Origin of the sequence: Dactylosporangium sp. CA-092794 (assembly GCF_050948465.1) — a bacterium.
In the GTDB taxonomy this organism is placed as follows: domain Bacteria; phylum Actinomycetota; class Actinomycetes; order Mycobacteriales; family Micromonosporaceae; genus Dactylosporangium.
Map to the genome: position 1 here is coordinate 6,356,768 of NZ_CP192044.1, position 113,488 is coordinate 6,470,255.

95 protein-coding genes and 1 pseudogene (2 of these 96 cut by a window edge) are annotated in these 113,488 nt (G+C 74.3%); 43 read left to right on the forward strand and 53 right to left on the reverse strand.

Annotation, left to right across the window (positions count from 1 at the left end):
* Positions 1 to 3 carry the beginning of a MarR family winged helix-turn-helix transcriptional regulator gene (locus tag ACQPXD_RS26845; protein ID WP_432843263.1) on the reverse strand. 468 nt of this gene lie to the left of the window's left edge, so 3 of the gene's 471 nt are visible here — the first part of the coding sequence; it begins with the start codon at positions 1 to 3; its stop codon lies off the left edge, out of view.
* 89 nt (positions 4 to 92) lie between these two features.
* On the opposite strand from ACQPXD_RS26845, the gene ACQPXD_RS26850 reads away from it, so the two are divergent.
* Entirely contained in the window at positions 93 to 1,010 is a 918-nt protein-coding gene (locus tag ACQPXD_RS26850) for an alpha/beta fold hydrolase (RefSeq protein ID WP_432843265.1), read from the forward strand.
* Here ACQPXD_RS26850 and ACQPXD_RS26855 read toward each other — a convergent pair.
* Complete coding sequence (locus ACQPXD_RS26855; protein ID WP_432843267.1) at positions 994 to 1,761, reverse strand: oxidoreductase; 768 nt, start codon at positions 1,759 to 1,761, stop codon at positions 994 to 996. The two genes, ACQPXD_RS26850 and ACQPXD_RS26855, sit on opposite strands and share 17 nt — an antisense overlap.
* Positions 1,762 to 1,814: 53 nt before the next feature.
* Positions 1,815 to 3,275 carry an MFS transporter gene (locus ACQPXD_RS26860; RefSeq protein WP_432843269.1) on the reverse strand — a complete coding sequence of 487 codons (1,461 nt, stop codon included), beginning with the start codon at positions 3,273 to 3,275 and terminating at the stop codon, positions 1,815 to 1,817.
* 121 nt (positions 3,276 to 3,396) lie between these two features.
* On the opposite strand from ACQPXD_RS26860, the gene ACQPXD_RS26865 reads away from it, so the two are divergent.
* Entirely contained in the window at positions 3,397 to 4,050 is a 654-nt protein-coding gene (locus ACQPXD_RS26865; protein WP_432843271.1) for a TetR/AcrR family transcriptional regulator C-terminal domain-containing protein, read from the forward strand.
* Positions 4,051 to 4,095: 45 nt separating this feature from the next.
* Here the strand turns inward: ACQPXD_RS26865 and ACQPXD_RS26870 are convergent, their stop codons facing one another.
* A complete protein-coding gene (locus ACQPXD_RS26870; protein WP_432843273.1) occupies positions 4,096 to 5,073 on the reverse strand; it encodes a bile acid:sodium symporter family protein in 978 nt (325 codons plus the stop codon).
* 84 nt (positions 5,074 to 5,157) lie between these two features.
* Between ACQPXD_RS26870 and ACQPXD_RS26875 the strand changes: the two genes are divergently transcribed.
* From ACQPXD_RS26875 to ACQPXD_RS26910, 8 genes are all read left to right on the forward strand, one after another.
* Positions 5,158 to 6,054, forward strand: coding sequence for a LysR family transcriptional regulator (locus ACQPXD_RS26875; RefSeq protein WP_432843275.1), 897 nt, complete (start codon positions 5,158 to 5,160; stop codon positions 6,052 to 6,054).
* A gap of 541 nt (positions 6,055 to 6,595) precedes the next feature.
* Positions 6,596 to 7,645, forward strand: coding sequence for an ABC transporter ATP-binding protein (locus ACQPXD_RS26880; RefSeq protein ID WP_432843277.1), 1,050 nt, complete (start codon positions 6,596 to 6,598; stop codon positions 7,643 to 7,645).
* 69 nt (positions 7,646 to 7,714) lie between these two features.
* On the forward strand, positions 7,715 to 8,821 hold the full coding sequence (locus ACQPXD_RS26885; RefSeq protein ID WP_432843279.1) for an ABC transporter substrate-binding protein: 1,107 nt from the start codon (positions 7,715 to 7,717) through the stop codon (positions 8,819 to 8,821).
* 4 nt (positions 8,822 to 8,825) lie between these two features.
* Positions 8,826 to 9,668 (forward strand): ABC transporter permease, encoded by an 843-nt coding sequence (locus tag ACQPXD_RS26890; protein WP_432843281.1) that lies wholly within the window; start codon positions 8,826 to 8,828, stop codon positions 9,666 to 9,668.
* The gene (locus ACQPXD_RS26895; protein ID WP_432843283.1) at positions 9,665 to 10,492 is read left to right on the forward strand and encodes an ABC transporter permease; all 828 of its coding nucleotides are present in this window, start codon (positions 9,665 to 9,667) and stop codon (positions 10,490 to 10,492) included. The genes ACQPXD_RS26890 and ACQPXD_RS26895 overlap by 4 nt, the downstream gene beginning before the upstream one ends.
* A complete protein-coding gene (locus ACQPXD_RS26900) occupies positions 10,489 to 11,274 on the forward strand; it encodes an SDR family NAD(P)-dependent oxidoreductase (RefSeq protein WP_432843285.1) in 786 nt (261 codons plus the stop codon). The genes ACQPXD_RS26895 and ACQPXD_RS26900 overlap by 4 nt, the downstream gene beginning before the upstream one ends.
* Positions 11,262 to 12,329 (forward strand): M24 family metallopeptidase, encoded by a 1,068-nt coding sequence (locus tag ACQPXD_RS26905; protein ID WP_432843287.1) that lies wholly within the window; start codon positions 11,262 to 11,264, stop codon positions 12,327 to 12,329. Before ACQPXD_RS26900 ends, ACQPXD_RS26905 begins: the two co-directional genes overlap by 13 nt.
* A gap of 3 nt (positions 12,330 to 12,332) precedes the next feature.
* A complete protein-coding gene (locus ACQPXD_RS26910) occupies positions 12,333 to 13,277 on the forward strand; it encodes a hypothetical protein (protein WP_432843289.1) in 945 nt (314 codons plus the stop codon).
* Between the two features lie 5 nt (positions 13,278 to 13,282).
* Here the strand turns inward: ACQPXD_RS26910 and ACQPXD_RS26915 are convergent, their stop codons facing one another.
* Entirely contained in the window at positions 13,283 to 14,038 is a 756-nt protein-coding gene (locus ACQPXD_RS26915) for an SDR family NAD(P)-dependent oxidoreductase (protein ID WP_432843291.1), read from the reverse strand.
* Between ACQPXD_RS26915 and ACQPXD_RS26920 the strand changes: the two genes are divergently transcribed.
* The 3 genes from ACQPXD_RS26920 (at position 14,029) to ACQPXD_RS26930 (ending at position 16,925) form a co-directional block, all read left to right on the forward strand.
* A complete protein-coding gene (locus tag ACQPXD_RS26920; RefSeq protein ID WP_432843293.1) occupies positions 14,029 to 15,438 on the forward strand; it encodes a dihydroorotase in 1,410 nt (469 codons plus the stop codon). The two genes, ACQPXD_RS26915 and ACQPXD_RS26920, sit on opposite strands and share 10 nt — an antisense overlap.
* Positions 15,435 to 16,481, forward strand: a complete 1,047-nt coding sequence (locus ACQPXD_RS26925) for a LacI family DNA-binding transcriptional regulator (RefSeq protein ID WP_432843295.1) — start codon at positions 15,435 to 15,437, stop codon at positions 16,479 to 16,481. The genes ACQPXD_RS26920 and ACQPXD_RS26925 overlap by 4 nt, the downstream gene beginning before the upstream one ends.
* 90 nt (positions 16,482 to 16,571) lie before the next feature.
* The gene (locus tag ACQPXD_RS26930; protein WP_432843297.1) at positions 16,572 to 16,925 is read left to right on the forward strand and encodes a VOC family protein; all 354 of its coding nucleotides are present in this window, start codon (positions 16,572 to 16,574) and stop codon (positions 16,923 to 16,925) included.
* 10 nt (positions 16,926 to 16,935) lie between these two features.
* Here the strand turns inward: ACQPXD_RS26930 and ACQPXD_RS26935 are convergent, their stop codons facing one another.
* The 5 genes from ACQPXD_RS26935 to ACQPXD_RS26955 form a co-directional block, all read right to left on the reverse strand.
* A complete protein-coding gene (locus ACQPXD_RS26935; RefSeq protein WP_432843299.1) occupies positions 16,936 to 17,505 on the reverse strand; it encodes a QsdR family transcriptional regulator in 570 nt (189 codons plus the stop codon).
* Between the two features lie 14 nt (positions 17,506 to 17,519).
* Complete coding sequence (locus ACQPXD_RS26940) at positions 17,520 to 18,308, reverse strand: alpha/beta fold hydrolase (protein WP_432843301.1); 789 nt, start codon at positions 18,306 to 18,308, stop codon at positions 17,520 to 17,522.
* Between the two features lie 260 nt (positions 18,309 to 18,568).
* Positions 18,569 to 19,558, reverse strand: a complete 990-nt coding sequence (locus tag ACQPXD_RS26945) for a hypothetical protein (protein ID WP_432843303.1) — start codon at positions 19,556 to 19,558, stop codon at positions 18,569 to 18,571.
* Positions 19,559 to 19,659: 101 nt separating this feature from the next.
* Positions 19,660 to 20,109: a hypothetical protein gene (locus tag ACQPXD_RS26950; RefSeq protein WP_432843305.1), complete on the reverse strand. Its 450-nt coding sequence runs from the start codon at positions 20,107 to 20,109 to the stop codon at positions 19,660 to 19,662.
* Between the two features lie 377 nt (positions 20,110 to 20,486).
* The gene (locus ACQPXD_RS26955; protein ID WP_432843307.1) at positions 20,487 to 21,812 is read right to left on the reverse strand and encodes an AfsR/SARP family transcriptional regulator; all 1,326 of its coding nucleotides are present in this window, start codon (positions 21,810 to 21,812) and stop codon (positions 20,487 to 20,489) included.
* Positions 21,813 to 21,935: 123 nt separating this feature from the next.
* Between ACQPXD_RS26955 and ACQPXD_RS26960 the strand changes: the two genes are divergently transcribed.
* Positions 21,936 to 22,844, forward strand: coding sequence for an AfsR/SARP family transcriptional regulator (locus tag ACQPXD_RS26960; RefSeq protein ID WP_432843309.1), 909 nt, complete (start codon positions 21,936 to 21,938; stop codon positions 22,842 to 22,844).
* 457 nt (positions 22,845 to 23,301) lie between these two features.
* Here the strand turns inward: ACQPXD_RS26960 and ACQPXD_RS26965 are convergent, their stop codons facing one another.
* Together ACQPXD_RS26965 and ACQPXD_RS26970 are read right to left on the reverse strand one after the other, a co-directional pair.
* Positions 23,302 to 24,117 carry an enoyl-CoA hydratase/isomerase family protein gene (locus ACQPXD_RS26965; RefSeq protein ID WP_432843311.1) on the reverse strand — a complete coding sequence of 272 codons (816 nt, stop codon included), beginning with the start codon at positions 24,115 to 24,117 and terminating at the stop codon, positions 23,302 to 23,304.
* A gap of 22 nt (positions 24,118 to 24,139) precedes the next feature.
* Positions 24,140 to 25,159, reverse strand: coding sequence for a zinc-binding dehydrogenase (locus tag ACQPXD_RS26970; protein WP_432843313.1), 1,020 nt, complete (start codon positions 25,157 to 25,159; stop codon positions 24,140 to 24,142).
* Positions 25,160 to 25,309: 150 nt separating this feature from the next.
* Here ACQPXD_RS26970 and ACQPXD_RS26975 point away from each other — a divergent pair, with 150 nt between their 5' ends.
* From ACQPXD_RS26975 to ACQPXD_RS26985, 3 genes are all read left to right on the forward strand, one after another.
* Positions 25,310 to 26,194 (forward strand): helix-turn-helix domain-containing protein, encoded by an 885-nt coding sequence (locus ACQPXD_RS26975; RefSeq protein WP_432843315.1) that lies wholly within the window; start codon positions 25,310 to 25,312, stop codon positions 26,192 to 26,194.
* Between the two features lie 64 nt (positions 26,195 to 26,258).
* Positions 26,259 to 26,498, forward strand: a complete 240-nt coding sequence (locus ACQPXD_RS26980) for a TrfB-related DNA-binding protein (RefSeq protein ID WP_432843317.1) — start codon at positions 26,259 to 26,261, stop codon at positions 26,496 to 26,498.
* Positions 26,495 to 27,559 (forward strand): hypothetical protein, encoded by a 1,065-nt coding sequence (locus ACQPXD_RS26985; protein WP_432843319.1) that lies wholly within the window; start codon positions 26,495 to 26,497, stop codon positions 27,557 to 27,559. Before ACQPXD_RS26980 ends, ACQPXD_RS26985 begins: the two co-directional genes overlap by 4 nt.
* On the opposite strand, the gene ACQPXD_RS26990 is transcribed toward ACQPXD_RS26985, so the two are convergent.
* Genes ACQPXD_RS26990 through ACQPXD_RS27015 form a run of 6 tightly spaced genes read right to left on the reverse strand, consistent with a single transcriptional unit; the run spans position 27,544 to position 42,051 of the window.
* Complete coding sequence (locus ACQPXD_RS26990) at positions 27,544 to 28,275, reverse strand: SDR family NAD(P)-dependent oxidoreductase (RefSeq protein ID WP_432843321.1); 732 nt, start codon at positions 28,273 to 28,275, stop codon at positions 27,544 to 27,546. The two genes, ACQPXD_RS26985 and ACQPXD_RS26990, sit on opposite strands and share 16 nt — an antisense overlap.
* A complete protein-coding gene (locus ACQPXD_RS26995) occupies positions 28,272 to 29,219 on the reverse strand; it encodes a sulfotransferase domain-containing protein (RefSeq protein ID WP_432843323.1) in 948 nt (315 codons plus the stop codon). The genes ACQPXD_RS26990 and ACQPXD_RS26995 overlap by 4 nt, the downstream gene beginning before the upstream one ends.
* Before the next feature lie 8 nt (positions 29,220 to 29,227).
* Complete coding sequence (locus ACQPXD_RS27000; protein WP_432843325.1) at positions 29,228 to 30,010, reverse strand: alpha/beta fold hydrolase; 783 nt, start codon at positions 30,008 to 30,010, stop codon at positions 29,228 to 29,230.
* Positions 30,007 to 30,330 (reverse strand): hypothetical protein, encoded by a 324-nt coding sequence (locus ACQPXD_RS27005; protein ID WP_432843327.1) that lies wholly within the window; start codon positions 30,328 to 30,330, stop codon positions 30,007 to 30,009. Before ACQPXD_RS27005 ends, ACQPXD_RS27000 begins: the two co-directional genes overlap by 4 nt.
* Positions 30,320 to 34,840, reverse strand: a complete 4,521-nt coding sequence (locus ACQPXD_RS27010; RefSeq protein ID WP_432843329.1) for a beta-ketoacyl synthase N-terminal-like domain-containing protein — start codon at positions 34,838 to 34,840, stop codon at positions 30,320 to 30,322. Before ACQPXD_RS27010 ends, ACQPXD_RS27005 begins: the two co-directional genes overlap by 11 nt.
* Before the next feature lie 5 nt (positions 34,841 to 34,845).
* Positions 34,846 to 42,051, reverse strand: a complete 7,206-nt coding sequence (locus ACQPXD_RS27015; RefSeq protein ID WP_432843331.1) for an SDR family NAD(P)-dependent oxidoreductase — start codon at positions 42,049 to 42,051, stop codon at positions 34,846 to 34,848.
* A gap of 485 nt (positions 42,052 to 42,536) precedes the next feature.
* Between ACQPXD_RS27015 and ACQPXD_RS27020 the strand changes: the two genes are divergently transcribed.
* A complete protein-coding gene (locus ACQPXD_RS27020; RefSeq protein WP_432843333.1) occupies positions 42,537 to 44,270 on the forward strand; it encodes a hypothetical protein in 1,734 nt (577 codons plus the stop codon).
* Positions 44,271 to 44,947: 677 nt separating this feature from the next.
* Here ACQPXD_RS27020 and ACQPXD_RS27025 read toward each other — a convergent pair.
* From ACQPXD_RS27025 to ACQPXD_RS27085, 13 genes and pseudogenes are all read right to left on the reverse strand, one after another.
* A complete protein-coding gene (locus ACQPXD_RS27025) occupies positions 44,948 to 45,997 on the reverse strand; it encodes an LLM class flavin-dependent oxidoreductase (protein WP_432843335.1) in 1,050 nt (349 codons plus the stop codon).
* Positions 45,994 to 47,718 carry an ABC transporter ATP-binding protein gene (locus ACQPXD_RS27030; RefSeq protein ID WP_432843337.1) on the reverse strand — a complete coding sequence of 575 codons (1,725 nt, stop codon included), beginning with the start codon at positions 47,716 to 47,718 and terminating at the stop codon, positions 45,994 to 45,996. The genes ACQPXD_RS27025 and ACQPXD_RS27030 overlap by 4 nt, the downstream gene beginning before the upstream one ends.
* Positions 47,708 to 49,510, reverse strand: a complete 1,803-nt coding sequence (locus ACQPXD_RS27035; RefSeq protein ID WP_432843339.1) for an ABC transporter ATP-binding protein — start codon at positions 49,508 to 49,510, stop codon at positions 47,708 to 47,710. The genes ACQPXD_RS27030 and ACQPXD_RS27035 overlap by 11 nt, the downstream gene beginning before the upstream one ends.
* Positions 49,503 to 51,140, reverse strand: a complete 1,638-nt coding sequence (locus ACQPXD_RS27040; RefSeq protein ID WP_432843341.1) for a dipeptide ABC transporter ATP-binding protein — start codon at positions 51,138 to 51,140, stop codon at positions 49,503 to 49,505. Before ACQPXD_RS27040 ends, ACQPXD_RS27035 begins: the two co-directional genes overlap by 8 nt.
* Positions 51,137 to 51,940, reverse strand: coding sequence for an ABC transporter permease (locus tag ACQPXD_RS27045; RefSeq protein WP_432843343.1), 804 nt, complete (start codon positions 51,938 to 51,940; stop codon positions 51,137 to 51,139). Before ACQPXD_RS27045 ends, ACQPXD_RS27040 begins: the two co-directional genes overlap by 4 nt.
* Positions 51,937 to 52,902: an ABC transporter permease gene (locus tag ACQPXD_RS27050; RefSeq protein WP_432843345.1), complete on the reverse strand. Its 966-nt coding sequence runs from the start codon at positions 52,900 to 52,902 to the stop codon at positions 51,937 to 51,939. Before ACQPXD_RS27050 ends, ACQPXD_RS27045 begins: the two co-directional genes overlap by 4 nt.
* A gap of 1 nt (position 52,903) precedes the next feature.
* Positions 52,904 to 54,544: an ABC transporter substrate-binding protein gene (locus tag ACQPXD_RS27055; protein WP_432843347.1), complete on the reverse strand. Its 1,641-nt coding sequence runs from the start codon at positions 54,542 to 54,544 to the stop codon at positions 52,904 to 52,906.
* Between the two features lie 26 nt (positions 54,545 to 54,570).
* The gene (locus ACQPXD_RS27060) at positions 54,571 to 55,761 is read right to left on the reverse strand and encodes an acyl-CoA dehydrogenase family protein (protein WP_432843349.1); all 1,191 of its coding nucleotides are present in this window, start codon (positions 55,759 to 55,761) and stop codon (positions 54,571 to 54,573) included.
* The gene (locus ACQPXD_RS27065; RefSeq protein WP_432843351.1) at positions 55,758 to 56,975 is read right to left on the reverse strand and encodes an LLM class flavin-dependent oxidoreductase; all 1,218 of its coding nucleotides are present in this window, start codon (positions 56,973 to 56,975) and stop codon (positions 55,758 to 55,760) included. Before ACQPXD_RS27065 ends, ACQPXD_RS27060 begins: the two co-directional genes overlap by 4 nt.
* A gap of 127 nt (positions 56,976 to 57,102) precedes the next feature.
* Positions 57,103 to 57,357, reverse strand: a complete 255-nt coding sequence (locus ACQPXD_RS27070; RefSeq protein ID WP_432843962.1) for a rhodanese-like domain-containing protein — start codon at positions 57,355 to 57,357, stop codon at positions 57,103 to 57,105.
* A gap of 42 nt (positions 57,358 to 57,399) precedes the next feature.
* Positions 57,400 to 58,245 (reverse strand): annotated as a pseudogene (locus ACQPXD_RS27075) (sulfurtransferase); the annotation flags it as partial.
* 28 nt (positions 58,246 to 58,273) lie between these two features.
* Positions 58,274 to 59,434, reverse strand: a complete 1,161-nt coding sequence (locus ACQPXD_RS27080) for an LLM class flavin-dependent oxidoreductase (RefSeq protein WP_432843353.1) — start codon at positions 59,432 to 59,434, stop codon at positions 58,274 to 58,276.
* A gap of 173 nt (positions 59,435 to 59,607) precedes the next feature.
* Positions 59,608 to 59,835 carry a hypothetical protein gene (locus tag ACQPXD_RS27085; protein WP_432843355.1) on the reverse strand — a complete coding sequence of 76 codons (228 nt, stop codon included), beginning with the start codon at positions 59,833 to 59,835 and terminating at the stop codon, positions 59,608 to 59,610.
* A gap of 52 nt (positions 59,836 to 59,887) precedes the next feature.
* Here ACQPXD_RS27085 and ACQPXD_RS27090 point away from each other — a divergent pair, with 52 nt between their 5' ends.
* Positions 59,888 to 60,454, forward strand: a complete 567-nt coding sequence (locus ACQPXD_RS27090) for a helix-turn-helix domain-containing protein (RefSeq protein WP_432843357.1) — start codon at positions 59,888 to 59,890, stop codon at positions 60,452 to 60,454.
* A gap of 117 nt (positions 60,455 to 60,571) precedes the next feature.
* Here the strand turns inward: ACQPXD_RS27090 and ACQPXD_RS27095 are convergent, their stop codons facing one another.
* Both ACQPXD_RS27095 and ACQPXD_RS27100 read right to left on the reverse strand, forming a co-directional pair.
* Positions 60,572 to 61,447 (reverse strand): LysR substrate-binding domain-containing protein, encoded by an 876-nt coding sequence (locus ACQPXD_RS27095; RefSeq protein ID WP_432843359.1) that lies wholly within the window; start codon positions 61,445 to 61,447, stop codon positions 60,572 to 60,574.
* A 59-nt stretch (positions 61,448 to 61,506) separates the two neighbouring features.
* Positions 61,507 to 62,565, reverse strand: coding sequence for an LLM class flavin-dependent oxidoreductase (locus tag ACQPXD_RS27100; RefSeq protein WP_432843361.1), 1,059 nt, complete (start codon positions 62,563 to 62,565; stop codon positions 61,507 to 61,509).
* A gap of 135 nt (positions 62,566 to 62,700) precedes the next feature.
* Here ACQPXD_RS27100 and ACQPXD_RS27105 point away from each other — a divergent pair, with 135 nt between their 5' ends.
* From ACQPXD_RS27105 to ACQPXD_RS27165, 13 genes are all read left to right on the forward strand, one after another.
* A complete protein-coding gene (locus ACQPXD_RS27105) occupies positions 62,701 to 64,422 on the forward strand; it encodes an ABC transporter substrate-binding protein (protein ID WP_432843363.1) in 1,722 nt (573 codons plus the stop codon).
* Positions 64,419 to 65,369, forward strand: coding sequence for an ABC transporter permease (locus ACQPXD_RS27110; RefSeq protein ID WP_432843365.1), 951 nt, complete (start codon positions 64,419 to 64,421; stop codon positions 65,367 to 65,369). The genes ACQPXD_RS27105 and ACQPXD_RS27110 overlap by 4 nt, the downstream gene beginning before the upstream one ends.
* Positions 65,369 to 66,169: an ABC transporter permease gene (locus ACQPXD_RS27115; protein ID WP_432843367.1), complete on the forward strand. Its 801-nt coding sequence runs from the start codon at positions 65,369 to 65,371 to the stop codon at positions 66,167 to 66,169. Before ACQPXD_RS27110 ends, ACQPXD_RS27115 begins: the two co-directional genes overlap by 1 nt.
* Entirely contained in the window at positions 66,166 to 67,836 is a 1,671-nt protein-coding gene (locus ACQPXD_RS27120; RefSeq protein WP_432843369.1) for a dipeptide ABC transporter ATP-binding protein, read from the forward strand. The genes ACQPXD_RS27115 and ACQPXD_RS27120 overlap by 4 nt, the downstream gene beginning before the upstream one ends.
* Before the next feature lie 9 nt (positions 67,837 to 67,845).
* Complete coding sequence (locus ACQPXD_RS27125) at positions 67,846 to 69,051, forward strand: LLM class flavin-dependent oxidoreductase (protein ID WP_432843371.1); 1,206 nt, start codon at positions 67,846 to 67,848, stop codon at positions 69,049 to 69,051.
* Positions 69,048 to 69,962 carry a hypothetical protein gene (locus ACQPXD_RS27130; protein WP_432843373.1) on the forward strand — a complete coding sequence of 305 codons (915 nt, stop codon included), beginning with the start codon at positions 69,048 to 69,050 and terminating at the stop codon, positions 69,960 to 69,962. Before ACQPXD_RS27125 ends, ACQPXD_RS27130 begins: the two co-directional genes overlap by 4 nt.
* On the forward strand, positions 69,959 to 71,110 hold the full coding sequence (locus ACQPXD_RS27135; RefSeq protein ID WP_432843375.1) for an acyl-CoA dehydrogenase family protein: 1,152 nt from the start codon (positions 69,959 to 69,961) through the stop codon (positions 71,108 to 71,110). Before ACQPXD_RS27130 ends, ACQPXD_RS27135 begins: the two co-directional genes overlap by 4 nt.
* An 81-nt stretch (positions 71,111 to 71,191) precedes the next feature.
* A complete protein-coding gene (locus ACQPXD_RS27140; RefSeq protein WP_432843964.1) occupies positions 71,192 to 72,166 on the forward strand; it encodes an aldo/keto reductase in 975 nt (324 codons plus the stop codon).
* Entirely contained in the window at positions 72,163 to 73,185 is a 1,023-nt protein-coding gene (locus ACQPXD_RS27145) for an aldo/keto reductase (protein ID WP_432843377.1), read from the forward strand. Before ACQPXD_RS27140 ends, ACQPXD_RS27145 begins: the two co-directional genes overlap by 4 nt.
* Positions 73,182 to 73,370 carry a hypothetical protein gene (locus ACQPXD_RS27150; RefSeq protein WP_432843379.1) on the forward strand — a complete coding sequence of 63 codons (189 nt, stop codon included), beginning with the start codon at positions 73,182 to 73,184 and terminating at the stop codon, positions 73,368 to 73,370. Before ACQPXD_RS27145 ends, ACQPXD_RS27150 begins: the two co-directional genes overlap by 4 nt.
* Positions 73,370 to 74,167 carry an NADPH-dependent oxidoreductase gene (locus tag ACQPXD_RS27155; RefSeq protein WP_432843381.1) on the forward strand — a complete coding sequence of 266 codons (798 nt, stop codon included), beginning with the start codon at positions 73,370 to 73,372 and terminating at the stop codon, positions 74,165 to 74,167. The genes ACQPXD_RS27150 and ACQPXD_RS27155 overlap by 1 nt, the downstream gene beginning before the upstream one ends.
* A 112-nt stretch (positions 74,168 to 74,279) precedes the next feature.
* A complete protein-coding gene (locus tag ACQPXD_RS27160; protein WP_432843383.1) occupies positions 74,280 to 74,777 on the forward strand; it encodes a hypothetical protein in 498 nt (165 codons plus the stop codon).
* A gap of 692 nt (positions 74,778 to 75,469) precedes the next feature.
* Positions 75,470 to 76,228 carry an SDR family NAD(P)-dependent oxidoreductase gene (locus ACQPXD_RS27165; protein WP_432843385.1) on the forward strand — a complete coding sequence of 253 codons (759 nt, stop codon included), beginning with the start codon at positions 75,470 to 75,472 and terminating at the stop codon, positions 76,226 to 76,228.
* A 25-nt stretch (positions 76,229 to 76,253) separates the two neighbouring features.
* On the opposite strand, the gene ACQPXD_RS27170 is transcribed toward ACQPXD_RS27165, so the two are convergent.
* A complete protein-coding gene (locus ACQPXD_RS27170) occupies positions 76,254 to 76,760 on the reverse strand; it encodes a MarR family winged helix-turn-helix transcriptional regulator (RefSeq protein ID WP_432843387.1) in 507 nt (168 codons plus the stop codon).
* Between the two features lie 69 nt (positions 76,761 to 76,829).
* Here ACQPXD_RS27170 and icmF point away from each other — a divergent pair, with 69 nt between their 5' ends.
* Positions 76,830 to 80,042 carry a fused isobutyryl-CoA mutase/GTPase IcmF gene (icmF, locus tag ACQPXD_RS27175; protein ID WP_432843389.1) on the forward strand — a complete coding sequence of 1,071 codons (3,213 nt, stop codon included), beginning with the start codon at positions 76,830 to 76,832 and terminating at the stop codon, positions 80,040 to 80,042.
* A 42-nt stretch (positions 80,043 to 80,084) separates the two neighbouring features.
* Here icmF and ACQPXD_RS27180 read toward each other — a convergent pair whose 3' ends face one another.
* The 3 genes from ACQPXD_RS27180 to ACQPXD_RS27190 all read right to left on the reverse strand — a co-directional run bounded on the left by ACQPXD_RS27180 (position 80,085) and on the right by ACQPXD_RS27190 (position 83,806).
* Positions 80,085 to 80,867, reverse strand: coding sequence for a helical backbone metal receptor (locus ACQPXD_RS27180; protein WP_432843391.1), 783 nt, complete (start codon positions 80,865 to 80,867; stop codon positions 80,085 to 80,087).
* A gap of 27 nt (positions 80,868 to 80,894) precedes the next feature.
* Positions 80,895 to 82,775: a GAF domain-containing sensor histidine kinase gene (locus tag ACQPXD_RS27185; RefSeq protein WP_432843393.1), complete on the reverse strand. Its 1,881-nt coding sequence runs from the start codon at positions 82,773 to 82,775 to the stop codon at positions 80,895 to 80,897.
* Between the two features lie 362 nt (positions 82,776 to 83,137).
* Positions 83,138 to 83,806, reverse strand: coding sequence for a CBS domain-containing protein (locus tag ACQPXD_RS27190; protein ID WP_432843395.1), 669 nt, complete (start codon positions 83,804 to 83,806; stop codon positions 83,138 to 83,140).
* Between the two features lie 167 nt (positions 83,807 to 83,973).
* Between ACQPXD_RS27190 and ACQPXD_RS27195 the strand changes: the two genes are divergently transcribed.
* The gene (locus tag ACQPXD_RS27195; RefSeq protein WP_432843397.1) at positions 83,974 to 84,579 is read left to right on the forward strand and encodes an STAS domain-containing protein; all 606 of its coding nucleotides are present in this window, start codon (positions 83,974 to 83,976) and stop codon (positions 84,577 to 84,579) included.
* Here ACQPXD_RS27195 and ACQPXD_RS27200 read toward each other — a convergent pair.
* Positions 84,576 to 84,764 carry a hypothetical protein gene (locus tag ACQPXD_RS27200; protein ID WP_432843399.1) on the reverse strand — a complete coding sequence of 63 codons (189 nt, stop codon included), beginning with the start codon at positions 84,762 to 84,764 and terminating at the stop codon, positions 84,576 to 84,578. The two genes, ACQPXD_RS27195 and ACQPXD_RS27200, sit on opposite strands and share 4 nt — an antisense overlap.
* Positions 84,765 to 84,923: 159 nt before the next feature.
* Here ACQPXD_RS27200 and ACQPXD_RS27205 point away from each other — a divergent pair, with 159 nt between their 5' ends.
* Together ACQPXD_RS27205 and manD are read left to right on the forward strand one after the other, a co-directional pair.
* On the forward strand, positions 84,924 to 85,421 hold the full coding sequence (locus ACQPXD_RS27205; RefSeq protein WP_432843401.1) for a nuclear transport factor 2 family protein: 498 nt from the start codon (positions 84,924 to 84,926) through the stop codon (positions 85,419 to 85,421).
* 57 nt (positions 85,422 to 85,478) lie between these two features.
* Positions 85,479 to 86,717, forward strand: a complete 1,239-nt coding sequence (gene manD, locus ACQPXD_RS27210; RefSeq protein ID WP_432843966.1) for a D-mannonate dehydratase ManD — start codon at positions 85,479 to 85,481, stop codon at positions 86,715 to 86,717.
* 24 nt (positions 86,718 to 86,741) lie between these two features.
* On the opposite strand, the gene ACQPXD_RS27215 is transcribed toward manD, so the two are convergent.
* Entirely contained in the window at positions 86,742 to 87,749 is a 1,008-nt protein-coding gene (locus ACQPXD_RS27215; RefSeq protein ID WP_432843403.1) for a LacI family DNA-binding transcriptional regulator, read from the reverse strand.
* Positions 87,750 to 87,851: 102 nt separating this feature from the next.
* Entirely contained in the window at positions 87,852 to 88,868 is a 1,017-nt protein-coding gene (locus tag ACQPXD_RS27220; protein ID WP_432843405.1) for a TauD/TfdA family dioxygenase, read from the reverse strand.
* Positions 88,869 to 88,943: 75 nt separating this feature from the next.
* Between ACQPXD_RS27220 and ACQPXD_RS27225 the strand changes: the two genes are divergently transcribed.
* Both ACQPXD_RS27225 and ACQPXD_RS27230 read left to right on the forward strand, forming a co-directional pair.
* Positions 88,944 to 90,377: a cytochrome ubiquinol oxidase subunit I gene (locus ACQPXD_RS27225; protein ID WP_432843407.1), complete on the forward strand. Its 1,434-nt coding sequence runs from the start codon at positions 88,944 to 88,946 to the stop codon at positions 90,375 to 90,377.
* Between the two features lie 94 nt (positions 90,378 to 90,471).
* Positions 90,472 to 91,467, forward strand: a complete 996-nt coding sequence (locus tag ACQPXD_RS27230) for a cytochrome d ubiquinol oxidase subunit II (protein WP_432843409.1) — start codon at positions 90,472 to 90,474, stop codon at positions 91,465 to 91,467.
* Positions 91,468 to 91,627: 160 nt separating this feature from the next.
* Here ACQPXD_RS27230 and ACQPXD_RS27235 read toward each other — a convergent pair whose 3' ends face one another.
* The 3 genes from ACQPXD_RS27235 to ACQPXD_RS27245 form a co-directional block, all read right to left on the reverse strand.
* Positions 91,628 to 94,699: a glycoside hydrolase family 2 TIM barrel-domain containing protein gene (locus ACQPXD_RS27235; RefSeq protein WP_432843411.1), complete on the reverse strand. Its 3,072-nt coding sequence runs from the start codon at positions 94,697 to 94,699 to the stop codon at positions 91,628 to 91,630.
* A gap of 17 nt (positions 94,700 to 94,716) precedes the next feature.
* Entirely contained in the window at positions 94,717 to 96,081 is a 1,365-nt protein-coding gene (locus ACQPXD_RS27240; RefSeq protein WP_432843413.1) for an FAD-dependent oxidoreductase, read from the reverse strand.
* 127 nt (positions 96,082 to 96,208) lie between these two features.
* Positions 96,209 to 96,598 (reverse strand): PPOX class F420-dependent oxidoreductase, encoded by a 390-nt coding sequence (locus ACQPXD_RS27245; protein ID WP_432843415.1) that lies wholly within the window; start codon positions 96,596 to 96,598, stop codon positions 96,209 to 96,211.
* A gap of 44 nt (positions 96,599 to 96,642) precedes the next feature.
* Between ACQPXD_RS27245 and ACQPXD_RS27250 the strand changes: the two genes are divergently transcribed.
* Positions 96,643 to 97,374 carry an NAD-dependent epimerase/dehydratase family protein gene (locus ACQPXD_RS27250; protein ID WP_432843417.1) on the forward strand — a complete coding sequence of 244 codons (732 nt, stop codon included), beginning with the start codon at positions 96,643 to 96,645 and terminating at the stop codon, positions 97,372 to 97,374.
* Positions 97,375 to 97,646: 272 nt separating this feature from the next.
* Here ACQPXD_RS27250 and ACQPXD_RS27255 read toward each other — a convergent pair whose 3' ends face one another.
* Positions 97,647 to 102,056 (reverse strand): CHAT domain-containing protein, encoded by a 4,410-nt coding sequence (locus ACQPXD_RS27255; RefSeq protein WP_432843419.1) that lies wholly within the window; start codon positions 102,054 to 102,056, stop codon positions 97,647 to 97,649.
* Between the two features lie 379 nt (positions 102,057 to 102,435).
* Here ACQPXD_RS27255 and ACQPXD_RS27260 point away from each other — a divergent pair, with 379 nt between their 5' ends.
* From ACQPXD_RS27260 to ACQPXD_RS27270, 3 genes are all read left to right on the forward strand, one after another.
* Complete coding sequence (locus ACQPXD_RS27260; protein WP_432843421.1) at positions 102,436 to 103,380, forward strand: TIGR03619 family F420-dependent LLM class oxidoreductase; 945 nt, start codon at positions 102,436 to 102,438, stop codon at positions 103,378 to 103,380.
* A gap of 2 nt (positions 103,381 to 103,382) precedes the next feature.
* Positions 103,383 to 104,156, forward strand: a complete 774-nt coding sequence (locus ACQPXD_RS27265) for an SIR2 family NAD-dependent protein deacylase (protein WP_432843968.1) — start codon at positions 103,383 to 103,385, stop codon at positions 104,154 to 104,156.
* Between the two features lie 79 nt (positions 104,157 to 104,235).
* A complete protein-coding gene (locus tag ACQPXD_RS27270) occupies positions 104,236 to 104,673 on the forward strand; it encodes an RDD family protein (RefSeq protein WP_432843423.1) in 438 nt (145 codons plus the stop codon).
* Positions 104,674 to 104,731: 58 nt separating this feature from the next.
* On the opposite strand, the gene ACQPXD_RS27275 is transcribed toward ACQPXD_RS27270, so the two are convergent.
* The 4 genes from ACQPXD_RS27275 to ACQPXD_RS27290 form a co-directional block, all read right to left on the reverse strand.
* Positions 104,732 to 105,484: a hypothetical protein gene (locus ACQPXD_RS27275; protein ID WP_432843425.1), complete on the reverse strand. Its 753-nt coding sequence runs from the start codon at positions 105,482 to 105,484 to the stop codon at positions 104,732 to 104,734.
* On the reverse strand, positions 105,469 to 106,029 hold the full coding sequence (locus ACQPXD_RS27280) for an RNA polymerase sigma factor (protein ID WP_432843427.1): 561 nt from the start codon (positions 106,027 to 106,029) through the stop codon (positions 105,469 to 105,471). The genes ACQPXD_RS27275 and ACQPXD_RS27280 overlap by 16 nt, the downstream gene beginning before the upstream one ends.
* Before the next feature lie 85 nt (positions 106,030 to 106,114).
* Positions 106,115 to 106,315 carry a ferredoxin gene (locus ACQPXD_RS27285; RefSeq protein WP_432843429.1) on the reverse strand — a complete coding sequence of 67 codons (201 nt, stop codon included), beginning with the start codon at positions 106,313 to 106,315 and terminating at the stop codon, positions 106,115 to 106,117.
* On the reverse strand, positions 106,315 to 107,577 hold the full coding sequence (locus tag ACQPXD_RS27290) for a cytochrome P450 (RefSeq protein WP_432843431.1): 1,263 nt from the start codon (positions 107,575 to 107,577) through the stop codon (positions 106,315 to 106,317). The genes ACQPXD_RS27285 and ACQPXD_RS27290 overlap by 1 nt, the downstream gene beginning before the upstream one ends.
* A 215-nt stretch (positions 107,578 to 107,792) precedes the next feature.
* Here ACQPXD_RS27290 and ACQPXD_RS27295 point away from each other — a divergent pair, with 215 nt between their 5' ends.
* The gene (locus ACQPXD_RS27295; protein ID WP_432843433.1) at positions 107,793 to 109,310 is read left to right on the forward strand and encodes a hypothetical protein; all 1,518 of its coding nucleotides are present in this window, start codon (positions 107,793 to 107,795) and stop codon (positions 109,308 to 109,310) included.
* On the opposite strand, the gene ACQPXD_RS27300 is transcribed toward ACQPXD_RS27295, so the two are convergent.
* The 5 genes in view from ACQPXD_RS27300 to ACQPXD_RS27320 are tightly spaced (at most 38 nt apart) and all read right to left on the reverse strand, a layout consistent with a single transcriptional unit that may run on beyond the window.
* Positions 109,295 to 110,263 carry an acyl-CoA dehydrogenase family protein gene (locus tag ACQPXD_RS27300; protein WP_432843435.1) on the reverse strand — a complete coding sequence of 323 codons (969 nt, stop codon included), beginning with the start codon at positions 110,261 to 110,263 and terminating at the stop codon, positions 109,295 to 109,297. The genes ACQPXD_RS27295 and ACQPXD_RS27300 overlap by 16 nt on opposite strands.
* 12 nt (positions 110,264 to 110,275) lie before the next feature.
* A complete protein-coding gene (locus ACQPXD_RS27305; protein WP_432843437.1) occupies positions 110,276 to 111,418 on the reverse strand; it encodes an acyl-CoA dehydrogenase family protein in 1,143 nt (380 codons plus the stop codon).
* On the reverse strand, positions 111,408 to 112,271 hold the full coding sequence (locus ACQPXD_RS27310; protein WP_432843439.1) for an SDR family oxidoreductase: 864 nt from the start codon (positions 112,269 to 112,271) through the stop codon (positions 111,408 to 111,410). The genes ACQPXD_RS27305 and ACQPXD_RS27310 overlap by 11 nt, the downstream gene beginning before the upstream one ends.
* Positions 112,272 to 112,309: 38 nt before the next feature.
* Complete coding sequence (locus ACQPXD_RS27315; RefSeq protein WP_432843441.1) at positions 112,310 to 113,065, reverse strand: SDR family oxidoreductase; 756 nt, start codon at positions 113,063 to 113,065, stop codon at positions 112,310 to 112,312.
* On the reverse strand, positions 113,040 to 113,488 hold the final stretch of the coding sequence (locus tag ACQPXD_RS27320) for an acetyl-CoA C-acetyltransferase (RefSeq protein WP_432843443.1). 703 nt of this gene lie beyond the right edge of the window; only the last 449 of its 1,152 coding nucleotides appear in the window; its start codon lies beyond the right edge, outside the window — the gene reads right to left on this strand; it ends in the stop codon at positions 113,040 to 113,042. The genes ACQPXD_RS27315 and ACQPXD_RS27320 overlap by 26 nt, the downstream gene beginning before the upstream one ends.

Genomic DNA, 113,488 nt, shown 5'->3' on the forward strand with positions numbered 1-113,488 from the left:
CATGCCACCAGGCTATGCCAACCCCCCTCGACAAAGACAACCAAGTTGTCTATTGTTTGGACAACGTGGTTGTCGAATCAAGGAGGTTCGCCGTGAGCGCCAGGTACCCCGGCCCCGCCGTCGCGGGCGTCACCCACAACACCGCCGCCGTCAACGGCACCGAGCTGCACTACGTGTCCGCCGGCGACGCCGGGTCGCCCATCCTGCTCGTTCACGGGTTCCCGGAGAGCTGGTGGGCGTTCCACAAGGTCATCCCGCTGCTGGCGGAGACGCACCGCGTCTTCGCCGTCGACCTGCGCGGGTTCGGCGACTCGTCGAACGCCGAAGGCGACTACGGCAGCGCCACCGCCGCCGAGGACCTGCACCAGCTCATCGCCCACCTCGGTGCCGGGCCGGTGCACCTCACCGGTCAGGACATCAGCGGCGGCGCGGTGTTCCGCCTCGCCGCGACGCACCCGGAGGACCTGCTCAGCTTCACGGCGATCGAGATGGGACTCGCCGGGTTCGGTCTCGAGGGCTTCGCGGACGTCACGCACGGCGGTTCGTGGCACATCGGCGTGCTGGCCGCACCCGGCATCCCGGAGCTGCTGCTCGCCGGCCGCGAGCGCGAGTTCCTCGGCACCTGGGCCTTCCCCGCGATGACCGCGGTCCGGGGCGCGATCACCGACGAGGACGTGGCGGAGTTCGCCCGCGGCTACGCACGGCCGAACGGCTGGCGTGGAGCGGCCGGTCTGTACACCTCGATGCTCACCGAAGGCGACGAGCTCAAGGCCCTCGCCGCCGCGAAGCCGCTGCGCGTTCCCGCCCTCGCGGTCGGCGCGTCCGGCGGGCCGTTCACCGAGATGACGGTCAACCAGGTCGCCGCGAGCCCGGCCACGAGCGTCCGGATCGACGGCGCCGGACACTATGTCGCGCTCGAGACCCCGGAGGCGCTCGCCGATGCGATCCTCGCGTTCGTCGGCGGCATCGACGACGCGGAGACCGGCCGCACCGCTACACGACGGGGATGATTCCCCCGTCGACCCGGAACTGCGCGCCGGTCAGCCACTTCGCCCGCCGCGAGGCCAGGAAGACGATCATCTCGGCGACGTCGCCGGGCTCGCCGGGGCGGCGCATCGGCACGTTGAGGCGCTCGGCGATCGCGCGCTGCGCCTCGGCGAGCCCGATGCCGTTGGCGTCGGCGATCTCCTGGTGGTGCGCGACGGCGCCCGGCGTTGCCACGAAGCCCGGCAGGACGTTGACCACGCGGACGCCGTGCCCGCCCACCTCGGCCGCGAGCGCGCGGCTGTAGGCGTTGAGGGCCGCCTTCGCCGCGGCGTAGGAGGCCTGCTCGTGCTGCGGCAGCCGGCTGGCGATCGACGAGACGTGGACGACCACGCCGGTGCCGCGTTCCACCATGCCTGGCACCAGGATCCGGTCGAGCCGCACCGCGCTGAGCAGGTTCGCGTGGAGGTCGGCGAGCCAGGACTCGTCGGTGCGCCGCAGCGTCGCCGCCGGTGGGGTCGTCGCGCCGGCGTTGTTGACCAGCACGTCGATGCCGCCGGCCGCGTCGAGCACCTTCGCGCCGAGCTCCGCGACGCCGGCCGCCGTGGACAGGTCGCCGGTCAGGAACGTGGCGGGCAGGTGCTCGGCCGGTGCCGTGCGCGCCGTGGCCAGGACCGTCGCGCCGGACTCGGCGAACCGCCGCGCCGTCTCCGCGCCGAGGCCGCGGCTGGCGCCGGTGACCAGCACGCGCAGCCCGGCAAGTCCTTCGTCGATCATGGGGTACCCCTCCAATAAGGTGAAGCCGACTCCGGAACTATACGGAGTCCGATTCACCTTAAGGTCGACGGGATCGGTGCGGTGGCGAGGCGCCGGCCGTTGCCGGCGGCGGCGGCCGTGGCCCGGCTGCCGGTGGAGATGACGCCGAGCGCGAGCGCGGCGAGTCCGCAGCCGCCGAGAACCGCCCAGGCGGTGTGGCTCGCGGTGATGAAGCCGGCGCCGGTGCCGGCCACGATCGAGCCGGTGACGGCGACGCCGATGGCGGCGCCGAACTGCCGGGCGCTGGCGACGAGCGCGCCGGCGACACCGACCTGGTCGGGCGGCAGTCCGGAGACGGCGGTGTTGGTGACCGGCGGGCCGACCATGCCCGCGCCGAGGCCGAAGACGGCGTACGCGGCCAGCAGGTAGACGCTCGCGGTGTGCGCGGTCATGGGGACGAGCAGGAAGCCGCCGATGGCGAGGAGCGCACCGCCGAGCGTGAGGGGGAGGCGGGGGCCCCGGGAGGCGACCAGCCGCCCGGAGAGATTGGCGGCGACGGCCTGGCCCACGGCCATCGGGATGATCATCAGTCCGGCGTGCAGCGGGCTGAAGTGGCGGATCTCCTGGAGGTAGAGGGTGTTGAGGAACAGGAACCCGCCGAGACTGGCCGACATCAGGACGGAGATCGTGTTCGCGCCGGAGAAGGGAGGGCTGCGGAAGAACCGCAGGTCGATCAGTGGCTCGGAGCGCCGGGGCTCGACGACGAGTATCCCGATGAGGGCCAGGACGGCGAGGGCGATCAGCCCGGCGATCCAGGGGTCCGCCCAGCCGTGGCGTGGGCCCTCGATCGTCGCGGTGATGATCGAGGCGAACAGGGCGATGATCAGCGCCTGGCCGGGCGGGTCGAACGCGCGGGTCCGGGCGGCCCTGGACTCGGGGACGAATCGCTGGGTGAGCAGGATGGCGGCGATCCCGATCGGGACATTGACCCAGAACACCGATCGCCAGTCGATGTCGCTGACCAGCAGGCCGCCGAGCACGGGCCCGGCCGCGATGGTGACCCCGATCACCGATCCCCACACGCCGATCGCCCGTGCCCGCTCCCCGCGGTCGGTGAACACGCTGACGATGATCGACATCGCGACCGGGTTGAGCATCGAGCCGCCCACCCCTTGCAGGCCGCAGAAGACGATCAGCCACCCGGCGCCGGGCGCCAGGCTGCACAGGAGGGAGCCGAGGGAGAACAGCGACAGCCCGAGCTGGAAGATCCGCTTGCGGCCGAAGCGGTCGGCCATGGAGCCCGACAGCATGAGCAGGCAGGCCATGACCAGCGAGTAGGCGCTGACCGTCCACTGCAGGCTGCTGACCGAGGCGTGCAGGTCCTTGCTGATCGACGGGAGTGCCACGTTGACGATGGTCAGGTTGATGCCGGTCACGCCCACGCTGAGACAGCAGATCGCCAGCACCAGCCAGCGGTGAACGGGACGTGGCGGGCCGGTCGTCGCCGTCGGCCCGGGGACGTTGGCTGTGCTCATGGCGGATCCTCGAATCTCGGCTCGCACGGCATCACAACACTGCTGACCGTCAGCGCTGATGACGTCAGCAGCGTTGACGGTATCGCTACCATGGAGGTCTGACAAGACGAAGGAGCGAGGCGTGCCGTTGTTGCACCGTGCCGATGTGGTGGATGGGGCGGTCGCCCTGCTCGACGCCGAAGGGCTGGACGGACTGACCACCCGCAAGCTCGGTGCCAGCCTCAACATCGACGGCTCGGCGCTCTACCGGCACTTCCCCAACAAAGAAGCGCTGCTCGACGCGATCGCCGATCGCCTCGTCGAGGGCGTCGACGACGCACTGCCTGAAGCGCCGTGGGACGAGCAGCTCGCGGTCCTGGCCGGACGGCTGCGCGAGACGCTGCTCAGGCATCGCGACGGCGCCCGGGTCGTCGCCGGCACCTACGTCACGGGCCCCAACACACTGCTCGTGAAAAAGATCATCTTCGAGGTACTGCAGCGAGCCGGCTTCCGGCCCGAACGAGCTGGTTGGATCGCCTTCGCGCTCGCACACTACGTGCTCGGCCACACGATCGATGAGCAGGCCCAGGCCGAACTTGCCGCGTCGAAAGCCTGGAAGGCCAAGCTCACCGACATGGTCGATCAGACCGAGGACGCCTACGTCGCGGCCGCCGTCGCGGCCACGTTCGACGCTGACCCGGCCGAACGCTTCAGCTACGGACTCCGCGCCTTTCTCCACGGCATCCGCCGGGAACTCGACGAGCCGGCGACTCCGGGCGCGGCCGGTCGACGCTGATCGCGACGCCTGGCGGCGGGTGGGCTCATCGTCGCGGCGTGGAAGCTACGCGGGTGTGGCCGCGCTTTCCGACCAGCGGCGGGCCAGGGCCGCGCAGACCACCAGCTGGACCTGGTGGAAGAGCATGAGCGGCAGGATGAGCAGGCCGAGGCTGTGCCCGCTGAACAGTACCGTCGCCATGGGCAGACCCGTGGCCAGGCTCTTCTTCGAGCCGCAGAACACGATCGCGGCCCGGTCGGGGCGGCTGAAGCGCAGCAGGCGGCCGGCGCCGTAGGCGATCGCGAGCACCACGCCGAGCAGCGCCACGACCACGGCCAGCAGCGCCACCAGCCGCAGCGGCGAGACCTGCCGCCAGACCCCGGCGACCACCCCGGCGCTGAACGCGCTGTAGACGACGAGCAGGATCGACCCGCGATCGGCGAGGCTCACCACCGTCCGGTGTTGCTCCAGCGGCCGTGCGATCCAGCGCCGGGCGGCCTGGCCGAGGGCGAAGGGCACCAGCAGCTGCAGCACCACCGTGCCGACCGCCGCGCCGGTCAGTTTGATCCCGCCGTCGCCGTGCAGCAGTGCCACGGCGAGCAGCGGGGTGAGCACGATGCCGGCGAGGTTGGAGAAGGTCGCGGCGAACACCGCCGCCGGGACGTTGCCGCGGGCGATCGACGTGAACGCGATCGAGGACTGCACGGTGGACGGCGCGGCGCACAGGAACAGCAGCCCCCGGTGCAGGTCCGCGGTGAGCACGCTGGGCACCAGCACCGCGCCGAGCTCGCCGAGCAGCGGGAACAGCACGAAGGTGAGCGACAGCACCAGCGCGTGCAGGCGCCAGTGCCGGGCTCCCTCCAGCGCCGCCCGCGGTGCCATCCGGGCGCCGTGCAGGAAGAACAGCAGCCCGACGGCGACCGTCGCCGCGACGTCGAAGCCGGCGGCGGCCGGGCCGCGCGCCGGCAGGAGCACGGCGACGGCCACCGTTGCGAGCAGCGCCGTGACGAACGGGTCGAGCGGCAGCCAGCGGGGCCAATGCACGCCACGAGTGTGCCTTCGCCGGCCGCGCTCCGGAAACCGGATGATCGCGATGACAGTGATCGCGAACCGCGATAACCTGCCCGGATGTACGACCCGGTCCAGCTGCGCAGCTTCCTCGCCGTCGCCCGCTCGCTGAGCTTCACCCGCGCCGCGGAGGGCCTCGGCGCCGGTCAGTCCACGGTCAGCCAGCACGTGCGCAAGCTCGAGGACGCGGTCGGGCGGCCGCTGTTCGCCCGCGACACGCACGGCGTGGAGCTGACCGCCGACGGCGAGGCGATGGTCGGCTTCGCCGAGGACATCCTGGCCGCCCAGGAGCGGGCCCGCCGGCACTTCGCCGCCGCACCGATGCGCGGCCGGGTGCGCCTGGGCGTCTCGGACGACCTCGCCGCCACCCACCTGCCCCGCGTGCTGCGTGACTTCCGGCGGGAGCACCCCAGCGTCGAGGTGGTGCTGACCGTCGACCTCAGCGGCACCCTGCACCGGGAGCTGGGGGCGGGGCGGCTCGACCTGGTCTTCGCGAAGCGACCGGGCGCGGCCGCCGGCGGCGGCGCGGAGGGGCCCGGTGGCGGCGGCGCGGAGGGGCCCGGTGGCGGGCGCACCGTGTGGCGGGACCGCCTGGTCTGGATCGGCGCGCCCGGCCTGCGCCTGGACCGGGACGAGTCCGTGCCGCTGGTGGCCTACCCGCCGCCGAGCATCGGCCGGGAGCGGGCGCTGGCCGCGCTGCGCGGGGCCGGCCGCCCGTGGCGGTCGGCGTGCGTCAGCGGCAGCCTGGCCGGGCTGGTCGCCGCGGCGCAGGCCGGGCTGGGCGTGCTGGCGCACTCGCGCGGCCTCGTCCCGCCCGGGCTGGCGCCGGTGCCGGCCGGTGCCGGGCTGCCGCCGCTCGGCGAGGTCGAGTTTGTGGTGGCACACCGCCGTGCGGTGCCCCCGCCGCCGGTCGCCGCCCTCGCCGCGGCGATCGAGACGGCCGGCCCGCCGTCCTGAGCACCGCCGAGGCGGTCACCGGCACGGTCGATCGGCCGCCTTCGCCGCGGCCGTCACCGTCCTGAGTAGCGCCGAAGCGCCGCCGCTGGCAGGCCGCCGGGCCAACTTCGCCGAGGCCGTCGGCACGGGCGGCCGCCGTCCTGAGCCCGGCCGGGCGGCGCCCGGCGGGGTTGCCCGGCCAACTTTTGCCGCGGCCGATCCGGCGTCCTGAGCGTCGCCGGGGCGGTCACCGGCACGGTCGATCGGCCACCTCGCCGCGGCCGTCGCCAGCGGCCGTCGCCGGGGCCGGCCAGCGTCCTGACCAGCGCCGAAGCGCCGAGGTGGCCGCCGGCGCCCGGGCGCCGGCGCGGCCCGGGCACCGTCTCGGCCGATCCGGTAGGCAATACGTTTGGCCGACCCGCCATCGTCCTGGAAACGCGGGCTTTACCAGCGAGAAATGACATTCCCCTCCCTTGACGGCGGTCGGCCTGGATGTCGATAGTGGGCGCCAGGGCAAAACGATTCGCCGAGTCAACAGCCGAACTCGACCGCGGGAGGTGGCATGACGGTCCCGGTGGCCGAGCTCGTCGGGGTGTCCAAGCGGTACCCGGGCACCGACGCCAACGCCGTGCGCGGGGTTGACCTGCAGCTGCGCGAGGGAGAGTTCTTCTCGCTGCTCGGGCCCAGCGGCTGCGGCAAGAGCACAACGTTGCGCATCATCGCCGGCCTGGAGACCCAGACCGGCGGGACGATCCGGATCCAGGGCCAAGACATGGGCCGGCGCCCGGCCAACCGGCGCCCGACCAACATGGTCTTCCAGCACCTGGGCCTGTTCCCGCACCTGGACGTGGCCCGCAACATCGCCTTCGGGCTGCGCCTCAAGCGCGTGCCGCGGCGGCAACGCGACGCCGAGGTCGACCGGATGCTGGAGCTGGTCCACCTGGCCGGGTTCCGCGACCGGTTCCCCGACCAGCTCTCCGGCGGCCAGCAGCAGCGGGTCGCGATCGCGCGGGCGCTGGTCAACCGGCCGGCGGTGCTCCTGCTCGACGAGCCCCTCGCCGCGCTCGACCTCAACCTGCGCCAGCAGATGCAGCAGGTGCTGCGCGAGGTGCAGCGCACGTCCGGCACCACGTTCCTGTTCGTCACCCACGACCAGACCGAGGCCATGACGCTGTCCGACCGGATCGGCGTGATGCGCGACGGCGAGCTGTGCCAGGTCGGCACCGCCGAGGACCTCTACCGGCGCCCCACCTCGCGGTTCGTGGCCCGGTTCATCGGCGACGCCAACGTGCTCGACCTCGACGTCGTGGACGGCACCGCCACGGTGGCCGGGCGGGCGGTGCGGGTGGGCGCCGCGGGCAGCGGCACCGCCGTGTCGGTCCGGCCGGAGGACGTCCTGCTCGCCGAGGCGGCCGGGCCCGGTGACGCCCCGGACGGGATCGCGGCGCGGATCGTCTCGGCCACCTACCTCGGCGCGCACCTGCGCTACGACCTGACCACCCCCGACGGGACCGCGCTGCGCGCGGTGCGCCCGGCGAACGCGGCCCGGCTGCCGGTCGGCGGCGACGTCGTGGCGCGCTGGCGCCCCGAGGACGCCGTCGTCCTGGCCTAGCTCGCACCGTACCCCTAAAACAAACAACCCCTGACGGACGGCCGGTGCCGTCCGTGGAAGGAGCCTGCCATGCGAGACCTGCGGATCAGCCGCCGCGGCCTGCTCGGCGCGGCCGCCGCCGTGGCGGCGCTGCCGCTGCTGGACGCCTGCGGCGGCGACATCGACACGAGCCCGAACACCACCGAGAGCAAGCCCGGCGGCAAGGAAACCATCACGATCTTCGCGTTCCTCGGCAACCGGCTGGCCGACATGCCGAAGGCGTTCGCCAAGGACTACATGAGCCGGCACCCCAACGTCGAGATCAAGATCTACGAGGACAGCAACGCCGTCGGCTACCCGAAGATCCTGGCGAAGAAGCAGACCGACCCGAACAACCCGCTGGTCAACATGGGCTTCTTCAACTCGCAGATCTCCGCGCAGGGCGACCTCGACGGTACCTGGAACAAGCTGGACTACGCGGCGCTGTCCAACGCCGCCGACGTGAGCGACACCTTCCGCCGGGCCAACGGCAACGGCATCGGCATCGGCGCCGACCAGATCGGCATCGTCTACAACACCAAGAACATCAAGACCGCGCCGGGCAGCTGGGCGGACCTGTGGGACGACCGGTACAAGGGCAAGCTCACGCTCTTCGACTACTGGTGGCAGGTGGTGCTGATGGCGGCCCGGCTGGGCGGCGGCTCGCTGCAGAACATGGAGCCGGGCTGGCAGCTGTGGAAGGGCAAGGCCAAGAACATCCGCACCCTGGTCACCGCCAACCCGGAGTGGCAGCAGGTGCTCAGCAACGGTACCGCCGACATCACCAGCTGCTGGAACGGCACCGGCCTGCAGTTCAAGGACGCCGGCGCGCCCGTCGACTACGTGGTGCCGGCCGAAGGCGCGATCGCGGTGCCGGTGTACCTGCAGACCTTGCAGGGCAACAGCCAGAACCAGCAGGAGATCTGCCTCGACATCGTCAACGAGATGCTCGCGCCCAAGTGGTGCCAGATGTGGTCGGAGACGGCGGTGCAGGCGCCGGCCAACGGCAAGGTCACCCTGCCGGCGAACCTGGCCGCGCTGCCCGGCTTCCAGAGCCAGAACGTCCAGAAGCTCATCTCGGTGGACTGGGGCCTCGTCGCGCAGCAGAACACCGCGTGGCGGTCCCGGTGGGACGCCGACATCAAGGCGAACATCTAGCCGGATGCGAGCACCCCGCTACCTCCTCGTGCTGCCGGCCCTCCTGCCGACGCTCGTGGTCTTCGCCGGCAGCCTGATCCGCCTGGCCGACCTGGGGCTGCGCCCGTACGCGCGCGGCCACATCGGCACCGGCGCCACGCTGGACAACGTCCGTCGTTTCGCCGCCGACCCGTACTCGTGGCGGGTCCTCGGCGACACCGTGACGCTCGGCGCGGTCTGCGCGGCGTGTGCCGTGGCGCTGGCCTATCCGATGGCCCTCGCCCTGCACCGGCTGCGCAGCCCCGCACTGCGGGGGGCGGCGTTGTTCCTCATCTTCTCGCCGCTGCTGACCAGCGTGGTGGTCCGCGCCTACGGGTGGAACGTGCTGCTCGGCGACGGCGGGGTGCTCAACCGCGCGCTGCTGGGCGCGGGCGTGCTCGACGAGCCGCTGCGCATCATGTACGAGTTCCCGGCCGTCGTCGTGGCGATGGTCCACGTCCTGGTGCCGTTCGCGGTGTTCCCGCTGCTCGGCGTCGTGGCGCAGGTGCCGCGCTCCGCGATCGAGGCGGCGCACGACCTCGGCGCCGGCCGGCTGGCCGTGTTCTGGCGGGTCACCTTCCCGCTGACCGGCCACGGCGTGCTGCTCAGCGTGCAGCTGTGCTTCGCGCTGACGATCAGCGCGTTCGCCACGCCGGCGCTGCTCGGCGGCGGCCGGGTCCAGGTGCTCAGCGGCCTGGTCTACACCAACATCGGCGCGGTCGACTGGCCGATCGCGGCCGTGCAGTCGTTCGCGCTGCTGCTGGTCACGCTGCTGGTGATCGGGCTGACCAACCTGGCGGCCCGGCTGATCGGACGGAGGCGGCCGTGACCGGCAACCGCGGGTTCACCGGCACCGTGCTGGCGCTCGGCCTGGCCTACCTGATCGCACCGCTGGTGTTCGTGGTCGTGAATTCGTTCAACGACTCCAGCTACGGCGGCTGGCCGCCGCCGGGGTGGTCGCTGCGCTGGTACCACCGGCTGGCCGACCAGGCGGGATTCGGCCACGCGGCGCTGCTCAGCCTGGGCATCGCCGCCGTGGCCGCCGCGCTGGCGGTGGCCGCGGGGACGGCCGCGGCCGTGTCGCTGACCCGGTTCCGGTATCCCGGCCGGCGGCTGATCGACGCGTTCCTGGCGGCGCCGTTGATCATGCCGAAGGCCGCGCTGGGCCTCGGCGCGTTCATCCTGTTCCTGCAGGCCGGGTTCTACGGCACCGGCACCGCGCTGGTGGTGCTGCACTGGGTGCTCGTCCTGCCGTTCGCGATCAACATCGTCGGCGGCGCGCTGACGCGGGTTCCGCTCGTCTACGAGCAGGCCGCCCGCGACCTCGGCGCCGGGCCGGTGCGGGCGTTCGTCTCGGCCACCCTGCCGCAGCTGCGCCGGTCGCTGGTCGCCGCCTACGTGCTCAGCTTCATGATCAGTTTTGACGAGGTCGACACGACCGTGTTCGTGGTCTCTCCCGAGCAGGCCACGCTGCCCGTCTCGATGTACCAGTACCTGCAGAAATACCAGGACCCGACCCTCGCCGCCCTGTCCACGCTGCTGATCGGTGCCACATTCGCCGTCGTCGCCGTGGTCATGGCGACCGCCGGCGCGTCCGCGCTGTCGGGCGTGCAGCAGGCCGGCCGGGCCCGCCGGAAGGAGCGTTCCCGTTGAGCCCACCACCCGCCCCGCCCGTCGCGGTGCTGACCGGCGCCGCCGGCGGCATCGGCAGCGCGACCGCCCGCTGCCTGGCCCGCGACGGCTTCCGCCTCGCCCTGGTCGACCGGCCCGGACCGGCCCTCGACGCGCTCGCCGTCGAGCTCACCGGTGCCGGCCACGAGGCGCTCGCCATCGGCTCCGACGTGCGCGACCCGGCCGCGGCCGAGTCCGCCGCCGAGGCGGTCCAGGACGCGCTCGGCGGGATCGACGCGCTGGTCACCTGCGCCGGGATCGGCACCATCGACCCGATCGAGCGGACCACCGACGACGTGTGGACCGACACGCTGGCCACCAACCTGTCCGGCACGTTCTGGTGGTGCCGGGCCGCGGTACCGCGGATGCGGGCCCGCGGCGGCGGCGTCATCGTCGCCGTGTCGTCCACCACGGCGCTGACCGGCCTGCCCGGGCGTACCGCCTACGCCGCGGCCAAGGCCGGCGTGCTGGGCCTGGCCCGCACTCTGGCCATCGAGTGCGCCGCCGACGGCATCCGGGTGGTCGCCGTCTGCCCGGGCGCGACCCGCACCGACCTCGTCCGGCAGGGCTACGCCCGGGCCGCCGACCCGGCCGCCGCCGAGCGGGCGCACGCCGCGCTGCAGCCGATCGGCCGGCTGTCCGAGCCCGCCGAGATCGCCGAGACCATCGCCTTCGCCTGCTCACCGCGCGCGGCCACCGTCACCGGTGCGACCCTCGTCGTCGATGGCGGCTACACCGCGGGAGGACCGTCGTGGAATACCTGAGCCGCCGCGCCGCCGTGCTCGCCGCCGCCCGCGCGCAGGGCGCCGACGCGCTCCTCGTGACGAAGCTGACCAGCATCCGCTACCTCACCGGCTTCACCGGCACCGCGGGGGTCCTGCTGCTGGCCGACCGGCCGCTGCTCGTGGTCGACTTCCGCTACGGCGCGCAGGCCCGCGAGCAGGCCGACGTGGACGTCGAGGGCGACTGCGCGCCGCCCCGGCTGTGGCCCACCGCCCTGGAGCGGCTGCCGCGCGCCGGCACCCTGGGGGTCGACACCCGCAACCTGACCGCCGAGCAGTATCTGTCCCTTGTGGACACCGTCGGCGCCGATGCGATCGTCGCCTGCCCCGGCGCGGTGGAGCGGCTGCGGGCGGTCAAGGACGCCGAGGAGCTGGTGGCCCTGCGCGACGCCGCCGACCTGGCCGAGGAGCTGATCCGGCGGCTGCCCGGCTGGCTGCGCCCGGGCCGGACGGAGAACGAGATCGCCGGCGAGATCGAGTTCGCCCAGCGGCACCTCGGCGCGGAGCGCAGCGCGGCACCCATCCTGGTCTCCTCCGGCGAGCGGTCGGTGCTGCCGCACGGTCAGGCCTCCGCCCGGGTACTGCGGGCCGGCGACCCGGTCGTCGTGGATCTCTCACCCGTGGTGCGCGGCTACCGCGCCGACCTGACCCGCACGTTCCACCTGGGTGCGGCGCCCCCGCAGTACCGCCGCCTGCACGACGCGGTGATCGAGGCGCACGGCCGGGCGATGGCTGCGGTCCGCGCGGGCGTGCGAGCCAGCGCCGTCGACGCCGTCGCCCGGTCGACGCTGGCCGGGCACGGCCTCGACGGGTACTTCCGCCACTCCACCGGCCACGGCATCGGCCTCGATCAGCACGAGCCGCCGCTGCTGTCGCCCTACGACGACACCGTCCTGGAGGCCGGCATGGTGGTGATGATCGAGCCCGGCGTCTACGTGCCCGGCGTCGGCGGCACCCGGCTGGAGGACGCCGTCCTGGTCACCGAGGACGGCTGCACGCCGCTCACCACGTCCGACCCCGCGCTGCGGGAGATCTGAGCCGTGCCGGTCACCACCGCCGCGCTCACGGTCGGCGCCGGCGACGTCGTGCTCGCCGACGCCGCGGCCACGAGCTACTTCGCGGACCTCGCCGATCGGCCCGGCGTCGTGGCGTCGCAGTACCCGCCCCGGCGGGAGGCCGCGGAGGCCTTGGCCGCGCTGGTCGGCCGGCGCCGGCCGGAGCGGGTGGTCGCCGTCGGCGACGGCGCCACCCTCGACGTGGCCAAGCACGCCCACGCCGGCGGTGCCGAACTGGTCCTCGTACCGGTCGGCGCCGAGCCGTGGCGGGCGTTCGCGCCGTTCACCAGCCTCTACGAGCCGTCGGGGCAGCGGATCAGCCGGCCCGCCCCGGCGGTGGCCGCCGCGCGCGTGGTCATCGACCCGGCGGCGCTGTCCGCCCGGGCCGCCCCGGTCCGTGCCCTGCAGCGCGCCGACACGGCGGTGCACGCCGTCGAGGTCCTGCTCAGCCGCCGCGCCCAGGAGTGGGACCGGGCCCACGCGGGCGCCGCCCTCGCCGCGCTGCGCCGGGACCGCCCGGCGGACGACGTGGTCGCGGCCGGGCTGGCCGCGACGGCGTTCGCCGCGACTGGGCTGGGCCTGGCGCACGCGGCCGCCTCGCCGCTGGGCGCGGCCGCGTTGCGCACCCACGACACGGTCAACGTGCTGCTCGCGCCGTACGTGGCGGAGTTCTGGGGCGACCGGGCCGACTGGACGGCCGTCGCGGAGGGCCTCGGCGCGGCGCCGGCGGCCGCCGCGGTCGCCGAGCGGCTGCGCGGGCTCGCCGCCGCCGCGCGGGTGCCGGCCACGCTCGGCGCCGCCGGCTTCGGCTGGGACAGCGTCACCGCCGCGATCCCGGCCGCCCTGCGCAGCTCCGGCATGCCGTGGCTGCCGGAGCCGGTCGACGCCGCCGGGCTGCACGCGCTGCTGCGCCGGGCATGGGCCGGATGACCCGGCTACACCAGGCTCAGCCCGCCGTCGACGCTCAGCGTCTGCCCGGTCAGGTAGCCGCACGCGCCGCTCACGAGCAGGTGCACCAGCGCCGCCAGCTCGTCCGGCTCGCCCATGCGCCGCAGCGGGATCCGCTCGGTCAGCTCGCGCTCGGCGTCCGGCTCGACGGCGAAGCGGGCCGCGAGCAGCGGCGTGCGGATCGCGCCCGGGCACACCGTGTTGGCGGTGACGCCGTGCGGGCCGTACTCCAGCGCCAGCTGCCGGGTGAACGCGATGACCGCGCCCTTGGCGGCGGCGTAGCCGGCCCGCGACGGGATGGGCCGCAGCGCGGTCAGCGACGCGACGTTGACGACCGCCCCGCCGCCGCGGCGCACCAGGTGCGCGACCGCCGGCCGGCACACGTAGAACGCGCTGGAGACGTTGGTGTCGAGGTTCCAGCGCCAATCCTCGTCGGTGGTGTCCACGACCGTCCCGCCGCGCACCGCGCCGGCGGCGTTGACGACCGCGCCGAGGTCGCCGTGGCGGTCCAGGGCGGCGGCCACGGCCGCGTCCGCCGCCGCCGGGTCGGTCAGGTCCGCCGCGTGGACGCTGACGGCCGCCGCGTCGAACGACCCGGCCGCCTCGGCCAGCCGGCCGGCGTCCCGGTCGACGAGCGCCACCGGATGCCCGGCGGCGGCGAGCCGGTGCGCGCAGGCCAGCCCGATGCCCGACGCGGCGCCGGTCACCAGCACAGGAGCGGAAGGAGTCGCCGATGAGATCACGACCCGAGGCTAACAGCGCGACCGGGGACGCGCCGTGGGTCCTGCGCGGCGGGCGGCTGTTCACCCCCGGCCGCGACCCGGCCGTCGCCGACCTCGTCGTGGCCGGCGGCACGATCGCGGCGCTCGCCCCGCCGGGCACCGTCGACCTGCCCGACGTCGTCGACGCCGACGGCCTCGACGTGCTGCCGGGCGCGATCGACCTGCACGTGCACTTCCGGGATCCCGGGCAGACCCACAAGGAGACGGTGGAGACCGGCACGGCCGCCGCCGCGTGCGGCGGCACGACCCTCGTCTGCGACATGCCGAGCACCCAGCCGCAGGTCGTGACCGCCGAGCGGTACCGCGACAAGCGGCGGTCCTGGACCGGCCGGGCGGCGGTCGACTTCGCGCTCTGGGCCGGCGGCACCGACCCGGCCGAGCTGGCCGCGATGGCCGCCGAGGGCGCGATCGGGGTGAAGGTCTACATGGCCACGTCTCCCGGCTTCGAGCAGCTTTACTCGCCGGACCGGGAGACGGTCCGGCGGGTCCTGGCGGTGTCCGGGCGGCTCGGCTGGGCGGTCTCGGTCCACGCCGGCGACCAGGCGGCCAGCGACGCCCACCGCGACCGGCTGATCCGGGCCGGGCGGCGCGACCCGGCCGCCGTGCTGGAGGTCAACCGCGGCCCCGGCAACCTGTCCGGGCTGCGCATCGTCCTCGACCTGGCCGCCGAGCTGGGCGGGCGGGTCCACCTGGCCCACCTCAGCGCCTACGGCGAGGCGGCGCTCGAGCTGTTCCTGCGGGCCCGCGCCGCGCACCCGGGGCTGACCGCGGAGAGTTGCTTCCCGGCGCTCAGCGAAGAGGAGGACCTGCCCCGGCAGGGCGTGGACGTGCTGCCGACGGTCTTCGCCGCGCCGGTGCGGCAGCGGCTGTTGCGGGCCCTCGCCGACGGCGGGATCGACGCGGTCGCCACCGACCACGCCCCGCACACCCGCCGGGAGAAGGACCCCGGCCGCACCGACGCGTGGGCGGCGCCGGCCGGCTACCCGGCGGTGGAGACCTCGCTGCCGTTGGCCTATGACGCGGTACTGCGCGGGCTGTGGCCGCCGCGCCGGTTTGCCGACGCCGTCGCCGCCGCGCCGGCCCGGATCCTCGGCCTGCCCGGCAAGGGCGGGCTGCGGGTGGGCGCCGACGCCGACCTCGTGCTGGCCGACCCCGCCTCGACCTGGCTGGTCGATCAGGCGCGGCTACACTCCAAGGTCGGCTGGAGCCCGTTCCATGGCCGGCGGCTGCACGGCCGGCTGCGCACGACCTACGTGCGGGGGCGGCCGGTCGCGCACGACGGTGAGATCCTGGACCCGGGCACCGGCCGATTCGTCGGGCGCCCGGGCCCACACGACAGGGACGACGAGGCGGGCGGATGAGCACCGGAATGGCCGACCCGGCGGGCGCGAAGCCGACGCTGCGGGACGTCGCGCGGGCCGCCGGGGTGCACCTGGCCACGGCGTCGCGGGCGCTGAGCGGCTCGAAGACCCGGCCCGTCAACCCGCAGACCGCGGCGCTGGTCCGCCGGGCCGCGGCCGACCTGGGATACGTGCCCGACCAGGTCGCCCGGAGCCTGCGCACCCACCGCACCCCGGCGATCGGCGTGCTCATCCCCGACATGTCCAACCCGGTGATGCCGCCGCTGGTCCGCGGCGCCGAGCAGGTCCTCGCCCAGCACGGCTTCACCACGCTGTTCGCCGACACCGACAACGACCCGGCCGCGGAGACCCAGCGGCTGCGGATGCTGCTGTCCTGGCGGGTCGCCGGCCTGATCCTGGCCACGGCCCGGCGCGACCAGCCGCTCGCCGCGGAGCTCACCCAGTCCGGCGTGCCGGTGGTCATGATGTCCCGCAAGCTCGACGCGACCCCCGTGCCGTCGGCGACGGTGGACGAGTCAGTCGGCATCGCCGAGGCCATCGACCACCTGACCGGCCTCGGCCACCGCCGCATCGCCTACCTCGGCGTTCCACTGTGGACCAGCGCCGGCCACGAGCGGCACGTCGCCTTCACCGACCTCATGCGCGGCCGCGGCTTGCCGCCCCCGCCGCACCACGTCGTGGTCTGCGACGGCTACTCCGAACGCGACGCCGAGGTGGCGCTGCGCGCCCTGCTCGCCGCGCCCGACCGCCCCACGGCCGTGCTCACCGGCAACGACATGATGGCCCTGGGCTGCTACGCCGCGATCCGCGCGGCCGGCCTGCGCTGCCCCGAGGACATCAGCGTGGTCGGCTACAACGACATGCCGCTCACCGACCGGGTCGAGCCGCCGCTGACCACGGTCCGGGTGCCCTACTACGACGTCGGCCGCCAGGCCGCCGGGCTGCTCGTCGACGCCATCCTCGACGGCGGCTCGGCCAACCGCTCGATCCGGCTCACGCCCAGCCTGGTCGTGCGCAACTCCACCGCCCCCGCCCGCCCGTGAGATCCGGTCGCGGCCCCGCCGCTCGTGCGGTTCGCCGCAGCCGTCAGGGCAGGTGAGGGTGTGTAAGATCGATCCGACGAAGGAGTTCGGGTGAGCGAATTCGATGTGCGGATGATCGTCCTGTCGACCGACGACCTGGACGAGTCGATCCAGTTCTACGGCGACACGCTGGGGATGCCGCTGAAGTTCCGCGACGGCGCCCACTTCGCCGCCCTTGACGGCGGCTCGGTCACCCTCGCGCTGGCGACCGCGGTGGATCACCCGCTGCCCGGCAAGGTCGTGGTCGGCATCAAGACCGCCGACGTCGACGCGGCCGCGAAAGCGATCGAGGACAGCGGCGGCGCGATCGTCAAGGGGCCGTACAACGACGCGCACGAACGCCGCGCCGTGGTCTACGACAACAAGGGCAACGGGCTGGTCTTCTACAGCCCGCTGCCCCGGTGAGGGCGCTGACTCAGCTCAGCAGGATCAGCAGGGCGGCGCGCGCGTTCGCGGCGTTCGGCTCCTCGCCGGTGATCAGGTCGGTGTAGACGAACGACTCCACGATGCGAACCATCAGGAATGCGAGATCGTGCACCGCGATGGGCTCCGCGAGCAGCGACCTGTCGTAGTCGGCCTCCAGCAGTTCCTCCACGGCGTGCGTCAGGTTCATCTGGAAGCCGCCCGCGTTGGTCGTCAGCAGCCGGAGCGCGCGCGGGCCCTCCCGCTCGAGGTACGCCCGGAAGAACGGCGCCTCGATGACACTCCTGGCGAACGCGCCCATGATCTCGGCGACCCGCCGGGGGCCGGTCACGGTGCACTGCGCGCGCGCCCGGTCGAGTGTCCGGATGCCCAGCCGGGTGATGACCGCCGTCAGCAGCGCGTCACGCGAGCCGACCCAGCGGAACAACGTCGTGCGGTCGACGCCGAGGGCGGCGGCGACGCCCTGCATGTCGACACGCTCGCCGCGCAGGAACATCCGGTACGCGGCCTCGATCGCCTTGTTCTGGTTGGCGTTGGGGCGGGCGTGCAACGCCGAAGTCACGGGTTGCGGCAACGCTAGACGCCGACCGACGTGAGGAAGGCGCCGATGTAGGCGGCAGTGGCGTCTGGACGCTCCTGGGGATAGATGTGTCCCTCTCCCCGCAGGATCAGGATCCGCGCGCCGGGGATCTGGCGCGCGGTCGCCTCCTGGGACTCCGCGGCGATGGCGAGGTCGTTCTCGGGAACGATGAACAGCCACGGCTGGGTCAGGCCCGGCAGGATCTCGTCACGGTCGTTGCGGTACAACTCGGTCAGGCTGATCGAGGTCAGCACCTCGGAGCTGACCAGGCTGGCCGCGGCGGCGCCCTTCTTCACGATCGCCTCGACGCTCTCGTGCACGAAGAGCGCGGCGAGCATGGCGGCCATGGCCTCCTCGTCTCCCTGCAGCGCCGGGAGTGCCAGGTTGCCCTCGCGCGTGTTCTCGAGCAGGCCGGCGATCGGCACGCCGGCAAGGCTCACGGCGGCGACGACCGAATCCGGGTGCCGGGAGACCAGCCGCATCCCGACGGCGTTGCCGAGGGAGTGGCCGACCACGACGAACCGGTCGACGCCGAGGTGCTGCAGGATCGCCCAGGCGTCGTCGGCCATCTGCGAGACGGTCGGGTCGGTGGTGACGCCGGCCGACCGCCCGTGGCCGCGCGAGTCGATCGCGATGTGGCGGTACGCGGGGAGACCGTCGATGACCGTGCGGAACAGTTCGGCGGTGAACAGGAAGCCGTGCAGCCACACGATCGTCGTCGGGCTGCCGCCGGCCTGGCGGGCCGGGATGTCGTCGTAGTGGAGCTCGGATCCATTGACAATCACGGATGACATGGTTCGCCCTTCGGCCCTGCGCCGCCCACCCCGTCGCTGCGACGTTTTCTAATAATGTTGCAAACGACTGTGCCCCCCGTCACACGAGCTGTCAACAACAGATTTCAAAAACGTTGCAGCGCGATGGCCATGAACTCGGCCGCGACCGGTCCGCCCGCCCACCGTCGCTACCCGCCGAGGGGCGCGTTCGACCCGCGCGGGGGTCGCCGGGCCGATGAAGCCCGCGACGCGCACCAGCCGAGGTACCCGCTTCACGGAGCCGCCTGACCATGGTCGGGATCGACCACCCGCGCGGCCCGGGCCGCGGCCTCCTGCCACTGCCGGCGGATCGCGTCAAGCTGCTCCTGGTGGAGCCGGATCGCCTCAAGCTCGTAGCCGGACTCGACGGCGAACCAGGTGCCGACCAGATTGGTCCGCTGCTTGCAGGCCACGTCGGCGACGGCCGTGCGGATCTCCTCGGGTCCCGGGGCCGCCGACCGCAGCCACGCGGGGTGGTCGTTGCCGGCGTCGAGCGGCGAGGGGTACCGGTAGCCCTCCTGCCGCATGCACTGCGCCCATGCCTCGATCACCGCCGCCACGCGCGGGTCGGTCCGCGACTTCTCCCACATGCCGACCGTGATGGCGTCGGCCACGTGCGTAGGGTCGATGTCGTCCGCGCCGATCGTCTCGCGGCGGGCCTGCGCGGTGCACCCGCCGTCCGGGATCGGCCGTCCCCGGTACCGGCCCGGGAGGCCGTCGGTCGACTCCCCGGTGGCGCTGCCGCTGAGTACCAGCCGCTCGGACGGCGACAGGGAGGCGCCGGGCAGCGGCTCGCCCGCCGTGCGGGCGTCGGCCGGCGGCAGGTGGTAGCCGTACCGCTGCGCGGTGGCCGGGTCGGACACACCGTAGAGCCGGTCGACCCGGTTCGAGTCCGGCACGTGGACGGCCCGGACGGTCCAGGTGAGGCCGAACCCGTGCATGCACTCCGCGATCCGTAGCTGGACCGCGTCCGCGATGAGGTTGCGCTGGGCCGCGGTCGGGCGGTACGTCTCGGTCGGCAGCACGAGGTCCGGCCCGGTGCCGGGCGTGGGCGGTGCGGGCGGCACGGAGACGGACGGGGCGCTCACCGGGATGAGCCGGTCCACGGCCGGCGGCCCATCCCCGCGACCGGCGGCGGACGAGCATCCGGCCACCGCCGCGACGATCAGGACGGCCGGCACGACGGCCCCGCGGACGGGCCGGCGGCGGGCAACAGCAGGCATCGCGACTCCCTCGGATGAACGTTCACCGGATGCGGTCCCGTGCACGGGCGCGCCGACGGCCGGCGCCGGCCACGGCGGCGCGCCCGGTGTCGCGGGCGGGCTCAGTCGGCGTAGCAGATCTCGGTGTCCGAGGATCTGATGTTGTTCAGCAGGGTGCCGAGCTGTGAACCGGCCAGCTGCCAGCCCGGCTCGCCGTACTGGGCCAGTACCAGGTTGGGGCCGGAGTAGTTGGGGTTGTACCAGATCCGGATCCGGCAGAAGACCTCGTAGTTGCGGTGCGAGCCGTTGTTGTTGCCGATGCGCTCACCCTGGCCGGTGCCGGAGCTCTTGTACGTGAGGCTCGTGCTGCCGCTGACGGGATAGTCCGGCACGTCGCCACTGATGTTCGCGAATGATCCGCTGTAGGACTGCCCCCAGTAGATGCAATGGCCGTTCTGGAAGCCACAATTCGCATCGACGGTGGCCGAGTGCGCGGTGCCGGCCGGGAGCAACGCGACGGCGGTGGTTGCCGCGGCCGCTGTGATGAACGCGAAGACGCCTCGACGTCTCATGGAAGCCCTGCTTTCTGCTCGCTGCGATGTCTGACGATGAGGTCGCGGAGTGATCCGCTCGGGCGCCGGCCGATCCATGTTCGGGCGGGCCGCCATCGGCGCTGCATCCATCGGGCATCGTGCGGCCATCGAAGGTGCCGCCCGGCTGGCGCAGCGCACAAAACCCGCGTCGTCACCACCGCCGGCGTCCACGTCGTGGGCGCTGTCGCGGTCGACCGGGTACCACTGGCACCCCGCGGCGACGCTCTCCGAACCCGGCTTCGATACCGACCAGCGGACCGGGCGGTCGTGTGCGACCGGCTCGGGCGGCGGCGCCGTGGTCGTCTACGCGCCGCGCCGGTTCACCAGCCGCGAATGTCCGGTCCTTGGTGCACAGATCACCACGCGTGGCAGGCTTGCGGATAGCGTTGGATCCAGTCGCCCTGGTTGATCCAACCGTCGATCGTCTCCATCCGACGTTCACGGGCCCGCGGCGGGTCGGGTGCCCAGAAGACCTGGCCCGGCGCATAGGTGCCTTTACGAATCCCGTCCCCGCCGGGCTTGTCAAAGATGATCACTGGCGTGGGAATGCCGTCGGTGACGATGTACTGCCACGGGCAGATGGTTGCCCTGGAACCGGGCGACAGCCGAGTCAGCACCAATGCGGCCGAGCTCGCCACCAGCACAACGGCAATGACGCCGACGAGCATGCGACGGTGGCCAAGGTTCCGGCCACGCGCTCGGGCAGCCGGCGACTTCTCCACCGGCCCTTTGACCTCCAACGTCACCACGGCGCTCGGGGTCTGACCGCGGCCGGATTCGTCGTCGGAGCCGCGCCGACCGGCGTCGCTCACCTGGTAGGCGAGTTGTTCGCCATCGCTGGTGAACCCGCGCACATCCAGCGGTGGCTGTGCCGCGCCAGGGTGTGTCGGCAGCGCTGGGGCGAGCGGCGGTTGACCGCGCAGAATCCTGAGGTGAACCTCCTGCAGGCGCGGGGAGGGTTGCGTCCCGAGACTGTCGGACAGTGCCCGGCGGAGTGCGGCGTAGACGTCCAGGGCCTGAGCCGCGTACCCGACGCCGCTCAGGGCGGTCATGAGTGGGGCGGCCAGTTCCTCGGAGGTCGGGTGCTGGACAAACAACGGCCGAAGTTCCTGGACAACTTGCTCGGCGTGGTTCAGTCGCAGCCTCGCCTCGGCCCAGCTGGTGACGACCGTCAACCGTTCCTGTCGGAGGCTGTCGCGGATGCGCCCGACCCAATCGCCCGAAATGCCGGCCAACGCGACCGGTTCCCAGTTGGCCAAGGCGCGGTCGAGCAGGTCGGCCGTTTGTCGCGGGTCGGCGGAGACCTTCGACTCGATGACCAACTTACGCGCGTGATGCAGGTCGACCAGCAGCGGATCACAGTCGGCGAGGTACCCGCCCGAAGCGTGCCGGAACTCCAGCATTGTCGGTGGGCAACCGGCTCCGCGCAGGAGCTGACGTAACCGGGTGACGTGCGTGGCCAGCACGTTGCCAACCTTCTGGGGCGGTCGGTCGCCCCAGACGCGCTCGATCAATGTGTCGACGGGGACCGAACGGCGCGGGGTCAGCAGTAGACAGGCCAGCAAGCAGGCCTGTTTGCCCGATCCGAGATCGACCGGACGCGCGGAAAGATCCAGCCGGAGTGGGCCGAGCAGCCGTAACACCGGCTGATCAGCTGCGGCTCCTTCGATCACACCCGTCATTTTGACCAGCGTCCATGCGCTCCCGCAATCGGTATGCAAGGCAAATGACATCGGGTCCGCGAACAGTACGGCAAGCCATCTATGGCGAGTTGGCGGCGCGATCGCACTTCACGGGGAGGCCTGATGCGACTGCGTATCCTCGGGTCATTGTCGATCGATGATGAGACCCCTTTCGGTTTGTCCGCCACGCGCCGGGAGGGCCGGATTCTCTGTGCCCTGCTCCTCAGTGCGAACCGGCCCGTCCCAACCGGCAAGCTGATCGAGATGCTGTGGAATGAGCGGCCGCCGGCCACCGCGCGACAACAGCTCCAAAACTGTGCTGCCGCGTTGAATCGGAGCCTGCGCCACCGACTGGACTCCACCGGCGTGGACCGGACACAGGCGGGCTATGTGATTCGGGTGCCGTGCGAAGACCTCGACGCCTCGCTCTTCGACCACACCGTGAGGACCGCACGCCGGCTCGTCGCCGAACGGCGGGTGGAGGAGGCCGTGGACGCGTTCCGGCTCGGTCTGCGCCTCTGGCGGGGCGACGTTCTCGAGGGCGTGGACCTCGGTCCGTTCCATCCGCTGGCGGTTCGGCTCTCGGAGCTGCGCCTCGCGGTGATCGAGGAGTGCGCCGCCATCGAGCTCCGGCTCGGCCGGCACCGAGCCGTCATCGCGGAGCTCACCTCGGCCGTGCAGGCAAACCCGTATCGAGAGGAACTGGTCGGGCTGCTGATGGAGGCTCTGGCGGCGTGCGGACAGGTGACCGCGGCACTGGACCTGTTCCGGTTCACCCGCGAACGCCTGGTCGCCGACTATGGGCTGGAGCCAGGTCCGCTGCTGCAAACGCGGCACTCCAGGATCCTGCGTGGCGACCGCGAGACCGTCCACCGGCCCGAGGCGGGACTTGCCGACCGGACGGAGCTGCTGACCGCCGCCCTCGCCCAGCTGGATCACGTCCGAGCCCAGCTCTTCATCGCCCTCCACGGCATCCCGCGCTCCCCGAGCGGTCAGCGATCAACCACGGAGCCCGGCCGAACGGTGGCCTAGCGCCCCGCGCCCGTGTGCTCGGCGGCCCTTCCGCGAGGGAGGGCCGCCGAGCGTCAGCCGGGCGGGGTCGTCGGACTCGGTGTCGGGGGTTGACGGTCACGTGCGCGGAGGCGACCGCCGGGAAAGGGGCAGGGACCGGAAGTCTCCGTGATCATGCGTGACCCGGCGTCGGCACCAACGGTTTTTCATGATCGTGGAGCGCTGATGTACCCCTGTGTACCGAAAGGTTCCGGGATCATGGCAAACCCGTGGTGCGGCCACCGCGGGCATCATGATCACGGAGACATACGTCCGGCCCGGCTCGCGCCGATCGGCGGCTGCGCCCGAGGAGCGTCCGCCCCGGTCCGCCGCGCCGCCCCCGGGTCGGCGTCGATGATCGCTTGTGCCGCGCCGGTGGCCGCCGACGCCCAGCCTGCGGCGGCCGCCGGCGGCCGTCTGACATCAACCAGCGGAGACGTCAGGTCGCGGCGCCGAGGTAGTGGCCCAGGTTCCGCTCGACCTCCTCGACGCCGACCTCGGCGAAGAGCTTGGCGAACTGCGGCCCGCGGGCCTGGAAGCCGGGCCAGGTGACCGAGGTGGTGAACGCGGCCCACGAGGCCCGCAGGTGCGCCTCCGGCGGCAGGGTCGCCCGGTTGATCAGCGCTTTGGCGCCCAGGACGGCGGCCTTGTCGAACGCGGCAATGCGCGCGGCCGTGTCGTCGACGAACTCGTCGAGGTCGGCGTCGGGGATGGCCCGGGTCACCCAGCCGTAGCGCTCGGCGCGGTCGGCGTCGAAGTCGTGGCTGGTGAGGATCGCCTCCAGCGCGCGGTCGCGGCCGAGCAGCAGGGACAGCCGATCGGCGCCGCCTCCGCCGGGGAGGACGCCGGTGGCGACCTCGGGCTGGCAGAAGATCGCGTGCTCGCGGCTGGCGTAGCGCAGGTCGAAGGCGAGCGTGAGCTCGTCGCCGCCGCCCCTGGTGCGGCCGCGGATGGCGGCGATGGTGATGAACGGGGCGTGGGTCAGGCGCTGGGTCAGGTCGATGAACAGCGGGGTGGAGTCGGCGGCGGTCTGGGTGAGGAGTTCGGCGAACTGGTTGAGGTCGGCGTGGTTGAAGAAGTACCCCGGGGTGGCACTGTCGAAGATGACGACCTGAATCTGCTCGTCGCGGCCCAGCTCGTCGACGACCTCGGACAGCTCGGCGACGGTGTCGGCACCGACGACGTTCACGGGCGGGTTGGCGAAGGTGACCCTGCGGATCTTCGGTGTCACGGCCTGGATGTCGAACTGCGTCATGGTGTGGTCCTCGGTAGAAGTGTCAGTTGGCAACAAGGGTCTTCAGCGCCTTGCGGGCGCTCATGTCGCGATAGCCGTCGGCGATCCGCTCGAGGGTGACGGTCTGGTCGAATACGCGTCCGGGATGGACCGTGCCGTCGAGGATCGTGGGGAGCAGCTCGTCGATGTAGGCGCGGACCGGTGCGGGGCCGCCGGTGAGGGTGATGTGGCGGAGGAAGAGGCTGCCGAGGCCGATGGGGGCTTCCTCGTACTGCGGCACACCGACGCGGCTGATGACGCCGCCGGGCCGGACGATGCCGACGGCCTGGTCGTAGGCGGCGCGGTGCCCGACCGCCTCCAGCACCTTGCTGACGCCGCCGCCGGTGAGATCCATGACCGCGGCGATACCTTCCTCGCCGCGTTCGGCCACGATGTCGGTCGCGCCGAAATCGCGGCCGAGGTCGGTGCGGTCCGGATGGTGGCCCATGAGGATGATCCGCTCGGCACCGAGGCGCTTGGCGGAGAGCACCCCCAGGAGTCCTACCGCGCCGTCGCCGATGACGGCGACGACATCACCCCCGGTGACGTGGGCGCGGACGGCGGCGTGGTGGCCGGTGCCGTAGACGTCGGAGAGGGTCAGCAGCGAGGGCAGCAGGGCGGAGTCCTCTGCGACGGGCAGAACGACGAGGGTCCCGTCGGCCTGGGGTACCCGAAGCGCCTCGGCCTGGGAGGCGCTGAACAGCCCGCCGTGAGGGCAGGACGCGTGTACCCCGGCGCGGCAGAGCTCGCAGGTGTTGTCCTGCCAGGTGAAGGTGCCGACGACGAGGTCGCCGCGCTTGACCGTGGAGACGGCGGGGCCGGTGTCCTCGACGACGCCGACGAACTCATGGCCCACCTGTATGCCCCGTTCCAGCGCCGGCAGGCCGTGATACGGGTGCAGGTCGCTGCCGCACACGCACGAGCGGGTGACGCGGACGACGGCGTCGGTGGGCTCCTGGATGCCCGGGTCCGGGACCGTCTCGACCCGGACGTCGCCCGCGCCGTACATCAGTGCTGCCTTCATGCGGTCCTTGCTCCTTGACGGGTGCGTTCGCCGGCGGTGATCCGGCCGCGATCAAGGCGACCACCGTCCGGCCGGTTGCGGGAGTCCGCGCTGAGGGGGTCACCGGCAATGACTCCCATAACGATCACTGGTAGTCGTACGGTGGACGCCGTGGACAGCAGAGTGGAGATCCGCGAGTTCCTGACCTCCCGGCGGGCCCGGATCAGCCCGGCCGAGGCGGGCCTGCCCGCCGGTGGCAGTAGCCGCCGGGTGCCGGGGCTGCGCCGCGAGGAACTGGCGTCGCTGGCCGGGGTGAGCATCAGCTACTACATCCGGCTGGAGCGCGGCGACGCCACCGGCGTGTCCGACAGCGTGCTGGACGCGATCTCCCGCGCCCTCAAGCTCGACGACGCCGAACGCGCCCACCTGGCCGCCCTGGTCCGCGCCACCGGACGGCGGGCGCCGCGAGCCACGGCCACGACCCGGCTCCGGCCGGCGGTGCAGCACATGCTGGACTCGCTGACGGAGGCGCCGGCGATCGTGCACAGCCCGCGTCTTGACATCATCGGCGCCAACGACCTCGCCCGCGCCGCGTACTGGCCGATGTTCGAGATCGAAGCGGTACCGAATCTGGCCCGGTACGCGTTCCTGCACGCGACCGGCCCGACCGACACCACGGCGTGGCCCGACTGGGACGCCATCGCCGATCAGCTCGTGTCCATGCTGCGCGTCGCGGCCGGCCATGACCCGCACGACCGGGGCCTGACCGACCTGGTCGGCGAGCTGGCGACCCGCAGCGACGAGTTCCGGCGCCGCTGGGCCTCGCACAACGTGCACCGGCACACCAACGGCGTCATCCGCTACCTGCACCCGGAGGTCGGCGAGCTCACCCTTAGGTACGAATCCTTCGATGTCGCCGCCGAGCCGGGACTGGCGCTGAAAATCTACAACGCCGAGCCCGGTTCCCCCTCCGCGGAGGCGCTGCGCCTGCTCGCGACCTGGTACGCGAGCCGGAAGTCGCCCGCCGCCGAGGTCACGGCGCGCGACCCGGGGTGACGGCCGCAGGCCGCGCGACAACCAGGGGTTGACAACGACAACCAGAGGTTGTCATTGTGGCTGGGTGGGCGAACATGGTGCAGCTCAGGCGCGGGCGGACCTCATCGGCCGGCTGAAGGAGGTGCGGGCCGCGGCCATCGAGCACGCCCGCATCGCGCGGGAACTGGCCCGCGAGCGGCGGCGGCTGATCGAGGCCCTGCTGGCCGAGGGGCTCTCGCAGGCCGACATCGCGCGGGAGCTGGGCGTGACGCGTCAGGCGATCCAGAAGATGGTCGAGGCCGGCGCCGAGCGGCCGCGGCGGTGAGACGCAAGGGTGTGCTCTACGACGCGGGCCGGGTGCTCTGGGTCAACTGGCGTCCCGTTTTCGATCCCGCGGTGGTACGCCGCGAGCTGCGGATCATCCGGGACGACCTGCACTGCACCGCCGTCAAGATCTGCGGCCGCGACCTCGACCGGCTCACCTTCGCCGCCGAGGAGGCGCTGGCGCTGGGCCTGGAGGTCTGGTTCTCGCCCGAGCTGTGGGACCGCGGCCCCGCCGCCACCCTGTCGCACATCGCGGCGGCGGCCGAGGTGGCGGAGCGGTTGCGTCGCGGCCGGCCCGAACAGGTGGTGTTCAGCGTGGCCACGGAGGCGACGCTGTTCATGCGCGGCATCATCCCGGGCCGCACGTTCCAGCGGCGGTTGGCGAACCTGCGCCCCGAGCTCCGGGCGGGCCGCCACGTCGCGCCGCTGCGGGAGTTCCTGGCCCACGCCGCCCGCGACGCCCGGCGCGTGTTCGGCGGCCCGATCACCTACGCCGCGCTGCCCTTCGAGCCCGTGGACTGGGACCTGTTCGACATCGTGGGCGTCGACCACTACCGGGAGGCCCGTAACGAGGCCGGCTACGTGGACCGGCTCCGGCCCCTGCTGGCCCGCGGCAAGCCGGTCGTCGTCACCGAGTTCGGCATGCGCACCTACGAGGGCGCCGACCGCGACGGCAACCTGGGCACCGGCATCACCGACCCGGCGACGTCGCTGCTCCACCTCGTCCCGCTCGTGGGGCGGCTCGTCCGCCCGCGGATCAAGGGTCGCCACGTGCGGGACGAGGCGCTCCAGGCGCGGCGCATCGTCGAAGACCTGACGATCCTCGACGCCGCCGGCGTCGACGGCGCCTTCGTCTGCACCTTCGTCGAGCCGCTGTCCACCCACGATCCGGACCCCCGCTACGACCTGGACATGGGCGCGCTGAGCCTGGTCAAGACCTACGCCCGCGGCCACGGCACCACCTATCCGGATCTGCCCTGGGAGCCGAAGCAGGCCTTTCACGCCGTGGCCGGCTGCTACGGGCGGACACCACCGGGCCGGGAGGGTCACTGCGCGGTGTAGCCGCCGTCGGTGGCGAAGTACGACCCGGTCGTGTTGGAGGCGCGGTCCGAGGCGAGGAACGCGACCAGCTCCGCGACCTCCTCCGGGCGGCCCAGCCGGCACGTCGGGTGCAGGAAGGCCGCGCCGGCCGCGCCCGCCGGGGACAGCATCGGGCTCTGCACGAAGCCGGGGCCGACGCTGTTGATCCGGATGCCGTGCTTGGCGTACTCGAGGGCGGCGGTCTTGGTCATCCCGACGACGCCGTGCTTGGCCGACACGTAGGCCACCTGCCGCGGGAACCCGACCGAGCCCATGACCGACGCCATGTTGACGATCGACCCGCCACCGTTGGCCAGCATGGCCGGGATCTCCGCCCGCAGCGAGTAGAACACCCCGCTGAGGTTGACCGCGATCACGGCCGCCCAGCCGTCGAGGGGGTATTCGCCGGTGAGCGCCCGCGGCCCGCCGATGCCGGCGTTGTTCACCGCGACGTCGAGCCGGCCGAACGTCTCCACCGCCGTGGCGACCATCGCCTCGCACGCGTGCGGGTCGGTCACGTCGGCGTGGTGCGGCTGGGCCGGCTTGCCGATGGCCTCGGCGACCCGGGTCGCGGCGTGCAGGTCCACGTCGGCGACGAGCACCCGCGCCCCGCGGCCGGCCAGCAGCTCGGCGCAGGCCGCGCCGATCCCCGAGCCCGCGCCGGTGACCAGCGCGACCTTGTCCGCGAAGTCCGTCATGCCGGCGCCGCCGCCGTGTGCGCGGCCGGGCGGGCCACGACCGAGCCGGCCATCCGGTCCGCCCACTCCGGCCAGTCCTCGAGACCCAGGAACCGGCCCAGCCGGCCGAGCTGCCCGGGCGGGTCGTCGACGAGGTCCTCGTACGTCATCGTCAACAGCCGCTGCGGCCGCGCCTCGGCGATCGCCTGCTCGGCCTGGCCGGCGAGGAAGGCGCACAGTCCGCGGTACCGCCCGGCGTCCCGGCCCCGCTCGGCGAGCGTCTCGGCGGTCAGCCGGTGCGGCAGGTACGGTTCGACCTCGGCCGGTACCCGCTGCCCCGGTGCGACGTCGAACGGGTCGACGCCGTAGCGGCCCGCACACTCCACGCGCAGCTGCATGAGCTGGAAGCAGCTGTGCCGGCGCATCGACTCGGCGGTGTCCGCCCAGTTGCGGGTCAGGTAGACGATCCCCGCGCCGGGGAAGTGCCGCAGCAGGTGCGGGGCGATGTTGCTGGAGCCGCCGGACCGCTCGACCCACCGCCGCCGGCCGGTGAGCGAGGCCAGCCGGTCCAGGAACATCCGGTGGTGATCCACCAGCGGCTGCGCCGGGAACCGGGGCACCAGCCCGGCGAGCGTGTCGTAGAGGCCGTCGGGGTCGGCCGAGATCTTCGGCAGCGTGGTCGTGAGGATCAGCGGCAGCCCGGCGAGGTCGCCGGCCCAGCGCCCGCCGGCCGGGTAGCGCACCTCCGACGGCGCGAGCCCGAGCCGGAAGAGCGTGGCGAGCTGGACGTGGGGGCGGCTCAGCAGCGACCAGTAGTCCGGTCCGGTGAGCGCCTCGCCGCCGGCGGGCCAGGGCACCCACATGAAGAACTCCTGGGCCGACAGGGTGCCGGAGTGCTGGGCGAGCAGGTCCGACAGCAGCGTCGACCCGCACCGGCCGGGGCTGATGATGATGGCATGGTCCATCGCACGTCCTAGTGATCGATGAGGGCGCCCTGGCGCAGCCAGGGCATGACGATGTCGCGGACGGCGGCCGGCCGGTCGACGAGGAGCGTGTGTTTTCCGCCGGGTACCGTGACGATCCGGGCCTGCGGCAGCACCCGGCGCACGTCCGGGGCCAGCTCCACGGCGCCCGAGGCGTCGCCGAACACGCACAGGACCGGGCACCGGATCGCGGCGAGCCGCTCCTCCGGCGGGATCCGGCTGGCCGGCACGTCCCGGGTGAGGCTGGTGGCGCCGAGCACCTCCCGGATGCTGCGGGCCCGGGGGCCGTCGTCGCCCGGCAGGAAGGCGTCGGCCCGGCCCACCCACCGGGGCACCCGGGCGAGCCACGCCGCGGTGGGCGGCGTGGACTCCACGGCGGCGATGGCGGCGACCCGCTCGGGGTGGCGCGCCGCGTAGCCGAACGCGATCCCGCCGCCGAACGAGTTGCCGAGCAGGTGGACCGGGCCGGTGACGTCCAGCGCGTCCAGCAGCGCCGCGAGGTCGTCGACGAAGTCGTCCAGCGCGTAGCCCTCCGCCGGGCGCTGCGTGTGCCCGTGCCCGCGCAGGTCGTACATGATCACCTGGAAGCCGGCGGCGGCGATCGGGTGGGCCATGGTGAGGTACCAGCTGGCCAGGGTGTCCAGGGCCAGGCCGTGGATGAGCACGGCCGTCGGGGCGGTGCCGGGCCCGCCGGGCGCCGGTTCGCCGGGGACCGGGCGCGGATCGAGCCGCTCCACGTGGACGGACAGGCCGTTGGCCGCCACCGTGCTCATGCCGGGGTGCCCACCTTGCCGGCGCCGGCGCCCACGCCGGCCTCGTCCAGCGCGGCGGCGATGTGCTCGACCAGCCGGCCGACGCTGAGCTCGCGGACCGCCTCCAGGTCGAGGCCGGCGATGAACTGGGCGAAGTTGACCGCGTCGCCGTAGCGGACCTGCAGGCGCCCGGCGAGCGAGACCACGTCGATGCTCTCCAGCTCCAGGTCGTCGGCGAACGTGGTCGACATCGTGATCTCGCCGCCGACTCCGGAGTCGTCGCGGATGGCGTACAAGATCTGGGCGACCTCGGTGAGGATCGCGGCTTCGTCAGCTGGCATCGGATGTCCCTTCTCGTGGTTCGTGCTCCGGTCCCCAGGTCCAGCCCACGACGTAGCGCCGCGGCGGCAGGCCCTCGGGGTTGGCGATCTCTCGGTGGGCGACCAGGTAGGTCCGGCCGGCCACGGCCACCGTCAGCGTGTCCGCGCCGGCCGCCACCACCGCGAACCGCCGGGGGTGGCCGTCCAGGCCCGTGCCCTCCGCCTTGGCGGCGGCCTCCTTCGCGGCCCAGAAGCGGGCGAACCAGACGCGGCGGTCCGCGCCGGCCGCCGCCGCGTCGAGCAGCCGCCGTTCGGCGTCGCCCAGCGCGTACGCGATCGTGCTGTCCCGGTGGTCGGTGACCTCGGCGACGTCGATGCCGACGCCGGGGGCGTCCGGCGGTGTGCCGGGCGGGCGGGGCCTGGCGATCGCGACCGCGACCTCGGCGGTGTGGGCGAGCGACACGTCACAGTCCCGGTAGCCGCGGCCCCCGCGCGGGTACACCCGGGGCCGCCCGTTCGGGTCGTTGCCGACGGTCAGCTCGATCGGGTACACGTCGGTGTGGCCGTCGTCCCACAGCCGGAAGCGCACGGCGTCCTTGACCGCGATCCGGCCCAGCAGCCACTGCCTGCGCGCGGCGAGCGGCTGCCGCTCGTAGCCGGCCACGCCGCCGGCGCCGAGCACGCCGCGGGCGGCCAGGCCGCGGGTGACCGGGTCGGTCCAGCGGTCGTACGCCACGGTCCACCCCTCCGGCCGGCGCTGCGACATCGCGTGGCGGCCGGGGAAGCGCTCGGCCGGGCGGATCGCCGGGTGGCTGGCGAACTGCCGGTGGAGGCACCCCTCCAGCTGTGCCCAGACCCGGCCGTCGACGGCGAGCTGGGTGTCGAAGACGAGCCGCGCGGCGTCGACCGACCGGATCCGCACGACGCAGCCGACGCGCGTGCCCGGGGCGGGCGCGGGCCCGAAGAACCGGGCGTGCCCGATCCCCACCGGCAGCGCCCCGAACGGCTGCGTCGTGAAGAGCCAGTCGCCCATGAGCTGCGACCCGTTGTCCAGCAGCGCGCCGGGCGGGTCCCCGGCGGTCAGCACCCCGCGCACGTGCCGGTCGCCGATGGCGGTGACCTCGGTCAGGCCCTGGAACGCCGGGCCGTGGAACAGGAAGCGCTCGGCGTACATCCGCTCGGCGCTGATCTGCGGCGGCCGCTCCGTGGCCGGGTCGGGCCGCCAGACCTCGGGCGCCTCGGCCGGGTAGCCCGCCGCCACCTCGGCCGTGGCCCGGGCGAACTCGCCGAAGGTCACCGACAGCCGGCCCGGCCCGGCGGGCTCGACGGCGATCTCGACGTCCTGCGCCGGGGCGGCGACGCACCAGCGGTTGAAGCGGGCGTCGCGCACGGCGACCACCCGTGCGCCCGGCGCGGCCCGCTGGGCGGCGTCGATCATGTGCTGCAGGACGGTGGTGGCGGGCACCACGGGAAAGCGGTCCTCGACCTCGGGCCAGTCGTCGGGCTGGGCGAAGAAGCAGTGATCGCGCAGGTACGGCATCGCGTCGACGGAGACCCGCAGGACGCTGCGGTGCGCCGGCCCGTCCGCCGCGCCGTCCAGCAGCGAGGCGAGCTCGGCGGCGGCGCTGGACTCCCCGGCGAGCTTGCGCAGCGCGGCCAGGGCCGGCGATCTCGGCGCCGGCACGGCGGTGTGCGTCGCCACGGCGGCCGGCGGTGCCATGACGGCCGTCCCGCCGCCCCCGTCGCCGATCGGCGCGGGCGTCGGTGTGGGCGCGGGCGCGGTCCGGCCGAGCAGGTCGCCGGCGCCCGCACCGAGGCGGAGCAGCGGTGCGCCGAGGTCGAGCCGCACGATCGGCCCGCGGCGGGGCGGCCGGCCGGCGCCGCCGGCGTCGAGGGCGCTCAGGTCCGGCGCGGCGCCCTCGGCCCACAGGGCGGTGGCGACCCGGCGCAGCTGGTTCAGGCCGGTGCGGTGCGCGACGTTGACCGGTACGGCGAGGTGGGCCCGGCCGCGCAGGTTGTCGTCGATGACCGAGGCCAGCTGCCCGACGCCGAGCTGCAGGAACACCCGGAACCCGGCGTCGTACATGGCCTCGACGGTCTCGCGGAACCGGACCGGCTCGAGCATGTGCCGCATGGTGAGCTCCCGCACGAGGGCCGGGTCGGCCGGGAACGGCGCCTGCAGGGTGGCCGACCAGACGGGTACCCGGGGCGGCTGGACCTGCCAGCGACGCAGGGCGGCACCGATCGACTCGAGGCCCGCGGCGAACAGCGGGGTGTGGAAGGCGGACCGGAACGGCAGCCGCTGGCAGACCAGGCCCTCGCCGCGCAGCGCCTCGATGAGCCGGTCGATCTCGCCTTCCGGACCGTTGACGATGCACTGCGCGGGCGCGTTGTCGTGGGACAGCACGACGCCCGGGTACTCCGCGAGCCGCGGCTCGGCCTGACCCGCCGCGCAGCCGAGGACGGCGAACGCGCGGCCGGGGACCTCGAGCGCGGCCGGGTCGAGCGCGGCGACCACCTCGTCGATCGAGTCGATGCTGACCTGACCGCTCGTCACCCCGGCGGTCCACTCGCCGATGCTGTAGCCGGCGACCAGGTCCGGGGTGATCCCGATGCGGTGCAGGGCGTTGTCGAGCAGCCGGCCGAGCTCGACCAGGCCGGCGCTGTGCTGGCCCAGGTCGGCGGCGGACCACCGCCGGTCGGGCAGGCCGAGGCGGGCCGCGACGTCGGCGGTACGCGGGCCGAACTCCGCCTCCGGCCCGGGGAACACGAACGCGAGCCGCCCGGGCTCGTCGCCGGCGAGCAGCGGCTCGGGGCTGAACCAGATGTCGCGGGCGCCGCGCCAGGCCTGCCCCCGGGCCACGGCGAGCCGCGCGGTCGCGAGGCGCTTCGCGTCGGGGCCGACGATACCGAGCCGGCAGCGCTCGTCCCCGGCCGGTCCGGCCCGGCGGGCCCGGGCGGTGCCGAGGGCGCGCACGGCGCTGTCGTCGGTGTCGAGCAGGCGGGCCAGCGCGGCCGGGTCGGCCGCGGCGAGCCACAGCACCTCGTCCGGCTCGTCGACGCCGGCCGCGGCCGCGACCCCCTCGGCCACGGCCCGCACGGGCGCGGGCCCGGTCGTGCCGGCGCGGGCCGCGAACGCCTCCGGCGCCTCCTCGAGGACGACGTGGGCGTTGATGCCGCCGAACCCGAAGGCGCTGACGGCCGCCCGGCGCGGCCCGTCGCTCTGCCAGGGCCGGGCCGACCCGATCGGCGCGAACCGGGTGCGCGCCAGCTCCGGGTGCGGATCGTCGCAGTGCAGGGTGGGCAGCAGCACGCCGTTGAACACCGCCAGGGCGGCCTTGATCAGCCCGGCGATGCCGGCCGCGGGCATGGCGTGGCCGATCATCGACTTGACCGAGCCGAGCACCGGCCTCGGGCCGGCGCCGGGCGGGCCGAACACCTCGGCGATGGTGTCGAGCTCGGCGGCGTCGCCGGACGGCGTCGCGGTACCGTGCGCCTCGAGCAGACCCACCGCGTCCGGCGCGGCCGGGTCGAGGCCGGCGGCCGCCCAGGCCCGGCGGATGGCGAGCACCTGCCCGGCGGTGGCCGGGTTCATCATGCTGGTGGCGCGCCCGTCGCTGGACACCCCGCTGCCCCGGATCACCGCGTAGATCCGGTCCCCGTCGCGCACGGCGTCGGCGAGCCGTTTGAGCACGACGACGCCGGTGCCCTCGCCGATGAGCAGCCCGTCCGCCGCGCGGTCGAACGGCCGGATCTCGCCCCGCCGGGACAGCGCGCCGAGCTGGCTGAAGACCGACCACAGGCCGACGTCGTGCACGTGGTGGACGCCGCCGGCGAGCACCGTGTCGAGCCGGCCCCGGTGCAGCTCGGCGATCGCCTGGTCCACCGCGACGAGCGACGAGGCACAGGCGGCGTCCAGCGTGTAGGCGGGGCCGCGCAGGTTCAGCCGGTTGGCCACCCGGGAGGCGGCCAGGTTCGGCACCACGCCGATCACGCCCTCCGGCTGGTGCTTGCCGAGCCGCTCGTCGAAGCGCTGCCGTACCGCCTCGATCCGGCGTTCCGGCAGGTCCGGCATCAGCTCACGGAGCACCTGGACCACCTGGCTGGACAGCCGGACCCGCTCGTTGTAGCGGACCTGGCCGGGGGTGAGGAAGCCGCCCCGGCCGAGGATCACGCCGACCCGGTCGCCCGCGGGCAGCCGGTCCGGGCCACCCGCGTCGTCGATCGCGGCCGCCGCGACCTGCAGCGCGATGAGCTGGTCCGGCTCGATGTCGGCGATCGAGGCGGGCATGACGCCGAACCGCAGCGGGTCGAACGTGGCGAGCTCGTCCACGAACCCGCCGCGCCGGCAGTACAGCCGGTCCGGGCGGTGCGCCTGCGCCGGGTCGTAGAACTGCGGATCCAGCCGGTTCGGTGGTACCTCGCCGATCGCGTCGCTGCCCGCGACCAGGTTGCGCCAGTAGCCGTCGAGGTCGGCCGCGCCGGGCAGCAGCGCCGCCATGCCGACGATGGCCGTCCGGTCGTCCTGCACCGCGGTCACCGTCCCTGCGCGGTGTAGACGACCGAGGTGACCGCCGGATCGCCCCAGGCCAGCTCGCCCAGCAGGCTCAGCGCCCCCTCCTCGGGGTCGATGAGCCCGATGCCGCGCCGGGCGTACTCCCGGCCCAGTTCCGCGGTGACCATGCCGCCGTGGCCGCCGGCCGGCGCCCACGGTCCCCAGTGGACGGTCAGGCAGCGGTTGCCGGTGCCGGCCGCCCAGCGGGCGCCGATCGCGTCCAGGGCGTCGTTGGCGGCCGCGTAGTCGGCCTGGCCGCGGTTGCCGTCCGTGGCCGTGACGCTGCCGAAGAACACCACGAACCGCGGCGCGGCCTTCAGCCCGTCCAGCGCGCCCAGGACGGCCCGGGCGCCGGCCACCTTGGTGTCGAAGACCCGGGCGAACGACCCCGGATCCTTGTCGGTGATCAGCTTGTCCTCGATCACGCCGGCGGCGTACACGAGCCCGTCGATGCGGCCGTGCTCGCCGTGGACGGCGTTGAGGAGCCGCTCGGTCGCCTCCGCGTCGCGGACGTCGAGGCAGTGGTACCGCGCCCGGGCCCCGGCCTCGCCCAGCTCCCGCAGCGTGGCCCGGACCTCCCGCCCGGCCAGGATCGCCTGCGCCGTGCGGGCGATCTCCGCCGGTGCGGCGTTGCCCTGCCGGGCGAGCGCGGCGCGCAGCGCGACCGCGTCGGTGGCCGAGGCGAGCGCCGGGTCCTCCGGTCCGTCCGGCAGCGGGGTCCGGCCGATCAGCTCGATGCGGCATCCGGCGGCCGCGGCGAGGGCCCGGGCGAACCACGCGGTGATGCCCCGCGCGCCGCCCACCAGCACCACGACGGAGTCGCGGTCCAGGCCGATCGCGCGGGCCTCGGCCACGCCGTCCCCGGCCGGGCCGGCACCGCCGGCCGCGAGCGGGCCGAGGCTCGCCGGCGCCAGCCGGTAGGCGCGCCGCGCGCCGCCGTCGCGGTGGACCACCGGCGCGCCGTCCGCGGCCAGGAGCTCGTCGACGATCTGCCGGGCGAGCCGGTCCGCGGGTTCGGCATCGTCCACGACGGCCAGCCGCACGGCGGTCGACGGGTACTCCAGGGCCATGGTGCGGAACAGGCCGCGCAGCCCGTCGGCGGCGGCGCTCGTGTCGGTGGCCGCCAGCACGTGGCGCGGCCCGCCGGCCAGGACCCGCTGGATCAGCCCGAACGCCCCCGGCAGCAGCGGCGCCGGTCCGCCGGCCAGCCCGTCGAGCAGGACGAGCCCGTCGACCCCCTCGACGGCGCCGGGCTCGGCCACCGTGCCGGTGCGCACGGTGGCCCCGGCACGGTGCAGCAGCTCGGCCACCTGCGCGGCGACCGGGCCGGCCCCGGTGACCAGCAGCGTCGCGCCCGCGAGCGCGGTCGCGGGCCGGGCCGGCGGGTCGGCGGCGGCTACCAGGGCGGGGAGCAGGCGCGCCGGCGCGACCCCCGGCGGCGCGTCGCCGCCCACCGCGGCCTCGGTCCGGCTCTGCGTGGGAATCGACGCCGGCTCCGCCACCGGCGGCGTCAGCGCGTCGCTGAGCCGCGCGGCGAGCCAGTTCACCATCGCGCGGACGGTGCGGGCCTTGACGAGCTCCTCGAGCTCGGTGTCGTCGCCGTCGGCGGTCAGGCCGAGGCGGGCCGCGACGTCGCCGGCCACCTCGGCCCGCTTGATGGAGTCGATGCTGAGGTCGGCCTCCAGGTCCAGGTCGAAGTCGATCAGGTCGACGGGATAGCCCGTCCGCTCGCTCAGTACCGCCAGCACCGCACCCCGGAAGTCGAGCTTCGGCGCCTCCACCGTCAGCGTGGCGCTCACCGTGGTGGTCGCGGGCGTGCGGCCGTCGTCGGTCCGGGTGGTGAGCCAGCCGACCATCGCGCGGACGGTGCGGGCCTTGACGAGTTCCTCGAGCTCGGTGTCGTCGCCGTCGGCGGTCAGGCCGAGCCGGGCCGCGACGTCGCCGGCCACCTCGGCCCGCTTGATGGAGTCGATGCTGAGGTCGGCCTCCAGGTCGAGATCGAGGTCGATCAGGTCGACCGGGTAGCCGGTGCGGTCGCTGAGCACCGCCAGCACCGCACCCTCGAAATCGAGCCTGGCCGACGGTCCTGTGCTCGACGGTACCGGCACCGGTGCGGGCGGGGCGGGCACCGGCGGGCCGGCCGGGGTTGGCACCGCCGGGCTCGTCGGGGCCGGCACGGCCGGGCTGACCGGGGCCGGCACGGCCGGGCTGGTCGGGCTGGTCGGGCTGGTCGGGGGCGGCACCGGCAGCGGCAGGGGTGGCCGCTCGGCCGGGGTGTGGCCGAGGTAGGCGAGCATGATCTCGCGTTGCGAGGCGATGATCTCGCGGTTGGTCCGCAGGACCTCGGCGACCAGTTCGTCCTGGCCACGCCGCCCGTTGCGGTTGTCGTGGCCGTCGGCGGGGGGCTTGGTCGTAGCGGTCATGGACAGCTCCTTGATGGGTCGTGGGGGTCTCAGCCCGCCGGGGATGCAGTTGCCGTCGCGGTCCCGGACCAGCTGGCCGTCGACCGTCCAGAAGGGACGGTCGTCGGGGCCGGCCGCGGTGGCCTCGGCGTGGTCGCGGTCGTGGAACAGCCAGCCCGTCCGCACCGGTGCGCCGGCGCAGGCCAGCTGCGCGACCGCGGTGAGCAGGTCGCGCAGTCCCTCGCCGGTGCCCCGGTCGCAGGCCACGGCGAGGTGCGGCCGGTCGCCGAGGACGGCCCCCACGAGGCGGGTGAGCACCTGGCCGGGGCCGGTCTCGACGAAGGTCCGCACGCCGGCGGCGTACATGGCCTCGATCTGCTCGGCGAAGCGGACCGGCGCGCCGATCTGGGCGGCGAGCTCGTGCCGGACCTCGCCGGCGGTCGCGGGATAGGCCGCGGCGGTCCGGTTCGACCACACCTCGACCTCCGGTGCCGCCACCGGCTGCGCGGCGAGCACCTCCGCGAAGCGGTCCACCGCGCCGGCGACGAGCGGGCTGTGGAAGGCGCAGGCGACGTCGAGCCGGTGCGTGGTCAGACCGGCGGCCTGCAGCGCCGCGATCGCCGCCCGCATGTCGGGGGTACCGCCGGAGAGCACCTGCTGCGCGGGGGAGTTCCGGTTGGCGAGGACCACCCGGCCGGTGAGGCCGGCGCCGTCCAGGACCGCGGTGACCTGCCCGGCGGTGGCGCTGACCGCGGCCATGGTGCCCGGGTCGTCGCCGGCGGCGCCGAGGATCGCCTCGGCGCGCTCCCGGCTGAGCCGCAGCAGCGCCGGCGGGTCGTAGGCGCCGGCCACGCACAGCGCGACGAGCTCGCCGTAGCTGTGCCCGGCGGTGACCTCGGGCCGCACGCCGAGCCGGCCGAGGAGGTGGGCCACGGCGAGCCCGCCGATGCCGAGGACGGGCTGGGCCACCCGGGTGTCGCGGAGGCGCCGTTGCTGCTCGCGCTCGGTGGCCGCGTCGAAGGCGGCGGGCGGGAACAGCAGGTCCGCGTGCTCCGGCCCGAGCTCGAGGTACTCCCGCAGCTCGGGAAACGCGACGAACAGTTCGGCCAGGGCGCCCGGGCGCTGGCTGCCCTGGCCCGGGAAGAGCAGCGCCAGCTTCCCGTCGGCGGCGCCCGGTGGCGGCTGGATCAGCCCCTGCTCGGGGTCGTGCTCCCCGGCGAGCGCGCGGCGGAGCAGCCGGTCGAGCTCGGCGACGTCGCGGGCGACGATCGCGAGCCGGACCGGGCCGGAGCGCTCGTCGGCCTGGGCGGCGGCGGTGGCCGCCAGGTCGCGCAGCCGCCACGGCCGGCCGTAGCGGTCGGTGCCGCGCAGCAGGTCGGCGAGCCGGCCCGCCGCTGCGTGCGCGGCCGGCTGGTCCCGGCCGCGGAAGCAGAACAGCTCGGCCGGCCACTCGTCGCGGGCGTGGCGCGGCTCCGGGGTGCGCGGGTCCGCGGCGAGCACCACGTGGTAGTTGGTGCCGCCGAAGCCGAACGCGCTGACCCCGGCGATGCGCCGCTCGGCCGGCGCCGCCCAGGGGCGGGCCGCGGTGGCGAAGGCGAACGGGCTGGTCTGCGCGTCCCAGGCCGGGTTCGGGCGGTTCAGGTTGATCGTCGGCGGGCGCACGCCGGTGTACAGCGCCAGCGCGGACTTGATCACCCCGGCGAGGCCGGCGGCGCACTTGGTGTGCCCGATCTGCGACTTGACCGAGCCCAGCGCGCAGCCGCCCGGCCGGGCACCGGCGTCGGCGAAGAGCCGGGTCAGCGTCTCCAGCTCGGTGCGGTCGCCGACCACCGTGCCGGTGCCGTGCGCCTCCAGCAGGCCGACCTCCCGCGGCGAGACGCCGCTCTGCGCGTACGCCCGGTCCAGCGCCCGGCGCTGCCCCTCGGCCCGCGGCGCGGTCAGCCCCAGCGCCCGCCCGTCGCTGGCCGCGCCCACGCCCTTGATCACCGCGTAGACGCGGTCGCCGTCCCGGCGCGCGTCGGCCAGCCGCTTGAGCACGACGCACGCGACCCCCTCGCCCAGCGCGATCCCGTCGCCGGTGGAGTCGAAGGTGCGGCACCGCCCGGTCGGCGACAGCGCGTGCGCCGAGCTGAACATGATGTAGTCGTGGATGCCGTTGTGCAGGTCCACCGCGCCGCAGACCATCAGGTCGCTGCCGCCCGCGGCGAGCTCCTTGCAGGCGGCGTCCAGCGCGGCCAGCGAGGACGCGCAGGCGGCGTCGACGGCGAAGTTCGGCCCGCCGAGATCCAGCCGGTTCGCCACCCGCCCCGAGATCACGTTCGCCAGCACGCCCGGGAACGAGTCCTCGGTGATCGCGGGCAGCTGCTGCGCGAGCTCGGCCGGTATCTCGCCCAGGTAGGCGGGCAGCGTCGTGCGGAGCACCTTCGCGTTGCCCAGGTCGCTGCCGGCCTCGGCGCCGAACACGACCCCGGTCCGGGAGTGGTCGGCCCCGGGCGCGCCGTGGTGGTAGCCGGCGTCGGCCAGCGCCTGCCGCGCCACGTCCAACGCCAGCAGCTGGGCCGGGTCGATGCTGGCCAGCGCGGCCGGCGGGACGCCCAGCCCGATCGCGTCGAACGGTACCGGCGGGATGAAGCCGCCCCACTTCGACACGCTGATCCGCCCGGACTGCCCCGGCTCCACCTCCGGCGCGTAGTACGCGTCGGCCGCCCAGCGCTCTGCGGGGACCTCGGTGACCGCGTCGCGGGCGCCGAGGATCGTCTGCCAGAAGGCGGCCAGGTCCGGCGAGCCGGGGAAGACGCACGCCATGCCGACGACGGCCACGTCCAGCGGCGCCGGCCGCGGCCCGGCCGCCGCGGTGTCCGGGCCGGGCGCCGCGGCCAGCGCGGCGATCCGCTCGGCGTGGAACCGCCCCGCCGCGACGGTCACGCCGGCGTGCAGGGCGGCCACGGTGGTCGGCGCGTCGCGCAGCACGGCGACCTGGCCGGCCATGAACATGCCCTCGGCGCGCTGGCCCGCCTCGTCGACGTCGACCAGCGCGCCGTCCTCGCGCCGCTTGCCCTTGCTGGCGATCCGCAGCCGGCCGACGTTGAGCGTCTCCAGCTGTTCCCACACCTGCCGGCCGGACACCCCGGCCGCGTCGAGCTGCCGGCGCATCCGGTGGAAGTCGTCGACGTACGGCGTGTGCAGGCAGCGGGTCACGTGCCCCGGCGCCGTCTCCAGCAGCGCCGTGCCCGTCGCGCCGAGCACCTCGCGCTGGAACAGCGGCTTGATGGCGCCGCGTTCGACCGCCTCGCGGGTGAACAGGTACGCGGTGCCCATCAGCACCCCGATCCGCACGCCGCGGCGGGTCAGCGGACCCGCCATCGCCGCCACCATGGCCGCCGACCGCGCGTCGTGGATGCCGCCGGCGAAGAAGATCTGCACCTGCTCGGCGGTGCCGGCCGGCGCGTCGTCGAGGAACTCCTCCAGGGCGACGGCCTGCGCCTCCCACAGTGGAAAGCTCGTGCGCGGCCCGACGTGCCCGCCGCACTCGGCGCCCTCGAACACGAACCGCCGCGCCCCGGCCCGCAGGAACTGCCGCAGCAGCCCGGGCGACGGCACGTGCAGGAACGCGGCGAGGCCGTCGGCCTCGAGGGCCTTCGCCTGTGCCGGCCGGCCGCCGGCGATGATCACAACCGGCGGCCGGACCTCCAGCACCGCCTCGAGCTGCGCCGCGCGCACCTCCTCCGGCGCGAAGCCGAGCACGCCGACCCCCCACGGGCGCTCGCCCAGCTGCCGCGCGGCCTCGCGCAGCAGGTGCCGGGACTGGTCGCCGGTGGCCAGCGCGAGCGCGATGAACGGCAACGCGCCGTCCTCGGCGACCGCGCCGGCGAATCCGGCCACGTCGCTGACCCGCGTCATCGGCCCCTGCGCCACCGGGATCCGCACGCCCAGCGCCCGCGCCAGCGGCGCGTCCGGCGCCAGCGCCTCACCCGCCGCCGCATCCGTGGCCGCCGCCTCGATCGCGGCGCGGACGCCGCGCACCGCCCGGGTCGTGTTCCCCCAGCGCTGCCGGAACACCGCGGCCAGCCAGCCGTCCTGGCCGACCGGCAGCAGCTCGGCGCCGCCGTCGCGGAGCAGGCCCCGCACGCCGTCGCGCAGCACCGTCTCCGAGCCGTCCATCCGGGCGATCGCGGCCCGCACGTCGTCGGGCAGATCCGACTCGGGCATGAGCGCGAGCTGGCTGTCCAGGACCACGCCGGCCGCACCGCCGACCACGCAGGCGGCGGCGGTGCGCGGCCCGATGCCGCCGGCCACCCATACCGGCAGATCCAGTCCCGCGTCGGCCAGCAGTTGCTGCAGCAGTACGAACGAGCTCAGCTCGCCGGTCCGCCCGCCGGCCTCCGAGCCGCGCGCGATCAGCCCGTGCGCGCCGGCCGCGGCCGCCGCCCGCGCCTGCGCCTGACTGTTCACCTCCACCAGCACCCGGTACCGCTCGGCCGCCTCACGCAGCGGCCACCCGCCGCCGGCCGGCAGCACCACCAGGGTGACCCGGCCGGGCGCGGCGCGCTCCACGTCGGCCGGCGTGGCGGTACAGCCCGCGGGCACCCGCACCCCGATCGGCCCGCCCGACCACGCCGCCGCCCGCTCCAGCGCCCGCAGCGCCCGGCGGTCACCCTCGGCCAGGTCGAGGACGCCGATCCCGCCGCCGGCGGCCGCCGCCGCCACGACGCGCGGGCTCGGCTCCACCGTGCCACACGGATTGACGGCAATGACGAGATTGATGCTGCCGAATGCTGTACTCACAAGACTCCCGTCGATCGGTTTCGGGCGTGCGCAGGCGTGGGAACGCGCACGGCGCTGCCGTGCGCGCCGAGTCGGCTGAGTGTTGTCGCGCCAATGCGAACTGCCAGGCCGTCCGGCCTCACGTTTCGTGTTTTGCCGCCGGCGTCCGCAAACCGGCTCGTCCCCGGCATCTTCCAGCACGCTGCGGCCGGGACACATCATTCGTATAACACGGTCGTCGAGTTGTCCCCGGTTATTCAGAACTCTCTTTGCGGATCGCCCGGTTCACATGTCGATGGTCTGATACAAACCTCGTTGTAGATGCCTCGGGCTGACTCGCAAACGCTGTAGTGCGTGTGCGCGGCAGGCTTCGCCGCCGCTCGACCCGGGGTGCGGACATCGCTCTCTTCACCGTGCCCGCGATCCGCAAGATCCCTGATTTCTTGCTTTCTCAAGGTCTGTGCGACGTGCCGTCGCCGGACCCCGTACCTGATGGAAGGACAAGCATGCACAGGATCCGGTTCTTCGCCCGATCTCTGCTACCGATCGCCGTCCTGGCGGCCACCCAGTCGCTCCTGGCCGCGCCGGCCGCCGAGGGTGCCGTCCGAGCCGAACCGGCGAAGGCGGCCACCGGAGCGCAACTTTTGGCGCAGGCCGCACCCGACGAGTGCTTTGCCGGGGTGGGACAGCCGTACCCGTCGGGGCCGCCGTGCGGGACCGGCACGCCGAAGGTCAACCAGTCCTACGTGTGGGGGCTGACCAGATCGGACGACCGGATCTGGTTCGGCACGGGCGCCAACGTCCAGTGCCTGACCCTGGGCACGAGCCTCGCGCAGACTCAGCCGACCCAGAACGACGACTACGTGTGCGAGTACGGCTCCAGCCAGCTGGCCAAGCAGCTGGGCGGCTTTCCGGCGCAGCTGGGTGACTGGCGCCCGCCGAAGGTGTACCTCTACGACACCTCGGCGGGGCAGCTGACGGACAAGACCGGTGACATCACCGGGCGGTCCAGCACCGACGGGCAGCGGCTCGAGACGACCGTCGGCATGCGCGCCGCCGGCTCGAACAACGGGGTCGTGCTGCTCGGCGGTCCGGGCCTGATCGGCATCAACCTCTTCGCCTTCGACAGCGAGTCCGGCCGGTACCTCGGCTCGACCACCATCCCGGAGTACGGCAACATCCGGCACTTCGTCGTGGCCGACGGCGCGCTCTACGCCGGCGTCGGCATCGGCCCGCAGGGCGACGCCGGGGGAGCGGTGCTGCGCTTCACCGGCCGCACGGCCAACCCGTTCGCGTACACGGTGGTGGGCGCCCTGCCGTCGCAGGTCGCCGATCTTGTCGTGCACCAGGACCGGATCTACGTCACCACGTGGCCCAGCGCCGGCGGTACCACCACGTGGACCGCGGCCGGCGTCTGGGCGAGCCCGCCGCTGGCGGACGGCCGGCCCGGGCTGAACCGCGACGACACCACGGGCTGGCGGCAGGTGTGGAACGTCAACCAGTACGAGCCCGACCCCGTCGTCGCCTCGACCTACGGCCTCGGCGCGCTCGCCTCCTACGGCGACTACCTGTACTGGGGAACGATGCACGTGCCGCTGCAGGCCACGGCGGCGATGGTGCGCAAGTACAAGCCGGCGAACGACCAGCAGGGCGCGCTCGCGGTGAAGAACACCCAGCGCACGGCGAGCATCTTCCGCGCCGGCGGCCTCGACGGGGGCAGCCCTTCGGTCGAGCTGCTCTACGGTGAGTCGGCGCTGCCCGTCTACGACGCGAAGGCGGGCACGTGGGCGCTCGCCTCGACCAGCTACCAGCCCAAGTACGGCGCGTCCGGGTTCGGCAACACCTACAACAACTACACGTGGTCGATGGTGGTCGCCGGCGGTTCGCTCTACGTCGGCACGATGGACTGGGGCGAGATCAGCCAGTACACGCCGCCGGCGGCAATCCCCGGGCTCCGCGCCGCCCTCGGCACCCCGGACAAGTCGACGTTCGGCGCCGACCTGTGGGCGTTCGACAGCCCGGACGGAGCGGCCAAAGCGGTGGACACGACCGGGATCGGCAACTACCTCAACTACGGCATCCGCAACATGGTGACCGATGGGTCGGCCGTCTACCTCGGCATGGCCAACCCGATGAACCTGCGCACCAACACCAGTGACGACGTCCCGGAGGGCGGCTGGCAGCTGATCCGCCTGCAGACCGCCACCGGCGTCACGGCGCAGACCGACGACACCGACTGATCGAGCGGCACCGGCCCACCACCCCGCCCCAACGGGCGCCGGGGTGGTGCGGCCGCGGCCGTCGACACGGAAACGCCGGTCTTCATGCCCACGATCCACGCCGCCGACAGCACCGCGGCCAGCGCCACGCCGGCGGTCCGCGGAGCGCGGCGCGGCGACCGGAAGTCTCCGCGATCATGCCGCACCCGCCGCCGACACCAACGGTTTTTCATGATCACGGAGCGCTGATGTACCCCTGTGTACCGAAAGGTTCCGGGATCATGGCAAACCCGTGGTGCGGCCACCGCGGGCATCATGATCACGGAGACATACGTCCGCCCCGCCCCGCGCAGATCGAAGAGTGCGCCCGACGGGTGCGACATCCGCACCGTCCGCCCCGCCGCGCTGCCCCGGGCGCGGCGCCGCGCCCCACCCGGACCCCGCTGGGCGGCACGCCATCACCCCGGGGCCCTCACCCACCGCGCGCCGCGTCGCTACCGCTGCGCCATCACCCACCGCGCACAACTGGCCGCGGCCGTCGCGCCGCCCGTAGGTGTACGGCAGGTCCGGCGCCGCGGCCCCGATCACCAGCGCGACGCCGTCGAAAAGGTCGGGCCGCCACAGGCTTCAGCGGCAGGACGGCGCCGTGCGACGGGAACGTGGCCGGCATCGGCGCGACGGTAGCGGCAAGCGCGCGGTCAGGTGGCGGGGGACCAGTCCAAGGCCGGGGCGACGGTCCGGGCCAGGTCGCTGAGCAGGCGGACGTTCTCGGCCAGGCCGAAGGCCGGGGGCAGGAACAGCACCAGTTCGTCCGCGGCCGACAGGCCCGGGTCGGCCAGGACCGCCTTCGCCACCTCGTCCGGTTCGCCGTGGTAGACCGGGCTCATCACCATGCCGGCGGGCAGGGCGGCCGACAGGGCCGGCTCCAGGGCGCCGCGGGGGCGGGACGCGGCCGGGCCGTGGGTGCGCCGCTCCAGGTCGTAGGCGGCGTAGGTCTCGCGCAGCGCCGCCGTCGTGGCGGGCAGGACCGAGGCGGCGACCGCGACCGGGGGCGGTGGCGTCGCGTGCGCGGCCGTCCAGGCGGCGCGGTAGGCGGCGACCAGGCGGGCCTGGTGCTCCGGGAAGGTCTCCCCGGGTGGCACGTCGTGCAGGATGGTGCCGGTGATGAGGCGCAGGCCCTGCCCGGCCGCGGTCACCGCCGAGGCGATGCTGCCCGAGCCGTACCAGATGCGCGAGCGCAGGCCGGGGCTGGGCGGGGTGACCCGCAGCTGCGTGCCGGCCGGTGGGCCGCCGGCCGGGCGGGGGTCGGTGACGGTGTGGACGGGCTCGCCCGCGACGGCGGAGAGGAACCGGGCCAGGCGGCGCTGGCCCTCGGTGCGGGCGTCGGTGGCCACGGCGCCGAAGACCGCGTCCCAGACGTCGGTACCGCTGGAGAAGGCCAGCTGCAGCCGGCCCCCGATCAGCAGGTCGGCGGTGCAGGCGGCCTCGGCGAGCAGGATCGGCTCCTGGTAGCGGGCCGGCAGGACCGCGCTGCCGAGGGTGATCCGGGTGGTGTGCTGGCCGGCCGCGGCGAAGAAGGGAATCGGCGAGGACAGGTAGTTGTCGAAGTGGCGCTGGTACGCCCACCCGGACTGGTAGCCCAGCTCCTCGGCGGCGCGGAACAGCTCGATGCCCTCGCGCAGGCCGCGGGCGGCCTCGCCGGTCGGGAACGAGACGCGGGTGTTGAAGCCCAGGCGTTGCACGGTCATGGCGGTCCTCCGGTGGGTGCGTCCCAGGCGGCGACGAGTCCGGCGTAGTGGCCGGGCTCGCGGGCGAGCTCGGTGTGGTGGCCGGACTGCACCAGCCGGCCGTCGGCGAAGACGAGCACCCGGTCCGCGGTCGCGGCGGTGATCATCCGGTGGGCGATGGAGACGGTGGTGCGGTCGCGGGTCAGCACGGCCAGGGCGCGCTGCACCGCCACGTCGGTGGCCGGGTCGATGCCGGACGTGGCCTCGTCGAGCACCACCAGGTCGGGGTCGACCAGCGCCGTGCGGGCCAGCGCGACCAGCTGCCGCTCGCCGGCCGAGAGCCGTTCGCCGCGCAGTCCGACCGGGGTGGAAAGGCCCTCGGGCAGGGTGGCGAACCAGTCGCGCAGGCCGAGCTCGTGCAGGATGCGCAGCGCGTCGTCGTCGCTGGCGCCGGGCGAGCCGAGCCGAACGTTCTGCCCGACGGTACCGTCGAACAGGAACGGATCCTGCGGGACGATCACCACCCGGCCGGGCAGCGACGCGCCGGCCAGCCGGTCGAGCGGGATGCCGCTCAGTGTGATCGTGCCGCCGGCCGGCTCCAGGCGGCGGGTGAGCAGCTTCGCGAACGTGGACTTGCCCGAGCCGGTGCGGCCGACGACCGCGACGTGCTCGCCGGGTGCGATGCGCGCCGTCACGTCGTGCAGCACGAGCGGGCCGTCGCCGTAGCGGGCGGACACGCCCCGCACGCACACCCCGACCGGGCCGGGCGGCAGCGGGACGCCGTCGCGGACCTCGGCGCTGGGGATGGCGAGCAGCGCGGACGCGCGCCGGGCGCCGCTGAGCGCGTTCTGCGCCTCGCCGAGGCTCTGCACCAGGAACTGCAGCGGGCGGACGAAGAAGCCGACCAGGAACACCATCGCGACCACCTCGCCGGCGCTCAGCCGCGGGTGCGCCGGGTCGCCGGACAGGGCCCACCAGACGCCGCCGAGCAGCACCGCCACGGTCATCGTGGAGATCGCGAGCTCGCCGAGGGAGGCGTTGGCGTGCAGCGGCACGAGGGTGCGCACGAGGCTGTCCCGGGCCCGGTCGACGGCCGTGTCGAGCCGGGCCCGGGCCCGCGCGTGGGTGCCGGTGGCGCGGATCACCGGGGCGCCGAGCACGGCCTCCGTCACCGCGCTCTGCAGGAGGGAGAGATCGCCGCGGGCCCGGTCGTACCGTCGCGCGATGACCCGCTGGATGCCCAGCATGGCGCCGGAGGCGACCGCGGCGAGGACGAGCACCGGCACGGCGAGCGCAGCGCTGTAGGCGAGCATGACCGCGGTGGCGATGACCAGCTGGGCGGCGTTGGTGAGCAGCTGCACGCCGCCGCCCTGCAGGAACGTCGTCACCTGGTCGAGGTCGCTGGTCAGCCGGGCGGTCAGGTCGGCGCTCGGCCGCCGGTCGAAGGTGCTCGCCGCCATGTCGTGGACGCGGCGCAGGCCGGCCCGGCGCAGCCCGGCGATGGCGCCCTCGACCCGCTCGTGCAGCCGCCGGTTCAGCAGCACCGAGGCCGCGCCGGCGACCAGCACGGCGGCGGCGCCGACCGCGACCGAACGGGCGACCACGCCCGGGGCCAGGCCGGCGTCGACCGCGTGCTGCACGGTCAGCGGCGCGATGATCCGGCCGGCGCCGGCGAGCAGGGCGAGCCCGGCGGTGAGCGGCAGGCCGCGGCGCAGCTCCCGCAGGAACGGTTCAGCCGACATGGGAGTGGTCGTAGGCGGTCACGATCCGGTGGTACTCCGCGGTGCCCAGCAGTTCGGCATGCGTTCCGGTGGCGGCGATCCGGCCGGCGCGCAGCAGCACCACCCGGTCGGCGAGGGCGATCGCGCCGGGGCGGCTGGTGGTCAGCAGCACGGTCGGGCCGTCCGGCGCGGCGGTCAGCGCGGCCAGCCCGGCGAGCACCTGGCGCTCGACGCGCGGGTCGAGCGCCGACATGGCGTCGTCGAGCACGAGCAGCCGCGGCTCGCGCAGGATCGCCCGGGCCAGGCAGATCCGCTGCCGCTGGCCGCCGGAGAGGGTGGCGCCGCGCTCGCCGACGACGGTGTCGAGCCCGGCGGGCAGGCCGCGCACGATCTCGTCGGCGGCGGCGACGCGCAGGGCGTGCCAGAGCTCCGCTTCGGTGTACTGCCGGTGCCGCCGCGGATGCCCGGACAGGGTCAGGTTGTCGCGGACGGACTCGGCGAACAGGAACGAGCTCTGCGACACGACGGCGACGTGCTCGGCCACGGCGCCCGGGGCCAGGTCGCGCGCGTCGACGCCGTCGAGGAGCACCGCGCCGTCGCTCGGGTGGTCCTGCCCGCCGGCCAGGTCGAGCAGGGTGGTCTTGCCGGCGCCGACGGCACCGACGACGACGGTGACCGTGCCCGGCTCCAGGACGAGGTGCGCGTCGTCGAGGAGCCGGTGGCCGTCCCGGGTGACGCCGGCGCCGCGCAGCTCGACCCGCAGCGGTCGTGGCGCGGCCAGCCGGCGGTCGCCGGACGGCGGGGTGGCCGGGCTCTCCAGCACGGCGTGCACCCGGGCGCGGCCCGCGCCGGACATGGGCAGCATGGACAGGAACCGGCTGATCACGTTGAGCGGGATCGAGACGGTGATCAGCAGGTACACCACCCCGACGAGATCGCCGACGGTGAGCCCGCCGTGGCCGACCCGCGGCGCGCCGGCGGCCAGCACGGCGAGCACGGCGGCGGTCGGCAGCAGCTCCAGCAGCGGGTCGAACACCGAGCTGACCGCGGCGATGCGCAGGTCGGCGGCGCGCAGCCGCTCGACGCCGGGCGCGAACCGGGCGTCCTCGACGTCGGCCAGGCCGAGGCTGCGCACCACCGGCCCGCCCTCGATCGACTCGTGCGCCACGCCGCCGACGACGCCGCGGGCGGCCTGCGCCTCGCGCGCCCGCGGGGCGAGCCGCCGCTGGTAGAGCAGGTTGAGCGAGAGCACCAGCCCGACCAGGACCAGGCCGACCAGGCCGAGGACGGGATCCCGGGCGAACAGCTCGGTCAGCGCGAGCAGCAGCATGAAGACCATGCCGAAGGCGAAGTACGCGAACTGCATCGGCGACCACAGCGCGTCCACGTCGGAGACGGCGTGGGCCAGCAGCCGCCCGGGCGGGCGGCGGCGGTGCCAGCCCGGGTCGAGCTCCAGGTAGCGGTGCACGACCGCCCGGCGGGTCTCGGCCTGGGCGCGGTACTGCACCCGGCCGGTGGCGACGCCGCGCACGAAGATGGTGCCCCACCGGATCACCGAGATGCCCAGGATGAGCAGCGCGCTGAGCCACCAGGCGGAGGCCGGGACGGGCCGGCCGGACAGCGCGGGCACCACGAGGTGGTCGGTGGACCAGCCGACGGCGGCCGCCCCGACCACCATCGTGGCGCCGTTGAGCAGCCCGGTGAGGGCGGCGACCCAGGCCGGCCCGGGATTGGCCCGGGCGCCGGCGATCTGGGCGGCGAGCGCCGAGTCCCGGCGCGTGTCGGGCAGCCGCGCCGGGGCCCGTTCAGGCATGCAGCCGCACCGCGGCCCGCCCGGGCACGGCGTCGATGAGCTCGCGGGTGTGCGGGCTCTGCGGATTGGTGAACACCTCGGCCACCGGCCCCACCTCGACGACCCGGCCCTCGCGCATCACCGACACGGTGTGGGAGATCTCGGCGACGACGGCCAGGTCGTGGGAGACGAAGAGGTACGACAGGCCGAGGGCCTCCTGCAGCTCGACTAGCAGCCGCAGGATCTGGTCCTGCACCAGCACGTCGAGGGCGGAGACGGGCTCGTCGAGCATGAGCAGGTCGGGGTGCAGGGCCAGGGCCCGGGCGATGGCGACCCGCTGCCGCTGCCCGCCGGAGAGCTCGCTGGGCAGCCGGTCGAGGAACGTCGCCGGCAGCGCGACCTGGTCGAGCAGCTCCCGGGCCCGCGCCTCCCGCGAGCGGCGGTCGCCGACGCGGAAGGAGACCAGCGGCTCGGTGATCGACTGGCGCACCGTGAACCGCGGGTCGAGCGCCGCGAACGGGTCCTGGTGCACCAGCTGGGCCTTGCGCCGCAGCGGCCGCAGCTGGTTCCAGCTCCGCCCGGCGATCTCGGTGCCGTCGAGCACGATCGAGCCGCCGGTCGGCGGCTCGAGGCCGAGCGCGATGCGCAGGGTGGTGGTCTTGCCGCAGCCGGACTCGCCGACCAGCGCGTGCGTGCGGCCGCGGGGCACGGTGACGCTGACCCCGTCCAGCGCGTTGAAGCCGCGCCGGCCGCGCCGCGCGTCGCCGACGGCGAAGGTCTTGCTCACGTCGGTCAGCGTGAGGATCGGCTCCGGCGTGTCCTGGCCGCGCACGTCGAAGCGGGCCACCACCTGCCCGCCGTGGGCGAGCCGCGGTGCGGCGGCGATGAGCTGCCTGGTGTAGTCGACCCGCGGGTCGGTGAGGATGGTGCCCGGGTCGCCCTCCTCGACCTTGCGGCCGTCGCGCATCACGAGCACCCGGTCGGCCCGATCGGCGGCGATCGCCAGGTCGTGGGTGATGATCAGCAGCGAGATGCCCTGCTCGCGGACCAGCCCGCCGAGGTGGTCGAGGATCCGCCGCTGCACGGTGACGTCGAGGGCGCTGGTCGGCTCGTCGGCGATGATGAGCTTGGGCCGGCCGGCCAGGGCGATCGCGATGAGCACCCGCTGGCGCAGCCCGCCGGACAGCTCGTGCGGATACTGCCGGGCGCGCAGCCCCGGATCGGGGACGCCGGCCTGTTCGAGGTACTCCACGACCTCGCCCGGCACGGCCGGCCCGGCGACGCCGCGCAGCCGCACCGCCTCGGCGATCTGGGCGCCGACGCGCTTGGTGGGGTTGAGCCCGACCATCGGGTCCTGCGGGATCAGCCCGACCACCGACCCGCGCAGCCGGCGCAGCGTGCGCTCCCGGGCCCGGGCGATCTGCACGCCGCCGACCAGCGCCGAGCCGGCGGTGATCCGCCCGTTCGGCGGCAGCAGGCCGATGATCGCGTTGGCGGTGGTGGTCTTGCCCGAGCCGGACTCGCCGACGATCGCGACGACCTCGGCCGGGTTGACGGTGAGGTCGAGGCCGATCACCGCCGGATGGTTCTTCCGGTTGCGGGTGTACCCGATGTCGAGCCCGCGGATATCGACGAGTGGAACGGCCGTCATCGGGTCAGCTCCTGCAGGGTTTTGGAGATGTGGTTCAGGCTGAGCACGAGCAGCGCGACGAACAGGCCGGGCAGCAGGCTCAGCCACCACGCGGTCACCAGGTAGTTGCGGCCGTCGGCGATCAGCGTGCCCCACTCGGCGGCCGGCGGCGCCGCGCCGAAGCCGAGGAAGGACAGCGACGCGATGGCGATGATGGCCACGCCGCCGTCGAGCACGACGAGCACGGCGACCGGGCCCCACGAGTTGGGCAGGATGTGCCGCAGCAGCACCCGGCCCCACGACGCGCCGGCCGCCCGGGCCGCCTCGACGTACGGCAGCGTCTTGACCCGCAACACCTCGGCCCGGGTGGTGCGGGCGAAGCCGGGCACGATGCCGACCCCGACCGCCACCGCGACCGGGATGGTGCCGTAGCCCAGCGCGGTGACGATGGACAGGGCCAGCAGCAGGCCGGGGATGGCCAGCAGCACGTCGACGAACCGCATCAGCAGCGCGTCGGCGGGGCCGCCGAAGAAGCCGGACACGATGCCCAGGGTCAGCCCGGCGACCAGCGCGATGCCGAGCGCGATCAGGGTCGCCCGGATGGTCAGCGGCGAGCCGTAGAGCACCCGGGTCCACAGGTCCCGGCCGTAGTTGTCGGTGCCGAACGGATGGCCGGGGCTCGGCGGCAGGACCGCGATCTCCGGGTGCGTGTCGAAGGGCCCGGCCGAGGTGAACAGCCGCGGGAAGAACGCCGAGACCACGACGAAGAGCACGTAGACGGCGGCGACGAGGAACACCGGCTTGCGCACGAGGGCGGTCACAGCGGGTCTCCCGTCACCCGGGCGGCGGTGTAGGAGATCCGCGGGTCCAGCAGCGGGTAGAGCAGGTCGACGACGAGGTTGACGAACACGAACACGGCCGCGGCGAGGGTCACCACCGCCAGGACCACCGGCACGTCCTGGGAGAGCACCGACTGCTGGGCGAGGTTGCCCAGGCCCTCCCGGGTGAAGACCGTCTCCACCACGATCGAGCTGGTCACGGTCAGGCCGACGATGACGCCGAGGATCGTCATCGCCGGCAGGGCCGCGTTGCGGAAGGCGTGCCGCAGGTGTACCGCCGAACGGGACAGGCCCTTGGCCCGCGCCGTGGCGACGTAGGGCTGGCGCAGCGTCTCGTCGAAGGTCTTGATGAGCACCTGGGCCAGCACCGACGAGGTGAGCACCGAGATCGTGGCGACCGGCATCACCAGCGTCGCCGCCCCCTGCGTCCCGGTGGCCGGGAACCAGCCGAGCTGGAAGGAGAAGAACTGGATGAGGAACAGGGCGACGAAGAACTGCGGGAACGACGCGCCCAGCGCCGGCAGCCGGGTCAGCAGCACCCGCAGCGGGTTGAACCGCACGAACGTCGCGACGTAGGCCAGCAGCGAGCCGGCCACCAGCGACACCACCGCCGCGCACGCGCTGAGCAGCAGTGTCTGGCCGATCCGCTGCCCGATCAGCTGCCCGACCGGCACCCCCTGGCTGAGCGAGGTGCCGAAGTCGCCGCGCACGAGGCCCGCCAGGTGGTGCCAGTACTGCGCCCAGATCGGCTCGTCCAGGCCGAAGCGGTGCTGCATCGCGGCCAGCTGCTCGGGCGTCAGGCTGTCCTCCTGGATGCCGGCGGCCGCGAGCTGCAGCTGCATCGGGTCGCTCGGCAACAGGTAGAGGATCGCGAACGTCAGCGTGAACGCCGCCCACAGGACGACGACCGCCTGGCCGACGCGACCCACGATGTAGCGGGTCATCTCAGCTCTTCCAGACGTCGTTGAGCTTGAGGAAGCTCTCGGAGGTGAACGCGAAGCCGTGCACGTGGCTGCTCACGCCGGCCTTCTGCACCCGCTCGAAGAGCGGCAGCGTGACGCCCTTGTCGATCAGGTAGTCCTGCAGGTCGGCGTAGGCCTGCTTGGTCTGGGCCGCGTCCGTGGTCTGGATGGCCTTGGCGAACAGGCCTTGGATCTCGGTGATGTCGGCGGGCGGCGCCGAGCGCTGGGCGAGCGCCTTCGAGTTCGCCACGTCCGGGTTGATGATGAACTGCAGCGCGCCCGGATCGGCCCGGGTGAAGTACGTGCCCGTCAGGTCGTACTCGCCGTTGGTCGTGTAGGTGGCCTGCTGCGCGGTGGTGAGCGTGCGCAGGCTCAGGTTGATGCCGACCTTCTTCAGCTGCGCCTGCAGCAGCTCCGAGCCGGCGCTGAACTGGGTGACCGGGTAGTCGATGGTGAGCTGTTTGCCGTCCTTGGCGCGGTACCCGTCCTTGCCCACCGTCCAGCCGGCCGCGTCCAGGATCTTCGCCGCGCCATCCGGGTCGTAGCCGAGCTTGTCCGTCTGCGGCTTGAAGAAGGGCGTGGTCGAGTCGAACGCGCCCTGGACCACCGGGTAGTTCGGGCCGAACACCGTCGTGGCGTAGGTCTTGCGGTCGATCGCCTTGCTCAGCGCCAGGCGCACCTGCAGGTCGCTGAGCACGTGCCCGGCGGCGGTGTTGGCGAACAGGGTGTTCGACACGCCGGGCAGCGCCCGCTGCTCGACCTTGTCGCCGGACCGGGTGATGAGCTGCTCGTCCTGCGGCGTGAACGGGTTGCGCGGCCAGGCGATGTCGATCGCCCCGCTGACCAGGTTGCCGGTGCGGACGCTGTCCTCGGCGACGTAGTTGAACACGACCTTGTCGAGGTACGCCTCGCCCTGGTTCTTCGACAGCGCCGAGCCCCACTGGTAGCCGGTGCGCTTGGTGAGCACCGTCTCGACCTTCGCGGTGTAGTGGTCGAGCACGAACGGCCCGGAGGCGACGACGCCCTTGCCGGTGCACCGCTCGGGCGGGGTCAGGGCGAACTCGGCCGGGTCGGTGATGGCCAGGTTGGTGGTCGAGGTGGCCTGCAGGAACGACGAGTTGGGCTTGCTCAGGTGCAGCTCGACGGTGGCCGGGTCGACGACCGTCGCGCCGGTGAGGCCCTGCACGTAGGAGGCGCCGTAGGCGGCGCCGTTGGTCGCCTTCACGGTGTCGATCCAGCCCTTGACGTTGTCGGCCACGGCCTGGGCGTCGAGCTGCTTGCCGTTGCTGAAGGTGACCCCGTCGCGCAGCTTGAACGTGTAGGTGAGCCCGTCCGGGCTGATCTGCCAGCTCGTGGCCAGCCACGGCTTGATCTCGCCGGTCTGCGGGTCCTGGTCGGTGAGCGAGTCGGCGAAGTTGCGGATGATGGTGCGGCCCTCGATCCAGTACACCTGGAACGGGTCGATGCACGGGAACGTCGGGTTGTCCGGGAAGAACGAGACCTTCAGCGTCCCGCCGCTCTTGGGCGGGCCGTCGGCGGCGCCGCCACCGGCGGGCGCGGCGCCGCCGCACCCGGCCAGGGCCAGCAGCGCGGCACCGGCGGTGAGGAGTCGGAGCTTTCGCATATGTCAGTCCTTTACGGGTACGGGCGTCAGACGCCGAGGATCCGGCGGCCGCTCGCGAGCAGGACGGCGTCCTCCTGCGGCGGGTGGACACGAATGCAGAGCGCGTCGCGCAGGTACCGCTCCAGCGGCTGGTGCCGGGACAGGCCCGGGTTGCCCAGCGCCGCGACGGCGGCCTGGGTGGCGGCGATGACCGAGCGGGCGATGGCGACCTTGATCGCGGACAGCTCCGGCAGGATCGAGGTGTCGCCGGCCTCGACGCGCAGCAGCGCGCCGTGCAGCAGCGTCTCGGCCTGCACCACCTGCAGGTCGATCTCGCCGGCGACGGCCTGGATGCGTTCGGTCTGGGCGATCGGCCGGCCCAGCGCCGCGGGCACCCGCTCCCGGGCGAACGCGGCGAACGCCGACCGGGCGGCGCGGGCCACGCCGATGTAGAGGGCGGGGTGGCCGAAGCTGCCCGGCCCGGCGGCCGCGGCCGGGTCGCGGTAGACCCCGTCGGGGCCGCGCGGGATCTCCACGAACGCGTCGGCCGGGACGGGCACGTCCGTGTAGGTCACGTCGTGCGTGTTGGAGGCGCGCAGGCCGAGGTGGTCCCAGGTGTCGATCCACTCGATGCCGGGCAGGTCGCCGGGGACGATGACGTGGCCGACGCGGGGCCGCTGCGGGTCGCCGCCGGGCTCGTCGGCGACCGCCCACACCACGTGGTAGGCCAGGCCGGTGCCGCCGGTGGCGTAGGCCTTGCGGCCGTTGAGCACCCAGCCGCCGGCGGTGCGGGTGGCGGTGGTCTTCGGCAGGCCGCCCCGCGCGGGCGCGCCCAGCTCGGGCTCGGCCCGGATCGCGTTGGCGAGGGCCGGGCCGTCCAGCGAGCGGCGCAGCAGGTCGTCGTAGTAGGCCGCGGGCCAGGTCGGGTGCGCCGCCTGCCCGGCGTGGGTGATGAGCAGGTTGGCGGCGATGAGGCCGACCGAGGCGTCGCCCGCGCCGAGCGCGGTGAGGATCCGGGCGGTCTCGCGCGGGCCCGCGCCGGGGCCGCCGTACTGCCGCCCCACGGTGGCGGTGAGCAGCCCGGCGCGGTGCGCGGCGTTGATCCCCGGCCAGGGCAGGTCGCCGCTGCGGTCGTAGTCGCCGGCGTACTCGGCGACCTGGGCGGTGACCTCGGCCAGCGCCGCGTCGGACAGGTCCGGCGCGGCGAAGGTGTGCGCGGGGGCGTCGGTGCTGGTCACGAGCGGCCCGCCGTGGCGAGCTGGGCGTACTGCGGTGCGTAGTTGCCGGGGTGCTCGGCCTGCAGGGTGCCGCGCTGCCCGGTCCGCTCGCGGTGGGCCAGCTCCTGGCGGACCAGCGGCAGGATGTACCGGCCGTAGTCGACGGCGTCGGCGAGCGTGTCGTAGCCGCGGATCGACACCAGCGAGGCGCCCTGGTCGATGTAGTCGAGGATCGCGGCGGCCACCGTCTCCGGGGAGCCGACCAGCGCCGTGGACGCGCCGGCGGCGTTGGTCACCGCGGCGGTACGCGTCCACAGCGCCCGGTCGTAGAGCTCGGCCCGGTCGGCGAAGGCGAGGGCCCGCTGCGAGCCGACGTTCTGCGGCGTGCCCTGCCGGAAGCGCTGTCCGGCCAGGCCCGCCTTGGCGAACGTGTCGGCGATGCGGGTCGCGTAGCGGTGCGCCTTCTCCCAGGCCAGCTCGTCGGTCTGGGCGATGATCGGGCGGAAGGTCACCCAGATGCGCGGCAGCGTGGTCCGCCCGGCCGCCCGGGCGATCCCGTGCACCCGGTCGATCTCGGAGCGCAGGTCGGACAGCGGCTCGCCCCAGAAGCTGAAGATGTCGGCCTTGGCCCCGCCGACGGCGAACGCCTCGTCGGACTGCCCGCCGATGGAGATGGGGATGGGCGTGTCGTAGGGCGCGAAGCCGGGCCCGAACTCGTCGAACTTGTAGAACTCGCCGTCGTGGCTGAACGGCGCCGGCTCGGTCCAGGCGCGGCGCAGGATGTCGACGTACTCCGACGTGCGCGCGTAGCGGCGCTCCTTGGGCAGGTAGTCGCCCTGGCGGGCCTGCTCGGCGTCGCTGCCGCCGGAGATCAGGTGGACCACCGCCCGGCCCTCGGTGAGCTGGTCGAGCGTGGCGAGCTTCTGCGCACCGACGGTCGGGAACGTGGTATTGGGCCGCAGCGCGACGATCGGGCGGATCCGCTCGGTCAGCTGGCCCACGGCGCTGGCCACGACGAACGAGTCGGCGCTGCCGGAGCCGTAGGGCAGCAGCGTGTAGTCGTAGCCGCTGTCCTCCAGCGAGCGCACGTAGCGGCGGAAGTACGCCAGGTCGATGCCGCGGGTGGGGATCGGCTCGAGCTCGGTGGACGGGTTGAGGTGGGACAGGCTGATGAACTCGACCTTCGGCGAGGCGGTCGGCGGGATGGCGGGGCCGAAGACGGGCGCTGTGGTCATGCTGGATTCCTCTCCGCGGGTTGCTGACGGCGCCCGCCGCGCAACTCCTACTATGCCTATGAGTCTGATAGGAAATTAAACCGTCGTCCAATGCGGAATCCCGCTCGGCACCGATTGCGATTCGCGATCAGTCGGCCGGGGCCCGCACCGGCAGCCCGGCGTCGCGCCAGGCGGCGTAGCCGCCCTCGACGTGCGCCACGTCCGTGTAGCCGTCCGCGATCAGGGCCTCGGCGACCGGCCGGGAGCCGTTCACCGAGCCGCACACCACCACGACCGGGGTGTCCACGGCGACGGCGCCGAACACGGCCGGCAGGTCGTTGCGGTCGGCGATCACCGCGCCGGGGATGACGCCGTCGGCGGCCCGCCGGGGCGCGCTGCGCACGTCGACCAGGAACGCGCCGGCGGCGACCCGCCGGCCGGCCTCGGCCGGGGCGAGCAGCGCGGGCGCGGGGCCGGTGGCCACCGGCCGGCCGGGCAGCGCCGACCACTGCGACCACGAGCCCGGGTAGAGCGCGGCGCCGGGCAGGCCGGCGATGGTCAGCGCGGCGATCTCGTGCGCGGCGGTCACGCCGGAGCCGCAGTACACCCCGATCGGCCGGTCCTCGCCCGCGCCCAGCGCCGCGAAGCGGGCCCGCAGCTCGGCCGGGTCCCGGAAGGTGCCGTCCGGGTTGAGGTTGTCGCCGGTGGGGGCGCTGACCGCGCCGGGGATGTGGCCCGGGCGCGGGTCGATCGAGGCGTCCTCGCCGCGGTACCGCTCGGCGGAGCGGGCGTCGAGCAGCAGCCCGCCGCCGGTCACCAGGGCCTCGGCGCCGTCCGGGTCGAGGGCCGGCAGCTGCCCGGGCTTGAGCACCACGTCGCCCGGCTCGGCCCGCTCGGCACCGGTCGCGAGGGGGTGCCCGGCCGCCCGCCAGGCGGCGAGCCCGCCGTCGAGCAGCCGCACGTCGGCGAGGCCGGCCCAGCGCAGCAGCCACCAGGCCCGGGCCGCGGCGAGGCCGCCGTTGTCGTCGTAGGCGACCACGGTGTCACCGTCGCGGATGCCCCACGCGCGGGCGGCGGCCTGCAGCCCGGCGACGTCCGGCAGCGGGTGCCGGCCGGACCCGGCGGCCGGGGGAGCGGCCAGCTCGGTGTCCAGGTCGACGTAGACGGCGCCGGGGATGTGCCCGGCCTCGTACTGCTCCCGCCCGGGCGGTCCGCCGAGCCGCCAGCGGACGTCGAGCAGGCGCACGCCGGCGCGGCCCGCCAGTTCGGCGGCGGAGATGAGCACGGTCATGGCAGTGGGCCCTTCCTGCGTCGGTGGGTCAGGGTGCGACGAGGTCGCCGGCCGGGTCGCCCGGGCGCAGCGGGGGCTGCGGGACGACGCGGCCGCGCTCGCCGGTGCGCTCCCGGTGGGCCAGCTCCTGGCGGACCAGCGGCAGGATGTACCGGCCGTAGTCGATGGCGTCGTCGAGGTTGTCGTAGCCGCGGATCGACACCAGCTCGGCGCCGAGGTCGACGTAGTCGAGGATGGCCGCGGCGACCGTCTCGTAGCTGCCGACCAGCGCGGTCGAGGCGCCCAGCGCGCCGGTCGCGGTCGCCGTCGGCGTCCACAGCGCCCGGTCGTGCAGGTCCTTGCGCGCCGCGATCTCCAGCAGCCGCCGGGAGCCGGCGTTGGCCGGGCCGGCGCCGCCGTCCCAGCGCTTCGCCGGCAGCCACGGGCCGCCGCCCCGGCGCAGGACGGCCAGGATCTCGTGCGCCTTCTCCCAGGCCAGCTCGTCGGTGGCGGCCACGATCGGGCGGAAGGTGACCCAGATCCGCGGGGTGTCGGCGCGCCCGGCGGCGCGCGCCTCGGCGTGGATCCGCTCGATCTGGGCCCGGGTGTCGGCCAGCGGCTCGCCCCACAGCCCGAAGATGTCGCCGAGGGCGCCGCCGACCCGGTAGGCCTCGGCGGAGGAGCCGCCGACCGAGACCGGGATCGTGCCGTTGACCGGCCGGATGTAGGAGACGAAGTCCTCGAAGGCGTAGTACTTCCCGGCGTGATCGAAGGGCTCCCGGGCCTGCCAGACCTGGCGCAGGATGCGGATGTACTCCTCCTCCCGCTCGTAGCGCTCGGCCTTGCTCAGCCGGTCGCCCTCGCGGGCCTGCTCCTGGTCGCTGCCGCCGGCGATGCAGTGCACCACCGCCCGGCCGCCGGAGAGCTGGTCGAGCGTGGCGAGGGCCTTGGCCGCCACGGTGGGGTAGAGGGTGTTGGGCCGCAGCGCGACGATCGGCCGCAGCCGCTCGGTGAACCGGGCGATGGTGGCCGCGACGGTGAACGGATCGAACGACCCGGAGTGGTAGGCGACCAGCGTGTAGTCGAACCCGCCGTCCTCCAGCGCGCGGGCGTAGCGGTGCAGGAACGGCACGTCGACGCCCCGCTCGGCGGATCCGTTGACCTCGTTGGCGGCATTGACGCTGATGGCACTGATGAACTCGACCGGCACGTCGAAAGCATACTAATCCGATGGGAATACATCCAACGCGGAATCCGGCACAGAACCGATCGCGAAGCCCGATCGGTTTCCGCCCGCCCCGCTCGTGCGGGGGGTGCGCGGGGTGCGCCGGACGCGGCCGCGCAGGCGCAGGTGGGCCTGGGCCGGGTCTTCATCCGTGGGGATCACGTGACACTCCCTGCCGGGGCGGGCGGCGGCATCAGCTGCGAGTCGTAGGCTGTCGTCGTGACGGCCGTTCTTGGGCTTTCATCCACGATGAGGCGGAAGACGTCGGGGCGGGCGTAGTGCCCCACAACGTCGAAGTCGTACTTGGCTGCCGGGTTGAAGACGACCGGTGTGGCCTGGGCAACTGCCACCCGGACCGTCTGCCCCTTGGCTTCGAGGGTTTCCATCGATCCTCCCAGGTGCCACTTTGCCGAACAGTAGGTTCGGTATAGTAGACACATGGCTGGTCCCAACTTGCAAGCGGCCCTCGGCCAGCGGTTGCGTCGGCTCCGCGAGGAACGAGCGATGAGCGCGGCCGACCTCGCTCGCGCATCCGGGGTGGCGCGAGCGACCCTGTCCAAGCTCGAAGCCGGTCACGGCAACCCCACCCTGGACACCATCGGCGCGCTGGCGGCCGCGCTGCGCCTACCGCTCGTCGACCTCGTCGCGGAGCTGGCCCCACCCACCGTCAGGCTCGACCGCGCCCCGTCCGCCCGGACTCCAACGCCCAGCCAGCAACTGCTCACCCGGGTCGGCGGCAGCGGCATGACCGAGTTCTGGCGCTTGCGGCTCGGCCCAGGACAACGCCTCGACAGGCAACCGCACGCCACCGGCACCACCGAGCACATCACGGTCATCACGGGAAGCCTGCAGACCGGCCCGACGGACAACCTCCACGAAGTGACCCCGGGGGACTTCATCAGCTACCGGGCCGACATCCCGCACTCGTATGTCGCCGGAGACGACACCGTCCTCGCCGCCGTGGTCATGACCTACCTGCTGGCCCTGCCCGACTTCACCGCATGACGACTGTGTACCAGGACTCTCCGTGATCATGAAAAACCCATCGTGCGGCAGCCATGAACGTCATGATCACGGAAGTATTCGTCCGCCCCGGCTGTGCCGGTCGGGGCGAGAGGGCGGTCAGGCGGCGGGGACGCTGCACAGGTAGGCGCGGGAGGCGAAGAACTCGCGGCCGACGGCGCAGGCGGTGCGCTCGAGTTCCGGGTCGATGCCGCGCCGGGCCACGACGTGCAGGCCGATCGAGCCCAGGTCGGGCAGCTGGCGCAGCGCGGCCAGGCCGGCGGGAGTGCGGCCGGCGGAGGGCAGCAGTGCCACGCCGAGGCCGGCCCGCACCGCCGCGACCACGCCGTCGAGGCTGGTCGACTCGGCGGTGATGGTCGCGGCGCAGCCGATCCGCTCGAAGGCCTGCAGGGCCCGCCTACGTAGGCCGCACGGCTCCTCGAAGGCCACCACCGGCCACGGCTCGCCGGCCGCGGGCACCCGGAACTGGGGCGCGGCGTACCAGTGCAGGGGCAGCAGCCCGACCTCGGCGCCGGCCGGCTCCGGCCCGGCCAGCACCACGGCCAGGTCGAGGGTGCCGCGGGCGACCGCCTCGGCCAGCTGGGTGGAGCGGTCGATGCGGAACCGCACCGAGCGGCCGGGGAAGGCGTGCCGCAGCGCGCCGAGCAGCTGGGGCAGCATCTGGTCGGCCGCGTGCTCGGTGGAGCCGACCAGGATGACCCGGTCGGCGCTCACCTCCAGGCGGCGCAGCGACTCGTCGTGCACGGCGAGGATCCGCCGCGCCTCGACGAGCAGGGTCTGGCCGAGCACGGTCAGGCGTACCCCCCGGCCGGACTTCTCCAGCAGGGGCTCCTTGAGCCGCCGCTCCAGCGACCGGATGTGCTGGCTGACCGTCGACTGGCTCAGCCGCAGGGCGGCCGCGGCCCGGTGCACGCCACCGCAGTCGGCCACGGCGACGAGGCTGCGCAGGTGGGTCAGCTGAAGTGGATCAGACATATAGGGATTGTAGGAAATTGGCTGCCCGCTGGGTATGCCGTGCCGGGGTCGCGCCGGTCTCAGTCGCGCAGCAGCGGCAGCAGCCGGTCGCCCTGGCGCCTGATTTCCGGCAGGTACGGCGTGTCGGACAGGACAAAATGGGTGATTCCGAGGTTCTGGTACTTCCGCAGCGACTTCGCCACGTCCTCGGCCGACCCGACCAGCCAGGTGGTGCCCGCGCCCCCGCCGCCGAACCGGCCGGGCGCGGTGTAGAGGTTGTCGTCGAGCACCTCGCCGCGCCCGGCGAGGTCGAGCAGCCGCTGCTGGCCGACGGCGGTGTGCCGGTTGGGGTCGCGCACGATGCCGCCCCCGGCCATCGCCGCCACCTTGGCCTCGGCGTCGGCCCACGCCTCCTCGGTGGTGTCGCGGACCAGGGTGGTGATCCGCAGCCCGAACTCCAGCGGTGGCAGGTCCCGGCCGGCCTCCTCCGACAGCCGCCGGAGCCGCTCGATGCGCTCCTGGATGCCGTCGAGGGGCTCGCCCCAGAAGAGCTGCACGTCGGCCTCGGCGGCGGCGACCCGCTCGGCCGCGGCGGAGGCGCCGCCGAAGTACAGCCGGGGGTGCCGGCGCTCGCCGCGGGCGGCCGGGCGCGGCACGACGGTGGAGCCGGTGACGGCGAAGTGCTCGCCGTGGTGGGTGACGTTCTCCTCGGTCCACAGCCGGCGTACGAGCCGGATGAACTCCGCGGTGCGGGCGTAGCGGTGGGCCTGGTCGCCCTCGCTGTCGCCGTAGGCGGCCAGGTTGTCCCGGCCGGACACGACGTTGATCAGCACCCGGCCGCCGGAGAGGTGGTCGAGGGTGGCCGCGGCCGAGGCGAAGTTGGCCGGGCGCCAGTAGCCCGGCCGGACGGCGATGAGCGGCTGGAACGTGGTGGTCCGGGCGGCCAGCGCGGTGGCGACCGTGAACGTGTCGGGCCGGCCCCAGCCGGTGCCGATGAGCGCGCCGCCCCAGCCGTGCTCCTCCAGGGCCCGGGCCTGGGCGGTGAGGGTGTCCAGGCTGTTGTGGCCCGCGACGACGTCGTCGCCGCGGTGGCCGGGCTCGACCTGGTTGGGGATGTACCACAGGAACTGCAGACTCATCGACGGATCTCTCTTCCAGGTCCGGATCTATGGGCCGGATCACAGCTTTAAATCATATCGCTCCTATAGGTATAGTGTAGTTCTCCTCAGCCGTCGAGACCGCTCTCCGGCCTGCCTCGAACTTGGAAGAAGCCCATGACCGACCTGCGCACCACCATCGAGAACGCCGTACCGCCGCGCCGGCGATGGCCGTGGGCCGTCGCCGCCGCGTTCCTCGTGCTCGTCCTGGCCGTCGGCGTCGCCGTCGCGGTCAGCCGCGGCAAGGACGCCGGTGCCGGCCCGGCCGCCGGCGGCGCCCCGGTGCGCGGCGGCACGCTGCAGTTCGCCCTCATCGACTACCAGCGCAGCCCCGACCCCCAGTGGGGCACCAACTACGCCGAGTCGCTCATCGGCAACAACATCACCGACAAGCTGACCTGGCAGGACCCGAAGACCGGCGAGATCACCCCGTGGCTGGCGAAGTCCTGGGAGTACAACCAGGACCTCACCGAGTTCACCTTCCACCTGCGCGACGACGTGACCTTCAGCGACGGCAGCCCGTTCGACGCCGAGGTGGTCAAGGCCAACTTCGACCAGTACGTGCACGGCGACAAGGCGCTGGGCATCAGCCCCAACGGCGCGCCCCTGCTGCCCGGCTACCTCGAGACCCGCACCCCGGACAAGTACACGGCCGTGGTCCGCTTCGCCAAGCCGCTCGCCAGCTTCCTGCAGGCCTCCGCGTTCACCGCCAACGCCCAGCCGGGCTTCCTGTCCCTGTCGACGCTGAAGCTCAGCGCGAAGGAGCGCACCGATCCGGCCAAGGTCATCGGCACCGGCCCGTTCGTCTACGAGTCGTGGCAGGAACAGGTCAAGACCGTCCTGGTCAGGCGGAAGGGGTACCACTGGGCGCCGCCCGCGACCGGGCACACCGGCGAGGCCTACCTGGACCGGATCGTGTTCAACACCATCCCGGAGGCGAGCGTGCGGACCGGCTCGCTGACGTCGGGCACCATCGACGCGACGCTCGACGTCGGCACCACCGACGAGAAGCCGCTCGCCGCCCAGGGGTACACAATCATCTACCGGGGCGTGTCGGGCACGGCCATCTTCTTCAACCTCAACTCCCAGCTGTTCCCGACCAACGACATCGCGGTGCGCAAGGCGATCCAGCTCGGCTGGGACCGCGACGCGATCCGCAAGACGGTGCTGACCGGCTCGTACTCGGTGGCGACCTCGGTGCTCGCCCCGTCGGTCCCCGGCTACGCCGACTACAGCGGCACGGTCCTGCGCCACGACCCCGAGCAGGCCAAGCGGCTGCTCGACGCGGCCGGCTGGGCGCCCGGCCCGGACGGCATCCGGGTCAAGGACGGCAGGCGGCTGACCGTGAAGGCGCTCGGCATCAGCAACCTGGTGGTGAACAAGCCCGCCTACGAGTCGGTCCAGCAGGACCTCAAGAAGATCGGCATCGACCTGCAGCTGTCCGTGCTGCCGATCCCCGACTACACGGCGGCGGTGGCCAAGGCGGCCACCGACTGGAACATCACCGCCGCCAACCGCTCGCGCAACGACCCGGCGGTGCTCAACCTGCAGTACAGCCCGCTGCTGGGCAACGGCGCCTACGTCACCAAGGACTCCACCGGCGTCGACGTCGCCGAGGTCACCAGCGTGCTCGGCAAGCTCGAGCTCACCCTCGACCCGGCGCTGCGCAAGGAGTACGCCAAGGCCGCCCAGGACCTGCTGCTGGACAAGTACGCCCTGGTGAACCCGGTCTACAACCCGTCGCAGGTGATCGCCGAGGCGCCCTACGTGCACGGGATCATCTTCGACGCCCAGTCCCGCAACCACTTCGTCGACACGTGGAAGAGCAACGGGAAATGATCCGCTACGTCGCGCTGAAGGTGGGCCGGGCGCTGTTCGTCGTCTGGGCCGCCTTCAGCCTGACCTTCCTGCTGCTGTTCGTGCTGCCGGCCGACCCGGTCGACCTGCTCTTCGACCCCGCCGAGCTCAACACCGTCACCCCCGAGGTGCGGGCCCAGGTGGCGGCGAACTACGGGTTCAACCAGCCGGTCCTCGTGCAGTACGCCGACCGGCTCGGGCACGCCCTCACCCTCGACTTCGGCACCTCCGTGCAGTCCGGGCGGCCGGTCGCCGCGGCGATCGGCGACATGCTGCCCAGCACCCTCACCCTCGCCGCCGGGGCGCTCGGCCTGGCCCTGCTCATCGCCTTCGGCGTCGCGTTCGTGGCCACCTCCACCCGGCACGGCTGGGTCCGCGACCTGGTCGAGGCGCTGCCCTCCGGTGCGGTCTCGGTGCCGGTCTTCCTCTCCGGGGTACTGCTGCTGCAGATCTTCTCGTTCCGGCTCGGCTGGTTCCCGGCCTTCGGCAACGACGGCGTCCGCAGCCTGATCCTGCCGCTGGTCACCCTGGCCGTCCCGGTCTCCGGGCCGATCGCGCAGCTGCTCGTGCGCAGCTTCGGCACCGAGTTCCGGGCCGGCTACGTCACGACCAGCTGGGCCAAGGGCGCCACCCGCGGCCGGATCATCGTCGGCGACGTGCTGCGCAACGCGAGCCTGCCGGCGCTCACCATCGCCGGCATCACCTTCGGCAACCTCATCGCCGGCTCGGTCATCACCGAGACCGTGTTCGCCCGCAAGGGCATCGGCCGGATGACCCAGACCGCGGTCAACACCCTCGACGTGCCGCTCGTGCAGGGCATCGTCGTGCTGGTCGCGGCCACCTTCGCGGTGATCAACCTGACCGTCGACCTGATCTACCCGCTGCTGGACCCGCGGCTGCGGGCCACCCTCGCGGCGGGGAGCCCGTGATGCGCGGGGGACGGCCGGTGCTCGTGCTGGCGTGGATCGTGGTCCTGGTCGCGGTCGGCTGGGCGCTCGTGCCGCACCTGTTCACCTCCTACAGCCCATACGAGGGCGACAGCGGCGCCAGCTTCCTGCCGCCCGGCCCGCGGCACTGGTTCGGCACCGACCGGCTGGGCCGCGACCTGTTCGCCCGCAGCGTCTACGGCGCGCGCACCACGCTCACCGCCACCCTCCTGGCCGTCCTGATCGCCTTCGGCCTGGGCACCCTCGTCGGGCTGATCGCCGGGGTCGCCGGGCGGATCGCCGACACCGTCGTCATGCGCGTCATCGACGTGTTCCTGGCCATCCCGAGCCTGCTGCTGGCCATGGTGGTCGTGTCGGTGCTGGGGTACTCCACGGACAACATCGCCCTGGCGGTCGGCATCTCCTCGATCGCCTCCTTCGCCCGCGTCATGCGGGCCGAGGTGCTCGCCGTGACGACTCAGGACTACGTGCGGGCCGCCTACGGCTCCGGCGTCGGGCGGCTCGGCGTCGTCGTCCGCCACGTCGTGCCCAACGCCATCGGCTCGGTCGTCGCGCTCGCCGCGCTCGAGGTCGGCACCGCCGTGCTCGCCGTCGCCTCGCTGGGCTTCCTCGGCTACGGCGCGCCGCCGCCGCAGCCGGAGTGGGGCCTGCTCGTCGCCGAGGGCCGCGACTACGTCGCCGTCTACCCGTGGGCCTCGATCCTGCCCGGCGCGGCCCTGGCCGTCGTCGTCATCGCCACCCACCGCATCAGCACCTCGCTCAGGAAGGACCGCCGCCGATGACCGACCCGCTGCCGGCACCGCCCGACCCGCTGCTGCGGATCGCCGGGCTGGCCATCGACTACCGCACCGGCCGGCGCGGCCGGACCCCGGCCGTGCGCGGCGCGAGCCTGCACGTCGAGCCGGGCGAGTTCGTCTCGCTCGTCGGCGAGTCCGGCTCCGGCAAGACCACGCTCGTCCAGGGCGCGCTGGGGCTGCTGCCGGCCGCGGCGCGGATCAGCGCCGGCACGATCGCCTACTCCGGCGTCGACGTCACCGGCTGGACCGAGCGGCGCATGGCCCTGGTGCGGGGCAACTACGTGGGCTTCATCCCGCAGGACCCCAACACCGCCCTCAACCCGGTCAAGAAGATCGGCCGGCAGGTCGTCGAGGCGGTCCGGTTCAACCAGCCCCGGGGCAGCCGGGCCACGGCCGCCGAGCACACCGCGGCGGCGCTGCACAGCCTGCGCACCGCCGGGCTGCGCGACGCGGAGCGGGTCTTCGGGCAGTACCCCCACGAACTCAGCGGCGGCATGAAGCAGCGCGCCCTGATCGCCATCGCGCTGGCCGGACAGCCGAGGATCATCCTGGCGGACGAGCCGACCAGCGCGCTCGACGTCACCGTGCAGAAGGTCATCCTCGACCACCTGGCCCGGCTGCGCGCCGAGCTCGGTATCGGGATCCTCCTGGTCACGCACGACCTCGGCGTCGCGCTGGAGCGCTCCGACCGGATCCTCGTCATGCGCGACGGCGAGATCGTCGAGGAGGGCCCGGTCGAGCGCGTGCTGCGCGAACCGGCCCACGACTACACCCGGCGGCTGCTCGACGCCGCGCCCGCCCGGCACGCCGGCCGGCTCGCGCCGTCCTCCGGCGGGCCGCGGCCCGAGCCCGGCCCGGTCGTGCTGCGGGCCGACGGGCTCACCAAGACCTACCGGCTGCGCGGCCGGGGCCGGGAGCGGCAGCTGCGCGCCCTCGACGGCGCCGGCCTGGAGCTGCGCCGGGGCACCACGCACGCGATCGTCGGCGAGTCCGGCGCCGGCAAGTCGACCCTCGCCGGCATCCTGGCCGGGTTCACCGCCGCCGACGCCGGCACCGTCCACGCCGGCGACCGCGAGCTGACCGGGCTGCACCGGCGGGAGCTGCGGCAGCTGCGGCGGGACCTGCAGTACGTCTTCCAGAACCCGTTCACCTCGCTCGACCCCCGCTACACCGTCCGGCGGATCGTCGCCGAGCCGCTGCACGCCTTCGGCCTCGCGCCCGGCCGGCACCGGCGCACCGAGCGGGTCGTCGAGCTGCTGCGGTCGGTGGCGCTGGGCGCGGAGTACCTGGACCGGCTGCCGGCCCAGCTCTCCGGCGGGCAGCGGCAGCGGGTCGCGATCGCCCGGGCCCTGGCGACCGAGCCCGCGGTCCTCGTGCTCGACGAGGCGGTCAGCGCGCTGGACGTGTCCGTGCAGGCGCAGATCCTGCGGCTGCTGGCCGACCTGCAGGCCCGGCTCGGGCTGAGCTACGTGTTCGTCACCCACGACCTGGGCGTCGTACGCCTGATCGCCGACGACGTGACCGTGCTGCGCGACGGCGCCGTGGTCGAGACCGGGCCGGTCGAGCGGGTCTTCGCCGCGCCCGCCCACGACTACACCCGGTCGCTGCTGGAGGCGATCCCGGGCGCCCGGCTCGAACTGGTCGGCGACTAAGGAGGCGGCATGCTGCACATCAACGTCAACATCCTCAACGCCGGCGTGTTCGGCGGGTCGTGGCGCTTCCCCGGCACCGACCCCCTCGGCAGCTTCACGATCGAGCACTACACGTCGATCGCGCGGCGGGCCGAGGCGGCGAAGCTCGACGCGGTGTTCCTCGCCGACGGGCCGTCGCTGGACCCGAGCATCCGGTACCGCACGGCCAACAACCTGGAACCGACGACGGTCCTGGCCCGCATCGCCGCGCAGACCGAGCGGATCGGGCTGATCGGCACGCTGTCCTCGACCTACAACGACCCGGTGGAGCTGGCCCGCCGCCTCGGCGACCTCGACCACGTCAGCGGCGGCCGGTTCGGCTGGAACGTGGTCACCACCGCCGGCCCGGTCGCGGCGCGCAACTTCGGCCGCCCCGGCGAGCCCGAGCACGCGCTGCGCTACCGCCGCGCCGCCGTCGTCACCGAGCAGGTCGTCGCCGCCTGGGCGGCCCGCACCGGCCTCGCCTCGCCGCAGGGCCGGCCGGTCGTGGTGCAGGCCGGCGGGTCCAGCGACGGGCGGCGGCTCGCGTCCCGGGTCGGCGAGGTCATCTTCTCCGCCGACCAGGACCTCGACCACGCCCGCGCGTTCCGGGCCGAGATCCGCGCGGGCGCGGCCCGCTACGGCCGCCGCCCCGAGCAGATCGTGGTGCTGCCCGGCCTGTCCACCGTCGTCGGCGGCACCGAGGCCGAGGCCCGCGCCCGCCGCGCGCTGCTGGACGACCTGCTGCCCGACGCCTACGCCCGCGGCCGCCTCGCCGGCCAGCTCGGCATCAGCCTCGACGGGCTCAACGACGACGAGCCGATCCCGGCCGAGCTGCTCGTCGACCCCGACGAGGCCGGCGGCTCGCAGACCTTCTACCGGGTCGTCAAGGACATCATCGACCGGGAGCACCCGACCCTCGGCCAGCTGCTCAAGCGGCTCTCCGGGGGCGGCGGCCACCGGATCGTCGCCGGCACGCCCGAGCAGATCGCCGACGACATGGAGCGCTGGTACCGCGCCGGTGCCGCCGACGGCTTCAACGTGATGCCCGACGTGCTGCCGTCCGGCTTCGACGACTTCGCCGGCCAGGTGGTCCCCGAGCTGCGCCGCCGCGGCCTGTTCCGCACCGACTACGACGGCCCGACCCTGCGCGACCACCTCGGGCTCGGCCTGCACCCGGAGGTGACCCGCGCATGACCGCCCCCATCCTGCTGGCCCTGGCGGTCGGCGAGGCGGTGCCGCTGCCGGGCGCCCGCACCGTCGCCGCGGCCGCCCGCGCGGCCGGCGTCGCGGCGCTGCGGCTGCTCGACGGCCCGCCCGGGCACACCCTCGACCCGACCGTCGTGGCGGGCTACCTCGGCGGCGCCGTGCCCGGCCTCGGCCTCGTCGCCGAGATCCCCACCACCCACCACGCGCCCTACAACACCGCCCGCCGGGTGCTGTCGCTGGACCGGGCCGGCGGCGGCCGGACCGGCATCGCCCTGCGGGCCGGCGGCGGCGACGAGGTCAGCGACGTGACCGCGGCCGACCCGCAGGCGACCGGGCCGGCCCGCCGGTGGCAGGAGTACGCCCGGGTGCTGACCGGCCTGTGGGAGTCCTTCCCCCGCTCGGCGCTGCTCGGCGACCAGGCGGCCGGCATCGTCGCCGACGACGCGCTGATCGCGCCGATCGGCCACGAGGGCGCCTGCTACCGGGTCGCCGGCCCGCTGGACGGCCCGTCGTCGGTGCAGGGCCGCCCGGTCCTGGTCGCCGACCTCGGCGCCCTGGACGCGGCCGCGGTCGCCGAGTCGGCGGACGTCGTGGTGGCCGGCCGGGACCGGGCGGAGGGCGCGCACGCCGAGCTGACCGCGGCGCTCCAGGCGGCCGGCCGGTCCCGGCGGGAGGTCGCGCTGCTCGGCCGGGTCGAGATCGCCGAGGGCTCCCGGGTATCCGCCGCCGAGCTGCGCGCGTGGGCGGGCCGGGACTCGCTGGACGGGTTCGAGCTCGTGCCGGCCGGCGGCGCCGCGGCGGTCCTGGAGGTGCTGCGGACGCTGGTACCCCGGCTGGGCGGCCCGCGGCGGGCCGGGACGCTGCGGGCGGCGCTCGGACTGCCGGCGGTGCGGTCATGAGCGTCGCCGCGATCCTGGACCGCCTGCGGGCCGGCGCCGCCGAGCGGGAACGCGCCCGCGCCTACGCCTTCGACGAGGTCCGCGCGCTCGCCGAGCAGCGCATCACGCTGACCGGCATCGCCACCGCCGACGGCGGCGCGGGCGGCACCGTCCGCGACGTCGCCGACCTGGTCATCGCCATCGCCCGGGCCGACTCCAACGTGGCACAGGCGCTGCGCAGCAGCTTCCTCACCGCTAACCAGGTCGCGAGCCGGCCCGACCTGCCGCACCGGGAGCGGACCCTGGCCCGGCTGCGCGCCGGGGACCTCTTCGCCGGCACCAACAACGAGCGCAGCGGCGGGCCGAGCGGCAGCGTCAGCACCACGATCCGCCGCGACGGCGACGGCTACGTGGTCGACGGCGAGAAGTACTACTCGACCGGCGGCCTCTACGCCTCCTGGTTCACCGGTACCGCCACCGCCGAGGACGGCAGCGTGTTCGCCTTCACCGTCCCCGTCGACCGCGCCGGGGTGCAGCGCCTCGACGACTTCGACGCCGTCGGGCAGCGGCTCACCGCCAGCGGCACCACCCGGCTGACCGGGGTGCGGGTCGGCGCCGACGAGGTGGTGCCGCGCGGTACCGCCGGACTGGACAACCCCTGGCAGGGCTCGTTCGCCCAGCTGTACCTGGCCGCGGTCCAGGCCGGCATCGCCGCCGCCGCGCTCGACGACGCGGTCTGCTTCGCCCGCACCAAGGCCCGGCCGATCAAGCACAGCACCGCCGCCGCGAGCGTCGCCGACCCGTACGTGCGGCAGACCGTCGGCGAGATCGCCGCCCGCGCCCAGGCCGCCCGGGCCGTGGTCCTGCTGGCCGCCGAGTCGCTGCAGGCCGTGCGCGGCCTCACCGGCGCCGCGGCCCGCACCGCCTCGGCCGAGGCGGCCGTCGCCGTGGCCCAGGCCGGCGTGATCGCCGCGGAGTCCGCGCTGCGCGCCGCCGAGCTGCTCTTCGACGTCGGCGGCGGCTCGATCACCGCCCGCGAGCTGGGCTACGACCGGCACTGGCGAAACGCGCGTACCGTCGCCAACCACAACCCGCGGCAGTGGAAGGCCGCCGTCGCGGGCGCCTACCACCTCACCGGCGAGGAACCCCCGACCACCGGACTGTTCTGAGGGAGACCAACCGTGACCATCCCGCCCGACCGGGTCCTGGGCCGCACCGGCGTCCTGATCGGCCCGCTCACCCTCGGCACCATGAACTTCGGCCGGTGGCAGGAGGAGGCCGAGAGCATCCGGATCATCCACGCCGCCCTCGACGCCGGCATCACCGCGATCGACACCGCCGACGTCTACGCCCAGGGCGCGTCCGAGGAGATTGTCGGCAAGGCCATCAAGGGCCGCCGCGACGACGTCTTCCTGGCCACCAAGTTCCACGGCCAGATCGGCGACGACCCGCGCAGGGCCGGCAACTCCCGCCGGTGGATCGTCCGCGCCGTGGAGGACAGCCTGCGCCGGCTCGGCACCGACCACCTCGACCTCTACCAGGCGCACCGGCCCGACCCGAGCACCGACCCACGCGAAACGCTGCAGGCGCTCAACGACCTCATCCGGCAGGGCAAGATCCTCTACTACGGCACCTCCGTCTTCGGTGCCCACGAGCTGGTCGAGGCGCACTGGCTGGCCGAGCGGCACGGCCTGATCGCCCCGCACACCGAGCAGCTGCCGTACTCGCTGCTGGTCCGCGGCGCCGAGCGGGAGGTGTTCCCGGTGGTGCGCCGCTACGGCGTCGGCGTGCTCGCCTACGGGCCGCTCGCCGCGGGCTGGCTGTCCGGGCGGTACCGCGTCGGCGGCGAACAGCCCGAGTCGGCCCGGGCCGGGCTCATCCCCGGCCGGTTCGACATCGGCCTGGAGCGCAACCGGCGCAAGCTCGCCGCCGCCGACGCTCTCGCGGCCCTCGCCGAGCGGCACGGCCTGACCCTGGTCGACCTCGCCCTCGCGTTCGCGCTCAACCACCCGGCGGTCTCCAGCGTCATCATCGGGCCGCGCACCTTCGAGCATCTGGAGGCCTACCGCAAGGCGGCGACCATCGAGCTCGACGACGAGATCCTCGACCGCGTCGACGAGATCGTCGCGCCCGGCACCCACTTCGTCGAGCGCGACACCGGCCGCGACACGCCGTCGCTGCAGCCGGCCGCGCTGCGGCGCGACCGCCGGGAGGCCGGCCGATGACGTACCGCGCCGCCGAGGACCGCTACGACACGCTGGAGTACCGCCGGGCCGGCGACTCCGGGCTCGTCCTGCCCGCGCTCTCCTTCGGCCTGTGGCAGCGGTTCGGCACCGACCAGCCCTACGCCGCCCGCCGCGAGATCGTGCTGCGCGCCTTCGACCTCGGCATCAGCCACTTCGACAACGCCGACCGCTACGGCCCGCCGCACCGGGCCGCCCAGCAGTTCTTCGGCGAGGTACTGCGCCGGGACCTGGCCCCCTACCGCGACGAGCTGATCCTGTCCACCAAGGCCGGCAACCCGATCGGCGCCAGCCCCTACCTCAAGGGCGGCTCCCGCAAGTCGCTGCTCACCTCGCTCGAGCACAGCCTGCGCGACCTCGGCACCGACCACGTCGACATCTTCTACAGCCACAGCCCCGACCCGGCCACGCCGCTGGAGGAGACCGTCGGCGCCCTCGTCAGCGCGGTGCGGCAGGGCAAGGCGCTGTACGCCGGCGTCTCGAACTACGCCCCGGAGCGGACGCACGAGGCGGCCGGCCTGCTGCGCGCGGCGGGCGTGCCGCTGCTGGTCCACCAGCCGCGGTACTCCGTCTTCGACCGCCGCCCCGAGCAGTCCGGCCTGCTCGACCTCGCCGCCGAGGACGGCTTCGGGCTGGTCGTCTACTCGCCCCTCGCGCAGGGCCTGCTCACCGACAAGTACCTCGACGGCATCCCGGCCGGCGCCCGCGCGCTGCACAGCGAATTCCTCAAACCCGACGCCATCGACGACACCTACCGGGCCCGCGCCCGCGCCCTCAACGACCTCGCCCGCGGCCGCGGCCAGACCCTCGCGCAGCTGGCCCTGCAGTGGGTGCTGCGCCGGCCGCAGGTCACCTCGGCGATCGTCGGGGCCAGCTCGGCCTGGCAACTGGAGCACAACGTCCGCGCCCTGGACTTCCCGCCGCTGAGCGACGCCGAGCTGGCCCTCATCGACGAGCACGGCCTGCCGGACCTGGTACCGCTGCCGGGGCGCAAGCCGTGACCGCGCTGCATCTCAACCTGTCGCTGATGACGCCCGGGCACTTCCGCCACGCCTGGCGGCTGCCGCACGCCGATCCGCTGGCCTACCTGCAACGGCGCGGGCTGTTGCAGACCGAGTACGCCCACCCCACGCTGCGCGGCCGGCTCGGGCTACCGTGGCCGAAATCCCTGGAGGTACCCGCCTGATGTCCGCCGCCGATCGGTACGGCGACCCCGCCGCCGCCCTGCGCGTCGCCAACGACGTGCTCGCCGTGCAGCTCGCGCACCGCTCGGTGCGCCGGTTCGGCCCCCGCGACGTCACCGAGGACGAGCTCGACGCGATCGTCGCCGCCGCCCAGTCCGCGCCCACCTCGTCGAACCTGCAGCCGTGGAGCGTCGTGGCGGTGCGTGACCCGGCCCGCAAGGCCCGGCTGGCCGCGCTCGCCGGCAACCAGGCCTTCATCGAGCAGGCGCCGCTGTTCCTGGTCTGGGTCGCCGACCTGGGCCGGGCCCGCCGCCTGGCCGAGCGCAGCCGGCGCCCGCTCGGCGCCGCGGACTACCTGGAGAGCACCCTCATCGGCTTCGTGGACACCGCCCTCGCCGCGCAGAACGCGGTGGTCGCCGCCGCGTCGCTGGGCCTGGGCACGGTGTTCGTCGGCGCGGTGCGCAACCACCCGGAGGCCGTCGCCGCCGAGCTGGGCCTGCCGCCGCACACGATCGCCACCTTCGGCCTGTCCGTCGGCGCCCCGGACCCGTCGGAGCCGGCCGGCGTCAAGCCGCGCCTGCCCCGCGCGGCGGTGCTGCACCGCGAACGGTACGACGCGGCCGTGGTCGACGCGCACATCGAGCGCTACGACGCGACGCTGTCGGCCTACAACGCCCGCTTCGGCCTGCCCGGCAACTGGACCGACCGGGTGCTGCAGCGGCTGCGCGGCCCGGAGTCGATGGCCGGGCGGCACCGGCTGCGCCGCACCCTGGAGCGCCTGGGCCTGCCGTCGCGCTGACTTTTACCACGCGTTCGGCTGATTTCCCTCCCCTTGCGGCGCTAACTTGAAGGCGAACAAGAACCGCAAATCGGGAGCAGTGCGGACAAGCGGGGGACAAGGCATGAAACGGATGCTCGTTCTACTGGTCGGTCTTTTCCTGGCGGGCGGCGCGGTCGCGGTGCCGTCGGTCGCGAGTGCGCAGGAGTACCCGCCGCAGGCGCCGACCGGCAGCGTGTCCAGCGGCACGGTCGGTACCAACGGGTCGGTCACGTTCTCCGGCAAGAGCACGCCGTTCGACACCGTGACGGTCACCGTGACCTACGCGTCGGGGGAGAGCGATCCGCCGCGCACGGTCACGGCGGACGCCGACGGTAACTGGTCGCTGGTCGTGTCGCTGAGCCACGCGGGCGTGGCGACGCTGACCGCCGTCACCGCCCTGGGCACGGTGACCCAGCAGGTGGTCGTGCGCTCGGCTAGTTCGTCGGGCAGCGACCAGCTGGCCACGACCGGCATCGCGAACGGCAAGCTGCCGATGCTGGCGCTGCTCGGCTCGGTCATCGTCCTGCTCGGCGCGACCCTGATCCTGACCGGCGTGCGCCGCCGCAACCGCGCCGCCTCGGCCAAGTAGCGCCGGGCCGTCACCGGGCCGCCCGCCACCCCGGCGCGGCGGCCCGGGCGTATCGCTCCGCGATCATGTGTCTCCCGCCGCCGCATGGCGAGTTTCTCATGATCGCGGACCCTTACGGTACCTCTGGGTACATCGACCGTCCGCGATCACGAAAAACTCGTGGTGCGGGTGGCGACTTCGGCATGATCCCGGAGGGTTACGGTCGCGGTGCACCGCAGCCGAGCGTGGGCTCCCACGAGGTGCACGATAAGTCCAGGCACTTCGTGTCCGGACTTATCCGACTTATACCCCGACGCCGGATTCATACGTTTCAGGCCGAAGCTCGGCGCGCTGGGTGGCTGTCGTGGTGGCGGCGGCCGGGACCAAAGTCGGGGCCGCCGTGGAGGCCCGCTGGCGGGCCGGGGCTTCGGTGGCGCACGGGCCTCGGCCGGGGCGCGTCGTGGCGGCGGTCGGCCGTCGAGGGCCACGCGGCCGTCGATCGGCACGCGGCTGTCGAGGCCCACGCGGCTGTCGAGGGCCACGCGGCTGTCGACCGGCACGCGGCTGCCGAGGGGCACGCGGTCGGCGATGGGTGGGCGGGTGCTGGTCGGTGGGGTGGCGGTGGAGGTTGTGACAATGTGGCCAGCGACAGGGCGGGCCCGCGGTCACTAGCCTGAGGGTCACCGCATTGTCGAGTTTGAGGAGGCGTCGGGATGCAGGTCGTCGACACCGCGGCCATCGTCACCGGCGGCGCGTCCGGGCTGGGCGCGGCGACCGCCGCCGCGCTGGCCGCCCGGGGTGCCACGGTGTTCGCGCTGGATCTCGAGCCGGCCCTGGCGGGCGCGCCCGAGGTCAAGGGCGTGACCTACCTGGCCGCCGACGTGACCGACGCCACCACGGTCGGCGCCGCGGTCGAAACCGCGGCGGGCGCGGGCGTGCCGCTGCGGACCGTGGTGAACTGCGCCGGCATCGGGCCGTCGGCGCGCATCCTGGGCCGCAACGGGGTGCACGACCTCGGGCTGTACGCGAAGGTCATCCAGGTCAACCTGATCGGCACCTTCACGGTGCTGGCCCTCGCCGCCGAGCGGATCGCCCAGACCGAGCCCGGCGCCGACGGGCAACGGGGCGTGATCGTCAACACCGCGTCGGTGGCCGCGTTCGACGGGCAGATCGGCCAGGTCGCCTACTCGTCGTCGAAGGGCGGCATCGTCGGGATGACCCTGCCGGCCGCCCGCGACCTGGCCCAGCACGGCATCCGGGTCTGCACGATCGCGCCCGGCATCGTCGACACGCCGCTGCTGGCGACCGTGTCGGAGGAGTTCCGGGCCGGCCTGGCCGCCGGCGTGCCGTTCCCGCGCCGGCTGGCCCGGCCGGACGAGTTCGCGCAGCTGGCCCTCGCCATCGTCGAGCACGACTACCTCAACGGCGAAGTGATCCGGATGGACGGCGCGCTGCGCATGGCCCCGCGCTGACCCCAGGGCCGGGCAAAGCGGGGGATCAGAAGTCGCCGGCGTCGCGCCGCAGGTCGCTGATCGCCTCGACCAGTGCGGCGGCGGTCGCGCCGGGCAGCCAGGGGGCGGCGAAGACCTCGGCGTTGAGATCGGCGGTGGCGGCCTCGGCCAGCTCCCGGCCGGCGTCGAGCAGCTCCACCACCGTGGAGCGGCGGTCCGCCGGGTGCGGGGTGCGCCGCACCAGCCCGGCCGCCTCCAGCCGGTCGACGGCGTTGGTGACGCTGGTCGGGTGCACCTGCAGGCGGGCGCCGATGAGCGCCATCGGCAGCGACGACTTGCGGCTGAAGTAGAGCAGCATCAGCACCTCGTAGCGGGCGAACGTCACGCCGTGCGGCTTGAGCACCGCCTCGACCCGGGCCAGGGCGATCTGCTGGGCGCGCATGAGGGACGTGACGGCCGCCATGCCGCCGGCGGCATGGGCCCAGCCGTGCGCCGACCACTGCCGGTGGGCCTCGGCGATCGGGTCGAAGGGGAGCCCGCTGTCGGATGCCACAAAGGTCATCATAGCCGTCTCACCCGATTGCGTGGACGTCAGATAGTTGGACGACCTACCATTCGGGCTATGAGTCTCCACGTGCCGGTCAACCCGGTCCGCTTCGTCACCGCCGCCAGCCTGTTCGACGGTCACGACGCGGCGATCAACGTGATGCGGCGGCTGCTGCAGGCCCAGGGCGCCGAGGTCGTGCACCTCGGCCACGACCGCAGCGTCGAGGAGGTCGTCACCGCCGCGGTGCAGGAGGACGCGCAGGGCGTGGCCCTGTCGTCCTACCAGGGCGGCCACGTCGAGTACTTCGGCTATCTCGTCGACCGCCTCGCCGAGCGCGGCGCCGGCCACATCAGGGTCTACGGCGGCGGGGGCGGCACGATCGTGCCCGAGGAGATCACCGCGCTGGGCGCGCGCGGCGTGCGCATCTTCAGCCCGCAGGACGGCCAGCGCCTGGGCCTGCCCGGGATGATCAACGAGCTGATCCAGGAGTGCGACGTCGACGCCTCGGCCCAGCCGGTGGACCTCGAGGCGCTGCTGGCCGGCGACGAGACGGCCCTGGCCCGGGCGATCACCGTGCTGCAGGCCGGGGCCGACCCGAAGCTCGCGGCGGCGGTCGGCGCGGCGGCGGCCGGGCGCACCGCGCCCGTGCTGGGCATCACCGGCACCGGCGGCTCCGGCAAGTCGTCGCTGACCGACGAGCTGGTCCGCCGGCTGCGCCGGGACTGCGAGGACAAGCTGCGGGTGGCCGTGGTCGCGATCGACCCGACCCGGCGGCGGGGCGGCGGCGCGCTGCTCGGCGACCGGATCCGGATGAACAGCATCGCGCCCGGCGTGGTGTACTTCCGGTCCCTGGCGACCCGCCGGCACGACGGGACGGTCCCGGAGCACCTCGGCGACATCATCGCCGCCTGCCAGGCGGCCGGCCACGACCTGGTCATCGTGGAGACGCCGGGCATCGGCCAGGGCGACGCCGCGATCACCTCCTACGCCGGTGTGTCGCTCTACGTGATGACCCCGGACTTCGGCGCCGCCAGCCAGCTGGAGAAGATCGACATGCTGGACCTCGCCGACGTCGTGGCGATCAACAAGTTCGAGCGCCGCGGCGGCGAGGACGCCCGCCGCGACGTGGCCCGCCAGCTGGTGCGCAACCGCGAGGAGTTCGGCACGCCCTGGGAGGAGATGCCGGTCTTCGGCACCAGCGCCGCCCGGTTCGGCGACGACGGCGTCACCGCGCTGTACCACCACCTGAAACACGCGCTGTCCGAGCACGGCTTCCCGGCCTTCCCGGGCGTGCTGGCGCAGGTCGCCGGGCGGGTGTCCACCGGGCTCACGTCGGCGCTGCCCAGGGGCCGGGAGCGGTATCTGTCCGAGGTGGCCGACGCGGTCCGCGGCTACCACGCCACCACGCAGGCGCAGGCCGCGCTCGCCCGCCGCCGCCAGCACCTGGCCACCACCCGCGACCTGCTGCCCGAGGACGGGGCCGTCGCCGAGCTGCTGGAGACGACCGAGCGGGAGCTGTCCGGCGACGTGCGGGAGCTGCTGGAGCGGTGGCCGGCCACCCGTGCGGCGTACCAGGGCGACGAGCTCGTCTACCGGGTCCGCGGCATCGAGATCCGCACCCCGCTCACCCGGCAGACGCTGTCCGGCAGCCGGATCCCGCGAGTCGCGCTGCCCCGCGACGGCGACGACGGCGAGCTGGTGCGGTTCCTGCGCGAGGAGAACCTGCCCGGCGCGTTCCCGTTCACCGCCGGGGTGTTCCCGCTCAAGCGCACCGGCGAGGCCCCGGCCCGCATGTTCGCCGGCGAGGGCGACGCGTTCCGCACCAACCGCCGCTTCCACCTGCTCTCCGCCGGCCAGCCGGCGACCCGGCTGTCCACCGCCTTCGACTCGGTCACCCTCTACGGCCGCGACCCCGAGCAGCGGCCCGACATCCACGGCAAGATCGGCACGTCCGGCGTGTCGATCGCCACCCTCGACGACATGCGCGAGCTGTACGCCGGCTTCGACCTGTGCGACCCGAAGACGTCGGTGTCGATGACCATCAACGGTCCCGCCCCGGCGATCCTGGCCATGTTCCTCAACGCCGCGGTCGACCAGCAGGAGGCGGCGTTCACCGCCGCCCGGGGCCGGGAGCCCGACGCCGCCGAGCGGGCCGAGATCCGGGCCCGGACCCTGTCCACGGTCCGCGGCACCGTGCAGGCCGACATCCTCAAGGAGGACCAGGGCCAGAACACGTGCCTGTTCTCCACCGAGTTCTCGCTGCGCTGCATGGCCGACATCCAGCAGTGGTTCATCGAGCACCGGGTGCGCAACTTCTACTCGGTCAGCATCAGCGGCTACCACATCGCCGAGGCCGGGGCCAACCCGATCAGCCAGCTCGCGTTCACCCTCGCCAACGGGTTCACCTACGTCGAGGCGTACCGGGCCCGCGGCATGAACGTGGACGACTTCGCGCCGAACCTGTCGTTCTTCTTCTCCAACGGCATGGACGCCGAGTACACCGTCATCGGCCGGGTCGCCCGGCGGATCTGGGCGATCGCGATGCGCGAGCGCTACGGCGCCGCCGAGCGCTCGCAGATGCTCAAGTACCACATCCAGACCTCCGGCCGATCCCTGCACGCCCAGGAGATGGACTTCAACGACATCCGCACCACGCTGCAGGCCCTGTGCGCCATCTACGACAACGCCAACAGCCTGCACACCAACGCCTACGACGAGGCGGTCACCACCCCGTCGGCGCGCTCGGTCCGCCGGGCCCTCGCCATCCAGATGATCATCGACGCGGAGTGGGGCCTCGCCGGCACCGAGAACGTGCTGCAGGGCTCCTACATCGTCGACCGGCTGACGGACCTGGTCGAGGAGGCGGTGCTGGCCGAGTTCGACCGGCTGTCGGAGCGCGGCGGCGTGCTCGGCGCCATGGAGACCGGCTACCAGCGTGGCCGCATCCAGGACGAGTCGATGCTCTACGAGCAGCGCAAGCACGACGGCACGCTGCCGATCATCGGGGTCAACACGTTCCTCGCCCCGGCCGGCGAGGAGGCGCCCGCGACCGGACTGGAGCTGGCCCGGGCCACCGGGGAGGAGAAGGCGTCGCAGATCCGGCGCCTGGCGGACTTCAAGGCCCGGCACGCCGCCGACGCCCCGGCCGCCCTGGACCGGCTCAAGGCGGCCGCGGCCGGGCGCGGGAACACGTTCGAGGCCCTGATGGACGCCGTCCCGCACTGCACCCTGGGCCAGATCACCGACGCGTTCTTCGAGGTCGGCGGGCAGTACCGGCGCAACGTCTGAAGCGGTCGGTCCGGCCGGGAGAACCGGGGCGCCCGGCCGGCGTCATCGATCATTCGGTACGTCGAAAGCGCCCGCCAGCCGCCGGTGCGCTTCCACCAGGCTCGGACCCCACCAGGTCAGGTGCCGGCCGGACACGAGCACGTAACGGGCGCCCGGGAACGCCTCCGGCCCGTCGCCGCCGGTGAACGCATACGGTTCGTCGGGCAGGACCAGCAGGTCGGCGCGGCCGTCGGCGAACATGGCGCGCAGCTCGTCGAGCGGGGGCCGAGGGTACCGCTCGGCATCGCCGCCGAGGGCGTTGGTGACGCCGAGGCGGCGCAGCACGTCACCGGCGAACGTGTCCCGGCCCAGCACCACCCACGGCCGCCGCCACACCGGCACGATCGCCCGGGCCCACGCCGGGCGCACCGGCGCCCACAGCCGCTCGGCCTCGCCCAGCCAGCCCGGCGCCGCCACCCCGAAGCCCTCGACCAGCAGCCGGCGCAGCGAGCCCAGCGCGGCCGGCACGGTGGCGGGCGCCTCGGTGACCCAGACCGGGATCCCGGCCTCCCGCAGCCGCACCACGTCCTCCCGCCGGTTCTCCTCGACGTTGGCCACGACGAGATCCGGCCGCAGGGCGATCACCCGCTCGATTTTGGGGTACTTCGAGCCGCCGACCCGGGCCACGTCCAGCCCGGGCGGCTCGACGCAGTAGTCGGTGGCGCCGACCAGCCGCCCGGGCACGCTCGTGGCGAGGGTCTCGGTGAGCGACGGCACCAGCGACACCACCGCCTGGGGGCCGCCGCCGAGCGGCACCGCGTCGCCCCGGTCGTCGCGGACTGTCATGCCTCCATCATGCCGCCGCCGGGCCGCTCACGCCTCGATCGTGGTCGGCAGCGTCACGAACAGCGACGTGCCCTGACCGGCGGGGCTGGCGATGCGCAGGCTGCCGCCGAGCGCCTCGACCCGATCCGTGAGGCCGACCAGCCCGGTGCCCAGCGCCGGGTCGGCGCCCCCGACGCCGTCGTCGCGGATGCCGAGGGTGAGCACGTCGCAGCGCCGGCCCGGGTCGGCGATCACGTCGATGGCGACGTCGATCGCGGAGGCGTGCGCGTGCTTGGCCGCGTTCGCGATGGCCTCGGACACCACGCAGTAGGCGGCCACCTCGACCGGGCCCGGCATCCGCCGCTCGGGCCCCGGGCTGATGCTGACCGGCACCTGGCTGCGCCGGGCCAGGGTCCGCAGCGCGGGCATGAGGCCGCCCTGCGACAGGATGGCCGGGTGCAGCCCCCGGGAGATCTGCTGCACCTCCGTGAACGTGCTCGCCAGGCCGTCGGCGGTGCGCCGCAGCCGCCCCTCCAGCTCGTCCAGGCCGCCCGGCACCAGCCCCTCCGCGGCCCGGATCTCCAGGCCCAGCGACACGAGCCGCTGCTGCACGCCGTCGTGCAGGTCCCGCTCGAGCCGGCGGCGGGCCTCGTCGGCGGCCATGACGATCCGGGCCCGGGACGCCTTGAGCTCCCGGCGGCTCTCGGCGTTGGCCACGGCGGTGGCGACGAGCTCGGTGAATTGCGCCAGGCGCGCCTCGGCGCCAGCCGGGGGCGGCGGCCGCTCCCGCCACAGCACGACGAGCGAACCCCACATGCGGCCCTCGACGGTGATCGGCGCGGCGATCGACGCGGTGACGCCCTCGCTGCGGGCCAGGTCGGCGAGGTCGCCGCTGCGCCGGTCGAAGCTGTCGATCCGGGCCGCGCGGGCCTCGCGCACCACCAGCTGGGTCACCCCGCCCTCGAGGGCGAAGCGCCGCCCCACCAGGTCACCCTCGCCCGACCGGTTGTACTCGGCCATCACCACCACCGTCCCGGCCGACTCGAGCCGGGCCAGCCGGGTGGCGTCGGCGTCCAGCAGCGCCGCCGACTCGGCGGCGACCGCGGCGACGACCTCCTCCGGCGGGGCGCCGCGGGCCACCAGCACCGCGACCCGCCGGACGCCGGCCTGCTCGGCGGCCAGCCGGCGCAGCTCGTCGCCCATCGCCTGCCGCTCGGCCGCGACCGTGAACAGGATGTCCAGCCGGGGCAGCAGCCGGTCCCGCAGCCGGCTCAGGGTGTGCGGGCGCAGCCCGTCCGGGACGAGCAGGGTGCCGGTCCGCTCGCCGAACCGCAGCGGGAACGCCGTCTGCGGCCGCGTATCCCGGCGGTGCTCGCCCCGGAGGTCCCCGTCCGGGGCCCGGTCGAGCAGGATCTCGGCGAACGGCAGCCGCAGCGTGCTCGCGATCCGCCGGGCCGCCCCCGGCAGCACGGCGCGCAGGTTGTCGGTGGCCAGCATGTGCCGGCTCAGCGCGACGAGGAGCTCGGCCTCCTGCCGGCGTTCGAGGGACTCGACGGCCCGGACCCGGGCGAGGCTCGCCATCAGGCTGGCCAGGACCGCCGCGACCAGGAACGCGGCGAGCTCGATCCATTCCCGCGGCCGGCTGACGTCGAGGTTGCGCACCCGCGGGACCCAGACGATGTTGTACGCGGCGGCGCTGACCACGACCATGGCCAGGGCCAGCCGTATCCCCCAGATCGTGGAGATCGCGAGGACCCCGACGAAGAAGACCACCACGAGCGCGTGCCGCGACGCGGTCTGCTCGAGCAGGTGGATCACCAGCATTTCGGCGGTGACGAGCAGCGCGCCCACCGCGATCCCCAGCGCGACCGGGGGCGGCGTCGGGCGCACCAGCCAGGCCGCCAGGCGCGCTGTGCTGCGCCGGCGCATGCGCTTCATGCTATGCCGCCGGCCCGTCCGCCCCGGGCGAGGCACCGGGCGACATATCCGGTTGGCGGTGGACCGGGGCGGACGAATCCTTCCGCGATCATGATGCTCGTGGTGGCGCGACGCGGGTTTCTCATGATCCTGGAGAGTCCTGGTACACGGGTGTACATCAACACTCCGTGATCATGAGAAACCGTTGGTGCCGCGGGCAGTTTGGCGTGATCACGGAGACTTTCGGTCGCTGCGCCGGGCTGCGAAGCCGGCGTCTGCCGGGCGGGCGCTGGCGGGGCGGGTGGGTGCCGGCCGGGTGGGTGCCGGAATCGAACGATAAGTCCGGCGCTGGCGCGCCAGACTTATCGGACATATCACGATTTATCGGCAGAGACGCGGGTCTGCGCGGGCCTGGTGCGGCGGACGGTGGTGTCGTCGACGCGCCAGGTCAGCTCGTCGGCGACGCCCGTGACGCCGTCGACGGCGCGAGCCAGGGCGGTCAGGCGCTGGGCGGCGCTGCGCCGCTCGACCGGCCCGCGCAGCGTGACGACGCCGTCGCTCACCTCGACGCCGATCTCGGCCGGGTCGACGCCGAACGCGGGCAGTACCACATTGTCGACGACGTCCCGCTCGACGGCCGCGTCGCTGCGCAGGGCCCGGCGCATGAGGTCGCCGCGGGTGACGATGCCGACCAGGCGGCCGCTGCCGTCCTCGACGACGGCGAGCCGCTTGATCCGGTGGCGGGTCATCAGCCGGGCGGCGAACCGGATCGGCGCCTGCGGCCCGACCGTGATCGCGGGCGAGGTCATCAGCTGCGCCGCCGTGGGCTCCGCACCGGGCCCGCCGTCCGGCTCCGGCTCGGCGACCGCCGGCAGCAGGTCGGCCTCGGTCACCATGCCGACCACGCGGTCGTGCTCGTCGACCACCGGCAGCCCGCTGACGCCGTAGTCGGTGAGCACGTCGATGATGTGCCGCCGCCGGCAGTCCGCGGTCGCGACCACGACCTCCGGCGTCATGACGTCGTACACCCGCAGCTCGTTCATCTTTGCAGTGTTCGGCGGCCGATGGGCGCCGGACCAGGGCCGGGCGGCCCGCCGGGGCGGGACCTGGGGCCGGTTCGATCTGTCACGGGACCGTCACATGGCCGCGGTACCGCCGCCACATCGCCTCCCGATAGTTGCGCTATGCACCTGTTTGCCCGGGCCGTCGCATGACGGCGCTGCTCAGCTCCGACGGCGGCGACTTCAGCCTGGTGTGCGACGGGTGCGGCCGGGTGGTCGGCAACCTGGCCGGTTCGCTCGGGGACTGGGCCACCGCGTGGGGCCTGTTCAGCCAGGACGGGTGGCGGGGGAGTGAGCTGGCGGTCGGACCGCACGCTTGCGGGCGGTGCGCGGCGCCGCCGTCCGGGATCGTGGCCCGCGCCCTGGACCGGCCGTCGCTCACCCCGGCCGGGCGGCCGTCACCCCGGATGGTGGTGCAGCTGCTCTCCGACGTGCGGGCGATCTATCTGCGCGGCGACCTGCTGCCCGCCGACGATGCCCGGCTGTGGGACCTGCTCAGCGGCGAACCGGGACCCTACCGGCATCTGATGGTCGACGTGAGCGGCGTGCGGCGGCTGACCTCGGCCACCGTCGACGTGCTGGTCCGGGCCTCCCGGCGGGCGGCGGAGCGGGGCGGCCGGACCTGCCTCGTCGGCGCCGCCCCGGCCATCTCGGATGCGCTGCGGATGCTCTGCCTGGACCGCTTGCTGCCCGGCCACGCCGATCAGCTCTCGGCCCTCGAATGGCTGCGCGGAGCGCATCCCGTGCCCTGCTAGTTGAAGCGCAGGACACAATCCGGGCAGCGGTGCCAGACCATGCCGCCGAGCTCCTCTGCCTGCCAGCCCTGGGCCGCCGCGGCCACCCACAGCAACTCCCGGCTGGTGCCGGGGATGCGGAATGCGGCGCCGCAACGGTCGCACGACACCTCCGCTGCCGCATCGGGCTTCGCGATGACGAGCATGACCGGCCCACCTCCCCCAGGCGCGCGTGTTCAACGCCGCCACGGTACCCACTCGGCTTCTCCACGGCCACCCCCTTCCATGGCCTTCGACGCAATGACATGTGACCGTCACATTCGGCGGGGTACTTCCGGGGCGTCCGCCGCTGGAGGGAGCGCCCGATGGAACCACGCCCGCCGTTGCCGCCGTTCACCCTCGAGACCGCCCTCGCCAAGGTGCAGGCGGCCGAGGACGCCTGGAACACCCGCGAACCCGAGGTCGTGGCGCTCGGCTACACCGAGGACTCGGCGTGGCGCAACCGCGACCGCTTCCTCACCGGCCGCCCCGCGATCGTCGAGTTCCTGCGTGAGAAATGGGCCCGTGAGCTGGATTACGCGCTGCGCAAGGAGCTGTGGTCGTATCACGAGCATCGCATCGCGGTCCGGTTCCAGTACGAGTGCCACGACGCCGGCGGGCAGTGGTGGCGCAGCTACGGCAACGAGCTGTGGGAGTTCACCCCCGACGGGTTGATGGCGCGGCGCGAGGCGAGCATCAACGACGTGCCGATCACCGAGGCGGAGCGCCGCATCCAGGGCCCCCGCCCGGCCGAGCTGCGCGGCGCCCCGCCCTCGCCGCACGTGTGGACGATCGGCGGCGCGGCGGGTTTGGCAACCGGTTGACAACTGCGGCGGGGTGCGGGTCAGATGGAAGCCACCCCCGACCCGCAGGGACTCGCATTGATCATCGACCGGGCCGAAGTCATCGTGACCAGCCCCGACCGCAACTTCGTCACGCTGAAGCTCACCACCGACGACGGGCTGACCGGCCTGGGCGACGCCACGCTCAACGGCCGCGAGCTCGCCGTCGTCGCCTACCTGCGCGACCACGTCGTCCCGCTGCTGCTCGGCCGCGACGCCGGCCGCATCGAGGACACCTGGCAGTTCCTCTACCGCAGCGCCTACTGGCGGCGCGGCCCGGTGACCATGGCGGCGGTCGCCGCCGTCGACGTGGCGCTGTGGGACATCAAGGCCAAGGCGGCCGGGATGCCGCTGTACCAACTGCTCGGCGGTGCCTCCCGCACCGGCCTGCTCGCCTACGGCCATGCCTCCGGCCAGGACCTGCCCGAGCTGTTCGACAGCGTGCGCAAGCATCAGGAGCTGGGGTACAAGGCCATCCGCATCCAGACCGGGGTGCCGGGGCTCAAGTCCATCTACGGCATCGCCTCCAACGCCACCTTCGAGGCCAACGCCGGCGTGCGCTACGACCACGAGCCCGCGCAGCGCGGACCCCAGCCCGCCGAGGAGGACTGGGACACCCGCAGCTACCTGCGGCACGTGCCGACGGTCTTCGAGGCGGTGCGCAACGAGTTCGGCCCGGCGCTGCCGCTGCTGCACGACGTGCACCACCGGCTCTCCCCGATCCAGGCGGCCCGGCTCGGCAAGTCCCTGGAGCCCTACGACCTGTTCTGGCTCGAGGACTGCACCCCCGCCGAGAACCAGGAGGCCCTGCGGCTGGTGCGGCAGCACACCACCACCCCGCTGGCCATCGGCGAGGTGTTCAACACGGTCTGGGACTACCAGCAGATCGTCCGCGAGCAGCTCATCGACTACGTGCGCAGCTCCGTCACGCATGCCGGCGGGGTCACGCACCTGAAGAAGATCCTCGACTACGCCTCGCAGTACCAGATCAAATCCGGCATCCACGGCCCGACCGACATCTCGCCGGTGGGCATGGCCGCCGCGCTGCACCTGGGACTCGCCATCCACAATTTCGGGATCCAGGAGTACATGATGCACGGCGAGCGGACCGACCAGGTCTTCCGGCAGTCGTTCACCTGGTCCGACGGCTTCCTGCATCCGGGGGAGCGGCCCGGCATCGGGGTCGAGCTCGACACCGACGAGGCCGGCAAGTATCCGTACCTGCAGGCGTACCTGCCCTACAACCGGCTCGCCGACGGCACCGTCCACGACTGGTAGCCGACGCCTCTCACCCCTTGGCGGTCAGGGTGCCGGCGGGCCGGTGGAGCCCCGGGGCACGAACTCGGTGGTGATCGGCCCGGCGGCGGGCTCCGGGTGCCGCTCGACCAGGCCGATCAGGCGGCGCACCGCGTCGCCGCCGGCCGGGCCGAGCCGGGTGCGGATCGTGGTGATCGGCGGCGTGGTGAAGTCCGAGCCGAAGATGTCGTCGAAGCCGACGACGCTGAGCCGCCCCGGCACCATCACGCCGCCTTCCTGGCACGCCCGCAGCAGACCGATCGCCATCAGGTCGTTGTAGGCCAGCGCCGCGGTCGCCCCGCAGGCCAGCAGCCGGCGCAGCGCGGCCGCGCCGCCCTCGGTCGTCGGCGCGCCCGGCCCGATCTCCACGATCGACATCCCGCGGCGCAGCGCCTCCTCGAACGCGATCTCCCAGCGGGCGCGGCTCATCCACGAGGTACCGGGCCCGGACAGGAACGCCACCGAGCGGTGCCCGTCGCCGGCCAGATGGTCCAGGGCGGCGCGGATGCCGGGCGCGACGTCCGGCACCACGCACTCGACGCCGGCCACCTCCCGGTTCACCACCACCGAAGGCCGGCGGGCGGCCAGCCGCCGGATCGCCTCGTCGGCCAGCCGCGAGGCGACCAGGACGAACCCGTCGACCGACGGCACCAGCCGCTCCGCGGTGTGCAGCTCCAGCTCCGCCGACTCCTGCGACTCGGCCAGCACCAGCGTGTACCCGGCCGCGGCGGTGACCCGCTCCGCACCGCGGATCAGGTCGAACCAGACCGGATTGGTGATGTCCGAGAGGATCAGGCCCAGCGTGCCGGTGCGTCCGGTCGGCAGCGCCCGGGCCGCCGGGTTACCGCGGTATCCGAGCGCCTCGGCGGCGGCCCGCACCCGCTCCTCGGTCCGCGCGCTGGTCCGGCCCGGCTTGTGCAGCGCCCGGGACACCGTCGACGGGCTCACCCCGAGGGCGCGCGCGATGTCGTAGATGGTGGTCGCCGGCCCGCCGCTGCCGTCCCCCTCCGCCACGAACGCTCCTCACCCGGATGAACCAGGCCTCAGCATGCCGGTATGGCAACCGGTTGGCAACCGCCCATGCCGCCGCCGGACCTCGCGGCGGCGCGTGAGCGGTCAGTGCGCGACCCACTGCACGGCGTCGAGGTCGGCGTAGCAGCCCTGCAGGTGCCGGTCGCCGGCCGCGGCGGAGTCGCTGAACGCGGTGCGCGCGTGCAGGACCCGGGTGTTGTCGAAGATCACGCAGTCGCCGGGGGCCAGCTTGAACGTCACCATCGCGCCGGGCCGGTTGAGCACGGCGTCGAAGGCGCGGTACGCCGCGTAGAACGCCGCCAGCCGCTCCGCCGGCCCGGCCGGGGCCTGCAGCGACCGGTTGTTGTACCGGATCTCGCGGATCCGGCCGAGCTCGTCCACGCCGATCATCGGCCGGTGCGCCCGCAGCCGCCCCCACGCGAACGTCGCCGGCGTCCCGGCCAGCGTCGCGAAATGCCCCGGCTCCCGCTCCCGCAGCAGCGCCGCCGCCCGGAACCCGTCCACCAGCCCCGACTCCCCGCCGTCGGCGGCGTCGCGCAGGCAGTGCAGCAACTGCACGGTCGGCACCGGGTCGCGGTACGGGTTGTCGGTGTGCGGCGCGATCGCCCGGGCGGTGAACGCCAGGTTCACGGCGCGCTCCTCGGTGCGCACGTCGAAAAGGTCGCCGTAGTTGGTCGTCCGCACATACCCGAACGATCGCGCGATCTGCAGCACCGTCCCCGGCGCCACGGGCGTGCCGCGTAGCAGCGCGAACCCGGTCCGCCAGACGGACCGCAGGATCGGCACCGGATCCGCGCGGTACCGCGCCCAGTCCGCCTCCGGCGGCTCGATCTGGTCCCAAAGGTCCTTGCCCGTTTCGGTCCGCCCGTCGCCGATCCGGTCGGCCGTCTCGTGCCGGGCCAGCCACGCCGGGTCGAACGCGGAGCGGTGCCCGTCGGAGTACCGAATCTCGACCGTTTCAGCGTTCTCGCTCACCCCCGTGACCGTGAGGTCCCCGGCCAGCTCGCCGACGGTGTGCAGCTTCTGCCCGCTGTGCGGGTCGCGGCAGGCCGGGCACGGGCAGTTGTCCCGCAGCCACCCGGCGGGAAAGCGCAGCTCCATGGCGGTCGAGCGTGCCAGGGCGGCGTGAACGGCGGCTGAAGTTTAGGCGCGGCGCCCGAAGGTACTGACGCCTCCATGGACCCGCCGCAGCTGCTGCCCGCGCGGGAGCAGATGGCGTTCACCCTCGGCTTCCACATCATCCTCGTACCGTTCGGGATGGCGTTCACGTTCTTCATGCTCCTGGCCAACTACCGGGGCCTGCGGCACGCCGACGCGGCCGCCCTGCTGCTGGCCCGCCGGTGGTCGCACGTCGCGGCCGTGCTGTTCGCGGTCGGCGCGGTGTCCGGCACGGTGCTGTCCTTCGAACTCGGTCTGCTCTGGCCGCGGCTGATGGGCACATACGGTTCGGCGTTCGGCATACCGTTCGCCATCGAGGGCCTGTTCTTCTTCCTGGAAGCCATCTTCATCGCGGTGTACATCTACGGCTGGGACCGCCTCTCCGGCTGGGCGCACTTCTGGACCGGTGTACCGGTGGTGGTCGCCGGGATCGGCGGGACGCTGTCGGTCGTCGCCGCGAACGCCTGGATGAACCAGCCCGGCGGGTTCACCATGCGCGAGGGCCGGGTCACCGGCGTGCAGCCGCTGCGGGTGATCTTCAACGGCGCGTTCTGGTACGAGTCGCTGCACATGCTGCTCGCCGGGTACATGGTCGCGGGCTTCCTCACCGCCGCCGTCTACGCCGGTGGCCGGCTGCGCCGCCGCGCCACCCCTGCGGCCGAGCCCGGCGATGAGCCGAGCCGTCCGGGCCGGACCGGTCAGGCGGAGCGGATGGCGCGGCTGGGCCTGCTCATCCCGCTGACCGTGGCCGCGATCCTGACGCCGCTGCAGATCGTCGTCGGCGACATCGCCGCCCGGGAGGTCTTCCACCGTGAGCCGGCGAAGTTCGCCGCCATCGAGGGGGTACCGCATACCGATACGCACGTGCCCGAGGTCCTCGGCGGCCTGTACTCGGACGGCCGGCTGCGCTTCGGCATACCGATTCCCAGCGGCGCGTCGCTGCTGTCGGGCTACAGCCCGGCCACCCGCATCCGCGGCCTCGACGAGATCCCGCCCGAGGTGCGCCCGAGCGACCGCGAGATCACGGTGGTGCACCTGGCCTTCGACGCCATGGTCGGCGCCGGCACGTTCCTGCTGCTGCTGTCCGCGTGGTACGCCCTGGCCTGGTGGCGCCGCCGCGACCTGCCCCGCACCCGGTGGTTCGCCCGGGCCACGGTGGCCGGCGGGGTGCTTTCCGTGGTGGCGCTGGAGGCCGGGTGGGTGGTCACCGAGGTGGGCCGGCAACCGTGGACGGTCGTCGGGCACCTGCTCACCCGCGACGCCGTGACGAGGGCCGGCAACGTCTGGCTGTTCTTCATCGCCATCCTGGTGTTGTACGCCGCGGTCGGCGCCACGACCGTGCACGTCCTGCGCCTGCTCCGGCACCGCTGGCGCGAGCGCGACGCCGCCGACGTGGACGTCCCCTACGGCCCCACCCACGACGAGTCGGCGGACGCTTCGGAGCCGGCATGAGCGGCACCTTCACCACAGCCGGCGCCGCGCCCGCCGGCGCGGCGCTCAGCGGCGTGGCGGCCGTGGATGTCGCGTGCGGCCCCGGGGAGCCGGCGTGAGCACGTTCGCCGCGGTCGTGCTCTTCATCGGTGTCGTGGCCTACGCGGTGCTCGGCGGCGCCGACTACGGCGCCGGCTTCTGGGACCTCACCGCCGGCGGCGCCGCGCGCGGCCGTGCACCCCGGCACCTCATCGACGCCGTGCTCGCCCCCGTGTGGGAGGCCAACCACGTGTGGCTGGTGTTCTGCCTGGTCATGCTGTGGACCGGATTTCCGCCCGCGTTCGCCGCCATCATGACCACCCTGTACATCCCGCTCGGCCTGGCCGCCTTAGGCGTCGTCCTGCGCGGCAGCGGCTTCGCCTTCCGCAAGGTCCTCGTCGTCACCGACCACCAGCGCGCCGCCGGCGCGGCGTTCGCCGTCTCGTCCCTGCTCACCCCGTTCTTCCTGGGCACCGTCGCCGGCGGCATCGCCTCCGGCCGGGTGCCTTCGGCGGGCGGCGGCGATCCGATGTACAGCTGGGTCAACCCGACCTCGCTGCTCGGCGGCGTCCTGGCCGTGCTCGTCTGTGCCTTCCTCGCCGCCGTCTTCCTCACCGCCGAGGCCCAGCGGCGCGGCGAACGGAACCTGCGCCGCTGGTTCGCCCGCCGCGCCCGGCTCAGCGCCCTGCTCACCGGCATCGCCGCCCTGGCCGGCATCGAGGTGCTGCACGTCGACGCCCCGCCGCTCCTGCACGGCCTGCTCACCCGCGGCCTGCCCCTGATGATCATCTCGGCCCTGTGCGGCGTCGGCTCACTCACCCTGCTCCGCCACGCCCCACCCCGGGTCTCCCAGGCCGCCGCCGTCGGCGCCGCCGCCACGGTGGTGGCCGGCTGGGGCGTGGCCGAGTACCCGTACCTCCTCGGCGACCATTTACGCATCGCCGAGGCCGCCGCCCCGCCGGCGACCCTGCTGGCCCTGACCGTGATCGCCGCCTTCGCCGTCCTGGTCGTGGCGCCGTCCTTCGTGCTCCTATACGTCCTGCACCAGGCCGGCAGCCTCGACGGCACCTGACCCGGCCGGTGGTGGCGCCGTCGTTCGTGCTCCGCTACGTCCTGCACCAGGCCGGCAGCCTCGACGGCACCTGACCCGGCCGGTCGTGGCGCCGTCCTTCGTGCTCCTCTAGGTTCTCCACCGGGCCGGCAGCCTCGACAGCATCCGACCCGGGCAGGTCTCAGGAGAGTTCCCTGAAGGTGACGGCGAAGGTGGCCGGGGCCGGGGTGAGGACGTATTGCGGCAGCGGACCGGGACCGCAGGCCGCGCTGCCGAGGCCGTGGTGGGTGTGGTCCAGCTGCAGGTGGATCGCGTCGGTCGGGACCAGATCCGTCGTGTGCCGGGCGGCGTCCAATGTGGACGTCGGCCAGCGGCGGGCCGTGAAGTCGATCCGGGGCGCCGCTTCCACCCGCAGGCCCGAACCGTCCGGGCGGGTCAGCGTCAGCCACCGGGCGTCGGCGCGGTTGCCGTTCTCCTGCGGGAAGACGTAGGGCGTGGCCAGCTCGTCCACTGTGGACGTGTAACGGCCCACCAGCGCCGCCGTGCGCGAGTCCGGGTAGGCCTCGCCCGGGCCGGCGCCGAACCATTCGACCGCGGCAAGGTCCGCCGGCAGCCGCAGGCCCACGCCCAGGCGGGGCAGCGGCACGTCCCAGTCACCCTCCGGTTCGACCGAAACGGTCAGCTCCAGGCCGTTGTCGCCGAACCATTTCCAGGCGTACCGCGTGCGCAGCGCCAGGTCGCCACCGGCCGGGGCCACCCGGGTCCGCACGACGAGCGCGTCCCCGGCGAGCTCCAGCCCGTCGAGCCGGTGGGTCATGCGGTGCAGCCCGGCGGCGCGCCAGCGCGGCTCGATCGGGTCGCGGCCCAGGCGGTCATTGTCGATCGGCGCCCGCCACACGTCCAGGACCGGACCGCTTAGCGCCAGCCCACCGAGGCGGACCAGCCGTCCGTGCACCGGCTCGAACTCGGCCCGCCCGAGCCGGACCGTATCCGCCGCGCGGATCGGTCCACTCCCAACAGCGGCTTCGGATTCGGCGCCGCCCAGCCGCACCACGCCCGCCGCGCGGATCGGTCCACTCCCAACAGCGGCTTCGGATTCGGCGTCGCCGAGTCGCACCACGCCCGCTGCGCGGATCGGTCCGGTCCCAACAGCGGCTTCGGATTCGGCGTCGCCGAGTCGGACCACGTCCGCCGCGCGGATCGGTCCGGTCCCAACAGCTCCTTCGGATTCGGCGCCGCCCAGCCGCACCACCTCCGCCGCTGTTTGGACCGGTGCGGTCGTATTGGTCCGAACGACGTCGGGCGCGGGTGCGAGCCGGGTCTGGCCCGCGCCGAGCCGCAGGCCGGTGCGGTCCGTGGCCCAGACCGTAAGCCAGCACTCGCCGGGCTCGGACGGTACCGACGCGGCGGGAAGGGCGACCACCGCGGCCGCGCCGGGGCCGACCGCCGGCAGCACCGCGGCGCCCTCCCCGGCGACCACGCCGTCGACCGTCACCTGCCAGTGCAACGCGGCGTGGGAAAGGTCGCGGAAGGCATACCGGTTGGCGACCGTAACCTCGCCCGGGCGGACCGAAAGCCGGACCGGAGCGTAGACCGCGGCCAATTCGGTCAGGCCGGGCGACGGGCTACGGTCCGGGAAGACCAGGCCGTCGACGACGAAGTTGCCGTCGTGCAGCGGTTCACCGAAGTCGCCGCCGTAGGCGTAATGGTCGCCCACCCGGATGCCGTGGTCGAGCCATTCCCAGACGAAGCCGCCCTGGCAGCGCGGATGGCGGTCGAACAGCTCCTCGTACTCCAGCAGACCGCCCGGGCCGTTGCCCATCGCGTGGGCGTATTCGCACAGGATGAACGGCAGGTGCGGCACGTGGTCCTCGCCCCGGCCGATCGCGGCGACCTCGGCGTGCGTGGCGTACATCCGGCTGTAGACGTCCACGTGCGCGCAGCTGCGGTCGCCCTCGTAGTGCAGCGGGCGGCCCGGGTCGCGCTCCCGGGCGAAGGCCGCCATCAGGCCCAGGTTGGCGCCGACACCGGCCTCGTTGCCCAGCGACCACATGATGACCGACGGATGGTTCTTGTCGCGCTCCACCATGCGGCGCATCCGGTCCACACAGGCGTCGGCGAAGCGCGGGTCGTCGCTGGGATTGCCGCGCCAGCCCACCCGCTCGAAACCGTGCGTCTCGTAGTCGCACTCGTCGATGACGTAGAAGCCGAGCTCGTCGCACAGGTCCAGCACGGCCGGGTGCGGCGGGTAGTGGCTGGTGCGGATCGCGTTGACGTGGTGGCGCTTCATGAGCTCCAGCTCGGCGCGCACCACGTCCGGTGGCACGACGCGGCCCAGGCCGGGGTGGAACTCGTGCCGGTTCACGCCGTGCAGCACGATCCGGCGGCCGTTGACCGTCAGCAGACCGTTTTCGACGGCGACCGTGCGGAAACCGATCCGCAGCGTCGCGGTCTCGGCCGGCGTGGCCACGGTCAGTGTGTACAACCGCGGCGTCTCGGCGGTCCACGGCCCGACCGGCCCGGCGTCGTGGGCCACGCCCACGGCCAGCCCGTGCAGGCCCAGCTCCGGCACGTCGACGACGGCCCCGGCCGGCCCCTCGACGAAAAGCCGGCCGCGCCCGCCGGGCTCGAGCCCGGCGTGGACGAAAAGGTCGTCGATGCCGCCGGCCGGCCGGACCAGGAGCGTCACGTCGCGGAAGATGCCGGGCAGCCACCACATGTCCTGGTCCTCCAGGTAGCTGCCGGCCGACCACTGGTGCACCCGCACCGCGAGCACGTTGCGCTCGCCCGGCCGCAGCGCCCCGGTCACGTCGAACTCGGCCGGCAGCCGGCTGCCCTGCGTGACGCCGAGCTCGACGCCGTTGAGCCAGACCCGGCCGCACGAGTCGACGCCGTCGAAGCGCAGCCGGGCCCCCGCGCCGGCGAACCCGGCCGGCACGTCGAAGGCCAGCCGGTGATCGCCGGTCGGGTTCTCGGTCGGCACGCGCGGCGGGTCGACCGGGAACGGGTAGACGACATTGGTGTACGCCGGGCGCCCGTGACCGTGCATCGGCCAGCTCGACGGCACCGGCAGCTCCGCCCAGCCGGCGTCGTCGAAGCCGGGCTCCCAGAAGCCCTCGGCGGCCTCGGCCGCGCTCGGCGCGAGCCGGAACCGCCAGACCCCGTTGAGGCTCAGCCGGGCCGCGTCGCTCGCGAACGCGGCCCGCGGGGCGCAGGTGCCGATCGGCCGGCCGAAATCGGTCAGGTACTCCACGGCGCACACCGTACCGCTCAGCCCACCGGCACCTCCCGCGCCGCGACCGGCGCCGCCAACGATTCGGTCCGCCGGCCGTACCGAAGAACCTTGGCCAGCACCGCCGGCGCCATGAGCGTCTGCGGCGGGCGCATCAAATTGGCCACCGCCAGGAACCGCTGCGCGACCACCGCGTCGTACCCGGTCGCCTGCTGCACCCGGGCGACGTAACCGTTGAGGAAATTGGTCCGCCGGCTGCGCGGGCCCTCGACCCACGGGTAGGCCAGGTCGCCACCGGCGGACATGTCCCACGGCGCGTCGATCACCCGCGCCGCCCGGGCGTAGAACCGGCGCGGCAGCCCGTCGAGGCCGGCCCGCACCGCCGCCCCGAGCTCCCGGGCCTCGGCGACCGCGACCGTCATGCCCTGGGCGTACGCCGGATTGAAGCTGCACAGCGCGTCACCGATCGACACCAGCCGCTCCGGCAGCCGGGTCAGCCGCTCGTAGCGCCGCCGCACGCTGGCCGGCAGGCGCAGCCGCATGGTCGGGCCGAGCGGCTCGGCGTCGCGCAGCAGCGCGTGCAGCCGCGGGTCGGCGAACTTCGCCGCGAACGCCAGGTAGTCGTCCGGGTCGGTCGGCGGCGCCTGGTCCGCCCCGACGCCCAGCAGCGTGACCATCCAACGGTCGCCGTCGACCGCGATCGCGATGCCGCCGTAGGGCCGCCGCGGGCCGGGCGCGTTGAGCACGCAGGCGAAGTCCTCGCGGCCGGGCACCCGCCGGTAGTCGCGCGAGACATAGACCGTACCGGCGTCGATGCGCTCCTCGGCGGGCCGCTCGAAGCCGAGCCCGGCGAGCCAGGCGGTGCCGCGGTTGCCCCGCCCGGTCGCATCGACGACCAGATCGGCGCGGATCTCGTGCTCGCCGCCGCCGGCGACCGGCCGCACGGTCGCGCCGGTGACCCGGACGCCGTCGAAGCACAGGCCGGTCGCCTCGTGCCCGTCCAGCACGGTGACGCCCGGCAGCGCCTTGACCCGGCGGCGCAGCGCCGACTCCAGCAGCGCCCGGCTGATGCACAGGCCGTGCAGGCCGGACTCGGTCCGCGGCGCGGGCCGGTCGCCGAAGACCCACACGACATCGCGCTGGATGTCGATGGGGATGGCCCCGCCGGCGGCGACCTCGTCGACGAGGCCGGGGAACAGCTCCTCCAGGACCGCCCGGCCGCGGGCCAGCAGCCCGTGACCGTGCTCGGCCTGCGGCACGCCGCGGCGGTGGGCGGCGCCCTCGGGCAGGGTGTCGCGGTCGATAACGGTGATCAGGTCGAACGAGTCGCGCAGCGCGCGGGCCGCGGTCAGCCCGGCGATGCTGGCGCCGAGAACGACGGCGTGGCGTTGGTTATTGGACACGGCTCTACTCCGCTGAATCGGTGAGGCGATGTGCGCTCACCGTAGGGATCGAGCCGTGCCATTACGGTCGGTAACGAGACACTGGCGCCGCGATGTCCGGACCCCGACCGAGCCCGCCCGCGCCGCGTCAGCGGCCGGTGACCCGGTCCGCCTCGATCGTCAGCAGCAGCCGGACCTGGTCACGGCCGCCGAACCACGGATACGGCCCCCCGATGTACCGGTGGGCGAGCTTGTCGATGTGCTCCGCGGCACCCTCCTCGGTGATCGCGACCACCCGGCCGCGGACCTGGAAGTAGCGGCGCGGCTCGTCGGGGTCGCCGATCGCGACGGCGACCCGCGGGTCCCGCTCGATGTTGCGGACCTTCTGGTGGCCGCGGACGGTGTTGATGAGCACGTTCGTGCCGTCGGTGTCGACCCAGGTCTGGGTGATCTGCGGGGAGCCGTCGGGCATCAGGGTGGTCAGGTAGCAGAGGCTGTTGCGCTCCAGCAGCTGGAGCAGCTCCTTCGGGAGATCCACACCCGCGAGGCTACTCGCCGCCCGGCCCGTGCTATGGATAGGGCATGATCCTGCTCACCGGCGCCGCGGGCGGCGTTGCGGGCCTGCTGCAGCTCGACGGCGAGGTCCGCCGCACCGACGTCGTCCCGCACCCGGACCGGCCCGACCTCATCGCCGGCGACCTGACCGACCCGGCGTTCGCCCACGCGGTGACCGAGGGCGCCGACACGATCGTCCACCTCGCCGGACAGGCCGACCCCGCCACCACCTGGCCCGGCCTGCGCGGACCGAATGCCGACGCCACCGCGAACCTTTTGGACGCCGCGGTGGCGCACAAGGTACAACGGGTGATCCTGGCCTCCTCGCTGCACGCGATGGCCGGCCACCTCGACGCCGGCGCGACCTTCGTCCGCGAGGACCTGCCGCCGCGCGCGTGCTGCCCGTACGGCGCCTCGAAGGTCCTCATCGAACAGCTGGCGTCCGTCTACAGCGACGTGTGGGGCCTGCCGGCGATCTGTTTACGCCTGGGCGGCGTCCGCGACCGCCCGCTGGGCAGCAGCTGGCGCGGCGGCTGGCTCAGCCCGCCGGACCTGAACCGCCTGTTCGCCGCCGCCCTCGCCGCCGACGTCCGATTCGGGGTGTACCACGGGGTCTCGGCCAACACCCCGCAGGTCTACGAGCACACCCTGCCCGGTTACGCGCCCCGCGACGACTCGGCCTCGTTCCCGGACCTCCCCGACGACCTGACCGCCCCGGAGGCCGCGCACCCGAAGTGGGGCCTCGCCCACCGCAGCTGACCGGCCGGCTGGCACGCCGCTCTCCCACGGGGCCGTGCGCACGTCCCGCCCATCGGGCGCTGTGTGGCGCAGCGACCGGAAGTCTCCGTGATCATGCGCGTCCGGGCATCGACACCAAGGGTTTTTCATGATCACGGAGTGGTGATGTACACCCGTGTACCAGAAGTCTCCGGGATCATGGCAAACCCGTGGTGCGGCCACCGTGAGCATCATGATCACGGAGACATACGTCCGGCCCGGCCGCGCAGATCGGCCGGTGACAAACCGGCGGTTCAATTGCTGGAGCTGGTTGCCTTGAGGCGGTAGCGCTCGGCCAAGGCCTGGAACTCCGCGGCCGGCGAGTCGGCGGCGAGTTGCTCGGCGACATCGAGCGCCTCCTGCCACTGCCGGCGGGCGCGCCCGGGGTGGCCGGCCGCCTCGTCGAGTTCGGCGATGCGGGCGTGCGCGCCGGCCTGGCCGACGCGGGCGCCGAGGTCCTCGGGGTCGAGCGTCGACCGGCGGCGCCAGCTCGCCAGGGACTGCCGGAACAGGGCGCGCGCCGGCGCCGGCTCGCCGGTCCGGGCCAGCCATGCGCCGAGCCGTTCCCGGGACTCGGCGACGTCGCGGTGGAAGGCGCCGTTGCGCGGGAAACGGTGCACGAGTGCCTCGGCGATCTCCAGGGACCGTTCGAGGTTGCCGCGTACCTCCTCGGGCTGCCCGTTGGCGGCGCAGTGGTCGGCCACGCGGCGGAAGGCGGTGCTCAGGTCGCGCTGCGCGTCGACGCTGCCGGGGTCGCCGCCGGCCAGCCGCTCCGCCAGGTCCAGCGCGGTGGTGAAGTGCTGCGCCGCGCAGGCCAGATCGCCCGCACCGAGATCCATGTCGCCGAGCCGCCACTGGGCCGCGAGCTGTTTGCGCTGGTAGGCGGCGTTGCCCGGGTCGGCCGCGGTCAGCCGCTCCGCGATTCCCGCCGCCTCGAGGGCCAGCTCCTTGAAACGCTCCGCCTCGCCAGCATCTTTGCCAGCGCCAGCGCCAGCGGTCGCCGGGTTGGCGGTCGCGGAGGTGACGTCGGCGTCGGGGGACTCGGCATCGGCAGGGTCGTCAAAAGTCTCGGTGCCGTCGGCGCCGTGGCCGGAAGTGGCGGTTTCGGAGGGGCCAGCAGCGGGGGCACCAGCAGTGGCGGTGCCGGTGAGGGCGTCGGGGGAGCCGGGCAGGAACGTCTCGGCGAGGGCGTCGAGAGCGTCGAAGAGGTGCTCGAGCAGAGCCGAGTTGTCAGCGTCGGCCTCGGCGAGGCGGCGCCAGATGTCCAAGGCCTGCGTGGAGAGGTCGCGGGCCGGAACGAGCTCGCCGGCGGCCCGGTGCACGGCGGCGACGGTACCGAGGCCGATGGCGAGATCCCAGTGCAGCATGGCCTCGTCGGGGTCGGCGTCCACGAGTTCGCGGCGGATCCGCAGCGACGCCTCCGCCGCCTCGCGGGCCCGGGCGATTTCGGCGTCGTCGAGCGCGGTCTGCGCGATCTTCTGGTGGCTCAGGCCCAGGTTGCGCCGGTAGCCGACGTCCTGCGGCTCGGCCTGGGCAAGCCGGCGGTCGATGGTGAGCGCCCGCTCGTAGCAGCCGCGCGCGTCGGCGGTGCGGCCGAGCCGGTGCAGCAGCCGGCCCTGGGCGTCCAGGGCGGCGCTGAGCGCGACCTGCGCCTGCGTGTCGTCCGGCGCCGCCTCGGCCGCGCGGGTGGTCAGCCGGACCGTTTCGTCGCCCTTCGCGGCGGCCGCGGCGGTGCTGCCGGTCGCCTCCAGCGCGTCGCGTTCGCGACCGATCAGGAAAAGGTACGCCGGGTGCTCCGCCGGAAAACCAGGGACCACGTCGCCGAGGAACGCCGCGACGGTCAGCTCGCCGCTGAGCTTCGGCAGCGTCTCGGCGGCGAAGTCGGCGAGCTCGTCGACGCGCTCGGCGGACCGTAGGTGGTGCACGGTCTCGACCAGGGTCTCGAAATCGGCCCGGCCCGCCTCGACGATCCGCTGGCACGCGGCGGCGGCGCGCAGGTGCCGGTCCAGGAGGCGGTCGCCGTGGCGCGGCGCGAGCGCCTCGCGCAGCCAGGGTTCCACGGCCGCGCCGTTCTCGCCGGTGGCGGCGAGCGTGAGGTCGCGCAGCCGGTCCAGATGTCCGGCCGTCGCGGCGGTGTCCGCTGTGGACGGTTCGCCGCCGTGGACGGCGAAGGCGAGGTCGTCGGCGGAGACCGGGCTGCGGTACACCGCCAGCTGCAGCAGCGCCTCCTGGGCATCGGGGGAGAGCAGCTCGAGCAGCTCGGTGAGCAGCACGTCCCGGGCGCCGAGGGCGATCGCCTGCCGGGTCGCCTCGGCCGGGCTGCCGGCCGGGCCGGCGTTGCTGATCCGCTCCTGTTTCGCGAGGGTACGCAGCCGGGCGGTCACTTCCGGCAGCCGCGCGCCGCCGTGCAGCAGCGCGTCGACGAACTCGACCAGCCGAGGGTGCCCGCCGACGGCCTGGACCACGGCCGCGCGGTCGTCGCCGGGCAGGTCGCGCAGCCCGGGCAGGCGCAGCACCAGCCGGCCCAGCTCCGCGTCGCTCAGCGGCGGCACGTCGACGCGGGCCAGCGGCAGCTCGGACGGTACCGGATAGCGGCTGGTCACCAGGACCTTGCCGCGTTCGGCGGCCCGGCACAGCGCGCCGAAGACCTCGCCGAAGCCGGGGTCGGCGAAGGCGCCGCCGCCGGCGGTGAGGTTCTGCTCGAAGTCGTCGAAGACCAGCAGCACGCGCCGGGTGCGCAGGGCGTCGGCGATCGCGTCCGCCGCTTCCTCGCCGAGGCCGGCGGCGTCCGGGCCGAGGTCGACGCCGGCCGCGGTCAGCTCGGCGAGCAGCTGGGGCGGGTTCCAGGTGCCGGCGTGCACCGTGATCGCCCACGGGTCGTCGACGTCGTCGCGCAGCCGGTTGACCACCCGCCCGGCCAGCGCGGTCTTGCCGATCCCGGCCGGGCCGGTCAGCACGACCCCGTTGACCAGTGGCGCGGCGGTGGCCTCGTCGCGCAGGGTCTGGGTCACGGTCCGCAGCAGGCCCCGCCGGCCGACGAGGTCGCCGAGCAGTAGTTCGCGCACGCCGGTGCCGGTCGGCAGTTCCGTCGGGTTCGACAGGGGTACCGCCGCCGCGTCGGGATTCCACAGTGGACCGTCGGAGGCGGCGAACAGCGCCGGCACCGCATATTCGGGGCGCTGCGGCGTCTCGGCGCGGGCGGCCTCGTCGAACAGCGCCGCGCGGGCCCCGGCCAGCGCCGCCGCGACGGGCGCGTTGTCCTGCGCGAGCGCCCGGTACACGCCGGTGAGCAGGGCGGTGGCGTACCGGTCGGTGACCGAGGTCTGCATCGCGATGACCCGGTCCGCGCCGTGGCGCAGCAGGGTGACCGCGAGCCCGGCGTCCGCGTCGGCGGCGCCGCCGCAGCTGGACAGCACGATCAGCGGCAATGGTCTGCCGCCGCGGCGCAGCGCGCGGACCAGATCCTCGGCCAGGACGTCGACCGCGTTGCCGTCGCGGTCCTCCAGCTCCACGCCGTAGGGCGAGCCGTGCGCCGACAGGTGCAGCACGTGGTACGCGTCGCGGCGCAGCGCTTCGGCGATCTCGGCGGGCCCGGCCACCTCGAGGATCGTGATCTCGGCCCGGCCGACGTCGCCGACCACCGACACGATGGCCTGCATCTCGGCCTCGACGTCGAGCGCCGGGTTCTCGGTGTGCTCGGGCGCGCCGACCGCGACGAGGATCTTCAGCGGACCGGGTGCCGGCGCATGGTCCGGTACGCGCACGCCGGTGACGGACCGAATGAGCCGCACGCCGTCGACGGTGGCCAGCACCCGCTGGTCGGCGAGGCGGATCAGCTCGAACGGCAGCTCGTGCGCGGGCCCGTCGGCCTCGACCACGACGTCGAGCACGGTGCCGTCGACGGCGGCGGCCAGCAGGGTGGTCAGCTGGTCGAGGGCGTCGGGGTCGAACAGCGCCGCCGACAGCCGCTGGCCCAGCCGGGCGAGCCGGGCCTCGGCGTCGGGCAGGTCCAGCCGCGACCAGACCTCGTCCCGGCCGAACGGCAGCGGCTCGTCCCGCTCGCACAGCACGGTGCCGGCGAGCGTGGCGGTGCTGTGCAGCCGCCCGTCGGCCACCCGCACCGCGAGGCGCAGCTCGTGCCGGGGCGCGGCGTCCGCGCCGCAGCGCCGGCGCAGCTCGCGGGTCAGGGCGGCGGTGCCGCGGGCGCTGAGCGTGCGCACCCGGTGCACGCCGAGCGCGGCGAGCGGGCCGGGCAGGTCGTCGGGGGCGCCGCCGGGCAGCAGCACCGGCACCAGGGCGGCCGCGGACTTCTCGTCGCCGCCGGCCATGTCGAGGATCGCCCGCCACGCCGCCGGCCCGTCGCCGCCGCCGTCCGCGGATAGCCCGGGCGACCCGACAACCACGACGGCCGCGGCGGAGGCGAACTCGGCCGCCGCGGTGGCGTCCGGCGCGGCGGAACGGTCCGCGTCGCCGGGCGGCCTGGGTGAACCGATGGCCTGTGCGGCTTCGGCGGACGCGGGTCCCGCGGTGGTGTCCGGTGCGGCGTAAAGGTCCGCGTCCAGGCCGGCGGCCCGCAGCAGGATCCACAGGTCCCGCACGGCGTCGGCGTGGGCGGCGTCGCCCGGAGCGGACCAGATCAGCACACGACCGAACCCGTCTGTCATGGGCGACATCATGACAGGGCACCCAGCGGGCGGTCGTGGCGCGGTCCGCGATGCATGCGAATGCGTTGAAGCGTGACGTCCCGGGGCCGAGGGCACGTCCGCCAACGACCGGATCCAGGTGGGCGCGACTGGCGGCTGCCGATCCGCGAGGGAACCGGCCAACGGCTGGTCGGAGCGGGCCGACCTGCCGTGCGGGAGATGAACGAGTCCCAGTTCGGGCGGAGTGGCATCGCCAGACGGGGCGCGGCCGGGACGACGCGGACAGGCTGAACGGTCCGTCCTGGGCGCCGGTTGGCCGGGTGGGTGTGCGCCACTGACCGGCCCCGGCTTATGGTCTTGGTGCGCAGTCGCCGGAGTCGGGTGCTGGAAGGACGTCGCGATGTCGTTGAAGGTCGGGGTCGGCCTGCCATTACTGAAGAACTTCGATCCTAGCACGACCATCCCGCGGGTCGCGCGGGCGGTGGAGGAGATCGGGTACGACAGCGTGTGGGTCTTCGAGCGGCTGCTCGTGCCCGAGGACCAGAGTGGCGAGCACGGGCTGCTGGGGATGCCCGATGTGCCGTGGCCCGAGCGGTACCGTGGCGTCCTCGACCCGCTCGTCGGGCTGACGCTGGCCGCCGCCGTCACCGAGCGCGTCGAGCTGGGCACCTGTGTGCTGGTGGCGCCGCTGCACGTGCCGGCGATGCTGGCCCGGACGCTGGCCAGCATCGACGCGGCCAGCGGCGGGCGGGTGGTGGCGGGGCTGGGCAGCGGGTGGAGCATCGACGAGTTCGCGGCGTTCGCGCCGCGGCCGTTCGCCGAGCGCGGCGCGGCGCTGGACGAGTTCCTCGACGTGGCGGCGGCGGTGTGGGGGGCGGACCCGGTGTCGTTCGGCAACGAACGGTATGTGCTCGCCCCGGCCGAGGTCGGGCCGAAGCCGGTCCGGCCGATCCCGATCTACCTCGGCGGCTTCACCGACGTGGCGCTGCGCCGCGCGGCCCGGCGCGCCGACGGCTGGCTGCCGACCGGCCTGCCGCCGGCCGCGGCCGGGGCGATGCTGGCCCGGCTGCGGCAGATGACCGCTGACGCGGGGCGCGATCCGGCGGCGATGCGCTGCGCGTACCAGGTCAACATCTCCGGGACGGCCGAGGTGCCCGCGGAGGGGCGCCAGCCGTACACCGGCAGCATCGACCAGGTCGTCGGCGACCTCGCGGACCTGGCCGCGGCGGGCGTCGACCACGTCTTCCTCACGGTCGCCAACGCGATCGGCGACGCCGGCGACCCCGAGGAGTTCATCGACCTGGCGGCGAAGTACCACGCGGCCGTCCGCGAGGCCGGCCTGTGACGCTGCCGGGGGACCTGGAGCGGGCCGCCGGCCTGCTGGGGGCGGCCCGCCGGGTCGTGGTGTTCACCGGCTCCGGCATCTCGGCGGAGAGCGGCGTGCCCACGTTCCGGGACGACCTGACCGGGCTGTGGGCCCGCTTCGACGCCGAGCGGCTGGCCACGCCGGAGGCCTTCGACGCCGACCCGGACCTGGTCTGGGGCTGGTACGAGTGGCGCCGCGCCCGGGCCCGCGCCGCCGAGCCCAACGCCGGTCACCGCGCCGTGGCGGCCGTCGAGGCGCGGCTGCCCGGCACCACCGTCGTCACCCAGAACGTCGACGACCTGCACGAGCGCGCCGGCAGCCGGGACCCGATCCACCTGCACGGCAGCCTCTTCGCGCCCCGGTGTACCGCACCGGCGGGCCATCCGGCCGCGTTCCCGGCGGGCGGGACGGAGCCGGACGAGGGCCGCCGCATCCCGCCGCCGCGCTGCGCCTCCTGCGGCGCGCCGGTCCGGCCGGGCGTGGTGTGGTTCGGCGAGGCGCTGCCCGTGGCGGCGTTCAGCGCGGCCGTGGACGCCGCGACGGCCTGCGACGTGCTGCTGAGCGTCGGCACGTCCGGCGTGGTGTACCCGGCCGCCGAGATCCCGCGGATCGCGGCCATCACGGGCGCCGCGGTCGTGCAGGTCAACCCGGAGCCGACGCCGATGGACGAGCTCTACGCGGCGAACCTGCGCGGCACCGCCGCCGCCGTCCTGCCGGCCCTGGTCGCGGCCGCGTGGCCGGGCGAGCGCGGGTGAGCGCGCCCGACCCGAGCGCGCGCCGCCTATCGTGCGAGCTGTTCGATATCGAGCCCGGCCTTCGAGCTATGGAGGAAGCATGGCGTACACATCGGGATCCTTCGACGTCCACGTGACCGGCCGCCGCGTGGTGGGCACCATCGTCGACGCGGTGCTGCTCGGGTGCCTCGGCGGCGTCGTCACACAGATTTTCGGCAGCGAGTCGACGGGGTCGGGCTTCAGCTACACGCGGCTGTCGACCGGCGGCAGCCTGCTGCTGTTCGTCGTCGCGGTGCTGTACTACACGCTGCTGGAGGGGCTCACCGGGCGTACCGTCGGCAAGCTCGTCACCGGCATCCGGGTGGTCGACCAGTCCACGGGCGCGGCGCCGGGCTTCGGCAAGGCGCTCGTCCGCACGTTGCTGCGCATCATCGACGGGCTGTTCGGGTACCTCATCGCGTTCATCGTCGTGCTCGCCTCGTCCCACCGCCGGCGGCTCGGTGACATGGCCGCCCGCACGCTGGTCGTCCGGGCCTGAACATTCGGGCCTGCCCGTTCGGCCGCGGCGATCACCCGATCGCCGCGGCCGCTCGCCGTCAGGGCAGTTCGGTCTGCCGGTAGCCGCGCGTGCCGCCGCCGGTGTGCACGAGCACGGTGAGGTGGTCGACCTCGCCGCCCTCCGGCCCCGGCCACCAGGCCGCCCACCAGCCCGCCTTGACGCTGGCCCGCACCACCCGGCCGTTGTCGAGGCGCACGTCGACGCCGGTGACGCCGGGCCCGACCAGGCCGACGATGTTCGACCACATGTGCTTACCGCTGCCGAGCGAGCTCATCGTCTCCAGCGTCACCGTGCCCGCCGCCACCGGCGGCAGCGGCCCGTCGCCGGCGAGCCCCATCGCGGCGAGCGCGTCGTCGCCGACGCTGAGGCACTCGACGACCGTGCCCGCCTTGCGCATGATGAGCAGGGTCGCCACCCCGCGCTGCTCCGCCAGGAGCACGTCGGCCGGCTGTACCGTCGCCGCGCTCCCACCGACGCCGTTGCGGGCGCACGCCCGGGCCTGCGGCAGGACCTGCTCGCCGGTCCGCGCGCTGGGCACCGCCGTCCACGCCGCCACGGCCCGCTCGGCGGTGCCCGGCAGCAGCGCCGGCACGAGCACGGCCGCCGCCGCTCCGGCGACCGCCGCCCCGCCCCCGACCAGCGCCCAGCGCCGCGCCGGCCGCCGCCGCGGCCCGGCGACGATCCGGTCGACGGCCGCCCGCGAGCGGATCCACTCCGCCTCGGACGGCTCCCGCCCGCGCGCCGGGTCGAGCACGGCCAGCCGGTCCAGTTCGTTCATGCTCGGGTCCACGACTGCTGCTCCTTGATCGGTTGTACGCGGGCGGGGGCGGGTCCGGCCGGCGCCGGGTCGAGGGCGGCGCGCAGCCGCTCGCGGGCCCGGGCCAGCCGCATGGCGAACGCGGTGCGCCGGATGCCCAGCACGGTGGCCGCCTGCTCGGCGCTCAGCCCGTCGAACGCGACGAGCGCGAGCGCCTCCCGGTCGGCCGCGCTCAGCGCCCGCCAGGCCCGGACCAGGTCGATCCGGGCCGCGGCCCCGGCGGCGTCGTCGCCGGCCGCGCCGGGCCCCTCGAGGACGGCCAGCCGGATGTCCAGCGCCCGCCGCCGCAGCCAGCCGCGCTGCCGGTTCGCCATCGTGTTGCGGGCCACCGCGAACAGCCACGGCCGGGCGTCGTCGGGCACGCTGCCGAAGCGCCGCCAAGCGGTCAGGAAGACCGCCGACACGACGTCCTCCGCCTCACCGGGCGGCACCCGGCGCTCGACGAACCGCAACAGGTCGGGGTACGTGTCGCGGTGCAGCGCGCGGAAGCGCTCCTCGGGCGCCCCGCCCACGCTCATGCGGGTACTCCTTCGTGATCCATGCCCCGTACCTGTCCGGCACCCCCCGACCTGTCACACCGTCGTCCCCGGCCACGCCGGGTGGTCAGCCGGCCTCGTGGAGCTCGATGACCGAGGCGGGGCAGCGGGTCGCGGCCTCGTGGGCCGGCTCATGCTGCTCCGGCGCCGGCCGCGGGTCGAGCAGGACGACCACGCCGTCGTCGTCGCGCTGGTCGAAGAGGTCCGGGGCGACCAGGGCGCAGACGCCCGAACCGATGCAGCGCTCCGTGTGGACCTCGATCCGCATCACGCGTCGCCCGCCGTCGCCGGGAGGATCGTGTCCCAGGTCACGGGGAGGGCGGCCGGGCCGAAGACCGCGGTGTCGACCTTGAAGCGGATGTCGTCGAACGGGACCGCGAGGCGCAGCGACGGGATGCGCCGCGCGACCGTGGCCAGGACGGTGGTCAGCTCCAGGCGGGCCAGCTGCTGGCCGACGCACTGGTGCGGGCCGTGGCCGAAGCCCAGGTGGGCGCCGGGCGCGCGGCCGATGTCGAGCCGGTCGCCGTCGGCGTGCAGGGCCTCGTCGCGGTTCGCCGACTGGAGCGCGACCACGACGTAGTCGCCGGGCTTGACCGGCTGGCCGGCGATCTCGGTGTCCTCGGTGACCTCGCGCAGCAGCCCGCCCCCGACGCCGAGGTAGCGGACCAGTTCCTCGGCCGTCGTCGCGGCCAGCTCCGGGTCGGCGCGGAGCCGGTCGAGCTCCTGCGGGTGCTCCAGCAGGGCCAGCAGCCCGTGGCTGATCATGCTGGCGGTGGTGTCGTACCCGGCCAGCAGCATGGCGGCGCTCATCCGGACCAGCTCCGTGTCGCTGAACGGCCGGTCGGTCCCGTCGCTGCGCACGATCATGCGGCTGATCACGTCCTCGCCCGGGTTCGCCCGGCGCGTCATCACCGTCCCGTAGAGGTACTCGAACAGCGGCCGGACCGCCGCGGCGACCTCGTCGGGGCTGGACGCGCCGGCGAACAGCGCCTCGGCCGCCCGCTGGAACAGCCCGCGGTCGGCCTCCGGCACGCTGAGCAGCTCGGCGATCACGGCGGTGGTCACCGGCCGGGCGAACCCCGCGTAGAGGTCGACCGGCGGCTCCGTCGCGGCCAGTTCGTCGAGCCGCCGGTCCACGATGGCCTGGACGAGCGGCCGCAGCTGCCCGATCCGCTTCATGTTGGACACCTCCGGCGCCATGTGCCGGCGGATCCGCAGGTGCTCGGCCCCGTCCATGCGCGGGAACTCGCCCTCGGCGACCGGCGCGGCCCCGCCGCCGAACCCCATCAGGATGTGCGCGGCCGTGCCGGGCCGGTTGCTGAACCGGCCGGGATCGCCGAGCACCTCGCGCACGTCGGCGTACCGGCTGACCAGCCACGCCTCCACGCCGGTCGGGCACGCCACCCGGGTCACGGGGTGTTCGGCGCGCAGCCGCTCGTACTCCGGCGGCGGCCCGAACGGGCAGCGCCGCCCCTCGGGCAGCGGCAGCGGCGGCAGTGCCTGGGCGTGGTGTTCACTGACGGACGTCATCACGTTCCCCCGGTGGTCGACTCCGATATCGCATCCATCCTTGTCGAACGACATGGGCAAACGCCAGCGCCGGGGCGGTACGGCTATGCTGGTGACGGCTGCCAGGAAGCCACCGGTCCGCGGAAATGGGCTCAGCCCACCTGGTGCGTGCGCGAGTGGCCCACACCTCCTTTCGGCCTGACCAGCGGACAGCAGGCAGACGAGAGGAGGCCCCTGTGCCGACCGTGTTTCTGCCCGACCGGCCCAACCTCGAGCACTTCCGCCGGCAGGCCCGCGAGCTGCAACGAGCCGTGCGCGCCGGCGAGCCCGCCGCCCTGGCCCGGGTGGCCCGGGTGGCCCGGCACAATCCCGGTGCCGGCGGTGGAGCCGCCGCGTTCGGGCTGGCGGGGGCGCAGTTCGTGGTCGCCCGCGAGTACGGTTTCACCAGCTGGCCGCGGCTGCGGCGCTACCTCGGCACCGTTGCCGAGCACGGCTGGGACAGTGCCGGGGCCGGCGCGCCGGCCGGGGAGCCGGCGGCCGAGTTCTGCCGGCTGGCCTGCCTGACCTACTCGGGCCAGGACGGTCCGCACCGCTGGGCGGACGCGCGGCGGCTGCTGGCCGAGCGGCCCGGGCTGACCGGCGACGACATCTGGGCCGCGTCGGCGGCGGGGCGCGTCGACGACGTGCGGCGGCTGCTGGCCGGGGACCCCGGGCTGGCCCGGGCCCGGGGCGGCCCGTTCCGCTGGCGGCCGCTGTGCTACCTCGCCTACTCGCGGGCCGGGGACGGGCCGGACGTGGTCGCCGTCGCCCGGCTGCTGCTGGAGGCCGGGGCCGACCCGAACGAGGGCTACCTGTTCAACGGGCTGCCCTACCCGTTCACCGCGCTGACCGGGCTGCTCGGCAACGGGGAGCAGGGGCCGGCCCGCCAGCCCCGCCACCGGCAGTGGCGGCCGCTGGCCCGGCTGCTGCTCGACGCCGGCGCCGACCCCAACGACGGGCAGGCGCTGTACAACACCATGTTCTCGCCCGCCAACGAGCACCTGGAGCTGCTTTTCGAGTACGGGCTGGGGCGGCGCGAGACCGGGCCGTGGCGGGCCCGGGTCGGGGAGCTGCTGCCGAGCCCGGCCGAGCTGCTGCGCGTCCAGCTGCGCTGGGCGGTCGAGCACGATCAGCGGGACCGGGTGCGGCTGCTGGCCGAGCACGGCGTCGACGTCGGCTCGCCGTTCGCCGGCGACGGGCCGCCGTGGGCGCCCGGCGACGGGCGGACCCCCGTCGAGCTGGCCCGGCTCTACGGCCACACCGGCATCGCCGAGGACCTCGCCGGGCGAGGCGTCCCCGAGCCGGCCGCCGATCCGGTCAGCGACCTGATCGCGGCCGCCTTCCGCGGCGACGCGGGCGCGGTCGGCGAGGTGCGCGCGGGGCACCCCGATGTGGTCGAGCGGGCGCGCCGGGCCCGGCCCGGCCTCGTCGTCTGGGCCGCCGCGAAGGCGCCCGGCGCCGTGGAGCTGCTGGCCGGGCTCGGCTTCGACGTCAACGCGCTCGGGCGGGCCGACGCGCCGGTCGAGCAGGAGTGGGAGACCGCCCTGCACCACAGCGCCGGGGCGGGCGACGTGGGGCTGACCCGGCGGCTGCTCGCCCTCGGGGCGGACCCGCACGCGCGGGACCGCCGGTTCGGCGCCACGCCGCTGGACTGGGCCCGGCACCTCGGCCAACCCGCCACCGCCGAACTGCTGGAGCCCTACAACCGGGAATAGACGCGGGCCAGCAGCAGGCGGCGCAGCGCGGCGGGGTCGCCGGCGAGGAGGTGGTTGGCGGTGGCGCGTTTGAGGTAGCGGTGGGCCCGGTGCTCCCAGGTGAAGCCGATGCCGCCGAGGAGCTGGATGGCCTCCTTCGTCACCGCGTAGGCGGCCTCGGTGGCGGCCAGCTTCGCCAGCGGGGCGGCGAGGGCGAACTCCGGGGTGCCGGCGACCCGCAGCGCGTAGCGGGCGGTGGAGGTGGCCTGTTCGAGCTGCACGTACAGGTCGGCGACGCGGTGGCGGAGGGCCTGGAAGGTGGCCAGGGGCACGCCGAACTGCTGGCGGGTGTGCAGGTGCTCGATGGTGAGGTCCAGGGCGGCCCGGGCGACGCCGACGGACTCGGCGGCCAGGGCGGCGTGCAGCAGGTCGCGGGCGCGGGCGGCGCCGCCCGGGGCGACCAGGCGGGCCGGGGTGCCGGACAGGTGCACGGTGGCCTGGCCGCGGGTGCCGTCCAGGGTGGGCGTGGAGCGGACCTCGGCCGCCCCGGTCGCGTAGAGGTCACCGCCGGCGTCGACGATGAGGACGTCGGCGGCGTCGCCGTCGAGGACGTGCTCGACCCGGCCGTGCAGGGCGGAGCCGGCGCGGGCGACCGGGCCGCCGAGGGCGACGGCGCCGATCGTGGTGCCGGCGGCCAGGGCGGGCAGGAGCTCGGCGGCGGCCGGCTGCGCCGGGTCCAGGGACAGGGCGGCGACCGTGGTGGACAGCAGCGGCGCGGCCAGCAGGGCGGCGCCCGCCTCCTCCAGGGCGATGCCGGCCTCGACCGGGCCGGCGCCGAAGCCGCCGTGCTCCTCGGGCACCGCCAGGGCGGTCAGGCCGAGTTCGCCGGTGAGCCGGGACCAGCTGTAGCCGGGGGAGGCGAGGAACTCGCGGACCGAGTCGCGCAGGGCGAGCTGTTCGGCGGAGAACTCCATTGGGGACACTCCTTAGCGCCGGGCGCGGCCCAGGAGGCGGTCGGCGATGATGTTGCGCTGGATCTCGTTGGAGCCGCCGTAGATGGTGTCGGCGCGGGTGAACAGGAACAGGCGCTGGGCGTCGCTCAGCTCGTACGGCGCGTCCCGCAGGACGGTCGCGGCCGGGCCGTCGACGGCCATCGCCAGCTCGCCCAGGGCCTGGTGCCAGCCGGCCCACAGCAGCTTGGCGACCGACGCGGCGGCCGGGTCCGGTTCGGTGGCCGACAGGGTGCGCAGCGCGTGGTGGCGCAGGCCCTGCAGGCCGGCCCAGGCGGCGACGATCCGGTCCGCGACGAGGGGATCGTCGAACGTACCGTTGGCGCGGGAACGCTCCACGATGGACTCCAGCTCCCGGGCGAAGCCGAGCTGCTGGCCGAGCGTGGCCACGCCCCGCTCGAAGGCGAGGGTGCTGGTGGCGACCCGCCAGCCGTCGCCGGGCACCCCGACCACGTGCCCGGCCGCGGTGACCGCGCCGTCGAAGAACACCTCGTTGAACTCCGAGGTGCCGGTGATCTGGACGATCGGGCGGACCTGCACGCCGGGCTGGTCCATCGGCATCAGCAGGTACGACAGGCCGTGCTTGCGCTGGCCCTCGCCGGTGCGGGCGAGCACGAAGCACCAGTCGGCGATGTGCGCCAGGGACGTCCAGACCTTCTGGCCGGTGATCCGCCATTCGCCGCCCTCGAGCACCGCGCGGGTCTGCACGCCGGCCAGGTCGGAGCCGGCGCCCGGCTCGGAGTACCCCTGGCACCACAGCTCCTCGGCCCGCGCGATCGGCGGCAGGAACCGTTGCCGCTGCTCCGGGGTGCCGTGCGCGATGAGGGTCGGCGCCAGCAGGTACTCGCCGATGTGGCTGAGCCGGCCCGGACCGCCGGCCCGGGCGTACTCCTCGAAGAAGGCGACCTGCTCGGGGATGCCGGCGCCGCGGCCGAACGGCTCCGGCCAGCCCAGGCCGATCCAGCCGGCGGCGCCGAGCTCGCGCTCCCAGCGGGCCCGCAGCTCGAGGTGCTCGTGCTCGCGGCCGGGCCCGCCGGTGCCGGCCAGCGGCGCGAACTCCCCGGTGAGGTGCTCGGCCAGCCACGACCGGACGTCGGCGCGGAAGTCGTCAAGCTCCATAGACGGCCGCCGGTTGCGGTGCGCGGGCGAGCAGGTCGCGCACCACCGGGCCGAGCTCGGCCGGGTCCCAGCGGCGGCCCGCGTCGACCGCCGGGCCGTGCTGCCAGCCGTCGGCGATGCCGACGCTGCCGCCGGAGACCTCGAAGACGCGGCCGGTGACGAAGCCCGACTCGGCCGAGGCGAGCCACACGACCAGGGGCGAGACGTTCTCCGGGGCCATCGCGTCGAAGCCGTGCTCCGGTGCGCGCATGTTGTCGGCGAAGACCTGTTCGGTCATCGCGGTACGCGCGCTGGGGGCGATCGCGTTGACCGTCACGCCGTAGCGGGCCAGCTCGACGGCCGCGATCTGGGTCAGCGTCGCCACGCCGGCCTTGGCGGCGCTGTAGTTGGACTGCCCGACGCTGCCCTGCAGCCCGGCGCCCGAGGTGGTGTTGACGACCCGGGCGTCGGCCGGGGTGCCGGCCTTGGCCAGGGCCTTCCAGTGCGCGGCGGCGTGGCGCAGCGGCGCGACGTGGCCCTTGAGGTTGACCCGGACCGCGGCGTCCCACTCGGCCTCGGACATGTTGACCAGCATCCGGTCGCGGGCCAGGCCGGCGTTGTTGACCAGGGCGTCGAGCCGGCCGGTTGCCGCGACCGCGCGCTCGACCAGCGCCCCGGCGAACTCCCAGTCGGCGATGTCGCCCGGCGCGGTGAGCACCTTGCCGCCGGCCGCGGCGCACTCGGCGGCGACGGCGTCCAGGCGGTCCGCGCCGAGATCGTTGAGCACCAGGTGGTGCCCGGTGGCGGCGAACGCCAGGGCGTGCGCCCGGCCGAGCCCCTGCCCGGCGCCGGTGACGATGACCGTTCTCATCATTTCGGCACTGTAGCAAACGCTTGCTTGGTTGGAGAAGCCTACTCGAAGGGCTCCACGAACCGGGGGCGCTGGCCCCCGCCGTCCACCAGCAGCGACGTGCCGGTCACGTAGCCGGCCAGGGGTGAGGCGAGCAGGAGGACGGCGTCGGCGACGTCCTCGGGCGTGGCCATCCGGCCCAGCGGGATGGTCCGGGCGATCGCGGCGAGGGTCGCCTCGTCGCCGTAGTGGGCCGCGTTCTCGTCGGTGCGCACCAGCCCGGCGGTCACCGCGTTCACCCGCACCCGGGGCGCCCACTCCAGCGCGAGGGCGCGGGTGAGCACCTCCAGGCCGCCCTTCGCCGCCGCGTAGGCCGCGGTGCCCGGTGCGGGGCGCAGCGAGGCGACGCTGCCGATGTTGACGATCAGCCCGCCGTCCGGCTGCTCCTGCATGACGGCGTTGGCGGCCTGGGCGACGAAGAACGGCGCGAGCAGGTTGAGCCGCACGATCGCGGTGACCAGGCCGGGCGACGCGGTCGCGGCCGGCGCCGGCGGCCCGCCGCCGGCGTTGTTCACCACCAGGTCGAGCCGGCCGAACTGCGCCGCCGCGGCGCGGACGAGGCCGGTCGCCTCCTCGGGCTCGCGCACGTCGGCCCGGCGGAACGCGACCCCGCCGGGCAGGTCGGCGGGCTCGCGGCGGCCGCAGGTCAGCACGCGGTAGCCGGCCCCGGCCAGCCGGGCCACGATGACCCGGCCGATGCCGCGGGTGCCCCCGGTGACCAGGGCGGCCGGCTCAGAGGCGCTCGATGATGGTGACATTGGCCGTACCCCCGCCCTCGCACATGGTCTGCAGACCGTAGCGGGCGCCGCGCGCCTCCAGTTCGTGCAGCAGCGTCGTCATGAGCCGGGCGCCGGTCGCGCCGAGCGGGTGGCCCAGCGCCACCGCGCCGCCGTTGACGTTGACCCGGTCCGGGTCGGCGCCGGTCTCGCGCAGCCAGGCCAGCACGACCGGTACGAACGCCTCGTTGATCTCGACGAGGTCGATGTCGGCGATGGTCAGCCCGGCCCGCTCCAGGGCCCGGGCGGTGGCCGGGATCGGGCCGGTGAGCATGTAGACCGGGTCGTCGGCGCCGACCGAGATGTGGTGGACGCGGGCCCGGGGGCGCAGCCCGTGCTCGCGCACCGCCCGCTCGGAGGCGACCAGCAGCGCCGCGGCGCCGTCGGAGATCTGGCTGGCCAGGG

Excerpts from the sequence above, each read along its gene's own strand:
- ACQPXD_RS26855 (WP_432843267.1), bottom strand. The coding sequence starts at position 1,761 with ATGATCGACGAAGGACTTGCCGGGCTGCGCGTGCTGGTCACCGGCGCC.
- ACQPXD_RS26860 (WP_432843269.1), bottom strand. The coding sequence starts at position 3,275 with ATGAGCACAGCCAACGTCCCCGGGCCGACGGCGACGACCGGCCCGCCA.
- ACQPXD_RS26875 (WP_432843275.1), top strand. The coding sequence starts at position 5,158 with ATGTACGACCCGGTCCAGCTGCGCAGCTTCCTCGCCGTCGCCCGCTCG.
- ACQPXD_RS26880 (WP_432843277.1), top strand. The coding sequence starts at position 6,596 with ATGACGGTCCCGGTGGCCGAGCTCGTCGGGGTGTCCAAGCGGTACCCG.
- ACQPXD_RS26885 (WP_432843279.1), top strand. The coding sequence starts at position 7,715 with ATGCGAGACCTGCGGATCAGCCGCCGCGGCCTGCTCGGCGCGGCCGCC.
- ACQPXD_RS26890 (WP_432843281.1), top strand. The coding sequence starts at position 8,826 with ATGCGAGCACCCCGCTACCTCCTCGTGCTGCCGGCCCTCCTGCCGACG.
- ACQPXD_RS26920 (WP_432843293.1), top strand. The coding sequence starts at position 14,029 with ATGAGATCACGACCCGAGGCTAACAGCGCGACCGGGGACGCGCCGTGG.
- ACQPXD_RS26925 (WP_432843295.1), top strand. The coding sequence starts at position 15,435 with ATGAGCACCGGAATGGCCGACCCGGCGGGCGCGAAGCCGACGCTGCGG.
- ACQPXD_RS26945 (WP_432843303.1), bottom strand. The coding sequence starts at position 19,558 with ATGCCTGCTGTTGCCCGCCGCCGGCCCGTCCGCGGGGCCGTCGTGCCG.
- ACQPXD_RS26950 (WP_432843305.1), bottom strand. The coding sequence starts at position 20,109 with ATGAGACGTCGAGGCGTCTTCGCGTTCATCACAGCGGCCGCGGCAACC.
- ACQPXD_RS26955 (WP_432843307.1), bottom strand. The coding sequence starts at position 21,812 with ATGACGGGTGTGATCGAAGGAGCCGCAGCTGATCAGCCGGTGTTACGG.
- ACQPXD_RS26960 (WP_432843309.1), top strand. The coding sequence starts at position 21,936 with ATGCGACTGCGTATCCTCGGGTCATTGTCGATCGATGATGAGACCCCT.
- ACQPXD_RS26965 (WP_432843311.1), bottom strand. The coding sequence starts at position 24,117 with ATGACGCAGTTCGACATCCAGGCCGTGACACCGAAGATCCGCAGGGTC.
- ACQPXD_RS26970 (WP_432843313.1), bottom strand. The coding sequence starts at position 25,159 with ATGAAGGCAGCACTGATGTACGGCGCGGGCGACGTCCGGGTCGAGACG.
- ACQPXD_RS26990 (WP_432843321.1), bottom strand. The coding sequence starts at position 28,275 with ATGACGGACTTCGCGGACAAGGTCGCGCTGGTCACCGGCGCGGGCTCG.
- ACQPXD_RS26995 (WP_432843323.1), bottom strand. The coding sequence starts at position 29,219 with ATGGACCATGCCATCATCATCAGCCCCGGCCGGTGCGGGTCGACGCTG.
- ACQPXD_RS27000 (WP_432843325.1), bottom strand. The coding sequence starts at position 30,010 with ATGAGCACGGTGGCGGCCAACGGCCTGTCCGTCCACGTGGAGCGGCTC.
- ACQPXD_RS27005 (WP_432843327.1), bottom strand. The coding sequence starts at position 30,330 with ATGCCAGCTGACGAAGCCGCGATCCTCACCGAGGTCGCCCAGATCTTG.
- ACQPXD_RS27020 (WP_432843333.1), top strand. The coding sequence starts at position 42,537 with ATGCACAGGATCCGGTTCTTCGCCCGATCTCTGCTACCGATCGCCGTC.
- ACQPXD_RS27025 (WP_432843335.1), bottom strand. The coding sequence starts at position 45,997 with ATGACCGTGCAACGCCTGGGCTTCAACACCCGCGTCTCGTTCCCGACC.
- ACQPXD_RS27030 (WP_432843337.1), bottom strand. The coding sequence starts at position 47,718 with ATGTCGGCTGAACCGTTCCTGCGGGAGCTGCGCCGCGGCCTGCCGCTC.
- ACQPXD_RS27035 (WP_432843339.1), bottom strand. The coding sequence starts at position 49,510 with ATGCCTGAACGGGCCCCGGCGCGGCTGCCCGACACGCGCCGGGACTCG.
- ACQPXD_RS27040 (WP_432843341.1), bottom strand. The coding sequence starts at position 51,140 with ATGACGGCCGTTCCACTCGTCGATATCCGCGGGCTCGACATCGGGTAC.
- ACQPXD_RS27050 (WP_432843345.1), bottom strand. The coding sequence starts at position 52,902 with ATGACCCGCTACATCGTGGGTCGCGTCGGCCAGGCGGTCGTCGTCCTG.
- ACQPXD_RS27055 (WP_432843347.1), bottom strand. The coding sequence starts at position 54,544 with ATGCGAAAGCTCCGACTCCTCACCGCCGGTGCCGCGCTGCTGGCCCTG.
- ACQPXD_RS27065 (WP_432843351.1), bottom strand. The coding sequence starts at position 56,975 with ATGACCACAGCGCCCGTCTTCGGCCCCGCCATCCCGCCGACCGCCTCG.
- ACQPXD_RS27085 (WP_432843355.1), bottom strand. The coding sequence starts at position 59,835 with ATGGAAACCCTCGAAGCCAAGGGGCAGACGGTCCGGGTGGCAGTTGCC.
- ACQPXD_RS27090 (WP_432843357.1), top strand. The coding sequence starts at position 59,888 with ATGGCTGGTCCCAACTTGCAAGCGGCCCTCGGCCAGCGGTTGCGTCGG.
- ACQPXD_RS27095 (WP_432843359.1), bottom strand. The coding sequence starts at position 61,447 with ATGTCTGATCCACTTCAGCTGACCCACCTGCGCAGCCTCGTCGCCGTG.
- ACQPXD_RS27100 (WP_432843361.1), bottom strand. The coding sequence starts at position 62,565 with ATGAGTCTGCAGTTCCTGTGGTACATCCCCAACCAGGTCGAGCCCGGC.
- ACQPXD_RS27105 (WP_432843363.1), top strand. The coding sequence starts at position 62,701 with ATGACCGACCTGCGCACCACCATCGAGAACGCCGTACCGCCGCGCCGG.
- ACQPXD_RS27110 (WP_432843365.1), top strand. The coding sequence starts at position 64,419 with ATGATCCGCTACGTCGCGCTGAAGGTGGGCCGGGCGCTGTTCGTCGTC.
- ACQPXD_RS27115 (WP_432843367.1), top strand. The coding sequence starts at position 65,369 with ATGCGCGGGGGACGGCCGGTGCTCGTGCTGGCGTGGATCGTGGTCCTG.
- ACQPXD_RS27120 (WP_432843369.1), top strand. The coding sequence starts at position 66,166 with ATGACCGACCCGCTGCCGGCACCGCCCGACCCGCTGCTGCGGATCGCC.
- ACQPXD_RS27125 (WP_432843371.1), top strand. The coding sequence starts at position 67,846 with ATGCTGCACATCAACGTCAACATCCTCAACGCCGGCGTGTTCGGCGGG.
- ACQPXD_RS27130 (WP_432843373.1), top strand. The coding sequence starts at position 69,048 with ATGACCGCCCCCATCCTGCTGGCCCTGGCGGTCGGCGAGGCGGTGCCG.
- ACQPXD_RS27135 (WP_432843375.1), top strand. The coding sequence starts at position 69,959 with ATGAGCGTCGCCGCGATCCTGGACCGCCTGCGGGCCGGCGCCGCCGAG.
- ACQPXD_RS27140 (WP_432843964.1), top strand. The coding sequence starts at position 71,192 with ATGAACTTCGGCCGGTGGCAGGAGGAGGCCGAGAGCATCCGGATCATC.
- ACQPXD_RS27145 (WP_432843377.1), top strand. The coding sequence starts at position 72,163 with ATGACGTACCGCGCCGCCGAGGACCGCTACGACACGCTGGAGTACCGC.
- ACQPXD_RS27155 (WP_432843381.1), top strand. The coding sequence starts at position 73,370 with ATGTCCGCCGCCGATCGGTACGGCGACCCCGCCGCCGCCCTGCGCGTC.
- ACQPXD_RS27160 (WP_432843383.1), top strand. The coding sequence starts at position 74,280 with ATGCTCGTTCTACTGGTCGGTCTTTTCCTGGCGGGCGGCGCGGTCGCG.
- ACQPXD_RS27165 (WP_432843385.1), top strand. The coding sequence starts at position 75,470 with ATGCAGGTCGTCGACACCGCGGCCATCGTCACCGGCGGCGCGTCCGGG.
- icmF (WP_432843389.1), top strand. The coding sequence starts at position 76,830 with ATGAGTCTCCACGTGCCGGTCAACCCGGTCCGCTTCGTCACCGCCGCC.
- ACQPXD_RS27180 (WP_432843391.1), bottom strand. The coding sequence starts at position 80,867 with ATGACAGTCCGCGACGACCGGGGCGACGCGGTGCCGCTCGGCGGCGGC.
- ACQPXD_RS27185 (WP_432843393.1), bottom strand. The coding sequence starts at position 82,775 with ATGCGCCGGCGCAGCACAGCGCGCCTGGCGGCCTGGCTGGTGCGCCCG.
- ACQPXD_RS27190 (WP_432843395.1), bottom strand. The coding sequence starts at position 83,806 with ATGAACGAGCTGCGGGTGTACGACGTCATGACGCCGGAGGTCGTGGTC.
- ACQPXD_RS27195 (WP_432843397.1), top strand. The coding sequence starts at position 83,974 with ATGACGGCGCTGCTCAGCTCCGACGGCGGCGACTTCAGCCTGGTGTGC.
- ACQPXD_RS27200 (WP_432843399.1), bottom strand. The coding sequence starts at position 84,764 with ATGCTCGTCATCGCGAAGCCCGATGCGGCAGCGGAGGTGTCGTGCGAC.
- ACQPXD_RS27205 (WP_432843401.1), top strand. The coding sequence starts at position 84,924 with ATGGAACCACGCCCGCCGTTGCCGCCGTTCACCCTCGAGACCGCCCTC.
- ACQPXD_RS27220 (WP_432843405.1), bottom strand. The coding sequence starts at position 88,868 with ATGGAGCTGCGCTTTCCCGCCGGGTGGCTGCGGGACAACTGCCCGTGC.
- ACQPXD_RS27225 (WP_432843407.1), top strand. The coding sequence starts at position 88,944 with ATGGACCCGCCGCAGCTGCTGCCCGCGCGGGAGCAGATGGCGTTCACC.
- ACQPXD_RS27250 (WP_432843417.1), top strand. The coding sequence starts at position 96,643 with ATGATCCTGCTCACCGGCGCCGCGGGCGGCGTTGCGGGCCTGCTGCAG.
- ACQPXD_RS27255 (WP_432843419.1), bottom strand. The coding sequence starts at position 102,056 with ATGACAGACGGGTTCGGTCGTGTGCTGATCTGGTCCGCTCCGGGCGAC.
- ACQPXD_RS27260 (WP_432843421.1), top strand. The coding sequence starts at position 102,436 with ATGTCGTTGAAGGTCGGGGTCGGCCTGCCATTACTGAAGAACTTCGAT.
- ACQPXD_RS27270 (WP_432843423.1), top strand. The coding sequence starts at position 104,236 with ATGGCGTACACATCGGGATCCTTCGACGTCCACGTGACCGGCCGCCGC.
- ACQPXD_RS27280 (WP_432843427.1), bottom strand. The coding sequence starts at position 106,029 with ATGAGCGTGGGCGGGGCGCCCGAGGAGCGCTTCCGCGCGCTGCACCGC.
- ACQPXD_RS27285 (WP_432843429.1), bottom strand. The coding sequence starts at position 106,315 with ATGCGGATCGAGGTCCACACGGAGCGCTGCATCGGTTCGGGCGTCTGC.
- ACQPXD_RS27290 (WP_432843431.1), bottom strand. The coding sequence starts at position 107,577 with ATGACGTCCGTCAGTGAACACCACGCCCAGGCACTGCCGCCGCTGCCG.
- ACQPXD_RS27300 (WP_432843435.1), bottom strand. The coding sequence starts at position 110,263 with ATGGAGTTCTCCGCCGAACAGCTCGCCCTGCGCGACTCGGTCCGCGAG.
- ACQPXD_RS27305 (WP_432843437.1), bottom strand. The coding sequence starts at position 111,418 with ATGGAGCTTGACGACTTCCGCGCCGACGTCCGGTCGTGGCTGGCCGAG.
- ACQPXD_RS27310 (WP_432843439.1), bottom strand. The coding sequence starts at position 112,271 with ATGATGAGAACGGTCATCGTCACCGGCGCCGGGCAGGGGCTCGGCCGG.
- ACQPXD_RS27315 (WP_432843441.1), bottom strand. The coding sequence starts at position 113,065 with ATGTCACCATCATCGAGCGCCTCTGAGCCGGCCGCCCTGGTCACCGGG.